Source organism: Streptomyces sp. NPDC048825 (assembly GCF_043198355.1).
GTDB lineage: Bacteria > Actinomycetota > Actinomycetes > Streptomycetales > Streptomycetaceae > Streptomyces > Streptomyces xiangluensis.
Genome location: NZ_JBICUR010000012.1, coordinates 1 through 114004, shown reverse-complemented (window position 1 = coordinate 114004; position 114004 = coordinate 1). Strand labels below are relative to the sequence as shown.

Below are 114004 nucleotides of genomic sequence, written 5' to 3'. Positions count from 1 at the left end.
AGGCCCGTGCCAAGAAGCTCGAGACCGACCTGGCCGAGCTCGAGGCCGAGGGCGCCAAGGCCGACGTACGCCGCAAGGTGCGCGAAGGCGCCGAGCGGGAGATGAAGCAGCTGCGTGACCGTGCGCAGCGCGAGATCGACCGGCTCGACGAGGTGTGGACGCGCTTCAAGAACCTCAAGGTCCAGGACCTGGAGGGCGACGAGCTCCTCTACCGCGAGCTGCGTGACCGCTTCGGCACGTACTTCGACGGCTCCATGGGTGCGGCTGCCCTGCAGAAGCGCCTGGAGTCCTTCGACCTCGACGAGGAGGCCGAGCGCCTCCGCGAGATCATCCGTACCGGCAAGGGCCAGAAGAAGACCCGTGCGCTGAAGCGGCTGAAGGTCGTGTCTGCGTTCCTGCAGACCTCCAACAGCCCCAAGGGCATGGTGCTCGACTGCGTGCCGGTGATCCCGCCGGACCTTCGCCCGATGGTGCAGCTGGACGGTGGCCGCTTCGCGACCTCCGACCTGAACGACCTGTACCGCCGTGTGATCAACCGCAACAACCGTCTGAAGAGGCTCCTCGACCTCGGCGCGCCCGAGATCATCGTCAACAACGAGAAGCGCATGCTTCAGGAGGCTGTTGACGCCCTCTTCGACAACGGTCGTCGCGGTCGCCCGGTGACCGGCCCCGGTAACCGCCCCCTGAAGTCCCTCAGCGACATGCTGAAGGGCAAGCAGGGTCGCTTCCGGCAGAACCTGCTCGGTAAGCGAGTCGACTACTCGGCGCGTTCCGTGATCGTCGTCGGTCCGCAGCTGAAGCTGCACCAGTGCGGTCTGCCGAAGGCGATGGCGCTGGAGCTCTTCAAGCCGTTCGTGATGAAGCGCCTGGTCGACCTGAACCACGCGCAGAACATCAAGAGCGCGAAGCGCATGGTGGAGCGCGGCCGTACGGTCGTGTACGACGTCCTCGAAGAGGTCATCGCTGAGCACCCGGTTCTGCTGAACCGTGCGCCCACGCTGCACCGCCTCGGCATCCAGGCCTTCGAGCCGCAGCTGGTCGAGGGCAAGGCCATCCAGATCCACCCGCTCGTCTGCACCGCGTTCAACGCGGACTTCGACGGTGACCAGATGGCCGTGCACCTGCCGCTCTCCGCGGAGGCGCAGGCCGAGGCCCGCATCCTGATGCTGTCCTCGAACAACATCCTCAAGCCCGCCGACGGCCGTCCGGTGACGATGCCGACCCAGGACATGGTCCTCGGTCTGTTCTTCCTCACCACCGACGGCGAGATGCGGGACGTCAAGGGCGAGGGCCGGTCCTTCGGCTCCGCGGCCGAGGCGATCATGGCGTTCGACGCGGGCGAGCTCTCGCTGCAGTCGCGCGTGGACATCCGCTTCCCGGTGGGCACCATCCCGCCGCGCGGCTGGACCCCGCCGGCGCGCGAGGAGGGCGAGCCGGAGTGGCAGCAGGGTGACACCTTCCGCCTGCGGACGACCCTGGGCCGTGCGCTCTTCAACGAGCTGCTGCCCGAGGACTACCCGTTCGTCGACTACGAGGTCGGCAAGAAGCAGCTCTCCGAGATCGTCAACGACCTCGCCGAGCGCTACCCGAAGGTCATCGTGGCGGCGACGCTCGACAACCTGAAGGCGGCCGGCTTCTACTGGGCGACCCGTTCCGGCGTCACCGTGGCCATCTCCGACGTCGTCGTTCCCGAGGCGAAGAAGGAGATCGTCAAGGGGTACGAGGCGCAGGACGAGAAGGTCCAGAAGCAGTACGAGCGCGGTCTGATCACCAAGGACGAGCGCACGCAGGAGCTCATCGCGATCTGGACCAAGGCGACCAACGAGGTTGCCGAGGCGATGAACGACAACTTCCCGAAGACGAACCCGATCTTCATGATGGTGAACTCGGGCGCCCGAGGGAACATGATGCAGATGCGTCAGATCGCCGGTATGCGCGGTCTGGTGTCGAACGCCAAGAACGAGACCATCCCGCGGCCCATCAAGGCGTCGTTCCGTGAGGGTCTCTCCGTGCTGGAGTACTTCATCTCCACGCACGGTGCCCGTAAGGGTCTGGCGGACACCGCCCTGCGTACCGCCGACTCGGGTTACCTCACCCGTCGTCTGGTCGACGTCTCTCAGGACGTCATCATCCGCGAGGAGGACTGCGGCACCGACCGTGGCCTCAGGCTGCAGATCGCGGAGCGCGACGCGGCGGGCAACCTGGTCAAGGCGGACAACGTCGAGACCAGCGTGTACGCCCGTGCGCTGGCCGAGGACATCGTCGCCGACGGCAAGGTGCTGGCCCCCGCCAACACCGACCTGGGTGACGTCCTCATCGACGAACTGGTCAAGCACGGCGTGTCGGAGGTCAAGACCCGCTCGGTCCTGACCTGTGAGTCCGCCGTCGGCACCTGCGCCATGTGCTACGGCCGTTCGCTGGCCACCGGCAAGCTGGTCGACATCGGTGAGGCGGTCGGCATCATCGCTGCCCAGTCCATCGGTGAGCCCGGCACGCAGCTGACGATGCGTACCTTCCACACCGGTGGTGTGGCCGGTGACGACATCACCCAGGGTCTGCCCCGTGTCGTCGAGCTCTTCGAGGCTCGTACGCCTAAGGGTGTCGCCCCGATCTCCGAGGCCTCCGGCCGCGTACGGATCGAGGAGACCGAGAAGACCAAGAAGCTCGTCGTGACCCCGGACGACGGCAGCGACGAGACGGCGTACCCGATCTCGAAGCGTGCCAAGCTCCAGGTGCGCGAGGGCGACCACGTCGAGGTGGGCCAGAAGCTCACCTATGGTGCGACCAACCCGCACGACGTGCTGCGCATCCTCGGTCAGCGGGCCGTTCAGGTCCACCTGGTCGGCGAGGTGCAGAAGGTCTACAACTCGCAGGGTGTGTCGATCCACGACAAGCACATCGAGATCATCATCCGGCAGATGCTCCGCCGCGTGACGATCATCGAGTCCGGCGACGCCGAGCTGCTGCCCGGCGAGCTCGTGGAGCGCTCGAAGTTCGAGACCGAGAACCGTCGTGTGGTGCAGGAAGGCGGCCACCCGGCCTCCGGCCGTCCGCAGCTGATGGGTATCACCAAGGCCTCGCTGGCGACCGAGTCGTGGCTGTCGGCGGCGTCCTTCCAGGAGACGACCAGGGTCCTCACGGACGCGGCGATCAACGCCAAGTCCGACTCCCTGATCGGCCTCAAGGAGAACGTCATCATCGGTAAGCTCATCCCGGCCGGTACGGGCCTGTCCCGCTACCGCAACATCCGGGTCGAGCCGACCGAGGAGGCCAAGGCCGCGATGTACTCGGCCGTCGGCTACGACGACATCGACTACTCGCCGTTCGGCACGGGCTCCGGCCAGGCCGTTCCGCTGGAGGACTACGACTACGGTCCGTACAACCAGTAAGCGAGCAGCTTGAGTTGAAGGGCGGTCAGTCCGTTTCGTACGGGGTGGCCGCCCTTCGGCGTGCTGCGTGCTGCGTGCCTTTACGGAAATGAAAAAGCGGGCCAGGGAACCGATGCCGATATTGGCGCGTTAGAGGATGATGGAGGCATTCAGCCCCGGGGGAGGTGTCCGTGTCGTACCCATCGCAGTGGCAGCCATGGCAGGGCGGCAACAGCCCGCAGCCGTGGCAGGGCCAGAGCAGTTCGTCGATGCTCGCCTCCCACGCCGACCGGGAGCGCGCCGTCGACGTGCTCAGAGCCGGCTTCGGTGAGGGACGCCTGCAGCAGGCGGAGCTCGAGAAGCGGATCGCGAGGGCCTACGAGGCCCGTACAGTCGGCGAGCTGGCCCTGCTCGTCGCCGACCTGCCGCAGGGCCCCATGCCGGTGCCTATGGCCGCCTCGGCGCCGGTGCCGAGGACGTTCCTGCCCGCGCCGCCGCCGCCCACCAACGGCAAGGCGGTCGGCTCCATGGTCTGTGGTGTGCTCACCACGATGACCTTCGGTATCACCGGCCTGCCCGCCGTGATCCTGGGCCATACGGCACGCACCGAGATACGCCGCACCGGCGAGGGCGGCGAGGGCTTCGCGATGGCCGGACTGATCCTCGGCTGGCTGTCCGTCGCGGGCTGGGCCCTGTTCCTGATGCTCCTGCTCGTGGCCTCAGCCTCGGGTGCCTGACGGCCAGGTTCTGGGCGGCGCCCATTTGTTTTGACCGCAGCGTATGAGGTAGGTACGCTCAGACCTTGTGCCTGGGGTGTGCCCTGGCTCCCGTGCGTGCCTTCAGACCGCAACGGGATCCTTCACCGGCCACCGTAATCTGCGCTCTTTCTGCCTTGCGGCGGGAGTCTGCAGCATTCGACACACCCGACCGCGTGGGTCGGCAACGTTCCAGGTTAGCTTCACCATCGGCACACAGAAACCGGAGAAGTAGTGCCTACGATCCAGCAGCTGGTCCGCAAGGGCCGGCAGGACAAGGTCGAGAAGAACAAGACGCCCGCACTCGAGGGTTCCCCTCAGCGTCGCGGCGTCTGCACGCGTGTGTTCACGACCACCCCGAAGAAGCCGAACTCGGCCCTGCGTAAGGTCGCGCGTGTGCGTCTGACCAGCGGGATCGAAGTCACCGCTTACATTCCGGGTGAGGGACACAACCTGCAGGAGCACTCCATCGTGCTCGTGCGTGGCGGCCGTGTGAAGGACCTGCCCGGTGTTCGTTACAAGATCATCCGCGGTTCGCTCGACACCCAGGGTGTCAAGAACCGCAAGCAGGCCCGCAGCCGCTACGGCGCCAAGAAGGAGAAGTAAGAATGCCTCGTAAGGGCCCCGCCCCGAAGCGCCCGGTCATCATCGACCCGGTCTACGGTTCTCCTCTGGTGACCTCCCTCATCAACAAGGTGCTGCTGAACGGCAAGCGCTCCACCGCCGAGCGCATCGTGTACGGCGCCATGGAGGGTCTGCGTGAGAAGACGGGCAACGACCCGATCATCACGCTGAAGCGCGCGCTGGAGAACATCAAGCCGACCCTCGAGGTCAAGTCCCGCCGTGTCGGTGGCGCCACCTACCAGGTTCCGATCGAGGTCAAGCCCGGTCGTGCCAACACCCTGGCGCTGCGCTGGCTGGTCGGTTACTCCCGCGCCCGTCGCGAGAAGACCATGACCGAGCGTCTGCTCAACGAACTTCTGGACGCCTCGAACGGCCTCGGCGCGGCCGTGAAGAAGCGCGAGGACACCCACAAGATGGCCGAGTCCAACAAGGCCTTCGCGCACTACCGCTGGTAGTCGCTACCCACATCGAGACCGAGAGAAGACCGAAGCCTTATGGCTACCACTTCACTTGACCTGGCCAGGGTCCGGAACATCGGGATCATGGCCCACATCGACGCGGGCAAGACGACCACCACCGAGCGGATCCTGTTCTACACCGGCGTCTCCTACAAGATCGGTGAGGTCCACGACGGCGCTGCCACCATGGACTGGATGGAGCAGGAGCAGGAGCGTGGCATCACGATCACCTCCGCTGCCACCACCTGTCACTGGCCGCTGAACAACGACGACTACACCATCAACATCATCGACACCCCGGGTCACGTCGACTTCACCGTCGAGGTGGAGCGCTCGCTGCGCGTGCTCGACGGTGCCGTGACGGTGTTCGACGGCGTCGCCGGTGTCGAGCCGCAGTCCGAGACGGTGTGGCGTCAGGCCGACCGTTACGGCGTGCCGCGCATCTGCTTCGTCAACAAGCTGGACCGTACCGGCGCCGAGTTCCACCGCTGCGTGGACATGATCTCGGACCGCCTGGGCGCCCAGCCGATCGTCATGCAGCTGCCGATCGGTGCCGAGGCCGACTTCAAGGGCGTAGTGGACCTGGTCCGCATGAAGGCGCTCGTGTGGTCCGCCGAGGCGGCGAAGGGCGAGATGTACGACACCGTCGACATCCCGGCCACGCACGCCGAGGCCGCCGAGGAGTGGCGCGGCAAGCTGCTCGAGGCCGTCGCGGAGAACGACGAAGAGATCATGGAGCTGTACCTGGAGGGCGTTGAGCCCACCGAGGAGCAGCTGTACGCCGCGATCCGTCGCATCACCATCGCGTCCGGCAAGTCCAACGACACCACGGTCACCCCGGTGTTCTGTGGCACCGCGTTCAAGAACAAGGGCGTCCAGCCCCTGCTCGACGCGGTCGTGCGCTACCTGCCGACTCCGCTGGACGTCGAGGCCATCGAGGGCCACGACGTCAAGGACCCGGAGCTGGTCGTCAAGCGCAAGCCGTCCGAGGACGAGCCGCTGTCTGCCCTTGCCTTCAAGATCATGAGCGACCCGCACCTGGGCAAGCTCACCTTCGTCCGGGTTTACTCGGGCCGCCTGGAGACCGGCACCGCGGTGCTGAACCCGGTCAAGGGCAAGAAGGAGCGCATCGGCAAGATCTACCGTATGCACGCGAACAAGCGTGAGGAGATCGCGGCGGTGGGCGCCGGCGACATCGTCGCTGTGATGGGCCTGAAGCAGACCACGACCGGTGAGACGCTGTGCGACGACAAGCAGCCGGTGATCCTGGAGTCCATGGACTTCCCGGCGCCGGTCATCCAGGTCGCCATCGAGCCCAAGTCCAAGGGTGACCAGGAGAAGCTGGGTGTCGCCATCCAGCGTCTCGCGGAGGAGGACCCCTCCTTCCAGGTCCACTCGGACGAGGAGACCGGCCAGACCATCATCGGCGGCATGGGCGAACTGCACCTCGAGGTGCTGGTCGACCGCATGAAGCGCGAGTTCAAGGTCGAGGCCAACGTCGGCAAGCCGCAGGTGGCCTACCGCGAGACGATCCGCAAGGCCGTCGAGCGTGTCGACTACACGCACAAGAAGCAGACTGGTGGTACTGGCCAGTTCGCCAAGGTGCAGATCGCGATCGAGCCGATCGAGGGCGGCGACGCCTCGTACGAGTTCGTGAACAAGGTGACCGGTGGTCGCATCCCGAAGGAGTACATCCCTTCGGTCGACGCCGGCTGCCAGGAGGCCATGCAGTTCGGCATCCTCGCCGGTTACGAGATGACGGGCGTTCGCGTCACGCTCATCGACGGCGCCTACCACGAGGTCGACTCCTCCGAGCTCGCGTTCAAGATCGCCGGTTCGCAGGCCTTCAAGGAGGCCGCGCGCAAGGCCAGCCCCGTACTGCTCGAGCCGATGATGGCCGTAGAGGTCACCACGCCCGAGGACTACATGGGCGAGGTCATCGGTGACATCAACTCCCGACGTGGTCAGATCGAGGCCATGGAGGAGCGTGCCGGTGCCCGCGTCGTGAAGGGCCTGGTTCCGCTGTCGGAGATGTTCGGCTACGTCGGCGACCTCCGCAGCAAGACATCGGGTCGCGCGAGCTACTCGATGCAGTTCGACTCCTACGCCGAGGTTCCCCGGAACGTCGCCGAGGAGATCATCGCGAAGGCCAAGGGCGAGTAACTCACCCGAGTTCACGCTTTAGGCTTGACTCCGGAGCTTGCTGGGGCATTCCGTCACCATCGTGGCTGGAGTGCCCCGGGCCCCGGCTTTCCAGCAAAGATCACCTGGCGCCGATGAGTAAGGCGTACAGAACCACTCCACAGGAGGACCCCAGTGGCGAAGGCGAAGTTCGAGCGGACTAAGCCGCACGTCAACATCGGCACCATCGGTCACATCGACCACGGTAAGACGACCCTCACGGCCGCCATTACCAAGGTGCTGCACGACGCGTACCCGGACCTGAACGAGGCCTCGGCCTTCGACCAGATCGACAAGGCTCCTGAGGAGCGCCAGCGCGGTATCACCATCTCCATCGCGCACGTCGAGTACCAGACGGAGACGCGTCACTACGCGCACGTCGACTGCCCCGGTCACGCGGACTACATCAAGAACATGATCACGGGTGCGGCGCAGATGGACGGCGCCATCCTCGTGGTCGCCGCCACCGACGGCCCGATGCCGCAGACCAAGGAGCACGTGCTCCTGGCCCGCCAGGTCGGCGTCCCCTACATCGTCGTCGCCCTGAACAAGGCCGACATGGTGGACGACGAGGAGATCCTGGAGCTCGTCGAGCTCGAGGTCCGTGAGCTGCTCTCCGAGTACGAGTTCCCGGGCGACGACCTGCCGGTCGTCAAGGTCTCGGCGCTCAAGGCTCTCGAGGGCGACAAGGAGTGGGGCAACTCCGTCCTCGAGCTGATGAAGGCCGTCGACGAGGCGATCCCGCAGCCCGAGCGTGACGTCGACAAGCCGTTCCTGATGCCGATCGAGGACGTCTTCACGATCACCGGTCGTGGCACCGTCGTCACCGGTCGCATCGAGCGCGGTGTCCTCAAGGTCAACGAGACCGTTGACATCGTGGGCATCAAGCAGGAGAAGACCACCACCACGGTCACCGGCATCGAGATGTTCCGCAAGCTGCTCGACGAGGGTCAGGCCGGTGAGAACGTCGGTCTGCTGCTTCGTGGCATCAAGCGCGAGGACGTCGAGCGCGGCCAGGTCATCATCAAGCCGGGCTCTGTCACCCCGCACACCGAGTTCGAGGCGCAGGCGTACATCCTGTCCAAGGACGAGGGTGGCCGCCACACGCCGTTCTTCAACAACTACCGTCCGCAGTTCTACTTCCGTACGACTGACGTGACCGGTGTTGTGACCCTCCCCGAGGGCACGGAGATGGTCATGCCGGGCGACAACACTGAGATGAAGGTCGAGCTCATCCAGCCCGTCGCCATGGAGGAGGGCCTGAAGTTCGCCATCCGTGAGGGTGGCCGGACCGTGGGCGCCGGCCAGGTCACCAAGATCAACAAGTGAGCTTGTTGACTTGACCTGGTAGCTCCGCTGAGAGCTCCTGAAAGGGCCCGTACGACTTTGGTCGTACGGGCCCTTTTGCTGTTGGCGGTACTGCGGTCAGCGGCTGACGGCGAAATTCCTCTGGATTCGCTCGTGCAGCGCGATACCGACCGAGACCGAGACATTGAGAGACTCGGTGGAATTGATCATCGGGATGGAAGCCGTTGTGGCGGACGTCTTCTTGAACAATTCGGAGGGTCCGCCCTTCTCGCTGCCGAACAACAGGGCCAGCCGCTCCTGTTTGTCACCGAGGTCCTTGACCGCGAGTTCACCGCCCGCTTCGAACGCCATCAACGGAATTTCGTTGTCGCGGACGAAGGCGACCGCTTCCTCGCGACTGGCGAGAACGACGGGAAGGGAGAAGACGTAGCCCCGGCTGGCCCTCAGCAGACGCCGGTCGGCGATGGTGGCGAGATCGCTGTCGACCAGGACGATCCCTGAGGCCCCCAGTGCGAGGGAAGTCCGCACGATCGCGCCGATGTTCCCGACGATCTTCACGCCGTCGAGTACGACGACGTCTCCGCCGCGCTCCGCGATGTCCTGGAACCGAGCCGGCCGGGGGACGCGGGCGATACCGAATGTCTTGGCCTTTCGCTCCCCTTTGAACAGCTGATTGACGACCGACGATTCGACGAGACGGACCGGAACATTTCGCTGCCGACAGAGGTCGAGCAGTTCGGGAGAGAACGGAGTGCTGTCGCTTCCGTACACCTCGATGAATTCGACCCCCGCTCCCAGGCATTGCATGAGGGGTTCGGTGTCCTCGATCAATACCGTCTTGATGCTGGATCTCGACGGCTTGGTGACGTCGAGAATTCGCTGCATCGCGGGATCGGAAAGGGAAGTGATGGTGGCCAGCTCGTTCATGTGTCGATCTTAACAGCGCTGTGTAACGGCGAATATCGATGAAAAAGTGCGTGCGCTGTTGCACCGTTCACAGGGATGGAGCGGATCACGATCCGGTCGGCGTGATCGTCAGCTCGGCCCATACCGTTTTGCGCGGCGGCAGTTCGGGCGGGACGCCCCAGCGGTCTGCCAGGCCCTCGACGAGGAGGAGCCCGCGGCCGTGCGTCGCCGCGTTGGCCGCCCGGCTCGGTCACGATGTGGCTTGCCGCCTCCAACAGCAGCTGCCAGGAACGGAGCTGACGCCCGATCAGTACAAGCTCGGGATCTCGCCGCCCTCAACTCTCCTCAGCGTGACGCCCGGCAGGCCGCGCAGCCGACGCTCCGCGACAGCAGCGAGACGATCCGACCCCGGTGGGTTGAGGCCCAGACCGAGGGCGTAGCGGAGCGGGTCCCTGGTGAAGGGCCGGGGCCAGGCATGGGTGGCCGGAGCCGTGTCCGACAGGTCGGTCAGCAGGGCCCGCATCCTGCCCCGTACCCGGCCCTCGTCAGCGCCGGAGCCCACCGTCACGAGCGCCCAGGCCGCGTGGCGGCGGTGCAGTGGGGGAGGGGACAGCAGCTCGGGCCACGGGAACGGGACCGCGGTCGAGTCCAGCAACTCCCAGGCGTGGAAGAGCTCTTGGGTGATGAGGTCTCGCATGCCCGCCGTGACCTGGTCCGTGCAGGGGCGGACCGGATCGGACGGTGTGGTGATCGTGAGGGGGAGAGCCTGACGCCCCCCTTGGCCCGGTTCGCCCACCGGGTCGCGCCAGTCCCAGGCGGCCCACGTCGCGAAGAAGTGCCGTAGGAGATCGGCCGGGGGCAGGTCGCCGGCCTCGCTGGTGGTACGGGCCGCCAGGACGGACCAGGCCAGGCCCGGCAGCCCGCCGAACGGCGCCGAATCCAGGCCGCGTGCCTTCGCCCACGCCTTGACCTGTGTGGCCAGCCGGGCGAAGGCCGGTCCGTGGGTGCCGACCGAGGCGAGGATCGCGTCGGCGTCGCTCACCGCACTGAGCGCGATCGCCGCGGCCTCACCCAATTCGGCCCGGCGGGCCACCGCCTCGGCGGGGTCCATCGAGCCGGTGGCGACGACGACCAGGTCCACGTCCAGCCCGTCGACCCGCAACCGCAGTCCGGGTACGCGTGCCCCGACCACCTCCCGCATGTTGGTCGCGTCGGGGAGCGCGGTCGTCAATCGCTCCTGTACGGAGGAGAGTTGGACCCGATTCGGCAGGGCCGCCACCAGGTCCACGTCCGCGCCGGGCAGTGCGCAGCCCATGCGCCGGGAGCCGACGATGTGGACGACACCATCGGACAGCGCATCCGCGATGCGGTGGGTGATCCGATCGGCGGTGGCCGTCTCCGTGGCCGTGGCGGTTTCGGCAGGGGCAGCCTCGGCGTGCCCGTACCGAGCAACCTCCCGGGCCCAGCGGACCTCCCCCGTCCCCAGCGTCACCGTCGCCCGTACGCGCATCGGCTCGTCCCCGCGGCGTGACAGCAGTGCCAACTCGCCCACCCGGACCGGTATCGGAGCGAGACGGGACGCGCAGTCGGCGACCAGGGCGTTCGGATCGGTGGTGCGGCCCAGGCTCAGATGAGGTGTGAAGCCCGCATGGCGGCCACGGCAGCGGGGGAAGTGGCGCAGGAGGGTGCGGTGCAGTTCGGCCCATGCTTCCTCGCCGTCGGCCGCGGGGTCGAGCCAGACGGTGGCGGCGTCCCGGTGGCCGAACCAGTGCACGCCCGCCAGCCGGGCGTCGAAGGAAGCCATACCCGTGGTGGCCCTCGCCAGCACCGATGCTGCCTGCTCGAACTCGTGCTCCGGTACGAATCCGAAGAGCAGGTTCACGTGCGGCGGCCAGCGGTGGATCTGCGGGTCGTGGTCCCGGCGGATGTCCTGGAGGGGCGGCCACAGCTCGTGGGGCGGGATCCACGCCAGGGCCGTACGGGGAGTCGGGCGCGCGTCGAGGACGTCGTACGCCCCCGGCTCACCCGAATCCGCCGAGTCCGCCGAGTCCGCCGTCAACTCGGCCCGTACCCCGTAGTGATCGGAGATGTGGAGGCCGTCGGCCGAGGGCGTGTCGCCGTACAGCTCGGCCCGCTGTACCCGCAGGGCCTCCGCGCGCAGCAGCACCCGGTCCAGTCGGGAGGCCCGGCCGGTCAGGGAGGAGACCGCGGCCAGCGGGTTGGCGCCCGGGTCGAACGTCGGCGTCCGGTCGTCGGCGCCGTGCGCCTCGCTCCACGCGTCCCGCAGGCCCAGCGTCAGCTGCGGTGTGTCCCCGCCGTCGTTGAAGTCGCCCATCAGGACAAGGTCGTCCTCCAGGGCCGCCAACCCCTCGGCGATACGGGCGAGTTCGGCCTCTCGCCTGCCCGCACCGTTCTCGGAGTGGTCGCTGCTGAGATGGGTCGCGGCGACGACGAGGGGCCGGGTGCCCGTCTCCGCGACGAGGGCGGCCACCGCCTTGTGCGGGCCCAGCGCGTGGTGCGCCGCCTCGCGGACGGGCAACCGGCTCAGGAGCAGCAGACCGCAGTCGTCCACGTCCCGGCCCCGTGGGTCCGTGCCGAGCGTCCAGTCCGCCCGGATCCATGGCTCCCGCAGCAGCATGCCCAGCAGCTCCGCCTCGACCTCCTGCAGCGCTATCACATCCACGTCGGCTTCCCGCAGGGCCCGCAGGAGCAGCGGTCTGCGCCGGGCGCTGTCGATCAGGTCGGCGTCGTACCGGTCCCAGAGGGTGTTCCAGGTCAGCACCCGCACACCGCCGGGGTGGGGACCAGGTACGGTGCCGCGCGGCGAGCGCACGGGGCGCCAGTCCTCGCCGTCCCACGCGTACGGCGTACGGGCCGTGAAGAACGGCGCCCGGAGCCGACGTGCCTCCTGCACCCGCCCGGCCTCCGTCGCGTCGATCCGGTCCACGCCCGTCGTCCGGTCCCACACCACCTCGCCGTCGGCCTCGAAGAACAGCACCCGGTGCCACGGGATCTCGCCGCCCGGCACGAAGGCGGGCAGCGGAACGCGCTTGGGGTCGGCGCCGCGCTGGAGCACGCCCAGCACGAAGCGGGCCGGGTCGAAGCGCGCGTCCCAGCGCACCCGGTGATAGATCTCCTCGCTCGTGCGCACCGGTCAGACCTCCTCCTCGACGGTCCCGCTCGCCCCGATGTACCAGATGCGGTGCGCGTCGCCCGCGTACGGCGGGCCGAAGCGGCGCAGCTGGGCGGTGAGCACCTCGGGCGGCACCGGGTGCTCACGGCGGGCGTTGCGCCGGATCAGCTCGTCCTCGTCGACCAGGACCACGGCGTGGGTGAGCAGGGCGTCGCGGCGGTGGGCGATCGCGTGGACGAGCGAGCGCTGCTGCTTGTTGAGGGACGTGGCGTCCCACACCACGGTCCCTCCTGCGGCCAGGGCGGTGTCCAGGCGGTCGAGACCCACGCGCAGGACGTCCGCGTTCGCCCGCTGGTCGGCGCGTGAACCGCGGGCCTCGCGCAGGTCGTCCAGGCAGATGTACGCGTCCACGCCGGGGAGGCCACGGGCGAAGGTGCTCTTGCCGCTGCCCGCGGGGCCGACCGTCTGGATCAGCTTCGGGAAGGCGCCGGAGCGCCAACGCCATGTGGCGGCGACCGCCTCGTCGAGACCGTGGATCCGTCCCTGCGCGTACGCCTCGCGAGCCTCGGCCCGGCAGCGGACGGCCGCGTCGTCCGGCAGGCCGGCGAAGGCCTCCCGCAGCCCGCCTTCGTCCAGGCCGCCGATGTCCTCGGCGTGCAGGGCCGACCACTCCACCTGCTCGCGTGCCTCGTCCGTGACCGCCGTGGCCCGGGCGACCGCGTGCAGGAGACCGAGATCGGCGGCGTACGACAGCCGTACCAGGCCGCCCCGCCGGTCCTCGTCCGGATACGGCCGGTGCAGCGCAGGGTGCAGTCCGACGAGGTCCGCGACCCGGCGTGCGAGCGGCATGCCCGCCGCCGCGGCGATCTTGGGCGCGATTCGTGCCCGCCGGCCTCCGTGCAGCAGCGCGGCCAGCACGCCGCCGAGCCGGTCGTCCCCGGACCGCCCCGCCAGATCGAGTCGGGCGACGGCCTCCGGATCCCCCTCGCCGGCCGGCCCCACCGCACGAACCAGGGCCTCCACGTCGACCGCCGCTCCCGAACGCACCGCCCACAGAGCGGCTCCCGCCCTGAGCCCGTTCTCCACGACGGCCGCGTGCATCCAGTGCGTGTCCGTCCGCACATGCCCGGCCCGCACCCACTTGGCGACCCGCTGCCCGAACTCCTCCGCACCGAAGGCGTCGACGACCCGGACGACATACCCCTCCTGCCGCACGGGATCCAGCCGCAGCGCCCGCAGCGCGCGCTCGTCGAACACGCCCCGCCACAGCACGCGCGGCACGGGAATGCCGAGCCCGCGCAGACACGTGACCGTCCGGTCCCAGTCCAGGCAGCGGCCGTCCGCGTCCCACACCGAGAAGCCGTAGAACCAGCTCTCCAGATCCTCGTACGCGATCGAATGCCGGGCGTACATGTTCTCCCCGCACACGCGCCACCCCTCGGGGAGGGCATGACCGATGCGCCCCTGGAGCGCCTTGACCCAGGCCCGGGAGGGGTGGTGGGCCGAGTCGAGCGAGCGGGCGTGCAGGCCGTCGGGGTACAGCGTGGTGTTCTCGCCGTCGAGCTTCTCGGTGACGACGACCTCGCGTCCCCGCAGACCCGACAGGTCCGTGACCCGGAGATCGTCCGCGCTCGCGCCGGGCGACCAGGGCAGATGCCGGGTCCGTGGGTAGTGCGTACGCATGGTGAACGTTCCCCCCGTGGCAACCGCCGTACTAGATCAGCGTAGGAGCGCGGGGGAGTGGCAAGCGAGCGGATTAGCGGCGGTTACCGATGACGACGTCACAGGGGCTCAGTCGGGTCCAGTCGGGCTCAAACGGTCCCAGGTTTGACGCACGTCACGCCGGGGGTAACCTCTACGGCTCGATTGGCCAGCCCCATGGCCCGTATGGCAGACTGTCGGGGTTGCTCGGTTGAGTGCCGATGCTGCGCGCCTCCCGCCGGGAGGACCGGAAGCGAGTCCCACAGTACTCGTCGCCTTAACTGCCCCTCAGGGCAGCGCTGAGGCGGACGTACGGGAATCTTCCGGGAAGTGTCAGCGGGGTACCGGCCAGGCGCCCGGTGGGTGTCTCACCCTCGGATCCGCGGTCGACGATCGCACCCCCTGGAAGGGAAATCCGTTTCGGATACCCGTGTCAGCGAGGGCGCGACACGCCCGACCGCGTGGGTCGGAGGATGAAGACGCGGACCTTCCGAGTCGCCAGAGCGTTTATTGAGAGACAGGACTACGGAGTAGCCATGGCGGGACAGAAGATCCGCATCCGGCTCAAGGCCTACGACCACGAGGTCATCGACTCCTCGGCGAAGAAGATCGTCGAGACGGTGACGCGTACTGGTGCGTCGGTCGCGGGCCCGGTGCCGCTGCCCACTGAGAAGAACGTGTACTGCGTCATCAAGTCGCCGCACAAGTACAAGGACTCGCGCGAGCACTTCGAGATGCGCACGCACAAGCGCCTGATCGACATCCTCGACCCGACGCCCAAGACCGTTGACTCTCTGATGCGACTCGACCTCCCGGCCGGTGTCGACATCGAGATCAAGCTCTAAGGGCCGGTGGTCTGAGAATGGCTAAGCAGATCAAGGGCATCCTGGGCGAGAAGCTCGGCATGACGCAGGTGTGGGACGAGAACAACCGTGTTGTTCCCGTCACCGTCGTCAAGGCCGGGCCGAATGTCGTCACCCAGGTCCGTACGAACGACACCGACGGCTACGAGTCCGTGCAGATCGCCTTCGGCGAGATCGACCCGCGCAAGGTGAACAAGCCCCTCAAGGGCCACTTCGCCAAGGCCGACGTGACCCCCCGCCGCCACCTCGTGGAGCTCCGCACCGCGGACGCCAGCGAGTACACGCTCGGGCAGGAGATCACCGCCGACACCTTCGAGGCCGGCGTGAAGGTCGACGTCACCGGCAAGAGCAAGGGCAAGGGCTTCGCCGGTGTCATGAAGCGCCACAACTTCAAGGGCCTCGGCGCCGGACACGGCACCCAGCGCAAGCACCGCTCTCCCGGCTCCATCGGTGGCTGCGCCACCCCGGGCCGTGTGTTCAAGGGCCTCCGCATGGCGGGTCGTATGGGCAACGAGCGGGTCACCACCCAGAACCTGACCGTCCACGCCGTTGACGCGGAGAAGGGTCTGCTGCTCATCAAGGGCGCGGTTCCCGGTCCGAACGGCGGCCTCGTCCTGGTCCGCACCGCGGCCAAGGGGGCCTGAGGTAACCGATGAGCACTCTTGACATCCTTTCGCCGGCAGGCGACAAGGCCGGCACCGTCGAGCTCCCCGCGGAGATCTTCGACGTTGAGAAGGTCAGCATTCCGCTGATCCACCAGGTCGTCGTCGCCCAGCTGGCCGCTGCCCGTCAGGGCACGCACAAGACCAAGACCCGCGGCGAGGTTCGTGGTGGCGGTAAGAAGCCTTACCGTCAGAAGGGCACCGGGCGTGCGCGCCAGGGCTCGACTCGCGCTCCGCAGTTCGCCGGTGGTGGCGTCGTGCACGGTCCCGTGCCGCGTGACTACTCGCAGCGGACCCCGAAGAAGATGAAGGCTGCGGCCCTGCGCCACGCCCTCACCGACCGGGCCCGCAACAACCGCATCCACGTCGTCACCGGCGTGGTCGAGGGCGAGATCTCCACCAAGGCCGCCAAGTCGCTGCTCGGCAAGATCTCGGAGCGCAAGAACGTGCTCCTGGTGATCGACCGTGCGGACGAGGCCTCGCTGCTCTCCGCCCGCAACCTGCCCCAGGTGCACATCCTGGAGCCGGGCCAGCTGAACACGTACGACGTTCTCGTCTCGGACGACGTGGTCTTCACCCAGGCCGCCTTCGAGTCCTTCGTGTCCGGCCCGAAGGCCACCGACACTGAAGGGAGCGAGGTCTGATGGCTATCCGTCACCCCTCCATCGCCTCGAAGGCCGCGAAGAAGGCCAAGGAGGCGCGCGTCAAGAAGGCGCGTCGCCACGCCACCGAGGGCAAGAACACCGTTGAGACGCCGCTGAGCAAGTCGTACACGGACCCCCGTGACGTACTGATCAAGCCGGTCGTCTCCGAGAAGAGCTACGCGCTCCTCGACGAGAACAAGTACACGTTCGTCGTCGACCCGCGTGCCAACAAGACCCAGATCAAGGAGGCCGTCCAGGCGGTCTTCTCGGTCAAGGTCACCGGGGTCAACACGATCAACCGCCAGGGCAAGCGCAAGCGGACCCGCACTGGTTTCGGCAAGCGTGCCGACACCAAGCGCGCGATCGTGACCCTTGCAGAGGGCGACCGTATCGACATCTTCGGCCAGGCCTCCTAACGGAGCGCCCTGGTCCGATATCGGACGAGGACTGAGAAATGGGAATCCGCAAGTACAAGCCGACTACGCCGGGCCGCCGTGGCTCCAGCGTCGCCGACTTCGTCGAGGTCACGCGGTCCACGCCGGAGAAGTCGCTGGTCCGCCCGCTGCACAGCAAGGGCGGCCGTAACAATTCCGGTCGTGTGACCGTGCGCCACCAGGGTGGTGGCCACAAGCGCGCCTACCGCGTCATCGACTTCCGTCGCCATGACAAGGACGGCGTGCCGGCGAAGGTCGCGCACATCGAGTACGACCCCAACCGCACCGCGCGCATCGCGCTGCTGCACTACGCGGACGGCGAGAAGCGCTACATCCTCGCCCCGCGCAACCTGCAGCAGGGCGACCGTGTGGAGAACGGTCCCGGGGCCGACATCAAGCCGGGCAACAACCTGGCGCTCCGCAACATCCCGGTCGGTACCACGATCCACGCGATCGAGCTCCGTCCGGGCGGTGGCGCCAAGTTCGCCCGCTCCGCCGGTGCCTCCGTGCAGCTGCTCGCGAAGGAGGGCCAGATGGCCCACCTCCGCATGCCGTCCGGTGAGATCCGCCTGGTCGACGTGCGCTGCCGCGCCACCGTCGGCGAGGTCGGCAACGCCGAGCAGAGCAACATCAACTGGGGCAAGGCCGGCCGCAAGCGCTGGCTGGGCGTCCGCCCGACCGTTCGCGGTGTGGCGATGAACCCGGTTGACCACCCCCACGGTGGTGGTGAGGGCAAGACCTCCGGTGGTCGCCACCCGGTCAGCCCCTGGGGTCAGAAGGAAGGCCGTACTCGTTCGCCGAAGAAGGCCTCGAACAAGTACATCGTCCGCCGCCGCAAGACGAACAAGAAGCGCTAGGAGCGGGTTTAGATGCCGCGCAGTCTCAAGAAGGGGCCCTTCGTCGACGACCACCTGATCAAGAAGGTGGACGCCCAGAACGAAGCCGGTTCCAAGAACGTCATCAAGACCTGGTCCCGTCGCTCGATGATCGTCCCGGCCATGCTGGGCCACACGATCGCGGTGCACAACGGCAAGACCCACATCCCGGTGTTTGTCACCGAGTCCATGGTCGGCCACAAGCTCGGCGAGTTCTCGCCGACGCGCACCTTCCGGGGTCACGTCAAGGACGACCGGAAGTCGAAGCGCCGCTAAGGCGGGGTGAATGACCATGACAGACACTGAAGGGACAACCATGGAAGCCAGGGCCCAGGCGCGGTACATCCGCGTCACGCCCATGAAGGCCCGCCGAGTGGTGGACCTCATCCGTGGCATGGACGCCACGGAGGCCCAGGCGGTCCTGCGTTTCGCCCCGCAGGCCGCGAGCGTGCCGGTCGGCAAGGTGCTGGACAGCGCCATTGCCAACGCCGCGCACAACTACGACCACACCGACGCCGACAGCCTCGTCATCACCGAGGCCTACGTCGACGAGGGTCCGACCCTGAAGCGGTTCCGGCCGCGTGCCCAGGGCCGTGCCTACCGGATCCGCAAGCGGACCAGCCACATCACCGTGGTCGTCAGCAGCAAGGAAGGAACCCGGTAATGGGCCAGAAGGTTAACCCGCATGGGTTCCGGCTCGGCATCACCACGGACTTCAAGTCCCGTTGGTACGCCGACAAGCTGTACAAGGACTACGTCAAGGAAGACGTCGCCATCCGTCGGATGATGACGTCCGGCATGGAGCGCGCCGGTATCTCGAAGGTGGAGATCGAGCGCACCCGTGACCGTGTGCGTGTGGACATCCACACCGCGCGTCCCGGCATCGTCATCGGCCGCCGTGGCGCCGAGGCCGACCGCATCCGCGGTGACCTCGAGAAGCTCACGGGCAAGCAGGTCCAGCTGAACATCCTCGAGGTCAAGAGCCCCGAGACCGACGCTCAGCTGGTTGCTCAGGCCGTTGCCGAGCAGCTGTCCTCCCGCGTCTCCTTCCGTCGTGCCATGCGTAAGAGCATGCAGGGCACGATGAAGGCCGGCGCCAAGGGCATCAAGATCCAGTGTGGTGGCCGTCTCGGCGGCGCCGAGATGTCCCGCTCGGAGTTCTACCGCGAGGGCCGCGTGCCCCTGCACACGCTCCGCGCGAACGTCGACTACGGCTTCTTCGAGGCCAAGACGACCTTCGGCCGCATCGGTGTGAAGGTCTGGATCTACAAGGGCGACGTCAAGAACATCGCCGAGGTCCGCGCCGAGAACGCCGCCGCCCGCGCCGGCAACCGCCCGGCCCGTGGTGGCGCCGACCGCCCGGCCCGTGGTGGCCGTGGTGGCGAGCGTGGCGGTCGCGGTCGCAAGCCGCAGCAGCAGTCCGCGCCGGCTGCCGAGGCCCCCAAGGCCGAGGCTCCCGCCGCTGCCGCTCCGGCTGAGAGCACTGGAACGGAGGCCTGACCGACATGCTGATCCCTCGTAGGGTCAAGCACCGCAAGCAGCACCACCCCAAGCGCCGCGGTCAGGCCAAGGGTGGTACGACGGTTGCGTTCGGCGAGTACGGCATCCAGGCCCTCACGCCGGCGTACGTGACGAACCGCCAGATCGAGGCGGCTCGTATCGCGATGACCCGCCACATCAAGCGTGGCGGCAAGGTCTGGATCAACATCTACCCGGACCGTCCCCTCACGAAGAAGCCCGCCGAGACCCGCATGGGTTCCGGTAAGGGTTCGCCGGAGTGGTGGGTCGCGAACGTTCACCCCGGTCGGGTGATGTTCGAGCTGTCCTACCCGAACGAGAAGATTGCGCGTGAGGCGCTTACCCGCGCTGCTCACAAGCTTCCGATGAAGTGCCGCATTGTGCGGCGCGAGGCAGGTGAAGCGTGATGTCGGCCGGTACCAAGGCGTCCGAGCTGCGCGAACTGGGTGACGAGGAGCTTCTGGCGAAGCTTCGCGAGGCCAAGGAAGAGCTGTTCAACCTCCGCTTCCAGGCGGCGACCGGGCAGCTCGAGAACCACGGCCGTCTGAAGGCGGTCCGTAAGGACATCGCGCGGATCTACACCCTGATGCGTGAGCGCGAGCTGGGCATCGAGACGGTGGAGAGCGCCTGATGAGCGAGAACAACGTGACTGAAGAGACGAAGGCCGCGCGCGGCTTCCGCAAGACCCGTGAGGGTCTGGTCGTCAGCGACAAGATGGACAAGACCGTCGTCGTCGCCGTCGAGGACCGCGTCAAGCACGCGCTGTACGGCAAGGTCATCCGCCGTACGAACAAGCTCAAGGCGCACGACGAGCAGAACGCCGCGGGTGTCGGCGACCGCGTCCTCCTCATGGAGACCCGGCCGCTCTCCGCGACGAAGCGCTGGCGCATCGTAGAGATCCTCGAGAAGGCGAAGTAATCAAGCGGGGGTTCCGCCCCCGCTGACCCCCGCTGGGGGCTCCGCCCCCAGGCCCCCGGGCCGGGGAGCGCCCTCGGGCCGAAGGGCCCGGGCGGCCTGCGGCCCCCGGCGGAGGTTTTCCTCCTCAAGAGGCCCAGTAATTCCTGCGGGAGCAACTCGCAGGACGGTTCCGCCAGGCTCGCAGGTTCGGCCCGACAAGGTCCCTGCGGGAACCGGCAGACAAACAGGAGATAGACGTGATCCAGCAGGAGTCGCGGCTGCGTGTCGCCGACAACACGGGGGCGAAGGAAATCCTTTGCATCCGTGTGCTCGGTGGCTCCGGTCGCCGCTACGCGGGCATCGGTGACGTCATCGTCGCCACCGTCAAGGACGCGATCCCCGGTGGCAACGTGAAGAAGGGTGACGTCGTCAAGGCGGTCATCGTTCGCACCGTCAAGGAGCGCCGCCGTCCGGACGGCTCGTACATCCGCTTCGACGAGAACGCCGCTGTCATTCTCAAGAACGACGGCGACCCTCGCGGCACCCGTATCTTCGGCCCCGTTGGCCGTGAGCTGCGCGAGAAGAAGTTCATGAAGATCATCTCGCTCGCGCCGGAGGTGCTGTAAGCATGAAGATCAAGAAGGGCGACCTGGTCCAGGTCATCACCGGCAAGGACAAGGGCAAGCAGGGCAAGGTCATTGCCGCTTACCCGCGCGACGAGCGTGTCCTGGTCGAGGGTGTCAACCGGGTCAAGAAGCACACCAAGGCCGGTCCGACGGCTCGCGGTTCGCAGGCCGGCGGCATCGTTACGACCGAGGCGCCGATCCACGTCTCCAACGTCCAGCTGGTCGTTGAGAAGGACGGCAACAAGGTCGTCACGCGTGTCGGTTACCGCTTCGACGATGAAGGCAACAAGATCCGCGTTGCCAAGCGGACGGGTGAGGACATCTGATGACTACCACCACCGCTCCCCGTCTGAAGCAGAAGTACCGCGAGGAGATCGCGGGCAAGCTGCGTGACGAGTTCAAGTACGAGAACGTCATGCAGATCCCCGGTCTCGTCAAGATCGTGGTCAACATGGGTGTGGGCGACGCCGCCCGCGACTCCAAGCTGATCGAGGGCGCCATCCGCGACCTCACCACGATCACCGGTCAGAAGCCGGCCGTCACCAAGGCCCGTAAGTCCATCGCGCAGTTCAAGCTGCGTGAGGGCCAGCCGATCGGTGCCCACGTCACGCTTCGTGGCGACCGCATGTGGGAGTTCCTGGACCGCACCCTGTCGCTCGCGCTGCCGCGCATCCGCGACTTCCGTGGTCTGTCCCCCAAGCAGTTCGACGGCCGTGGCAACTACACCTTCGGTCTCACGGAGCAGGTCATGTTCCACGAGATCGACCAGGACAAGATCGACCGCGTCCGGGGTATGGACATCACCGTGGTCACCACGGCGACCAACGACGCTGAGGGCCGCGCGCTCCTTCGTCACCTCGGCTTCCCCTTCAAGGAGGCGTGAGCGAGATGGCGAAGAAGGCTCTGATCGCTAAGGCTGCCCGCAAGCCCAAGTTCGGTGTGCGTGCGTACACCCGCTGCCAGCGCTGCGGTCGTCCGCATTCCGTGTACCGCAAGTTCGGCCTCTGCCGCGTGTGCCTTCGTGAGATGGCTCACCGTGGCGAGCTGCCGGGCGTGACCAAGAGCTCCTGGTAATTCCCCAAATAGGGGATTGTCAGGGCTCTCGGTAAGTAAAGGGCTCGGTCAGGTGCCCACCCCTCCATGGCTTAGGCTTGGGGGGTTGGGCGCTTGGACGCCCGTACGACTTACTACGCCGTAGGTCCACCGCGCCGCACCCGTCCCGTCTCGGATCGGGGAGAGGGATGGCGCACCAGGAAACCCCGGCGAGAGAGGCCGAAGGCCAATTCATGACCATGACTGATCCGATCGCAGACATGCTGACGCGTCTGCGTAACGCGAACTCGGCGTACCACGACTCCGTGGCTATGCCGCACAGCAAGATCAAGTCGCACATCGCGGAGATCCTCCAGCAGGAGGGCTTCATCACGGGCTGGAAGGTCGAGGACGCCGAGGTCGGCAAGAACCTCGTTCTCGAGCTGAAGTTCGGCCCGAACCGTGAGCGCTCCATCGCGGGCATCAAGCGGATCTCCAAGCCCGGTCTCCGGGTGTACGCGAAGTCCACCAACCTGCCGAAGGTGCTCGGCGGCCTGGGCGTGGCGATCATCTCCACGTCCCACGGGCTCCTCACCGACAAGCAGGCCGGCAAGAAGGGCGTAGGCGGAGAAGTCCTCGCCTACGTCTGGTAGCGGAAGGGAACGGAGGAAACAGCTATGTCGCGCATTGGCAAGCTCCCCATCACGGTTCCCGCCGGCGTGGACGTCACCATCGATGGCCGTACGGTCCAGGTGAAGGGCCCCAAGGGCACCCTCTCCCACACCGTCGCGGCGCCGATCGAGATCGCTAAGGGCGAGGACGGCATTCTCAATGTCACCCGCCCGAACGACGAGCGTCAGAACAAGGCCCTGCACGGCCTGTCCCGCACGCTGGTGGCGAACATGATCACCGGCGTGACCACGGGTTACGTGAAGAAGCTCGAGATCAGCGGTGTCGGTTACCGAGTCCTGGCCAAGGGTTCCAACCTGGAGTTCTCGCTCGGCTACAGCCACCCGATCCTGGTCGAGGCCCCCGAGGGCATCACCTTCAAGGTCGAGAACCCGACGCGGTTCTCGGTCGAGGGCATCGACAAGCAGAAGGTCGGCGAGGTTGCGGCCAACATCCGCAAGCTGCGCAAGCCCGACCCGTACAAGGCCAAGGGCGTCAAGTACGAGGGCGAAGTCATCCGCCGCAAGGTCGGAAAGGCGGGTAAGTAAGCCATGGCATACGGGCAGAAGATCGCCAAGGGCGACGCCTACAAGCGTGCTGCCATCAAGCGGCGTCACATCCGGATCCGTAAGAAGGTCTCGGGTACGGCTGAGCGTCCCCGCCTGGTCGTGACGCGTTCGAACCGCCACATCGTGGCCCAGGTGATCGACGACCTCAAGGGGCACACCCTTGCGTCGGCGTCCACCCTGGACACCTCGATCCGCGGTGCCGAGGGCGACAAGTCCGCGCAGGCCAAGCAGGTCGGCGCCCTGGTCGCCGAGCGTGCGAAGGCCGCGGGCGTCGAGGCCGTCGTGTTCGACCGTGGTGGCAACCAGTACGCGGGGCGCATCGCCGCCCTGGCGGACGCCGCCCGCGAAGCCGGGCTCAAGTTCTGAGCCTGCCGTAGCTAGCGGAAACAGAGAGAGGTAAATCCAATGGCTGGACCCCAGCGCCGCGGAAGCGGTGCCGGTGGCGGCGAGCGGCGGGACCGGAAGGGCCGTGACGGCGGCGCAGCTGCCGCCGAGAAGACCGCGTACGTTGAGCGCGTCGTCGCGATCAACCGCGTCGCCAAGGTTGTGAAGGGTGGTCGTCGCTTCAGCTTCACCGCGCTGGTCGTGGTGGGCGACGGTGACGGCACCGTGGGTGTCGGTTACGGCAAGGCCAAGGAGGTGCCGGCCGCCATCGCCAAGGGTGTCGAGGAGGCCAAGAAGCACTTCTTCAAGGTCCCCCGTATCCAGGGCACCATCCCGCACCCGATCACGGGCGAGAAGGCCGCGGGCGTCGTCCTGCTCAAGCCGGCTTCCCCCGGTACCGGCGTTATCGCCGGTGGCCCGGTGCGTGCCGTGCTCGAGTGCGCCGGTGTTCACGACATCCTGTCGAAGTCGCTCGGCTCGTCGAACGCGATCAACATCGTGCACGCGACCGTGGCAGCCCTGAAGGGTCTGCAGCGTCCCGAGGAGATCGCGGCCCGCCGCGGTCTGCCCCTCGAGGACGTCGCTCCCGCGGCTCTGCTGCGTGCGCGTGCCGGGGCTGGTGCTGCGTAATGGCTCAGCTCAAGATCACGCAGACGAAGTCGTACATCGGCAGCAAGCAGAACCACCGTGACACCCTGCGTTCGCTTGGTCTGAAGAGGATCAACGACGTGGTCGTCAAGGAGGACCGCCCCGAGTTCCGCGGCATGGTGCAGACCGTCCGCCACCTCGTGACGGTCGAGGAGGTCGACTGATCATGGCGGAGCAGAACCCGCTCAAGATCCACAACCTCCGTCCCGCCCCGGGCGCCAAGACCGCCAAGACCCGTGTCGGTCGTGGTGAGGCCTCGAAGGGTAAGACGGCCGGTCGTGGTACCAAGGGCACGAAGGCCCGCTACCAGGTTCCGGAGCGCTTCGAGGGTGGGCAGATGCCCCTCCACATGCGGCTCCCGAAGCTGAAGGGCTTCAAGAACCCGTTCAAGACCGAGTACCAGGTCGTGAACCTGGACAAGCTGGCCGCGCTCTACCCCGAGGGCGGCGAGGTCACGGTGGCCGATCTGGTCGCCAAGGGCGCCGTTCGCAAGAACAGCCTTGTCAAGGTCCTCGGCCAGGGCGAGATCTCCGTGGCGCTCGAGGTGAAGGTCGACGCGGCCTCCACCTCTGCCAAGGAGAAGATCACCGCCGCCGGCGGCACCGTCACCGAGCTCGTCTGAACTCCACGGACGCCTCGATGACTTGAGCGCACCCGACCGGGGATGCCCCACAAATGGGGCATCCCCGGTCGGTCGTTCCAAGGAAAGCTGTGCCGCGGGTATGGTGGCCAGCACTGCTCATTTTCGCCTGGTGTGCCCACTGGGAACTTCAGGCGGCTTCTGACTGTTAGTTAGCTGTCCGTTTACTCGTCGAACCTCAAGACCGTCACCTCTGACGCAGTTGCGCGGGGGTCGCAGGAGGCACCGTGCTCACCGCGTTCGCCCGGGCGTTCAAGACGCCCGACCTGCGCAAGAAGCTGCTCTTCACGCTCGGCATCATCGTGATCTACCGGATCGGTACGCACATCCCGATCCCGGGCGTGGACTACAGGAACGTCCAGACCTGTATCGACAATGCCAACGCGAACCAGGGCCTGTTCGGCCTGGTCAACATGTTCAGCGGTGGCGCTCTGCTGCAGATCACGGTCTTCGCGCTCGGCATCATGCCGTACATCACGGCGAGCATCATTCTGCAGCTGCTGACCGTGGTGATCCCGCGTCTGGAAGCCCTCAAGAAGGAGGGCCAGGCCGGTACGGCGAAGATCACGCAGTACACCCGTTATCTCACGGTGGCACTGGCCATCCTCCAAGGCACCGGCCTGGTGGCCACCGCCCGTACGGGCGCGCTGTTCCAGGGCTGCCCCGTCGCCACCCAGATCGTGCCCGACCAGTCGGTCTTCGTGACGATCACGATGGTCATCACCATGACCGCCGGTACGGCCACCGTCATGTGGCTCGGTGAGCTCATCACCGACCGCGGCATCGGCAACGGCATGTCGATCCTGATGTTCATCTCGATCGCCGCCACCTTCCCGTCGGCGCTGTGGGCCATCAAGCAGCAGGGCAACCTCGCGGGCGGCTGGATCGAGTTCGGCACCGTGATCGCCGTCGGCCTGTTCATGGTCGGCCTGGTGGTCTTCGTCGAGCAGGCCCAGCGCCGTATCCCGGTCCAGTACGCGAAGCGGATGATCGGCCGCCGCTCCTATGGCGGCACGTCGACGTACATCCCGCTGAAGGTCAACCAGGCGGGCATCATCCCTGTGATCTTTGCCTCGTCGCTGCTGTACATCCCGGCGCTGATCGCGCAATTTGCCGGTGGAAACTCCGGCTGGAAGACCTGGATCGAGAAGAATCTCGCGGATACGGCTGCGACGCCGCACATCATCCTCTACTTCTTCCTGATCATTTTCTTCGCGTTCTTCTACGTGGCAATCTCGTTCAACCCCGAGGAAGTCGCGGACAACATGAAGAAGTATGGTGGCTTCATCCCGGGAATCCGGGCTGGCCGACCGACCGCTGAGTACCTGGGATACGTACTCAACCGGATCACCTGGCCGGGTTCGCTGTACCTGGGTCTGATCGCTCTTGTGCCGACAGTGGCGTTGGCGGGCTTCGGCGCCAACCAGAACTTCCCGTTCGGCGGCACCAGCATCCTGATCATCGTGGGTGTGGGTCTGGAGACGGTGAAGCAGATCGAGAGCCAGCTCCAGCAGCGCAATTACGAAGGGTTCCTCCGCTGATGCGAATCGTCCTCGTTGGGCCGCCTGGTGCAGGCAAGGGAACGCAGGCCGCGTTTCTCGCCAAGAACCTGTCGATCCCGCACATCTCAACGGGCGACCTCTTCCGCTCCAACATCAACCAGCAGACGGAACTCGGCAAACTCGCCAAGTCCTACATGGACGCGGGGAACCTGGTACCGGACGAGGTCACCATCGGGATGGCGCGGGACCGCATGGAGCAGCCCGACGCCGAGAACGGCTTCCTGCTGGACGGCTTTCCGCGCAACGTCTCGCAGGCCGAGGCGCTGGACCAGGCGCTGAAGGCCGACGGGGTGGAGCTGGACGCGGTGCTGGACCTGGAGGTCCCCGAGGACGAGGTGGTCAAGCGCATCGCCGGCCGCCGCATCTGCCGCAGGGACTCGAGCCATGTCTTCCACGTGACGTACAGCCCGGCGAAGAAGGAAGGCGTCTGCGACGCCTGCGGTGGTGAGCTGTACCAGCGCGACGACGACTCCGAGGAGACCGTCCGCCGCCGGCTCGAGGTCTACCACACGCAGACAGAGCCGATCATCGACTACTACCGGGCCCAGGGCCTGGTCGTGACGATCTCGGCGCTCGGTAAGGTGGACGAGGTCACGCGGCGGGCGATGGACGCGCTCAAGCGTGAGGACGACGAGAGCTCTGAGGGCGACGCGAGCGCGTAGTCGTCCCGCTGATTCGGCCGCGGTGCCCAGTTGGGTGCCGCGGCCGTACTGTTGTGTGTACGTGACGGTGCAAGAAGACGGAGAGCGCAGGCCCTCATGGTGCAGATCAAGACGCCCGAGCAGATCGCCAAGATGCGTGAGGCGGGGCTTGTTGTCGCCGCCATCCACAAGGCGACGCGTGAAGCGGCGGTGCCCGGGGCCACGACCAAGGATCTCGACGAGGTTGCCCGCAAGGTGCTGGATGAGCACGGGGCGAAGTCGAACTTCCTGGGGTACGGGGGGTTTCCCGCGACGATCTGCACCTCCGCGAACGAGGTCGTCGTCCATGGCATCCCCAGTGACGAAGTCGTCCTCAAGGACGGCGACATCATCTCCATCGACGCGGGCGCGATTGTGGACGGGTGGCACGGGGATGCGGCGTACACCGCGTTCGTGGGGGGCGGGCATGCGCCCGAGCTCGTTGAGCTCTCCCGGGTGACCGAGGAGTCGATGTGGGCGGGGATCGCTGCCATGAAGGTGGGGCAGCGGCTTGTCGATGTCTCCCGTGCCATTGAGACGTATATCCGGCGGCAGCCCAAGCCCGGTGGTGGGCGGTACGGGATCATTGAGGACTATGGCGGGCATGGCATCGGTACGGAGATGCACATGGATCCGCATCTGTTGAACTATGTCGAGCGGCGGCGCGGGCGGGGGCCGAAGTTGGTGCCCGGGTTCTGTCTTGCCATTGAGCCGATGGTGTCTTTGGGGACGGCCAAGACCGAGGTTCTCTCGGATGACTGGACGGTCATCACGACCGACGGCACGTGGTCGTCCCACTGGGAGCACTCGGTTGCCCTGACGGAGGCCGGGCCGCTCGTGCTGACGGCTCCGGACGGGGGCAAGGCGAAGCTTGCCGAGTATGGGATTACGGCTGCGCCTGATCCGCTGGGGTGACGGGGAGGGTTTTCTTTCCCCAGGCCCGCCCCTGCCCGAGACTGGAGGGCTGGGTGCGGGTTCGTTGGGGCTGGGCGCGCCCACGCGGCGGAGCCGCAAATTGATACAGCCCCGAGCCCCTAAAGGGGCGCCCCTGACGGGGCGCGCCCCGCGCGGCGGAGGCGTATACGTCACAGCCCCGCGCGGTCACCCGCTTAAGGATCTTCCCGGGTGGGCAGGCTCTCAATTCGTGTTTCTGATGGCCCTGACGTAGACTGACTCGTCGGCTCTTGTGTACCCGCATGTCTGCATGCGGTTGTTGGAGCCGATCAAGGTAGTCGATTCGAAGGGCGAAGCGTGGCCAAGAAGCAAGGTGCCATCGAGATCGAGGGCACTGTCGTCGAGTCTCTTCCGAACGCCATGTTCAAGGTCGAGCTCCAGAACGGCCACCAGGTCCTGGCACACATCAGCGGCAAGATGCGGATGCACTACATCCGTATCCTCCCTGACGACCGGGTCGTGGTGGAGCTGTCTCCGTACGACCTGACGCGTGGCCGGATCGTCTACCGGTACAAGTAGATCTTGCCTGTGCCCCGCTCCCGCGGGGTGGTGGCACTGACCCGGAGAACCTCACCCAATGAAGGTCAAGCCGAGCGTCAAGAAGATCTGCGACAAGTGCAGGGTGATCCGCCGTCACGGTCGGGTCATGGTCATCTGCGAAAACCCGCGCCACAAGCAGCGCCAGGGCTGACGCACGACCAACCTTCTGCATCCGCAGATTCTTCGCGCGACGCAAGCAGCACATGTTCATACGCAGGGCCCGGATCCCTTGTTCAGCAAGGATCCGATACCCCCGGTCGGAGGCCGGGGACCCGGTTCGTACCGAATCCTGGAGTCCAAAGAGTCTTTGGAGTTCGAGAGGACGGCGGGCGGGAGGCGGTTCTGTGGAAGACCTCCGAACGACAACTGGAGCCATTGAATGGCACGCGTTTCCGGTGTTGACATCCCGCGCGACAAGCGCGTGGAGGTCGCCCTCACCTACGTGTTCGGCATCGGCCGGACCCTCTCGCAGAAGACGCTGGCCGAGACCGGCGTCAACCCGAACGCTCGCGTTCGCGACCTCTCCGAGGAGGAGCTGGTCAAGATCCGCGAGTACGTGGACAACAACATCAAGACCGAGGGTGACCTCCGTCGTGAGGTTCAGGCCGACATCCGCCGCAAGGTGGAGATCGGCTGCTACCAGGGCCTGCGTCACCGTCGTGGCCTGCCCGTCCACGGTCAGCGCACCAGCACCAACGCCCGTACCCGCAAGGGTCCGCGTCGCGCCATCGCCGGTAAGAAGAAGCCGGGCAAGAAGTAGTCCGCAGCGGACTTCGCCGTCCAGCGGTCTTCGCTGTAGGACCGACCACCTCCCCGTAGGAGTTATAGATGCCCCCCAAGGGACGTCAGGGCGCTGCCAAGAAGGTGCGCCGCAAGGAAAAGAAGAACGTCGCTCATGGCCACGCGCACATCAAGAGCACGTTCAACAACACCATCGTTTCGATCACCGACCCGACCGGCAACGTGATCTCCTGGGCCTCCGCCGGCCACGTCGGCTTCAAGGGCTCGCGCAAGTCGACCCCCTTCGCCGCGCAGATGGCCGCCGAGTCGGCCGCCCGCCGCGCGCAGGAGCACGGCATGCGCAAGGTGGATGTGTTCGTCAAGGGCCCGGGTTCGGGTCGTGAGACCGCCATCCGTTCGCTGCAGGCGACCGGGCTCGAGGTCGGCTCCATCCAGGACGTCACGCCCACCCCGCACAACGGCTGCCGTCCGCCCAAGCGCCGTCGCGTCTGACCTGGTGCTTTAAGGGCTTGCTGTGCCTCCGGGCTTTTCGGCCGGGGGCGTGGGGGTTGCCCCCCACATGTAACGGCCGGGCGGTATGGCTCTTCGGGGCCGTATCGCCCGTACCCTTGCAGCAGCATCAATTTTCGGGCTTCCGCCCGGTGGCAGGGCGTCAAATAGCGGGCGCCCCTGACAGAAGGATCGCAACATGCTGATCGCTCAGCGTCCCTCGTTGACCGAAGAGGTCGTCGACGAATTCCGTTCCCGGTTCGTGATCGAGCCGCTGGAGCCGGGCTTCGGTTACACCCTCGGCAACTCCCTGCGTCGTACGCTCCTGTCGTCGATCCCCGGAGCTGCTGTCACCAGCATCCGCATCGACGGTGTTCTGCACGAGTTCACCACCGTGCCGGGCGTCAAGGAGGACGTCACCGACCTGATCCTCAACATCAAGCAGCTGGTCGTGAGCAGTGAGCACGACGAGCCTGTGGTGATGTACCTGCGCAAGCAGGGGCCGGGTCTGGTCACCGCCGCCGACATCGCGCCGCCGGCCGGTGTCGAGGTGCACAACCCCGACCTCGTCCTGGCCACGCTCAACGGCAAGGGCAAGCTGGAGATGGAGCTCACGGTCGAGCGTGGCCGTGGTTACGTCTCCGCCGTGCAGAACAAGCAGGTCGGTCAGGAGATCGGGCGTATTCCGGTCGACTCGATCTACTCGCCGGTGCTGAAGGTCACGTACAAGGTCGAGGCCACGCGTGTCGAGCAGCGCACCGACTTCGACAAGCTGATCGTCGACGTCGAGACCAAGCAGGCGATGCGGCCGCGTGACGCCATGGCGTCGGCCGGTAAGACGCTGGTCGAGCTGTTCGGGCTTGCCCGTGAGCTCAACATCGACGCCGAGGGCATCGACATGGGCCCGTCCCCCACGGACGCCGCCCTCGCCGCCGATCTGGCGCTGCCGATCGAGGAGCTGGAGCTCACCGTTCGGTCGTACAACTGCCTCAAGCGTGAGGGCATCCACAGCGTGGGTGAGCTCGTGGCTCGTTCCGAGGCCGACCTGCTCGACATTCGTAACTTCGGTGCGAAGTCGATCGACGAGGTCAAGGCGAAGCTGGCCGGTATGGGCCTGGCTCTGAAGGACAGCCCGCCCGGATTCGACCCGACCGCTGCCGCCGACGCCTTTGGCGCCGACGACGACGCGGATGCCGGTTTTGTGGAGACCGAGCAGTACTGAGAGCTCGGGACCGGATGCCGGTTCCAGGCTGCGGGCCGGTTCTTGGCTGGTCGCGCAGTTCCCCGCGCCCCTTTGGGGCGCGGACCCTCCGGGCGCCTTGAAAAAGGCGCCCGGATCTCCGACAGGCGGCCGCCTGCTCGGATACTGACCCCGGTACCTAGTACGGCCGGGGCAGACACCTAGGAGAAACACCATGCCGAAGCCCACCAAGGGTGCCCGTCTGGGCGGCAGTGCCGCGCACGAGAAGCTGCTTCTTGCGAACCTTGCCAAGTCGCTTTTCGAGCACGGCCGGATCACCACCACCGAGGCGAAGGCCCGCCGTCTGCGGCCGTACGCCGAGCGTCTGGTCACCAAGGCGAAGAAGGGCGACCTTCACAACCGCCGCCAGGTGCTCCAGGTCATCACGGACAAGAGCATCGTGCACACGCTCTTCACCGAGATCGGCCCGCGGTACGAGAACCGTCCGGGTGGCTACACCCGGATCACCAAGATCGGTAACCGTCGGGGCGACAACGCGCCCATGGCTGTCATCGAGCTGGTGGAGGCGCTGACCGTGGCCCAGGAGGCCACCGGTGAGGCGGAGGCGGCCACCAAGCGTGCCGTCAAGGAAGACGCCTTCAAGAAGGAAGACGTTCTCAAGAAGGACGAGGCCGTTGAGGCCGAGGCCGAAGAGGTCGTCGAGGACGCGAAGCCGGCTGCTGCCGAGGGCGACGAGTCCAAGGACGCCTGAGGTTTCACCTCGCGTCGTGCGGGTCCGCCCCTGAGGGGGCGGGCCCGTTTTCGTGTCCCTGAAAGGATCCAGGTGTGAGTGACGAGGTAGAGCCCGGGTTCGTACGGGTGCGGCTTGATCTTTCGTATGACGGGAGCGCGTTCTCCGGTTGGGCCAAGCAGGCCGGGGGGCGGCGAACCGTTCAGGGGGAGGTCGAGGATGCGCTGCGTACGGTGACTCGGTCGCGGGAGACGACGTACGAGCTGACCGTGGCGGGGCGGACCGATGCCGGGGTGCATGCCCGGGGGCAGGTGGCGCACGTCGATCTGCCCGAGGGGCTGTGGGCCGAGCATCGGGAGAAGCTGCTCAAGCGGCTGGCCGGGCGGTTGCCGAAGGATGTGCGGGTTTGGTCCTTGAGGGAGGCCCCGAGCGGCTTCAACGCCCGTTTCTCGGCGGTCTGGCGGCGGTACGCCTATCGCGTCACGGACAACCCGGGTGGCGTCGATCCTCTGCTGCGCAGCCACATCCTCTGGCACGACTGGCCGCTCGACGTCGACGCCATGAACGAGGCGGCGCGGTCCCTGCTCGGGGAGCACGACTTCGCGGCGTACTGCAAGAAGCGGGACGGGGCGACGACCATTCGTACGCTTCAGGAGCTGAGCCTTGCGCGGGGGACGGACGGGGTGATTACCGCCACAGTGCGGGCCGACGCCTTCTGCCACAACATGGTGCGGTCGTTGATCGGGGCGCTGCTGTTCGTGGGCGACGGGCACCGCGCTCCCGACTGGCCGGGGAAGGTGCTCGCCGCCGGGGTCCGGGACTCGGCGGTGCATGTCACACGGCCGCACGGGCTGACGCTCGAAGAGGTCGGGTACCCGGCGGACGACCTGCTGGCGGCGCGGAACAAGGAGGCGCGGAACCGGCGGTCGTTGCCGGGAGCGGCGGGGTGCTGCTGAGTGAGAAGGCCCCTTTTATGCCCACTGTGGCGGGCAGGGAAACCCCTGCGTAACACGTATGTTCGGGCGTAACTACTGAAACTCGGTTACGATGCCGCTGCTCGGCCTTGGTTCGATTGGGTAGTGGCCGGGCTTGGGTGGGGGTAACGGGCTGGACCGGCCCGGGGGGTTTGTACATGAGTGCAGTGGGGACTGCTCGTGTTCCGCAGAACCGACGTCGCAGGCGGGCGCCGCAGAGTCATGGGCTGCTGCCGCAGCCGCCGGACGATGCGGAGAAGTACTCGTACGCGCGCCGGTACCTGTGGGTGCTGACGATCGGCTCGCTGATCAGCTTCGCGTGTCTGGCGATGAGCCAGTTTCTGTTCACGGCGTCGAGCCCTTGGTTCTGGCTGACGATGCCGCTGCTGGCGTTCATCATCGCGGACTACGTGATCTCGCTTTATCTCGACGGGCTCAGCAAGGACTTCGACATCAAGGGGCACAAGCGCCTCGTACGCAAGTGGCAGCCCGCCGTATATCCGAGCGTGGACATCTTCCTGCCGGTGTGCGGTGAGCCCCTGGAGGTGCTCCACAACACCTGGGTTCATGTGAACCGGCTCGCCAACAGCTACCAGGGCGTCGTCAAGACGTACGTCCTCGACGATGCCGCCGAGGACGAGGTAGGGGCCATGGCGTCCGACTTCGGATTCCACTACGTGGTGCGGCCCAACCGCGGCTGGTTCAAGAAGGCCGGCAACCTCAACCACACCTTCGAGAGAACCGACGGCGACCACATCCTCATCCTGGACGCCGACTTCGCGCCGCGCGCCGATCTTCTCGACGAGCTGCTGCCGTACATGGACGACGACCCGAAGATCGGCATCGTGCAGTCGCCGCAGTTCTTCCGCATCGTCGACCGACAGAACTGGATCGAGCGTGGGGCCGGCGCGGTGCAGGAGCAGTTCTACCGCTCCGTGCAGACCTCCCGGGAGGACAAGGACGGGTCCATCTGCGTGGGCTCCTGCGCGATCTACCGGCGCGAGGCCCTGGCGCAGATCGGCGGTATCACGCTGATCGAGCACTCCGAGGACATGTACACCGGCTTCGATCTGCGGGCCCTCGGCTGGAAGCTGCGCTATGTGCCGGTCGCCCTGTCCGCGGGCGTGTGCCCGGACACGGCCGGTGCCTTCCACAACCAGCAGTACCGCTGGTGCATGGGCTCGCTGGAGTTGCTGACCAGCAAGCGGTTCTGGGAGATGGACCTGAAGTTCCAGACGCGGCTGTGCTACGTCTCGGGCTTCCTCTACTACCTGCAGACCGCGCTCGCCACGTTCATCGCGCCCGTCATCCCGCTCGCGCTGATGATCCTGCGCCCCGATCTGCTGCGGGCCGAGGCCGCGCTGTGGGTGCTGCCGAGTGTCGCGTACGTGACGCTGGTGCTGCCGTTGTGGCACCGGGCGCCGTACCGACTTGAGGCCTGGTCCGTCCGGCTCATGTACGGGTGGTCGCATGTCTTCGCGATCTGGGACGTGATGCGCGGCCGTCCGATGGGCTGGAAGCCCACGGGTTCGGACGGCGCCAAGAAGAACGGCATGCGCCGCTACTGGAACTGCATGATCTTCTGGACCGGCGGCACCGCCCTGATCTGGATCGTCGTCGCCGCCTGGCGCATGCTCACCCTCTATCCGCCGGACTTCGCGCTGATGCTGTCGGCCGGGCTGTTCTACGCGATGGTCGTCGGTCGCGTCCTCGTACAGCCCCGTGGCCAGAATGCGCAGGAAGCGACCGTATGACTTTCTCCGTACGCTCCGTCAGGGCGCTCCGGCCCGTGCGGGCGCTCGCCGCTGCACTGCTGGCCGGTGCGCTGCTCGCCGGATGCAGCACCTTCTCCGAGGAGGGCCGCGACCAGTACGAGCGCAGCCAGGGCGAGCAGCCGGCTGCCGATCCCTCCGCCGAGGCGAGCGAGTCCCCGAAGCCGGAGCCGCCGTACGACGTCCGGCCGCTGCTGCAGCCGGACAAGGACTACCTGGGGCTGGCCGCCGACGGTGCCCCCGCCAAGATGACGGCCGTCAAGGACTTCGCCGACAAGGCGGGCAAGAAGCCCAACCTCATCGAGTTCTACTCGGCCTGGGGCGACCAGTACGAGACGCGTCTGGTGCAGAACTCCTGGGACTACGGCGCGGTGTCCTTCATTGCCTGGGAGCCCTTCGAGACGAGCCTGAAGGACATCGCCGACGGCAAGGAAGACGAGTACATCCGCGAGTACGCGCGCTCCGTCAAGGAGCTGAACCTGCCCGTGGCGATCAGCTGGGCGCACGAGATGAACGGCTTCTGGTACCCGTGGGGCACCAAGAAGGTCACCGCCGCGCAGTTCACCGCCGCGTACAAGCACATCCACGACATCTTCGCGGACGAGGGCGCGACGCAGGTCATCTGGGTGTGGAGCCCGAACGTCACACACCCGATGCCGAAGGTGAAGCTGGAGCCGTACTGGCCGGGTGACGAGTACGTCGACTGGGTCGGCGTGGTGGGCTATTACGCGGCCACCGGTCCCTCGACGTACCAGTCGCTCTACGGGCCGACGATGACCCAGATACGTACCTTCACGAAGAAACCGTTCATCATCGCGGAGACCGCGGCGCAGGCGGGCGAGCGCAAGCCGGCCGACATCAAGGACCTCTTCCAGGGGACGGCGAAGCGCAAGGACGTCATCGGGTTCGTCTGGTTCAACTTCGACAAGGAGACCGACTGGCGCATCAACAGCGGTCCGCTGTCCCAGAAGACCTTCCGGGAGCAGGCCCAGAGCCAGAGCTTCGGATTCGATGTGACCAAGCCATGACGGACCGACGCACGCCCACCTGGGCGGAGGAATCGGAGCTGCGCGGCGGGGAGTACGAGCGCCCGTACGCGTACGAGCAGCGGAATCAACAGGACTACGGACAGGGGAATCAACAGGGCTACGGGCAGGGGCAGCAGCAGTCCTCGTACGGCCACGGGAACCAGCAGCAGCCGTACGACCAGGCAGGTCAGCAGCCTTACGGGCAGGGGAACCAGCAGCCGTACGACCAGGCAGGTCAGCAGCCTTACGGGCAGGGGAACCAGCAGCCGTACGACCAGGCAGGTCAGCAGCCTTACGGGCAGGGGAACCAGCAGACGTACGCGCAGGCCGGGCAGCAGTCGTACGGGCAAGGGAACCAGCAGTCGTACCCGCAGGCGCAGCAGCGGCAGGTCGCGAACGAGAGCCTTCGGCAGTACGTGCAGAGCGCGCCGCCTCCCGTGTACCCGACCTATCCCATGTACGACGAGGAGGCCGCGGGCGGGCGGCAGCTGACCGAGACCGGCACCTGGCGGTTCAACGGGCGGACGTCCGAATACCTGGACCAGGTGACGTTCCAGATCTACGCGCCCTTCGACCCGTACGCGCGCTACACCGCGGTCGAGGCGGAGCCCGAGGCGGAGGCGCAGCCGGAGAAGCCGGGCTACACGCTGCCCGCCGTGCCCGAGTCGGCCTGGTCGTTGGACAACCGGCGCAGCACGCTGCTGGGGCGCTGGATCCTGCTCTGCATGCTGCTGATCCAGACCGGTCTCTCGCTGCGACTGCGCGGCACCGCGTTCCAGGACGAAGCGCTCTACATCGCGGCCGGCCACTACGAAGTCGGCAACATCCTGCACGGCACGCCCGTACCGGGTGACTTCGAGGGCTACTTCTCGGGCTATCCGAAGCTGTACCCGGTGCTCGCGGCGATGGTCGACAGCGTGGCCGGGCTCGCCGGAGTGCGCATCGTCAGCCTCCTCTTCATGCTCGCCGCGACCGCGCTGCTGTACGCGACGACCCGCCGGATGTTCAACGTCCGGGCCGCGCTCGGCGCGGCGGCGCTCTTCTCCGTCATCCAGTCGACGGTGTTCCTCGGCAACTTCGCCACCTTCGACGCCGCGGCCGTCTTCCTGCTCGCCCTGGCGTTCTGGATCGTCGTACGGACCGGCCGGTCGCACGTCCTCGCGGTCGTGCTCGCGGCGCCCCCGGCGTTCTTGGCCTTCGGCACCAAGTACGCGGCGGGCCTGTATCTGCCGACCCTGGTGGTCCTCGCCGTACTGACCGCCTACCGGCACCGCGGGATGCTCGCGCTCGCCCGCGGTGTGCTGCTCGGCGGCGCGATAGGCGCACTGATGGGCGTCGGGTACGTCTACGCCGGGTCGCTCGGCGGTATCAGCCAGACCACCACCGACCGCGCCAAGGGAACCGACACCGCGCAAACGATCCTGCAGCACAGCGCGGAGTGGGGCGGACTGATGTTCCTCGCCGCCCTCGGGGGCTCCATCGCGTACGTGATCCGCCCGAACATGGGCGAGATGCCGTGGGTCGACAAGAAGGGACCCGGGAGGTTCCGGCGCATCTCGCTCGGTCTCCTGCTGACCGGTACCGCGCTGCTCGCCCCGGCCTACCAGATCAACCTCCAGACCGAGATCTCGCTCTTCAAGCACGTGGGCTTCGGTCTGCTCTTCGCCGGACCCATGGCGGGCCTCGGCATGTCACGGCTCGTCGGCCCGCACTTCCGGCACCCACAGCTCGGCATCATGCTGTACGTCCTGACGCTGGTGTTCGGCATGGTCCAGGCGCAGCAGGCGTACAGCTTCCCGGACTCCAAGGAGATGACGGCGATCCTGCGCACCATGGTCGACCGCAAGGGCAGCTACCTCGCCGAGGAGCACGAGGTCCCCGCGTACTACCTGCGGGACAAGACCGACTACGACCAGTGGCAGGGCACGTTCGGCATGGACTACAAGGACAAGAAGGGCAAGCAGTACTCCGGTCCCGATGCCTACCGTGCCGCGGTCAAGGACGGGAAGTTCGACGTCATCGTGATGCGCGGGACGGTCACGCCGGAGGTCGACCAGGCCGTGACCGACGCGCTGCGTGGCAATGCCCACTACCGCCTGGCAGCCGTGTCGCGCTTCACCACCAGCAAGGGCGACGGCGCGTTCCGGATTTGGGTGAAGCGATGAGTGCCAATGCCTCCCCGCCGTACGGCGGCGGATACCCCGATGCCCAGGGCGGCCATGATCCCTACGCGGGGCAGGGCGCCTACGCCTACGGCGGGCAGGGCACGTACGCCGGCGGCCAGGGCGGCTACGCCCATCCCGGCCACCAGGGCACCTATGCCGACCCGTCGCGCGGTGCGTACGCGGGTCCCGGTCAGTACGCAGACCCGTCGCGCGGCGCGTACGCGGGTCCCGGTCAGTACGCAGACCCTGGTATGCCCTCCCATCCCGGCTCGTACGCCACTCCCGGCCAGGACTCCTACACCCCCGAGCCCTCTCCGGTCGAGCCGCCCCCGGCCCGGCACCGGAAGGCCGAGGCGGACTCCAAGGCAGAGGAGCCCGAGGCCGACGAGGAGCAGCCCGACGAGCCGGAGGGCAGCCGACTCGCCGCCGCCATGACCTTCCTGTTGCCCACGATGCTCGCCTTCGCCATGATCTGGCGTGGGATCGGCGACCGTCAGCTGTGGCGTGACGAGCACGCCACCTGGTGGGCGGCCTCCCTGTCGTTCCACGACCTGAGCATGCTGATCCGCTCCATCGACGTGGTCTTCACTCCGTACTACGTGCTCATGCACGCCTGGATCGCCGTCGCCGGGGACTCCCCGACCGCGATGCGGATCCCCGGCGCGGTGGCCATGGCGGCGTCCTGCGGTCTGCTCGCCCTGCTCGGGCGGCGGCTGTTCACCACACAGGCGGGGATCCTCGCGGGGCTCGCCTTCGCCGTCGTGCCGGTCACGACCCGGTTCGGGCAGGAGATACGGCCGTACGCCTTCGCCGTGGCGGCGGTGCTGCTGTCGACACTGCTGCTCGCCCGGGCCCTGGACAAGCCGTCGTTCAAGGTGTGGGTCGCCTACACGCTGTCGGTGCCGCTGATCGGCTGGAGCCACCTGGCCTCGATGGCGGTGCTCGGCGCGCACCTGGTGATGATCGTGATCGCGCGCCGCTCGGGCGACAAGATCGTCGGCTGGGCCTATGCCGCGGCCTTCACCCTGGGCATGTGCTTCGTCATTCCCATGGCCGTCTCGGGCTCGGGGCAGAGCGGGCAGATCGCCTGGAACAACCCGGGTGTCGAGGACCTGATGGACTTCCCCATGAACCTTTTCGGTTCCTGGGCGGTGGCCGTGCCGGTGATGGCGCTCGGCGCGGTCGGGCTGCTCTTCGCGGGCCGGCTGGCTCTTCCACTGGCCGTCTGGATCGTGCTGCCGCCGGTTGCGACGTACGTCACCGCCGCGCAGCTGCACCTCTTCCTGCCGCGCTATCTGCTGTTCACGGCGCCCGCGTGGGTGCTGCTCGCGGCAGTGGCCGCGGTCCGGCTCGCCGGTCCGGTGGCCGGGGCGAAGGCCGGAACGGGAGCGGCGGCCCGGCGCGGCTTCGGCTGGGTGCTCGTGGCCGCCACGGTCGCCGGAATCGCCTTCCAGGCGGGGCCCGGGATTCGTGAGACCCGGCATAACACGCTGGGTGAGCCCGACTTCCGCGGCGCCGCGCGGATCATCGAGGCCGGGCAGAAGAAGGGCGACGGCATCGTTTTCAGCGGTGCGATGACCGAGCGCCGGGCCATGGCCTACGAGCTGCGCAACGACGCCGGCCGCCCGAAGGACTGGCTGATGTACCGCACACCGCAAAAGCAGGGCTCGTTCGACGCGGCCGAGTGCCCGCATCCCGAGAAGTGCCTGGCCAAGGCCGACCGACTCTGGCTCGTGTCGACGACGCTCGACGGGAATCCGTTCAGCGGCATGCCGAAGACGACGGCGACCGTGATCCAGAAAAGCTTCAAGGTCGCGAAGACCGAGAAGCTCAAACACCTCCAGCTCGTGCTCCTCGAAAGGACACGCGCGGCGACCGACGACTCGTCCGATGACAAGGACGACGCCGGCAAGCGCAAGGTGCACACCTGAGCTGGTTTGGTACGGGCGCCGGAATGGCCGCGTCCGTAGGGGTTCCTGCATGGGGACATGGGGAGGGAAAAGAGATGACGTACGACCTGGGGGCGGGCACGGCAGTCACCGTGGTGATGCCTACGTACAACGAAGCCGCCAACCTGCCGAGAATGGCCGAGGCGGTGCTCCAACTGCCGCTTGACAGGCTCCACTTGAAGATCGTGGACGACTCCAGTCCGGATGGTACAGGACGGATCGCCGACGAGCTGGCGGAGAAGCACAACTGGGGCGGGCGGCGCCGGATGAGCGTGCTGCACCGGACCGAGAAGGACGGCCTCGGGCGCGCGTACGTGGCGGGCATGAGCGCCGCCGTCGACGAAGGCGCCGAGTACGTCGTGCAAATGGACGCCGACGGCAGCCACCCCGTGGAAGCGGTCCCACGGATGCTCGGCACCGCCGTGGCCTCCGGTGTCGGCCTGGTCATCGGCAGCCGGTACGTCGAGGGCGGCTCGCTCGACGAGGACTGGGGCGCGCACCGCGTGCTGCTGTCCCGCTTCGCGAACCGCTACGCGCGCACCGTGCTCGGCACGAAGATCCGCGACATCACGGCCGGCTTCAACCTCTGGTCGGCCGAGGCCCTCCGGGACGTGGACCTGCACTCCTTGGACAGCGCGGGCTACAGCTTCCAGGTCGAACTCAAGTACAAGGCCGTACGCGCTGGTCACAGCGCCGTCGAGATCCCGATCCGCTTCGAGGAGCGCACCGAGGGCGTCTCGAAGATGACCTTGCGTACGCAGCTGGAGTCGGCGGTCGTTCCGGTACGGCTGCGGCTGAAGCACAAGTAGCGGACGGTACTGGGCTGTTGGCGGCGGTCGCCCACGGGTGGCCGCCGCCTTCCCGTTGCCCGCCTGCCGGCCGGCTCCGCTACTCGTTGGCCGCGGCCGTGGCCTGGGCCTCCCCGCGGCGGCGGATCTGGCGGAAGGTGAACTCCGCGAGGTCGTCGCCGGTGGAGAACACCTTGGTGTCCTTCTGGGTGACGTCCTTGCCGTTGGTGAAACCGGCGACCGTGAAGTAGGCATAGCGGCCGTACGAGTTGGTCGTCGAGCGGCAGACCGCCGAGCGGCAGAACTCGGGGACGCCGTCGCCCGACAGCGACTGGACGACGCTCTTGTCGTCGGCGTCGTTCTTGGCCTTCGTTGCCTGGGCCTCGGTGTCGAAGACGGCCACGCCGACCGTCACCGCCACACCGTCCAGGGAGTACGTGACGCGCATCAGCCGCGTGCAGTCGTTCTTCGTGAGGACCGTGCCGAGCGTGCCCTGGGCGGCCGACGCGCAGTCCTTCGTGGACGCGGTCTTGCCCTTCTCGTAGCGGCTCTCGCCCATCGTCAGCCGCGAACCGGGGAACAGGATGTCCGGGCTGAGCGGAGCCGTGTCCTTCTGCTTGCTGGAGATGAAGTCCTTCGGGTCCAGCGGGGGAGGGGCCGAGGTCTCCGCGAACGACGGCTCGGGGCCGGTGGTGTCCGGCGGGATGTCCGAGGTGGCGGGCAGATCGGAGGCAGGCCGGTTCGCCGCCTGGCCGTTGTCGCCGTCGGCCGAGACCACGGCCACGGCGACGGCCGCGCCTATCGCGACGGTGGCGAGCGCGCCACCGCCGACCATCAGCCACCTGCGCCGCCTGTTGCGCGACTCGGACGCCTCGGCGAGCGCCGCCCAGTCGGGGGTCTGGCTGCCCCACTGCGGCGGCTGAGAACCCGATCCCCCGGAACCCCACTGGGGTCCCCCCTGCCCAAAGCTCATGGGGCGCATCTTAGACGGGACAACGGGTTTACTGGTCCCACAGCGGTAACAGCGCCCACTCTCCGGCTGATCGCGCGTTTTGACCCCTGTGGGGCTACGGAGCTATTCTTGCCCTTCGTTATGTGTATTGGCTTGCTCATTCTCACGTGAGAGGCCCTTACACCGGTCCACCGGGGCCGATGACCAGCGATCTGCATGCGGTTGCGTCGCCGCCGTGCGGTCAGGGCTGTCGTGATCGTCCGTGGTGGCCTTGTCAGGACCCACTCACTGAAGAAGCGAAGGCTACGAACCGTGCGTACGTACAGCCCCAAGCCCGGCGACATCACTCGCCAGTGGCATGTCATCGATGCCCGGGACGTCGTTCTCGGCCGTCTGGCGACCACCGCCGCCACCCTTCTGCGGGGCAAGCACAAGCCGATCTACGCTCCGCACGTCGACGCTGGTGACTTCGTCATCATCATCAACGCGGACAAGGTCCACCTGTCCGGCAACAAGCGGACCCAGAAGCTGGCCTACCGCCACTCCGGGTACCCGGGTGGTCTGCGCTCCGTCCGCTACGACGAGCTGCTGGACAAGAACCCCGAGAAGGCCGTGGAGAAGGCCGTCAAGGGCATGCTCCCGAAGAACTCGCTGGGCCGTCAGATGCTCTCGAAGCTGAAGGTCTACAAGGGTGACCAGCACCCGCACGGCGCGCAGCAGCCGCAGCCGTACGAGATCACCCAGGTCGCGCAGTAAGTCCGGCCACCCCTAAGACTGAAGAGAATCTGAGGAGAATCGTGGCCGAGACCACTCCCGAGCAGCCGGTCGAAGAGACTGAGCTCGTCGACATCGAGCAGTACACCACCGAGTCCGAGGTCCCCGTCGAGGGCGAGTACACCTCGGAGTCCCTGGCCTCCCGCTTCGGCGAGCCGCAGCCGGCCGCCGGACTGGGGCGCCGCAAGAACGCCATCGCCCGCGTCCGGATCGTCCCGGGCACCGGCAAGTGGAAGATCAACGGTCGCACCCTTGAGGACTACTTCCCCAACAAGGTGCACCAGCAGGAAGTCAACGAGCCCTTCAAGGTGCTCGAGCTCGAGGGCCGCTACGACGTTGTCGCCCGCATCGCGGGTGGCGGCGTTTCCGGCCAGGCCGGTGCGCTGCGCCTCGGCGTCGCCCGCGCTCTGAACGAGGCGGACGTCGACAACAACCGTGGCGCCCTGAAGAAGGCCGGGTTCCTTCGTCGCGACGACCGTGCGGTCGAGCGCAAGAAGGCCGGTCTCAAGAAGGCCCGTAAGGCTCCGCAGTACAGCAAGCGCTAGTCGTTACCGCGTGCTCTGCACGCAACATCGCCCCGGCGGCACGCCTGTGCCGCCGGGGCGTGGCGTTTACGGCAAGTAGGCGCTTATTACGGCCTTACGTCACCGTCCGTCAGCCTGGGAACTGGGGATACACGTGAGCTAAGGCCTCACCTGGACACTCGGCTTGAGCCGCAATTTCTGAGCATGTTCGGAGGACACCAGTGGGACGACTCTTCGGCACGGACGGCGTGCGCGGTGTTGCCAACGCGGACCTGACGGCTGAGCTGGCGCTCGGCCTGTCCGTCGCGGCGGCGCACGTACTGGCCGAGGCGGGCACCTTCGAGGGCCACCGGCCGACGGCGGTGGTCGGGCGGGACCCGCGGGCGTCCGGGGAATTCCTGGAGGCGGCCGTGGTCGCCGGCCTCGCCAGCGCGGGCGTGGACGTCCTGCGCGTGGGCGTGCTGCCGACGCCGGCGGTGGCGCATCTCACCGGCGCACTCGGCGCCGATCTCGGCGTGATGCTCTCCGCCAGCCACAACGCCATGCCGGACAACGGCATCAAGTTCTTCGAGCGTGGCGGCCACAAGCTCGCCGACCAGCTGGAGGACCGGATCGAGGCCGTGTACGAGGAGCACCGCACCGGCGCTCCCTGGGACCGGCCCACGGGTGCCGGGGTCGGCCGTGTGAAGTCGTACGACGAGGGCTTCGAGCAGTACGTCTCGCATCTGACCGCCGTACTGCCGAACCGTCTCGACGGGCTCAAGATCGTCCTCGACGAGGCGCACGGTGCCGCCGCCCAGGTCTCACCCGAGGCCTTCACCCGGGCCGGTGCCGAGGTCGTCACCATCGGAGCCGAGCCGGACGGCCTGAACATCAATGACGGGTGCGGCTCCACGCACCTGGGCCTGCTGCGGGCCGCCGTCGTCGAGCACGGCGCCGACCTGGGCATCGCGCACGACGGCGACGCCGACCGCTGCCTCGCCGTGGACCACACGGGCGCCGACGTCGACGGGGACCAGATCCTGGCCGTACTGGCGCTGGCGATGCGGGAGCGTTCCGCACTGCGCTCCGACACCGTTGTCGCGACGGTCATGTCCAACCTGGGCTTCAAGCTGGCCATGGAGCGCGAGGGACTCTCCCTGGTACAGACGGCAGTCGGTGACCGTTACGTCCTGGAGGAGATGAAGCGGCACGACTACGCGCTCGGCGGCGAACAGTCCGGACACGTGATCATCCTGGACCACGCGACCACCGGCGACGGCACACTGACCGGCCTGCTGCTGGCGGCCCGGATCGCCCAGACGGGACGTACGCTCCAGGACCTCGCGTCCGTCATGGACCGGCTGCCGCAAGTACTGATCAATGTGCCGGACGTCGACAGGTCGCGGGTGAGCACCTCCGAAGAACTGAGGGCCGCGGTCGCCGACGCCGAGCGCGAACTCGGTTCCACGGGGCGGGTGTTGCTGCGTCCTTCGGGTACGGAGCCGCTGGTACGGGTCATGGTGGAGGCCGCCGACCTCGACCAGGCCAGGTCGGTCGCCGAACGGCTCGCCGACGTGGTGAAGTCGGCGCTGGCCTGCTAGGCCTGCGCTTTCTCGGCGTTGCGTTCACGCTGCTTGGCCCAGAAGAACTTCTGGGCGAGCAGTGTGAGCGTGCCGGCGAGGATGATGCCGAGCAGGTTCAGGAGGAGTTGCCCGGTCGAGCCCACCGTCTGCTTCGTGTCTCCGTAGCTCAGGGCCACCGCCGCGTTGGCGGCGGCCGGGACCGTCGTCACGGAGATGGCGACGCCGACCAGGAGGCCTGACTTGGCGGAGGTCAGCGAGAGGGTGCCGGCTATGCCCGCGAGGACGGCCACGATGAACGAGAACCAGTCGGGGGCGTAGACGAAGGCCGTGTTGGGCCGCTCGCTGTCCAGCTGTTCCCTGCTGAAGAGCTCGATCGAGTCCATGAAGTAGCTGAAGACGACCGTCACCGCCATCGCGAAGGCGAAGCCCACGAGCAGCGCCATCGCCGATCGCAGCGCCAGCCGTGGAGCGCGCCGCACCAGCGCCGTGCACAGCCCGGCCAGCGGCCCGAACTTCGGGCCCACGGCCATCGCGCCCACGATCAGGATCGCGTTGTCGAGGACCACACCGCAGGCCGCGATCATCGTGGCCAGTGTGATGAAGGCGACGTACGTGACCGAGAGCGTCGACTCCTCGTGCGTCGCGTCCGCCAGGTGCTCCCACAGGACCGCGTCCGCGCCCTCGCCCGGCGCGTCGTCGCGCGCCTTGTCGGCGCGCTCCGACAACGAGAGGTCGATGTTCTCGATGGCGATAGAGCCGCACTTGTCGATGTCCAACGCCCGCAGCTCGCCGAGCAGTTCGTCGCCCGCCTCGCGCGCCACATCGCACATCACGACGTCCCCGGCGGGGCTGCGGGCGGCGCCCTGCATCACGACGAGATGCGCGGTGCCGACGGTCTTCTCGATCAGGCGGACCACGTCGTCGGTCTTGCCGGACGGCGTGATCAGGCGCAGATGCAGCATTCCGGCAGCGTATCCGGGCCCGGTTACAGCTTGCGCAGACTCAGACGCTGCACCTTGTGATCGGGGCCCTTGCGCAGGACGAGGGTGGCGCGGCCACGCGTGGGAGCCACGTTCTCCAGAAGATTGACCTTGTTGATCGTCCGCCACATCGTACGGGCGTAGTCCAGCGCCTCCTCCTCGGAGACCTGGGTGTACTTGCGGAAGTACGAGGACGGGTTCTGGAAGGCCGTCTCGCGGAGCCTGCGGAAACGGTTCAGGTACCAGCGCTCGATGTCCTCGGGCCGGGCGTCGACGTACACGCTGAAGTCGAAGTAGTCGGCGAGGCCCACGCGGGTGCGGCCGTCCTTGCCGGGCAGGGCGGGCTGCAGGACGTTCAGGCCCTCGACGATCAGGATGTCCGGGCGGCGCACGGTGAGCCGCTTGCCCGGCACGATGTCGTAGATCAGGTGGGAGTAGACGGGCGCGGTGACCTCGTCCTTGCCGGCCTTGATGTCCGCGACGAAACGGGTCAGGGCGCGTCGGTCGTACGACTCCGGGAAGCCCTTGCGCGACATCAGGCCCCGCGCCTGGAGCTCCTTGGTCGGCAGCAGAAAGCCGTCCGTGGTGACCAGCTCGACGCGCGGATGCTCGGGCCAGCGGGACAGCAGGGCCTGGAGGAGACGGGCGACGGTCGACTTGCCGACCGCCACGGAGCCGGCGACCCCTATGACGAACGGCGTCCCGGACTGCGAGCCCTGCTCGCCGAGGAACGTGTTCAGGGCGCCGCGCAGTCCGTCCGTGGCCTTGACGTACAGGTTCAGCAGCCGGGACAGCGGCAGGTAGATGTCGCGCACCTCGTCGAGGTCGATGACATCGCCCAGACCGCGCAGCTTCTCCACCTCGTCGGCGGTCAGCGGGAGCGGCGTCTTCTCGCGGAGCGCGCTCCACTCGGCACGGGTGAGGTCGACGTAGGGAGTCGCCTCCGGCCTGGACCGGTGGGCGCTCCGCGGCGACATGGAGACCGAAGAGATCACAGTCCATTGTTACGGGAGCAGAGGCGCAGCGGCGGGTGGGGTCCGTCACGTCCGACTGTGGACGAGTTGTGGGGAAGGTATGGACCTGCGGGGTCGGTGGGGATACGGTCCGGGCAGCCGGGAGCGCGCCGCCTTCCGGCGGGTCCTGGGGGTTGGGGGTGGCTGTGGCCATGCGTATTCGTGATGCTGTGCGGTGGAGATCGGCGCGTGCTGACGCGGACTTCGAGGGGCGTGTGAGCAGCGAGCTGGCGGCAGATCTGCCGGACGAGGACTTGGGGGAGTACCTCTACGACTGCATCGACCTGTACGAGATGGGCAGCAAGCCGCGGTGCGAGGAAGTGGAGTACTTGGAGCTGGTGCAGGAGGCTATAGAGCGGGTCGAGCGGGGGCGCTGAGCGCTGGCTTGAACGGTTTCCTGTGCGGGTTGAGTGTGGCTGGTCGCGCAGTTCCCCGCGCCCCTGGGTTCGTGGTGGGTGCGGGGTCGTGGGCCGGTGCGTCAGCCCGTCGCAGGCGGGGCGTACGGCCCGGTGTCGGTACACAGTGCGGGTGACCTGAGACAGAACCTACGCGACGGGCATACGACGCACCGGCCCACCTCCCCTCCCGCCGGTGGGAGGGTGCGAGTCCGTTGTGGTTTTGGCTGAGTGGAGCCGCAGGCTCTTAGGGGCGCGGGGAACTGCGCGACAAGCCACAACGAAGCCGCACGCGCCCATGAACCGAACCCACCCTCCCGGTAGGCGCTCCCACCCAACCGCCGGAGGCATAAGCTGCCGCGCATGTGCGCAGTCGTGGGTTACGGCCCCGTGGGAGTGGCCTCGTGATCATCGGGGTGGGGATCGATGTCGCTGAGATCGAGCGGTTCGCAGCGTCCCTGGAGCGGACACCGGCGCTCGCGGAACGGCTTTTTGTTGAGCGGGAGTTGTGGCTGCCGAGCGGCGAGCGGCGAGGCGTCGCTTCGCTGGCGGCCCGTTTTGCGGCCAAGGAGGCGTTGGCGAAGGCGCTTGGGGCGCCCTCAGGGCTGTACTGGACCGACGCCGAGGTGTACGTCGAGGACAGCGGGCAGCCACGGCTACGGGTACAGGGGACGGTGGCGGCTCGAGCCGCGGAGCTGGGCGTCCGGTCGTGGCATGTGTCGCTGAGCCATGACGCGGGCGTGGCTTCGGCGGTGGTCGTCGCGGAGGGGTAGAGGCCCGCGCTGCCTCAGCTCATGACATCCCGCCATGCGCGGCGGATCGACTCGGACACGTCGTGCGCGCCCACGGGCGCCCCGTCCGCCGCGAACCGCCCCGCAAGCCCGTGGAGGTACGCCGCCACGCTCCCGGCGTCCAGAGCGCTCAGCCCCGAGGCCAGCAGTGAACCGGCGAGCCCCGACAACACGTCCCCGCTGCCCGCCGTGGCCAGCCAGGACGTCCCCGTCGCGTTGACCCGGACCGGCCCACCCCCGGGCGAAGCCACCAACGTGGTCGAGCCCTTCAGCAACACCGTCGCCCCGTACCGCTCCGACAGCTCCCGCACGGACTGCAACCGCGCCGCCTCGACCGACTCCCGAGAGACACCGAGCAACGCGGCGGCCTCACCGGCATGAGGCGTCATCAGTGTGGGCGCCTTCCGGGCCCGTACGAGATCCCGGTCCGCAAGCCGGAGGCCGTCCGCGTCCACGAGGACGGGTACGTCCTGGGCGAGCACCTCCGCCACGCTCTGCACGTCGTCGCCGGCCCCCGGCCCCACGACCCAGGCCTGCACCCGCCCGGCCCGTTTCGGGCCCTGGTCCGAGACGAGCGTTTCGGGGAAGCGGGCGATCACCGCGTCCCCGGCGGGACCGACGTACCGTACGGCCCCGGCTCCGCCCCGCAGCGCGCCCGCCACGGCGAGTACGGCCGCACCGGGATACCGCGAAGACCCTGCGGCGATCCCCACGACCCCCCGCCGGTACTTGTCGCTCTCGGCACCCGGAGCAGGCAACAGCGCCGCCACATCGGCATGTTGCAGGGCCTCCGCCTCGGCCTCGTCGGGCAGCGAGAGCCCGATGTCCACGAGCCGCACCGAACCGGCGTACTCCCGCGCCGGATCGATCAGCAGCCCCGGCTTGTGCGTGCCGAAGGTCACGGTCAGGTCGGCACGGACCGCCGCGCCACGTACCTCGCCGGTGTCCGCCTCGACACCGCTCGGCAGATCCACGGCGACGACGGCGGCGCAGGAGGACTCGGCCAACTCGGCCAGAGGGGCGGCGTCGGGGCGCAGTCCACCCTTGCCGCCGATCCCGACGATTCCGTCGACCACGAGATCGGCGGAACGGATCGCCCGCTCGACTGCTGTGTCGCCTTCGTCGTCCTGGGCGGAGTGCACGCTGCCGCCTGCCCGGCGCAGCGCCGCCAGGCCGCCGGGATGGGTTCGCTCGGGAGACAGCAGTACGGCCGTGACGCCCGCGCCGCGGCGGGCGAGGCGGGCTCCCGCGTACAGGGCGTCTCCGCCGTTGTCCCCGCTGCCCACGAGCAGGACGACCCGGCGGCCGTACACCCGCCCCATCAACTCCGCACAGGCCGCGGCCAGTCCGGCCGCCGCCCGCTGCATGAGCGCCCCCTCCGGAAGCCGCGCCATCAGCTCCCGCTCGGCCGCCCGCACCGTTTCCACTCCGAACGCACTACGCATACGCCGAGTCTCGCGTACGCGGCGGCCTCGCGTGCGCCGGCCCGGTACCTCGGGCGAGCCCGGTGCTCACAGCGGTACGGGCTCGGCGGGCGTGTCGGTGGGCTCTGAGACACTGGGCGCAATGAATGAGACAGCGTCCGCGCGTGCCCGCGCCGAGATCGACCTGGCTGCCCTTGCGGCCAATGTGGGGACCCTGCGCGCCTACGCACCGGATGCCGCCCTGATGGCGGTGGTGAAATCCGACGCGTATGGACACGGGGCAGTGCGGTGTGCCCGGGCGGCGCTCGATGCGGGGGCCACCTGGCTCGGGACGGCCACGCCCGAGGAGGCCCTGGCCCTGCGCGAGGCGGGGCTGCGGGGGCGGATCATGTGCTGGCTGTGGACGCCCGGCGGGCCTTGGCGGGAGGCCGTCGAGGCCGACGTGGACCTCGGGATCAGCGGGCTCTGGGCCTTGCGGGAAGCCGTCGAGGCCGCGCGCGCCGCGGGGGGTACGGCTCGGGTTCAGCTGAAGGCCGACACCGGACTCGGGCGCAACGGGTGTCAGCCCGGTGACTGGCCCGAGTTGGTCACGGCAGCCCTGCGTGCCGAGGCCGAGGGGCTGGCCCGGGTCACGGGGCTCTGGTCGCATTTCGCCTGTGCCGATGAGCCGGGGCATCCCTCCATCGGAGCCCAACTCACCGCCTTCCGCGAGATGGTGGGGTACGCGGAAAAGCAGGGCATAAAGCCAGAAGTGCGGCATATCGCCAACTCGCCCGCCACGCTCACGCTTCCGGAGTCCCACTTCGATCTCGTACGGACCGGAATCGCGACGTACGGCATTTCGCCCAGCCCTGCCCTCGGCACGGCGGCCGAGCTGGGGCTGCGGCCGGTGATGACGCTGTCGGCCTCGCTCGCACTGGTGAAGCGCGTTCCGGCGGGGCACGGCGTCAGTTACGGGCATCACTACGTCACGCCGGGCGACACGACCCTCGGCCTGGTGCCCGTGGGGTACGCGGACGGGATCCCACGGCACGCGTCCGGCACCGGGCCCGTCCTGGCCGGCGGCAAGTGGCGGACGGTGGCGGGGCGGGTCGCGATGGACCAGTTCGCCGTCGATCTCGGCGGGGACCAGCCGGCTGTGGGGGAACGCGTGGTGCTGTTCGGGCCCGGCGATGAAGGTGAGCCGACCGCCGAGGACTGGGCCCGGGCAGCAGGCACGATCGCCTACGAAATCGTGACCCGGATCGGAACCCGCGTGCCGCGCGTCTACGTGAATAGTGAATAACACACAAGACGGGTACTCAGCTTTCCGGGGACGGCCCCCGGACCACACACCTGCGAAGAGGAGCGGTACGTGAGCGAGAGCAGGGCGGAGGCCGTCGCCTCGGTGGCCTCCGCCGCGGGGAGCGCCGGGAACTGGCGTCGGGCGGGCATCGTCGGCACCGCGATAGGCGTCATCGCCGCAGGCGCCGCCGCCGGAGTCGCGATCGAGCGGCTCACCGTCGGCCGCGGCATGCGCCAGAAGGCCCGGCTCGCCCTCGACTCGGCAGGTCCGTACGGCGCACTGCGCGGCATGCCCGGCACGGCGACCGCGGACGACGGCACGGAGATCTACTACGAGATCGACGACGTGGAGCAGGACGCCACGCTCACTCCCCGCCGCCGCAGACTGTTCGGACGCAAGGCCCCGGCTCCCGTCACCGTCGTCTTCAGCCACGGTTACTGCCTCAGCCAGGACTCCTGGCACTTCCAGCGCGCCGCCCTGCGCGGTGTCGTACGAACCGTCTACTGGGACCAGCGCAGCCACGGCCGCTCCGGACGCGGTGTCGCACAGGTCCAGGACGGTGTGCCGCTCGACATCGAGCAGCTCGGCCGCGATCTGAAAGCCGTGATCGACGCGGCCGCACCGGAGGGCCCGCTCGTGCTCGTCGGGCACTCGATGGGCGGAATGACGGTGATGGCCCTTGCCGACCAGTACCCCGACCTCATCCGTGAGCGGGTCGTCGGTGTCGGGCTCGTCGGTACGTCGTCGGGGAAGCTCGGCGAGGTCAACTTCGGGCTTCCGGTTGCGGGGGTCAACGCGGTGCGGCGCGTGCTGCCCGGCGTACTGAAGGCGCTGGGGCAGCGGGCCGAGCTGGTGGAGAAGGGGCGGCGGGCCACGGCCGACCTGTTCGCCGGGATCATCAAGCGGTACTCGTTCGCTTCCAGGGACGTCGACCCGGCGGTCGCGCGGTTCGCCGAGCGGCTGATCGAGGGCACGCCGATCGATGTGGTCGCCGAGTTCTATCCGGCGTTCACCGACCACGACAAGACGGAGGCGCTGGCGTACTTCGCCGAGCTGCCCGTCCTCGTACTGTCCGGCGTCAAAGACCTCGTCACGCCGAGCGAGCACAGCGAGGCGATCGCCGATCTGCTGCCGGACGCGGAGCTGGTGCTCGTGCCGGACGCCGGGCACCTGGTGATGCTGGAGCACCCGGAGGTCGTCACGGACCGTCTCGCCGACCTCCTCACCCGCGCGGGAGCCGTCCCGGCCGGCGCTACCGTGGGTGGCTATGGAAGCACCAGCAGCACAGCACAGCCCGGCTGATCACGCGATGCCGTACGTCACCGCCGAGCTCACCGTCAACTCCCCCGAACAAATGCAGGAGTTGGGCCGCCGTCTGGCCAAGCTGCTGCGCCCCGGTGACCTGGTGATGCTCACCGGGGAGCTGGGCGCGGGGAAGACGACGTTGACCCGTGGGCTCGGCGAGGGGCTTGGCGTACGGGGTGCGGTCACGTCCCCGACGTTCGTGATCGCGCGCGTGCACCCCTCTCTCGGAGACGGGCCGCCGCTCGTGCACGTCGACGCGTACCGCCTGGGGGGCGGACTGGACGAGATGGAGGACCTCGACCTCGATGTCTCGCTGACCGATTCGGTGATCGTCGTGGAGTGGGGCGAGGGGAAGGTCGAGGAGCTGACCGAGGAGCGGCTGCATGTGTTCATCCACCGAGCGGTGGGGGACACCACGGACGAGGTCCGGCAGGTGCTGCTCCGCGGGGTGGGGGAGCGGTGGGCGGCCGTGGACCTGAGTGTGCTCTCGGCTTGAGGCGGGGCTTGAGGGCCGGGTTTCGTAACGTTCCGACATGGCGTCGGCAAGAGGTTGCGTGGGGTGGCTTCGGCGTGGTCAGATGGGTACCGGTGTTGGTTAGGGTTACCTAACTACGTCTGCTCCCGGAGCCCCAGGAGGCGGCCATGTCGACTTCGGATCGTGACGCGGTAGTCCCTGCGGAAGCCGGCGTGGTTTCGGTGCGGGAGCTGCTCGCGGCTTGCGCCGCCGCCCGCGTTGTGTCCACGCCGCCGCGGGACCCGGCACCTGCGCCGCGGGCGCCCTCGGCGCGGGGGCGGCAGCATCGCGAGGCTGCGTAAGCAGGGGTTTCTATCCCCAGCCCCGCCCCTTCCCGAAACTGGGGGCTGCGCCCCCAGGCCCCCGCCAGGGGGTGGGGGGTGGCAGTCGTGTCGCGGCTGCGGGTTCGTCGTGGCTGGTCGCGCAGTTCCCCGCGCCCCTGAAAAGCAAAAGCCTGCGGCTCCCGGCGCCCAGGGAAAGCCCGTACCCCCAACTACCCGCAGCCTCCCACCGGCGGGAGGGGACGTGGGCCGGTGCGTCGTATGCCCGTCGCGTAGGTCCTGTCTCAGGAAACCCGCCCCCTGTATCAGCAAAGGGCCGTATGCCCACCCTGCGACGGGCTGACGCACCGGCCCACGGCCCCGACCCACCACGCACCTAAGGGGCGCGGGGAACTGCGCGACCAGCCACCCACCAACCCGCAGTCGCCAAACGAACCCCAACAACCCACCCCCGTAGGCCCCCATCCCGTCGTAGGGGAGGTGCTACTCCACGACGACAACCTTCGTGCCGACCGTCGCGAACTCCCACATCGCATCCCCGTCCGCCCGGGACTCCCGAATCCCACCCAGCTTCTTCCCGGGATCGGGGGCGGAGGTCGACCCGTCCACCGCCGCGCTGAAGCCGATCGGTGTGCCGGCCACGTTCGCGAAGCGGACCACGTGTTCGACGGCCACTCCGTCGGAGCCGGTGATGGAGCCGGAGCGAGAGGTGACGGCGTACGTGTCGGGCGTGGGGGCGACCGTGCCCGGGGTGACCGCGAAGGTGCGGCGCACCTTGTCGTTCGCGGCGACCAGCCAGACCCGGTCGGCCTGCACCGAGTACACGACCCGCCGGCCGGCGCCGGACCGGCCGGGCAGCGCCGCCGCGTTCGACTCGGCGCGAGGGGACGGGGCGGAGGCCGCGGGAGACGACGCGGGCCGAGCCGGTGCGCCCAGCGTGTCCGGCACGTTGGCGGACGCCTGATAGGCGAGGAAGCCGACTGCGGCGATCGCCGCCACGGTGAGCCCGGCCACGAATCCCGAGCTGCTCCTAGCCACCTTGGGGCCCACCTCTCGTACGACATACGTGTCAATGTGACAGTTGAGGTGACGGTAGCAGCAGGGGCGCGTGGGACCCGGGCGACGGTGCCTTCGCCCCGGGCGCCGTAGGCTGTTCGCGTGCTCTTGCTCGCTCTGGATACCGCCACTCCCGCCGTCACCGTCGCCCTGCATGACGGGACGTCCGTCGTCGCCTCGTCGAGTCAGGTGGACGCGCGTCGGCACGGAGAGTTGTTGCTGCCCGCCATCGACCGGGTGCTCACCGAGGCCGGGCTGCGGCTCGACGCCGTCACCGGCATCGTCGCGGGCGTGGGACCCGGCCCGTACACGGGGCTGCGGGTCGGCCTGATGACCGCCGACACCTTCGGGCTCGCGCTGGGCGTTCCCGTGTACGGACTGTGCACGCTCGACGGACTCGCGTACGCGGCCGACATGCGGGGCCCCTTCGTCGTGGCGACCGACGCACGGCGCAAAGAGGTCTACTGGGCGCGGTACGCCGATTCCCGTACGCGCGTCAGCGGGCCCGCCGTGGACCGGCCCGCCGAGATCGCCGACGCGGTCGCCGGTCTGCCCTCGGTCGGCGCGGGCGCGCTGCTCTACCCCGACACCTTCCCGGACGTGTACGAGCCCGAGAACGTCTCGGCGTCGGCGCTCGCGTCCCTTGCGGCCGAGAAGCTGGCGAAGGGCGAGGAGCTCCCCGCCCCCCGGCCGCTCTATCTGCGCCGCCCCGACGCCCAGGTGCCCAAGAACTACAAGGTGGTCACCCCCAAGTGACTCCCGTGCTGCGCGAGATGCGCTGGTGGGACATCGATCCCGTACTGGAGCTGGAGAAGGCCCTCTTCCCGGAGGACGCCTGGTCGAGGGGCATGTTCTGGTCCGAGCTGGCCCATTCCCGGGGGCCGACGGCGACGAAGCGGTATGTCGTGGCGGAAGCCGGCGATCGGATCGTCGGGTACGGGGGACTCGCTGCCTCAGCGGATGTGGGCGACGTACAGACCATCGCCGTCGCTCGTGATCAGTGGGGTACCGGGGTCGGTGCGCTGATACTGACCGAGCTGCTGCGGGCCGCGACCGCCTTCGAGTGTGCCGAGGTGATGCTCGAGTGCCGGATCGACAACATCCGCGCCCAGAAGCTGTACGAGCGCTTCGGCTTCGAGCCGATCGGCTTCCGGCGCGGTTACTACCAGCCGGGCAACGTCGACGCGCTCGTGATGCGCCTGCAAGATCCCTCAACCTCAGTGCAAGGAACCGAGATCCATGGCTGACTCACGCGACGAGCCTCTCGTACTCGGCATCGAGACCTCCTGCGACGAGACCGGCGTCGGCATCGTCCGCGGCAACACCCTGCTCGCGGACGCGGTCGCGTCGAGCGTCGACGAGCACGCGCGCTTCGGCGGCGTCGTACCGGAGGTCGCGTCCCGCGCGCACCTGGAGGCGATGGTGCCGACCATCGACCGGGCGCTGAAGGAGGCGGGGGTGAGCGCGAGGGACCTGGACGGGATCGCCGTCACGGCCGGTCCGGGGCTCGCGGGCGCACTGCTCGTGGGGGTTTCGGCGGCGAAGGCGTACGCGTACGCGCTGGGCAAGCCGTTGTACGGCGTCAATCACCTGGCCTCGCACATCTGCGTCGACCAGCTGGAGCATGGGGCGCTGCCGGAGCCGACCATGGCGTTGCTGGTGTCCGGCGGCCACTCGTCTCTGCTGCTCTCCTCGGACGTCACCTCCGACGTACGGCCTCTGGGCGCGACCATCGACGACGCGGCGGGCGAGGCCTTCGACAAGATCGCGCGGGTGCTGGATCTGGGGTTCCCGGGCGGTCCGGTCATCGACCGGTACGCGCGCGAGGGAGACCCGGAGGCGATCGCGTTCCCGCGGGGGCTGACCGGGCCGCGCGATGCGGCGTACGACTTCTCCTTCTCGGGGCTGAAGACGGCGGTCGCCCGCTGGATCGAGGCCAAGCGGGCGGCGGGGGAGGAGGTGCCGGTGCGTGATGTGGCCGCGTCCTTCCAGGAGGCGGTTGTGGACGTGCTGACCCGGAAGGCCGTGCGGGCCTGCAAGGACGAGGGTGTCGAGCATCTGATGATCGGGGGCGGTGTGGCCGCCAACTCGCGGTTGCGGGCCCTCGCCCAGGAGCGCTGCGAGGCCGCCGGGCTCCAACTGCGCGTGCCTCGCCCCAAGTTGTGCACGGACAACGGGGCGATGGTGGCGGCGCTCGGTGCGGAGATGGTGGCGCGTGGGCGTGCCGCCTCCGACTGGGACCTGTCGGCCGACTCCTCGCTGCCGGTGACGGAGCCGCACGTCCCTGGGCACACGCATGATCACGTGCATGAGGTGAGCAAGGAGAACCTGTACTCGTGACGGTCGCGTTGATGTGGGAGGCGCGGGCGGTGGCAGGCCGGGGCGAGGAGCTGCTGGCCTGGGTCCGGGCGCAGGACCTCGCCGTGAGGCCCCTGCGCCGGGAGACCTTCCGGGCACCGCAGGACCGCGTCCTGGTCATCACCTGGTGGGATGCTCCGTACGACGCCGACCTTCCCGAACTGCCCGAGCCGGACGGGGAGTTGGTGACGCGGGGGGTGCACAGGTGGCGGTTCGATTCTGTGGGTGCCGATCAGGGCGGATGGTGATCCTCCGACCGTCGTCGGACAGCCGTCGGGACAGCGACTCGGTTGGGGCCTCCTTGGCCGTGGAGTATGTGCCGTCGTCGCACACGCCGCCGCCCGGGCGGACTGACCCAGGCCGCCCGGGCCCCCTGTAGCCTTCACGCCGACCCGGGTTTTCCGGAAGACTGCTGCAAGGTTTCGGCAACGGAGGTGGGCGCGTGGCCCGGGAGAGCACCAAGAGCAAGGTGACCATCACCGAGATCGCCCGGCAGGCCGGGGTCTCGGTGCCCACTGTGTCCCGTGTCGTCAACGGCCGCTCCGACGTGTCGCCGGAAACCCGGGCCCGGATCGAGGACCTGCTCAGACACCACGGCTACCAGCGCAAGTCCTCCCCGCCGGGCGGCCGGGCGGTTCTCATCGACCTGGTCTTCAACGACCTAGACAGCCCTTGGGCCGTGGAGATCATCCGGGGGGTGGAGGAAGTCGCGCACGCCTCGGGTGTGGGCACTGTCGTGTCCGCAATCCACGGCGCGTCGGGCTCGGCGCGGCAGTGGATGACCAATCTGCGCACCCGCGCCTCGGACGGGGTGATCCTCGTGACCTCCGTCCTCGAACCCCGTATGCACGAGGAGCTGCGGCGGCTCGGCGTCCCGCTCGTCGTCGTCGACCCGGCGGGCTCGCCCTCCCTGGACGCGCCGACCGTCGGCGCGGCCAACTGGGCGGGCGGCATGGCCGCGACGGAACACCTGCTCGGCCTCGGCCACCGCAGGATCGGCCTCATCGCCGGACCTCAGCGGCTGCTGTGCTCGCGGGCCCGGCTCGACGGCTACCGCGCGGCCCTCGAAGGCGCGGACATCGCCGTCGACGACGCGCTGATCGTGCCGGGCGACTTCTACCACGCCTCGGGCTTCGACGGCTGCAACGCCCTGCTCGACCTGGACGAGCCGCCCACCGCCCTGTTCGCCGCCAGCGACCAGATGGCACTCGGCGCGATCGAGGCGTTGCGGCGCCGCGGGCTCCGGGTGCCGGAGGACCTGAGCGTCGTGGGGTTCGACGACCTGCCGGAGGTCCGCTGGTCGGCGCCGCCGCTCACCACCGTTCGCCAACCCCTCGCGGAAATGGGCAAGTTGGCGACCCGTACGGTGCTGCGGCTCGCCGCGGGCGAGGAGCCCGTGTCCCCGAGGGTCGAGCTCGCCACCGAGCTTGTCGTACGGGCGAGCACGGCGCCGTTCGCCCGGCATGTCCGCCGTTCCTGACGACCTGGGGCGCCTGCCGATCTCCCCCGGTCTCGCCCTCCGGGTCTCGATAATTCCGATATTTGTCAGGAGCGTTGACATACCCGTCGCCGCGCCCGTAACTTCCGTGCGCACTTGACCGATAATTTTCGGGCTCTCTTCCGGAAGGTGTGCGATGCGAGCGTTGGGCAACACCTCACTCTCCCGCCGCGGGTTCCTGGCGGCCTCCGCGGCGACCGGCCTGGGGGCGGCCGCCCTGAGCGCGTGCGGTTCCTCGGACGGCGGGAACAGCTCTGGCAAGACGGAGATCGAGTGGTGGAACATCACCACCACCCAGCCGGCGAAGAAGCTGTGGGCCCAGCGGGCCAGGGAATTCGAGGCCGCGCATCCCGACGTGAAGATCAAGATCGTGACGCTGGAGAACGAGGCGTACAAGTCCAAGATGACCGCGCAGACCGCCTCGGGGAAGCTGCCGGACATCTTCCACACCTGGGGCGGCGGTGTGCTCCAGCAGCAGATCGACGCCGGTCTGGTCGAGGACCTGACGGACAAGGTCTCCTCCTGGACGAAGGACTTCCTGCCCGCCTCGGTGGCGCCGTTCCGCTTGGACGACAAGATGTACGCCGTCCCCTTCGACGTCGGCATGGTCGGCTTCTGGTACAACAAGGCGCTCTTCAAGCAGGCCGGCATCGAGACCCCACCCACCACCTGGTCCGGCTACCTCGACGCCGTCAAGGCCCTCAAGGACGAGGGGATCACGCCCATCGCGCTGGCCGGCAAGGAGAAGTGGCCGGGCATGTACTACTGGGCGTACCTCTCGATGCGGGTCGCCGGCCTCGACGCGATGCAGAAGGCCGCCGACGACGCCGACTTCACCGGCGAGGACTTCGTCAAGGCCGGCGCGCACGTCGAGGAACTCGTCGCCCTGAAGCCCTTCCAGAAGGGCTTCCTCGGCGCCGCCTACTCCACACCCACCGGTGAGGCGGCCACGATGGGCAACGGCAAGGCGGCCATGGAGCTGATGGGCCAGTGGGCACCGGTCGTCCAGGCGGATGCGGGCAAGGGCCTCGGCAAGGACCTCGGCTTCTTCTCCTTCCCCGAAGTGGAGGGCGGCAAGGGCGCGCTCACCGAGGTGTTCGGCGGGAGCAACGGCCACGCGGTGCGCAAGGGGGCGCCGGACGCCGCGGTGGAGTTCCTGAAGTTCTTCGCGGAGAAGGAGTTCGCCGAGAAGCTCGTCAAGGAGACCGGGCTGGTGCCGGTGTCCAAGGCCGCGCAGGGTGCATTGACGGACCCCAACCTCATTGCCGTCTCGGACGCGCTCGGCAAGGCCACCGGCTTCCAGCTCTACCTCGACCAGGCCTACGCCCCCGCGGTCGGCCAGGAGATCAACGACAGCGTCGCCGCACTCATCGCGGGCTCCAAGTCGCCCGAGCAGGTGACGCGTTCGGTCACGCAGGTCGCCAAGAGCGAGGGCTAACGGCCGTCGATGACTCACCCGACCTCGACCTCAGCCTCGACCGCATCGACAACGACGTACGCGCCAGGGCTCGGCAAGTCCCCTGGCGCGGCGCCCGAGTCACCCGTACCGGCGACCCGGCCGTCCGCCCTGCACCGCCTGCGCGCCTGGTTCTCGGCCTTCGTCTTCACCGTCCCGGCCCTCGTCCTGTTCGGCCTGCTCGTGCTGGTGCCGATGGGCTACGCCTTCTACATCAGCTTCTTCAACTGGGGCGGATTCGGGACGCCCACCGACAGCGTGGGGTTCGACAACTACACCCGGCTCTTCGACGATCCGGTCTTCCTGGGCGACCTGTGGCGCGGATTCCTGCTCATCGCGTTCTCCATCGTCCTCCAGCTGCCGTTCGCGCTCGCCATGGCCGTGCTGCTCAACCAGAGGCTGCGCGGCCGGGCCGTCTACCGGATGCTGTTCTTCGCGCCGTACATCCTGTCCGAGGTCATCACCGGCGTGCTGTTCAGCATGATCTTCGCGCCGGACGAGGGGCTCGCCGACAAGGTCCTCGACGCGGTCGGGCTCGCCGGTCTGGGCGGGGACTGGTTCGCGGGCCAGGACACCGTCCTGCCCACGCTGTTCCTCGTGATGACGTGGAAGTACTTCGGCTTCCACATGATGCTCTACCTGGCGGGCCTGCAGGGCATCCCGGCCGAGCTGCACGAGGCGGCGCGCATCGACGGGGCGAGCACCTGGCAGCGCTTCCGCCACATCACGCTGCCGCTGCTCGCGCCGACGCTCCGGATCAGCGTCTTTCTGGCCGTGATCGGCGCCATCCAGCTCTTCGACCTGGTGTGGGTGATCACGGCGGGCGGTCCCGACCACGCCTCCGAGACCATGGTCATCAGCCTCTTCCAGTACGGCTTCAAGCGCTACCAGATGGGCTACGCCAGCGCCATCAGCGTGGCGATGTTCCTGATCAGCCTCGTCTTCGCCCTCGCCTACCAGCGCTTCGTGCTGCGCCGCGACACCGAAGGAGCCATCACCACCATGCGAGGTAACCGATGAGCGCGGTTGCGAAGACGAGCGCGCGAAAGGCGAGCACCCGAAAGGCCGGCACGCCGAAGACGAGCGTGCCGAGGAGCGTCGTACGCCGCCGGAGGCTCCGAGCCGCCCCCGTGTACGTGGTCCTGTGGCTGGTCGGAGTGTTCATGGTCACTCCACTCCTGTACGCCCTCGTCTCCGGTTTCAAATCGACCGACCAGCTCTCCAGCAACACCTTCGGCCTTCCGGACCCGTGGGTGACCTCGAACTACACGTCACTGCTCGGCTCGGGCGCGTTCTGGCGGGCCGTCGGCAGCAGCACCGTGATCGCTCTGGCCACCGCCCTCCTGACGGTGGGGGCGGCGGCGCTCGCCGCGTACGCGCTGGCCCGGCTCGCCTTCCGGGGACGGGAGTTGCTGTTCACCCTCTTCACGATGGGGCTGATGTTCCCCTTCGCGGTGGCGATCCTGCCGCTGTTCATCCTGCTGCGCTCTTTCGGGCTCCTCGACAACCCGTGGGGCGTGATCCTGCCCCAGGCGGCCTTCGGGCTGCCCCTGACGATCGTCATCCTGCGCGGCTTCTTCCGGGAGATACCCGGGGAACTGGAGGAGGCCGCGACGATCGACGGATGCTCGTCCTTCGGTTTCTTCTGGCGCATCCTGCTGCCGCTGGCACGCCCGGCGCTCGGCACGGTCTCCGTCCTCGCCATCGTGGGGAGCTGGAACAACTTCCTGCTCCCGCTGCTCGTCTTCAGCGAACCCACCTGGTGGACGATCCCGGTCGGCATCCAGCAGTTCCAGGGTCAGTACGCCTCCGATGTGGCCCGCATCTTCGCGTACCTGGTCCTCGCCATGGCGCCCGCCCTGGCCTTCTACGCGGTCGCCGAACGCCAGCTGATCGGCGGCATCACACTCGGCGCGACCAAGGGCTGACCCGAACCCTGGCGGACGAATCCCCTAGATCCCCTTACGGATGTGAGGAGTTACATGATCCACCCTTGGCAGGACCCCGCTCTGCCCGCAGGCGTCCGCGCCGCCGATCTGCTCGCCCGCATGACCCCGCAGGAGAAGATCGCGCAGCTCTACGGCGTCTGGCCCGGCTCGGACGAGACCCCGGGCGGGGACATGGCGCCGCTGCAGCACGCCCTGTCCGAGGACGTGGACCTCACCGAGCTGCTCCCCCACGGCCTCGGCCAGCTGACCCGCCCCTTCGGCACGTCACCGGTCGAACCGGCCGAGGGCGTCGCCCGTCTGGCCTCCCTCCAGGAACGCGTCCGCGGCGCGAACCGCTTCCGGCTGCCGGCCCTCGCGCACGAAGAGTGCCTCACCGGCTTCGCGGCCTGGCAGGCCACGATCTTTCCCACGCCGCTCGCCTGGGGTGCGAGTTTTCACCCGGCCCTGGTGAAGGAGATGGCGTCGGCGATCGGGGCCTCGATGAGGTCGGTCGGCGCACATCAGGGGCTGGCTCCCGTTCTCGACGTCGTACGGGATCCGCGCTGGGGCCGCACGGAGGAGTCGATCAGCGAGGACCCCTACCTCGTGGCGACCGTCGGCACCGCGTACGTACAGGGCCTTGAGGAGGCGGGCATCGTCGCCACGCTCAAGCACTTCGCCGGGTACTCCGCCTCGCGCGGTGCCCGCAACCACGCGCCCGCGTCGATCGGCCCGCGCGAACTGGCGGACGTCATCCTGCCGCCGTTCGAGATGGCCTTGCGGGACGGCGGCGCGCGGTCCGTGATGGCGGCGTACAACGACATCGACGGGGTGCCCGCGCACGCGCACCGTCAGCTGCTCACCGAATTCCTCCGGGACGACTGGGATTTCACGGGAACCGTCGTCTCCGACTACTTCGGCGTGTCCTTCCTGGAGACGGCGCACCAACTCGTGGACTCCCCGGCGGGGGCGGCGGCGCTCGCGCTCGCGGCGGGAGTGGACGTGGAACTGCCGGCGGTTCGGTGCCTGGGGGCGGGGCCCCTCGACGAGGAGCTGGTGGACCGGGCGGCGCTGCGCGTTCTGACGCAGAAGTGCGAGTTGGGGCTGCTGGATCCCGACTGGGCGCCGCCCGCGGCACCATCGGCTCCGGTCGATCTCGATCCACCCCACATGCGGCTACTGGCGCGGCGGTTGGCGGAGGAGTCGGTCGTCCTGCTGTCCAACGACAGCACGCTGCCGCTCGCCCCCGGAGTACGGCGGATCGCGGTCATCGGCCCGCTCGCCGACGACCCGGCGGCCATGCTCGGCTGCTACACGTTTCCCCGCCACGTCCTCCTGGACCACCCCGAGGTCCCGATGGGGGTCGCCGTGCCGACGCTGCTCGAAGCGCTGCGCGCGGAGCTGCCGGACGTGGAGTTCGTGGACGATCCGGCGGCGGCCGAGCTGTGCGTGGTCGCGGTCGGCGACCGGTCGGGGCTGTTCGGGCGCGGCACGTCGGGTGAGGGCTGCGACGCCGCGGACCTCGAACTGCCCGACGCACAGGGCGCGTTGCTCGACAACGCGTTGGCATCCGAAACGCCGGTCGTCCTGGTCGTGCTCTCGGGCCGCCCCTATGCACTCGGACGCTGGGCGGACCGGTGCGGCGCGGTGGTTCAGGCGTTCTTCCCGGGCGAGGAGGGAGGGCCCGCGGCGGCGGGCGTACTGTCGGGGCGCGTCAACCCGTCCGGGAGGCTCCCCGTGAGCGTGCCGCGCGACCCCGCTGGGCAGCCCTGGACGTACCTCGCCCCGCCGCTCGGACAACGCGGAGAGGCCAGCAGCCTCGACCCCACGCCCCTGTTCCCGTTCGGACATGGGCTGTCCTACACGACGTACGACTGGCAGGAGCCGGCGGTCGACGCCGACGCGTTCCCGACGGACGGCGAGACCACGCTGCGTCTGACGGTGCGCAACACCGGGAAGCGGCCCGGCGCGGAGGTCGTCCAGCTCTATCTCCACGACCCGGTCGGCAAAGTGGCCCGCCCGGTGGCCCGACTGGTGGGCTATGCGCGGGTGCCGCTGGAGGCGGGGGAGTCGGCGGAGGTCCACTTCACGTTTCCGGCGGACCTGGCCGCGTACACGGGGCCGGACGGCAACCGGATCGTGGAACCCGGAGAGCTGGAGCTGCGGTTGGCCGCGTCCTGCGCCGCGGGAGATGTGCGGCATGCGGTGCCGGTCACGCTGACCGGGCCGGAGCGGGTCGTGGGCCGGGAGCGGCGGATGCGGTGCGAAGTACGGGTGAAGTGAGAAGGCCCGGCTGTGCCTCGTTCCCCCTGTTCTGGCTCGTCCTGTCCGCGTTCTCCGGGGAGGCGTGTTCCCGGCGGGAGAGAGGAGGGGGGCGAGACACGGCCGTCGAGGGCTCGGCCGCCGCCTCACCCGAAGGTGTTCGAATGTTTCGGATTGCATTTCGAATGTTCCGAGAACATGTAGCCGTCAAGGGGCTTCGTCAGGAGGGTGTGCAGGGATACGATCGCGCTCATGACTCACCCGAATCCCGCCGTGGCCCGGTCCGCGACGCTCGCCGAAATCGCCCGCGAGGCGGGAGTCTCGGCTCCGACTGTTTCGAAGGTGCTCAACGGCCGTGCCGATGTGGCCCCGGCGACCCGTAGCCGCGTCGAAGAGCTGCTGCGCCACCACGGTTATCGGCGGCGCCGGGCCGAGGCGTCCCGTTCGCCCTTGATCGACCTGGTCTTTCACGAGCTGGAGAGCGCCTGGGCGATGGAGGTCATCCGGGGTGTCGAGAACGTCGCGCGGGACGAGGGTCTGAGCGTCGTGCTCTCCGAGAGCGCGGGCCGCCTCACTCCGGGACGTACCTGGGCCGACCAGGTCGCGGCCCGTCGGCCGCATGGTGTCGTGCTCGTGCTGAGCGGGCTCGACGAATCCCAGCGGGCGCTGCTGACCAGCCGCTCCATCCCGTTCGTGGTGATGGACCCGGCGGGCGACCCAGGCGACGACGTGCCGTCCGTCGGGGCCACCAACTGGCAGGGCGGCCTTGCCGCCACCCGCCATCTCGTGGACCTCGGCCACCAGCGGATCGGGGTGATCAGCGGGCCTTCACGGATGATGTGCAGCCGGGCGCGGCTCGACGGCTACCGGGCCGCGCTGGAAACGGCCGGGCTGCCCGTCGACCCCTCGCTGCTCCGCACGGGCGACTTCCACCACGAGGCCGGCTACCGCTGCGGGCTCGAACTGCTGAAGCTGCCCGACCGGCCGACGGCCGTCTTCGCGGGAAACGACCTCCAGGCCCTCGGGCTGTACGAGGCCGCCCGTGAGCTGGGGCTGCGCGTGCCCGAGGACCTCAGCATCGTCGGCTTCGACGATCTGCCGGTGGCCCGCTGGGTGGGCCCCCCGCTGACCACCGTGCGCCAGCCGCTCACGGAGATGGCCGAGGCGGCGGCCCGGCTCGTCCTCGATCTGGGGCGCGTGGAGCGGCCGACGACGGCGACGCGGGTGGAACTGGCGACGAGTCTGGTGGTGCGGAGCAGTACGGGTGCGCCTTCGGCCTAGGCGAGGGCGTGTTCCGGCGGCGTGCCGGGGGGTAGGTCGAAACTTTCGAAAGTAAGGGAGAAACTCAACGAAATATGAGAGTTTCCTCAGTAAAACCCGTAAGGGGTTTCTGGCCGTAATAATTCGGACTTACGTTCCTTCCTGTGAGCGGAGACGGCGAACGTGGGACGGACGACGAGAAGAACGGCGGCGAACACGGCGGCGCTGTGAGCCACGGTGCCGACAGCGCCGGCGGAGCGATCAGTGCCAGCAGTGCCAGCCGGCGCTCACGGCTGCTCAAGGCCACGGGCATCGCGCTCGGTTGCGTGCTCACCCTCTCGCTCGCCGGGGCGGCATGGGCGTACTGGCACCTGAACCGCAACATCGACAGCGTCGACATCAACAGCGCGCTCGGCGACGATCGCCCGGCGCGCGCCATGGTGACGCCGGACGGCTCCGCCTCCCCGCTGCCGAGCGGCGCGCTGAACATCCTTGTCCTCGGCTCGGACTCGCGCAGCGGCGAACGCAACGCCACGCTCGGCGGGGGCGGCGAGAGCTCCGGCGCCCGTTCCGACACGGCGATGGTCGTCCACATCGACGAGGGCCGTACGGGCGCGACGATCGTGAGCATCCCGCGCGACACGCTCGTCACGCGCCCGTCCTGCCCGCGGGAGTCGGGCGGTTCGACGTCGGTGGCGTACAACGCGATGTTCAACAGCGCGTACTCCGTGGGCGGTCCGGTCTGCGCGGTCAAAACGGTGGAGTCCATCACGAACGTCCGCATGGACCACTACATAGAGATCGACTTCGCCGGCTTCGCGGACCTGGTGGACGCGCTCGGCGGCGTCACGGTGACGACGGACGAGGACATCTCCGACGAGGACAGTCATCTCGAACTGGAGGCGGGCACCCACCACCTCGACGGTGAGGAGGCCCTCGCCCTCGCCCGCACCCGCCACGGCATAGGGGACGGCAGCGACCTGGGCCGCATAGGCCTCCAGCAAACCCTGGTCAAGGCCCTGCTCGACCAGGTCTCCGCCACCGACCTCCTCACCAACCCCGCCAAGCTCTACAACGTCGCCGACACCCTCACCGACAGCCTCACCACGGACACGGGCCTCGACTCCCTGACCGAGCTGATGAGCCTGGGCCGCAGCCTCCAGGGCCTCTCCTCAACGGACACCAGAACGGTGACGATGCCGGTACTCCCGGCGCCCTTCGACCGCAACCGCGTGGTCGCGGACGAGCCGGAGGCGGGGGAGCTGTGGGAGTCGCTGAGGTGACACACCTCCTGGCGTGAACTCCATGGTTGCCGAAGTCCGTTGAAGTGCCGTCGCAGGTCCGGGAGAGTCTGCGGACATGGAGTTCTTCTGCTACCATCGCGACCGGCCCGACTCCCTCAAGCTGCGCCATGAACTGCTGGAAGACCACTGGTCGTACATGGACGGCTACGCGTCGCAGCTGATCGCCCGCGGCCCGACTCTCGCCGACGACGGCGAAACGCCCACCGGCAGCGCGCACATGGTCGACCTGCCGGATCCCGCCGCCGCCCGCGCCTTCGCCTTCGACGAGCCCGGCTACCAGGCGGGCGCGTACCGGGACGTACTGCTGCGCCGCTGGCGCAACCTGCTGGGCCGCACGATGTGGGACTTCCCCGGCGGCCGGGCCGACGGCAACCGCTACCTGGTGCTCGGCCTCGGCTCGGGCCGGCCCGCCGACCTCCTTGTCCCGCCCGACCAGGACGAGTTGATCGCGTACGGGCCCCTGCTGTCCGACGACGGCACCACCTGGCTGGGCACGACGGCACTGGTCCGGGCCCCGGACCCGGACGCGGCACGCGCCGTCCTGACCTCGGACCGGTACGCCGATATCGAGGTCCATAACTGGGAGTTCGGCGGGCGGCGGTAATGAACCAAGATCCATCCTGTCTGCCTGAGCTTGGCTCTGCGGCCCTGTGGGTGTCTGATGGTGTGGCGTGAGAGCAGAGCCGTCGGAGCAGAAGCCAGACCAGCCGGCAGACCCCGCAGACCCCGCAGGCCCGGCACTGGGCGGCGCCGCTGAAGGCGCTGCCCAGCGCACCATCGAAACCGTCTTCCGTATCGAGTCGCCCCGCATCATCGCCGGTGTCGCCCGCATCGTGCGGGACGTCGGCATCGCCGAGGAGCTTGCGCAGGACGCGCTGGTCGCCGCCCTTGAACAGTGGCCCAGGGATGGTGTGCCGGACAATCCCGGGGCCTGGCTCACGGCCACGGCCAAGCACCGGGCGATCGATCTCGTACGGCGGCGGGAACGGTACGCCCGCAAGCTGGAGGAGATGGGCCGCGACCTGGAGACATCCGCGCCGCACGGCCACGTCGACGAACCGTCCGACCCCGACGACATCGACGACGACCTGCTGCGGCTGGTCTTCACGGCCTGCCACCCCGTGCTCTCCGCCGAGGCCCGCATCGCCCTCACCCTGCGCCTGCTCGGCGGCCTGACCACCGCCGAGATCGCACGCGCCCACCTTGTCCCCGAGGCGACCATCGCCCAGCGCATCGTCCGCGCCAAGCGGACGCTCGCCGCGAAGGGTGTCGCCTTCGAGGTGCCGTACGGGCCGGAGCGCGAGGCCCGGCTCGGGTCCGTACTCGAGGTCATCTACCTGATCTTCAACGAGGGATACGCGGCCACCGCCGGCGACGACTGGCTGCGCCCGGCGCTCTGCGAGGACGCGCTGCGACTCGCCCGCGTACTGGCCGAGTTGATGCCGAAGGAACCCGAAGTGCACGGCTTGGCCGCGCTGTTGGAGCTCCAGGCGTCACGCTCGGCCGCGCGTACCGGCCCGTCCGGCGAGCCGGTGCTGCTCAAGGACCAGAACCGGGCCCGCTGGAACCGCATGCTGATCCGCCGCGGTTTCGCCGCCCTCGCCCGTGCCGAGTCGGTCGCCACGGGCGGCGGTCCGGGGCCGTACGTCCTCCAGGCCGCCATCGCCGCGTGCCACGCCCACGCCTACACGTACGAGGAGACCGACTGGAGCCGGATCGCCACGCTGTACGGCCTCCTCGCCGCCCGGACCCCGTCCCCCGTCGTCGAGTTGAACCGCGCGGTCGCCGTCTCCATGGCCGAGGGCCCCGAACCGGCCCTCACCATCGTCGACGCCCTGGCCGCCGAACCAGCCCTGCGTGACTACCACTTGCTGCCCAGCGTGCGCGGCGATCTGCTGGCTCGCGTGGGGCGTACGGCCGAGGCGCGGGCCGAGTTCGAGAGGGCGGCGTCGCTCACGCGCAATGAGCGGGAGCGGGGGCTGTTGCTGGCCCGGGTCGAGGAGTGCTCAGAGCTCGACGGATAGCCGCCCGGCCAACAGGCGAACGTGCGGGACGGTTAAGCCGCCGGACGGCCCATCGCCCGGTACGTCCAGCCGGCCGCACGCCACACCGCCGGATCCAGTGCGTTGCGTCCGTCCAGCAGTACCCGTTGCGACACGGCTTCGCCCAGCACCGCCGGGTCCAGCTCCCGGAACTCACGCCACTCGGTGAGATGCAGGACGACATCGGCGCCCCGTACGGCCTCGACGGCGGAATCGGCGTACCCGAGCGTCGGAAAGAGCCGCCGCGCGTTCCCCATCCCCTTCGGGTCGTACACCGTGACCTGCCCGCCCTGAAGATGGATCTGCCCGGCGACATTCAGCGCCGGCGAATCCCGTACGTCGTCCGAGTCCGGCTTGAACGTGGCGCCCAGCACCGCGACCCGCTTCCCGAGGAACGAGCCACCCCCCAGCGCCTGACGTGTCAGCTCCACCATCTGCCCGCGCTGCCGCATGTTGATGGAGTCGATCTCGCGCAGGAACGTCAGCGCCTGATCGGCCCCCAGCTCGCCCGCCCGCGCCATGAACGCCCGGATGTCCTTCGGCAGACACCCGCCACCGAAGCCGATCCCCGCGCGCAGGAACTTCTTCCCGATCCGGTCGTCGTACCCGATCGCCTCCGCCAGCTTGGCGACGTCACCGTCCGAGGCCTCACACACCTCGGCCATGGCGTTGATGAACGAGATCTTGGTGGCGAGGAACGAGTTCGCCGAGGTCTTCACCAGCTCGGCGGTCGGGAAGTCCGTCACCACGAAAGGCGTGCCCTCGGCCAGCGGCGTCGCGTACACCTCACGCAGCAGCTTCTCCGCGCGCTCGCTGCGCACACCCGCGACGATCCGGTCGGGGTGCAGCGTGTCCTTGACGGCGAGGCCCTCGCGCAGGAACTCGGGGTTCCAGGCGAGTTCGGCGTCCTCACCGGCGGGCGCCAGTTCGGCCAGGGTACGAGCGAGCCGGTCCGCGGAGCCGACGGGCACGGTCGACTTGCCGACGACCAGGGCAGGGCCCTTCAGATGCGGGGCGAGCGAGGTGAAGGCGGCGTCGACGTACGACATGTCACAGGCGTACTCGCCATGCTTCTGCGGTGTGTTCACGCAGACGAAGTGGACGTCACCGAACTCCGCGACCTCGGCCCAGTCCATGGTGAAGCGCAGCCGCCCGCTGGCCCCCTCGATCCCGGCGACATGCCTGCGCAGCAGCTCCTCCAGACCGGGTTCGTAGATAGGGACCTCGCCACGCTGGAGCATCTCGATCTTCTCTGGAACGACATCGAGGCCGAGCACCTCGAAGCCGAGTTCGGCCATGGCCGCGGCGTGCGTGGCGCCGAGGTAGCCGGTGCCGATCACGGTGATCTTCAGGGCCATGGGTGCTCCAGTAAGCAGGTGCCGGCGCGTCGGCGCCGTCGTTGAAGGGTGGTGGTCGGGTGACGGGTGGGAGGGTCGGGTGCGCTGCCTGAGCATAGTCGGGGGTGGCTTGCCGCTCGTCGGGCAACTCTGCGTTGCCGTCCCCCGTTGTCGTTCCGTTGCCGTTCCCGGTTTCCTGATATCCCCGCTGTCGCCAAACTCACGTATCACTAGCGTGAGCAGGCCCCTAAAATTTGAGTTACTTAACGGTAATTAGCGTCCTTGGAGCGTGAGATACCTTGGCCGGATCGGCTGAATTCGACCTGTACCGCCCGTCCGAGGAGCACGACATGCTCCGCGACACGATCCGCGCTCTCGCGGAGGCGAAGATCGCGCCGTACGCCGCCGCGGTGGACGAGGAGTCCCGCTTCCCGCGGGAGGCCCTGGACGCCCTGGTCGCCTCCGACCTGCACGCCGTCCATGTACCGGAGAGCTACGGGGGCGCGGGCGCGGACGCGCTGGCCACCGTGATCGTGATCGAGGAGGTGGCCCGCGTCTGCGCTTCCTCCTCCCTGATACCGGCCGTGAACAAGCTGGGCTCGCTCCCGGTGATCCTCTCCGGCTCGGAGGACCTCAAGAAGAAGTACCTGGGCCCGCTGGCCGCCGGCGACGCGATGTTCTCGTACTGCCTTTCCGAGCCGGACGCGGGCTCGGACGCGGCGGGCATGAAGACGAAGGCGGTGCGGGACGGCGATTCCTACGTCCTCAACGGCGTGAAGCGCTGGATTACGAACGCGGGCGAGTCGGAGTACTACACGGTGATGGCCGTGACCGACCCCACCAAGCGCTCGAAGGGCATCTCGGCGTTCGTGGTCGAGAAGTCGGACGAGGGCGTCTCCTTCGGCGCGCCGGAGAAGAAGCTCGGCATCAAGGGATCGCCGACGCGCGAGGTGTACCTGGACAACGTCCGCATCCCCGCCGACCGCATGATCGGCGAGGAGGGCACGGGCTTCGCCACCGCCATGAAGACCCTGGACCACACCCGCATCACCATCGCGGCCCAGGCCCTCGGCATCGCCCAGGGGGCTCTGGACTACGCCAAGGGCTACGTCCAGGAGCGCAAGCAGTTCGGCAAGCCGATCGCCGACTTCCAGGGCATCCAGTTCATGCTCGCCGACATGGCCATGAAGATCGAAGCCGCCCGCCAGCTGACGTACGCGGCTGCCGCCAAGTCGGAGCGCGTCGCCGCCGGAGGTGGAGAAGGGGACCTGACCTTCCAGGGGGCGGCGGCGAAGTGCTTCGCGTCGGACGTGGCGATGGAGGTCACGACGGATGCGGTGCAGTTGCTGGGTGGGTACGGATATACGCGGGACTATCCGGTGGAGCGGATGATGCGTGACGCGAAAATCACGCAGATCTACGAGGGGACGAACCAGGTCCAGCGCATCGTGATGGCCAGGAACCTTCCCTAGCAGGGTTGTTGCAGGCCGGCGGAGGTTTGAGGCTCAGGAGGGGCGCCCTCGGCTTTCTGCCCGTTGCGGCTCGGTCAAGGCCGTTGACGGGCGTCATGTCGGGGGAGTCCTGGGGAGCGGGAGCACAACCCACCCGGCGCCAACCCGAAGACCTTCAGTGACACCGTACGAGTGACCTGTCATGTGGACTACAGCGGCGCCGGGTCATCGCCACGATCACCGCGGTCGTGGCGACCGCCGCCCTGGGAAGCAATGCCGTCCTGCCCGCCGAAGCGGCTCCGGCCGTCGGAAGGGTTCTGCACGAGGACTCCCCTCCCATGGCATTGACGGCAGTTACCTGGTCCTGCTCAAGCGGTCCGCCGGATTCAGAGCGGCATCGAAGGAAGGCGACCAGCTTGCGGCAAAGTACGGCGCCACCGTCGAAAGAACCTACGCCTCGGCCGTCAACGGCTACGCCGTCCATGTCGGTTCGGCCGGAGCCAGGAGTTTCGCGGCGGATCCGGCCGTCGCGTTCGTCGAGAAGAACCAGAGGGTCAGCCTCGACGCGACCCAGGTCAACCCCCCTTGGGGACTGGACCGGATCGACCAGGCCAACCGTCCGCTCAGCAGGTCGTACACCTACCCGGACACTGCCGGCTCCGGTGCGAGGGTGTACGTCATCGACACCGGCGTGCGCATCACGCACCAGCAGGTCGCCGGGCGCGCCGTGTACGGATACGACGCGATCGACAGGGACGCCGTGGCCGCCGACGGCAACGGACACGGCACCCATGTCGCCACCACGGTCGCCGGCACCACGTACGGTGCGGCGAAGGCCACGAGGATCGTGGCGGTGCGCGTTCTCGACAACAGCGGTTCCGGCACCACCTCGGGCGTCATCGCGGGAGTGGACTGGGTCACTTCGCACCGCATCCGTCCCGCGGTCGCCAACATGTCGCTCGGCGGGGGTGTCAGCACTGCGCTCGACACCGCGGTGAGCAACTCCATCGCCTCCGGCGTCACATATGCCGTCGCCGCCGGCAACTCGAATGTGAACGCCGCCAATACGTCACCGGCCCGGGTGCGCGCCGCGATCACCGTCGGCGCCAGCACCAGTACCGACTACCGGGCCGGCTACTCCAACTACGGCTCCGCACTGGACCTGTTCGCCCCCGGATCATCGATCACGGCCGGCTGGCACACCGGCGACACCGCCACAGCCACGCTCTCCGGCACCTCGATGGCCACCCCCCACGTCGCCGGAGCCGCAGCCATCTACCTCACCTCCCACCCCGCCGCGAGCCCCGCGACCGTGCAGAGCGCCCTCGTCAACGGAGCGACGACGGGAGTGCTGCGCAACATCGGTACTGGCTCACCCAACAGGCTTCTCAGGGTCATTCCGTAGCCGCACCGCGCACCGTTGTGACACCTCGTGGAATGAAGACGAAGTGACCGAGCACCCAGCCGGATGCCCGCGGTGCAGGCATCCGGCGAGGGCATCGCGTCATTTGCCGACGTACTCCGCGAGGTGCTCGCCGGTGAGGGTGGAGCGGGCGGTGACGAGTTCGGCGGGGGTGCCCTCGAAGACGACCCTGCCACCGTCGTGGCCGGCGCCCGGGCCCAGGTCGATGATCCAGTCGGCGTGGGCCATGACCGCCTGGTGGTGTTCGATGACGATGACCGACTTGCCGGAGTCGACCAGGCGGTCGAGGAGGCCGAGGAGTTGCTCGACGTCGGCGAGGTGGAGGCCGGTGGTGGGCTCGTCGAGGATGTAGGTGCCGCCCTTCTCGGACATGTGGGTGGCCAGCTTGAGGCGCTGGCGCTCGCCGCCGGACAGGGTGGTGAGCGGCTGGCCGAGGGTGATGTAGCCGAGGCCGACGTCGGCGAGGCGGTCGAGGATCTTGTGCGCGGCGGGTGTACGGGCTTCGCCGGTGCCGAAGAACTCCTCGGCCTCGGTCACCGACATCGCGAGCACCTCGCTGATGTCACGCCCACCGAGGCGGTATTCCAGGACCGAGGCCTGGAACCGCTTCCCCTCGCACTCCTCGCAGGTGGTGGCGACGGTGGCCATCACCCCCAGTTCGGTGTAGATGACGCCGGCGCCATTGCACGTGGGGCACGCGCCCTCGGAGTTGGAGCTGAACAGCGCCGGCTTCACGCCGTTGCCCTTCGCGAAAGCCTTGCGGATCGGGTCGAGCAGTCCGGTGTACGTCGCCGGGTTGCTGCGTCGCGAGCCCTTGATCGCGCCCTGGTCGATCGACACCACGCCCGCTTCGGCGCCCCCCGACTGTTGAATCAGCGAGCCGTGCACCAGCGAACTCTTGCCGGAGCCGGCGACGCCGGTCACGACGGTCAGTACCCCGAGCGGGATGTCCACGTCGACGTGTCGCAGGTTGTTCGCCCTCGCGCCGCGGATCTCCAGCGCGCCGGTGGGCTTGCGCACGGACTCCTTCAGGGCGGCCCGGTCGTCGAGATGGCGGCCGGTGATGGTGTCGCTGCCCCGAAGCCCCTCGACGGTGCCCTCGAAGCAGACGGTGCCGCCCGCCGTGCCGGCGCCGGGGCCGAGGTCGACGACATGGTCGGCGATCGCGATCGTCTCCGGCTTGTGCTCCACGACGAGCACCGTGTTGCCCTTGTCCCGCAGCCGCAGCAGCAGGTTGTTCATCCGCTGGATGTCGTGCGGGTGCAGGCCGATGGTCGGCTCGTCGAAGACGTACGTGACGTCCGTGAGCGAGGAGCCGAGGTGGCGGATCATCTTCGTACGCTGGGCCTCGCCGCCCGACAGCGTGCCCGCCGGCCGGTCGAGCGAGAGGTAGCCGAGGCCGATCTCCACGAACGAGTCGAGGGTGTGCCGCAGCGTGCCGAGCAGCGGCGCCACCGACGGTTCGTCGAGGCCGCCCACCCACTTCGCCAGGTCGCTGATCTGCATCGCGCAGGCGTCGGCGATGCTGATCCCCTTGATCTTCGACGACCGGGCCGCCTCGCTGAGCCGTGTGCCGCCGCACTCGGGGCAGGCGGTGAAGGTGACCGCCCGGTCCACGAATGCCCGGATGTGCGGCTGCATCGCCTCCCGGTCCTTGGACAGCATCGACTTCTGCAGCTTCGGGATCAGACCTTCGTACGTCAGGTTGATGCCGTCGACCTTGATCTTGGTCGGCTCCTTGTAGAGCAGGTCGTGCAGCTCGCGCTCGGTGAACTCGCGGATCGGCTTGTCCGGGTCGAAGAAGCCGCAGCCGCTGTAGATACGGCCGTACCAGCCGTCGGCGCTGTAACCGGGAACGGTGAACGGGCCTTCGCTCAGCGACTTGCTGTCGTCGTACATCGCGGTCAGGTCGAAGTCGGTGACCCGGCCCGTGCCCTCGCAGTTCGGGCACATGCCGCCGGTGATCGAGAAACTCCGCCGCTCCACGGACTTGCCGGCCTTGGTCTCGATCGTGACGGCGCCCTTCCCGCTGATCGAGGCGACGTTGAACGAGAAAGCCTGGGGCGAGCCGATGTGCGGCTTCCCGAGCCGGCTGAACAGGATGCGCAGCAGCGCGTTGGCGTCGGTCGCGGTGCCGACCGTGGAGCGGGAGTTGGCGCCCATCCGCTCCTGGTCGACGATGATCGCGGTGGTCAGCCCGTCGAGTACGTCGACGTCGGGCCGGGACTGGTTCGGCATGAAGCCCTGGAGGAAGGCGCTGTACGTCTCGTTGATCATCCGCTGCGACTCGGCGGCGATCGTGGCGAACACCAGCGAGCTCTTGCCCGAGCCGGAGACGCCGGTGAACACTGTCAGCCGGCGTTTGGGGAGCTCGACGCTGACGTCCTTGAGGTTGTTCTCGCGCGCACCGTGCACGCGGATCAGATCGTGGCTGTCGGCGACGTGCGGCGCAGGCGACTGCGTGCCCGTGCTCGTGGCCCTGTTCATCGTGACTCCGTCTTCTGTTGAGGGGGCTTCTGCTGGGCGGGGCCGCCTGCGCGGTCTCAGTCAGAGTCGCCCGGCCAGAGTCGCCCGGCTCGATCTGATCAGCTTTCTGGCAGTACGTCTGGTTCTACTTCGTCCGCCCGGTGCACGGCAACGGATCGCTGCAAACCAGCCAGCGGCCGTCGCGGATCAGCGTCGGACGGCTCATTTCAGCTCGTTGATGCGGACCATGTTGCCCGCGGGATCGCGGAAGGCGCAGTCGCGGACGCCCCAGGGCTGCTCGGTCGGTTCGTGCACGATCTCGGCGCCGCCGTCCTTCAGCCTGGCGTAGGCCCCGTCGAGGTCGTGGGTGGCCAGGGTGATGAAGCCGTACGTGCCCTTGGCCATCATCTCGGTGATGGTGCGGCGCTCGTCGTCGGTGGTTCCGGGGGCCATGGCCGGCGGCTCCAGGACGATGGACGTGCCGGGCTGTTCGGCGGGGCCGACCGTTATCCAGCGCATCGTGCCCTGTCCGACGTCGGCGCGGACCTCGAAGCCGAGGATGTCCCGGTAGAAGGCCAGGGAGGCATCCGGGTCGGTGTGCGGGAGGAAGCTTGCGTGAAGGGTGATGTCCATGGATGTCAGGCTAGGAGCGGCGCTGTGGCCTGCGCTTCTCCATTCCTGACCGGTCTGGCCGCCTTCATTCCCGGCCGGTTCGGTCACCGGTTTCCCTGAGCGGCCGGCGCAGCCATGGGAAGCTGGCCGGGTGAAACGACAGGATCTGGACGACCTCGTCCGGCTGCGGCGTGCCCGCGATCGTATGGACCGCGACTACGCCGAGCCGCTCGACGTCCCGGCGCTGGCGCGGGACGCCCTGATGTCGGCGGGCCATTTCTCCCGCAGCTTCCGCGCCGCCTACGGAGAGACCCCGTACAGCTATCTGATGACCCGCCGCATCGAGCGGGCCAAGGCGCTGCTGCGGCGCGGCGACCTCTCGGTGACCGAGGTCTGCTTCGCGGTCGGCTGTACGTCGCTGGGGTCGTTCAGCTCGCGCTTCAGCGAGCTGGTCGGCGAGAGCCCGAGCGCCTACCGGGCCCGGAACCATGACGAGGGCGCCGCCATCCCGGCCTGCATCGCCAAGATCCACACACGACCGGTCAGGAATGGAGAAGCGCGTCCCACGGCCCGGTCGTAGCGTGAACGGCATGAATATCGGACTTTCCTCATGCTTCATCGCCGTCGACGACCACGACAAGGCGATCGCCTTCTACCGCGACGTACTGGGCCTCGAGGTACGCAATGACGTCGGCTTCGAGGGGATGCGCTGGGTGACCGTCGGGTCGCCCACGCAGCCGGACGTGAACATCGTCCTGGAGCCGCCCGCCGCCGACCCGAGCACCTCACCGGCCGACAAGCAGGCCCTTGCCGAGCTGATGGCCAAGGGGCTGCTGCGCGGCGTCATCTTCGTGACGGACGACGTCGACGCCGCCTTCGAGCGCATCAGCGGCGCTGGCGCCGAGGTGCTGCAGGAGCCGATGGACCAGCCCTACGGCGTCCGCGACTGCGCGTTCCGCGACCCCGCCGGCAACATGCTGCGTTTCAACCAGCCCCGCAAGGAGTGAGCTCAGCTCCGCGAGAAGTGTGCTCTTGACGGGCCTTGACGGGCCTTGGCGGGCTTTGTGGTGGATTGTTGGCGTCCGCCGGATGGCGCGCGGTGGGCAGCGGGCGTACCACGGAAGGGCATGGGGACCCGCACTGGGACCCCACCGCTTCTAGGAGGAGCCATGCAGCAGCCCGGAACCATGAGCCCGATGAGCAAGGAGATGCAGGACTGCGTCGAGGCGTGCATGTCGTGCCACAGCGTGTGCGAGGAGACCATGAGCTCCTGTATGCAGATGGGCGGCCAGGCCCAGATGCAGATCATGCGCGCGCTCATCGACTGCTCCGAGATGACCCGTATGTGCTCGGACATGATGATGCGCAGGTCGCCGATGTCGGCCGAGATGTGCGCGATGTGCGCGCGGGCGTGCGACATGTGCGCGGAGGCGTGTATGGCGATGCAGGACGACGCGCAGATGATGCGCTGCGCCGAGGCGTGTCGCCGCTGTGCGCAGACGTGCCGCGCGATGTCCGGCGCCACGGCATGAGTGCTTCGGCATGAGCCTCGGCTGACTCCGGCCGGCCCGGGGCCCGGGGAAAGACGGCACGCAAAAGCCCGCTTCGCAGGCAGCCGACAGATGACAGGCGCCTGCGAAGCGGGCTTTGGTCCTACTCCGTAACCGTCACCTTCTCGTCGTTCTTCAGCTGCTCCACCAGCGCCTTGACCTTGGCGGTGTCCCACTGGAGGTTGCCGTTGGAGGCGTTGCCGGAGATGGGCATGTTCATGGACTTGCCCTCGCCGCCGGTGATGCCCTTCATCGCCCAGAACATGGAGGCCAGGTCCCACAGGGACATGTCCTTGTCGACGGTGAGGGTGTCGAGGCCGGAACCCATGGTCGGGTAGAGCTTGAAGGGGTTGAGGACCGTGGACGGGGTCGCGGTCTGGTTGGCGAGGGCCGAGAGGAACTTCTGCTGGTTCTTCGTGCGGTCCAGGTCGCTGCCCGCGAGTGCGTACCGCGTACGGACGAAGGCCAGCGCCTGCTCGCCGTTGAGGGTCTGCTTGCCCGCCTCGAAGTCGGCGCCGGACTTGGTGTCCTTCATGCCGCCCTTGGGGATCTCGATCTCCACGCCGCCGACGGAGTCGACGATCTTCGCGAAGCCGGCGAAGCCGATCTCCGCGTAGTGGTCGATGTGCAGGCCGGTGTTGGCCTCGACGGTACGCACGAGCAGCTCGGGCCCGTCCTCCGCGTACGCCGCGTTCAGCTTGGTCTGGCGGCCGGTGCCCTCGTAGAGCTTGCCGGAGTCGGAGCCCTTGAACGAGGGAATCTCGACGTTCGAGTCGCGCGGCAGCGAGATCATCGTGTTCCCGTTGTCGCCGACGTGCAGGATCATCATCGAGTCCGTGCGCTTGCCGTCGGCGGAGCCCGTACGGAGCCGCTTCTTCTCCTCGGCGGACAGGCCCTCGCGGCTGTCGGAGCCGACGATCAGGTAGTTCGTGCCCTCGCCCGTCTCGGGCCGGTCGATCACCTTGGACAGGTCGACCTCGCGCTTGAGCTTCGAGTCGGCCCAGAAGTACGTACTGATCGAGACCACGACCAGCAGCGTGACCACGGTTATCGCAGTCCACTTGATCCGGCGGCCCCAGTTCGGCGCGGGCCGTGGCCGGCGGCCGTGGGACGCGGGTCCGTCGGGCCCTCCGCCGCCCGGCGAGCCGTACACCTGGCCCGTGTTGTAGCCGCTGTTGAAGTTGTCGTCGGGGTGCCCGTAGCCGTCGTCGTAGGTGGGTTGCGGCGGGACCCCGCCCCGTGGCGGTGCCGACGGGCCCACTCCCGGGCCGCGCCCCACCTGTCGCATCACGCGCGCGCCCTCGGGCTGGGCGCTCGCGCTGCCGCGGCCGTAACGGTCGCCGCCGTTGTCTCCGTGCCATCCCTCGGGCCAATTGTTCATGCGCCCCAGTGTGCAGTGCTCAGCCGTACGGCTTACAAGAGTCCCCGGAAAATCACACCACCCCCGTTGCAAAGCTGATGCAAACCGGACCTTGCAGAGACTGACATAAAGAGAAAGGCCATGACAGAACAGGCTCCTCGACCGGAATACAGCATTCCGGTCAAGCCCCTTCAAGCCGCTTCAAGTCGCTCGATTCGCGGCTCGGGGCCTCACGGACAGGCCGCCTCGTCCCCCGTGACCACACCGGCCTCCCCGCGCCGCGCATCCTCCGCCCGTACCTTCGTCACCCTCTTGAAGTCCGCGCCCGCGATCACCTTCAGCGTCGGGCCCTGGCCCTTGACCGCCCGAGACCGACTACCCGGCAGAGCCGCCGCCAGCGACTTGGCCGAGCGGTCCCAGCCGGGGTCGTACGTGATGAGGGTGCGCTCGACGGAGCGGTCGCGGGCGTTCTTCGGGGCGCCCGTCGTGTTGAAGCCCGTCGCGGACAGCGCGTCGTCGACACGGCGGCCGAGGCCCGGCGTGGCCGTGCCGTTCTCGACCTGTACGCGGATCTGCTGCGGGGCCACGTCGACGCGCACGGCCTTGGAGGGGGCCTGGTGGGGGGCGAGGGGCTTGTCCTCGCGCAGGGCACGGAAGATCCGCTCCGACTTCTTCGCGTCCCACTTCAGCGTCGAGCCGATGCCCTTCACGGGGAACCCCATCCGCCCGATCGGGACGGTCGCGAACTCCGAGGAGGACGGCGAGAAATTCCGCATCGCCCACCCCAGATCGACCAGCTTGTCCGGGCCGAAGCCCTTGTCCGCCCGCACCGAGCCGAGCACGGCCTGCGTCACGTCGCGGAACTTCATCGGGTTCAGCAGCACACCGGACGAAGTGGCCCGCTCGACCAGCGCGGCCAGGAAACGCTGCTGGCGCTGCATCCGGCTGAGGTCGGCCGCGCCGTCGATGTTCCGGGAACGTACGTACTGAAGCGCCTGACCACCGTTCAGGTCGTGCGTCCCGGCGGGCAGGTTCAGTCTGGTGTAGGAGTCCTTCAGCGGGCGCACCGTGCAGATCCGTACGCCGCCGAGCTCGTCCACCGTCCTGATGAAGCTGGTGAAGTCGATCTCCAGATAGTGGTCGATCTTCACGCGGGTCATGTTCTCGACGGTACGCACGGTCAGTTGGGGCCCGCCCTCCGCGTACGCGGCGTTGAGCTTGAGTGCGTGCGGGCGGTGCCGTTCGCCGGTGGTGCGGTCGGTGTGCGCGGGCGTCTCGGCGTACGAGTCGCGCGGCAGGCTGACGACGCTGGCCCGCTTCCGGTCCTGCGAGATGTGCACGATCATCATGGTGTCCGTGCAGCGGCAGGGCGGGCCGCCGAGATGGTACTTCGCGCGCTCCGCGCGGCTGATCCGCTCACGGCCGTCGGTGCCGACGAGCAGGACGTTCATGCCGTCGCCCTGTGCGGGCCGGTTCTTCATGTCCTTGAAGGGGTCGATGCGGTCGATGTCGGCGTCGAAGCCGGTGACCACCGCGTGCCCGATGCCGGCCGCCGCGAGTACCGCCACGGAGAGCGATGTCACCATCCGCATGGCCCACCGTGGCCGCTTGCGCCGTACGGGCGGCCGAGACGGGCGCTGCCGCGGCGGGCGAGCGGGTCTGCGGGGCGGCGTGGGCAAGGGGGAACACCTCCGCGTCGGCCGGGTGTGCGGGACCGTTAAGAACCGTAGGCCCATACGATCTGCGGCCCGGTGCAGCAAGCGGGCGGCGCGCGTCCGTGTCCCCCGTTCGCGGTAACGTACGGCCTGATACCGCATTTCCCGGGGGCGCTGCGCCTGACAGCCGCTGCGCGGCGGGCCGGACCCCCGGCCGAAAAGACGAGAGGGAACCCCAGCACGTGAATTCCGACGGGCGCCTCCCCGCCGTATCCGTGATCATGCCCGTCCTCAACGAGGAGCGGCATCTGCGCGGAGCCGTCCAAGCGATCCTCGCCCAGGAGTACGACGGCGAGATGGAGATCGTGATCGCCATCGGTCCCTCCACGGACCGTACGGACGAGATCGCGGCCGAGCTCGTACGAGAAGACCCCCGCGTGCACACTGTCCCGAACCCGACGGGCCGTACGCCGGCCGCGCTGAACGCCGCGATCAAGGCGTCCCGGCACCCCGTCGTCGTACGGGTCGACGGGCACGGCATGCTCTCGCCGAACTACATCGCCACGGCCGTACGGCTGCTGGAGGAGACCGGCGCGCAGAACGTCGGCGGCATCATGCACGCCGAGGGCGAGAACGACTGGGAGCACGCGGTGGCGGCGGCCATGACGTCGAAGATCGGGGTCGGCAGCGCCGCCTTCCACACGGGCGGTCAGGCGGGCCCGGCCGAAACGGTCTATCTCGGCGTCTTCCGGCGCGAGGCGCTGGAGCAACAGGGCGGCTACAACGAGGAGTTCATCCGCGCCCAGGACTGGGAGCTGAACTTCCGGATCAGGGAGGCGGGCGGCCTGATCTGGTTCTCGCCGGAGCTGAAGGTCTCGTACCGGCCCAGGCCTTCGGTGCGCGCCCTCGCCAAGCAGTACAAGGACTACGGCCGTTGGCGCCACGTCGTCGCCCGCTACCACGAGGGCTCCATCAACCTGCGCTACCTCGCTCCGCCGGTTGCGGTGTGCGCGATAGCGGCGGGCCTCGTGGCGGGCGCCGCGCTGACCTCCTGGGGCTTCGTCGTCCCGGCCGGCTATCTCGCGGCCATCGCCGCCGGTTCCGTACCGGCGGGCAAGGGCCTGCCGTTGAAGGCACGCCTGCAGATCCCCGTAGCCCTGGCCACGATGCACATGTCGTGGGGCTGGGGCTTCCTGACCAGCCCACGCTCACTGGCCAGGAAGGTCATCGCGTCGCGGCGGCCCGCGGTGCTCGCGGAGAGCTGAGCACCGCGGTGATGTCGGGGAACTACCAGCGGTAGGGCTTGTACACGGGCATGCACTTGTCGCTGTCCGAGCCGTTCAGGGCGTCGGCGGTCTCGGGGACATCCCCGGCCTCGGGCTTGGACTGCTTCGGATAGGCCGTGCCCTCGCGCCAGTCGGCGCCCACGACGAGCGTGACGCCGGAGACATCGGTCGTCCTCTTCACCGAACTCAGCGGAATCCCCAGCGACTTGGCGACGCGCTGGGCATCACCTTCCAGCTCGGCGCTCGGATAGCGGACCACCGTCTTGTCCTCGGCGAGAGTCACCGTCCCGTCGGCCGTCGCCCTGCTGAAGCCCTTCTGTACGAGCACCTGGCTCACCGTGTTCGCACGCCCGCCGACCGGGGCGAGGGTGGAGGAGCGCGTGCCGTTCTGCACCACGACGCCGATCTCGCCGTCCTCGGCAGCCGGGTCGTCGGAAGCCTGCTCCTGCGCAGGCTTCTTCTTCGCGTCCGAGTTCTTTCCCTTGTTGTCGAAGGCCACGTCGTCGCGGACCATCCTCCACACCTGCTCGGCGTCCGCGCCGTCCGGCACCAGGTGGTTGGGGTTCTGCGGGTCCACGACGGTCGGCATCGTCGTCATGGTGATGCGGTCGGTCGGCACTGTCTTGAGCTGCATGCCGAGGCCGTACAGGTCATCGACCGAGCCGATCTCCTCGGAGACCTTCAGGGAGTTCGTGGCCGCCTCGGCCAGGCTCATCAGCCGGCCGGTGTCGGTGAAGACGTTCTGCTTCTTCAGCGTGCGGATCATCGAGTTCATGTACATGTGCTGGGCCTTGGCGCGCCCGAGGTCGCTGTAGAAGGCGTGCCTGGTACGCAGCCACTGCAACGCCGACTTGCCCTGGACCTTCTGCTTGCCGGCCTTCAGCTTGAGACCGGAGCCGCCGGGGGTGCCTGGCAGCGGCCGGTCCCACACGTTCTGCTCCACACAGACCTCGACACCGCCGATGGCGTCCGCCATCTTCACCACGCCCGCGAAGTCGATCGTCATCCAGTGGTCGATATAGGCACCGGTGAGGTTCTCCCAGGTGGCCAGCGTGCAGCCGGCTCCGCCGCGGGCCAGCGAGGCGTTGATGATGTCGTTGGTCGCCGGGTAGGTCTCGCCGGTCTCGGGGTCCTCGCACTCGGGGATGTCGACCCGGGTGTCGCGCGGAATGCTCACCACTGAGGCGTGCTTCCGGCCCGCGGACAGGTGGATGAGCATCTGGACGTCGCCCCGCGGCTTGGTGCCCACGCTCTCCTTGCTCCCGCCCAGTTCCAGGTTCTCCGTCGAGTTACGGCTGTCGGAACCGATCAGCAGGATGTTCAGCGGCGTCTGGCCGGCCGCGTTCGGCTCCGCCTTCTTGGCGTCGGAGTCTCCGCTGCTGCGCTCGCCCTTGCTGATGTTGTTGTTCAGATGCCAGTAGTAGAAGTATCCGGCGCCGGCCGTGCCGAGTATCAGTACCGACAGGGTTATCGCGGACCAGCGGAGTATGCCGCGTTTGCCCCGCGGCCGTCTTCTGCTGCCGCGCCGTCTGTCTCCCGCACCGCTGCCGTCACCGCCGCCGTCCGACTCGGTGTTCTCGCGCGGACTGTCGTCCTGGCCCAGGTCCTGCGCCTGCCGGACGCGTGGTCGCGTCGGCTCTCCACGCACACCACTCTGCGTCATGCCCCCTGCCTCCCCACCCCTGCGCCACTGAACAGGCCTGCCATACGCCTTGGTAGACGTATGGCAGGCCGTTCAGGTCAATTGGCGCACTCGACTTTGTCCGCCGTGGACTTCTCCACATCCGGCGCCGTCGACGGTGCGGTGAGGGATTCCCCTGCCCCCGTGAAGTCCTCTCCCAAGGTCAGCGTGATCGCCGGCAGGCCCTGGGAGTTGGTCACGCTCTCGCCCGGCTTCATGGCCGACCCGGACAGGCCCATGATGTCGGCGAGCCTGCGTGCCTGGTCTGCCTGATCGGGAGCGTACTCGAGGGTTGTCTTCTTCAGGGTCGCCTCGGCGTTACCCGCGTTCTCCGACTTGAGCACGCCCTCGTCGTTCTGCAGGTAGGTGAGGGTTTCCTGCGCGGAGCCAGGGGCGGCACCGCCGTTGAGGATCCGTACGCGTACCTCCGAAGCGTCGGCCTTGGACCCCTTGAGGCGGGCGGCGACGGCGGCCTTCTCCTTCTGCTGCTTCTTCTTCACCTCGGTGAACGAGACATCGTCCTTGATCATCGAGAAGATCTCGGGACCCCTCGACTCATCTATGACGACCGTGGCCTTGACCTGCTCGGTCGGGTTGTCGATCACCGGCACCGTCATGAAGGAGACGTTCTTCGGCGGTACCTTCTTCAGTTCCAGGGCCACGTCCTTGAGCGTGCTGACCCTGCCGATGCCGGTGTCGACGGTCAGCGCCTTGGTGGCGGCCTCCGCCAGCTTCACCAGCTTCGTGGGGCTGGTCAGAGTGTCGCTGGAGGACATCTTCCGCATCAGCGAACCCAGGAACTGCTGCTGCACCTTGATGCGGTCGAGGTCGCCGCTGTTGCCGAAGCTCTTCCGGGTGCGGACGAAGGCGAGGGCCTGCTCGCCCTCGACCGTCGACGTGCCCGCGGGCAGCTTGAGCTTCGACTCCTTGTCGTTGACGGGCTTGGTGAGACAGACCTCGACCCCGCCCACCGCAGACGTCAGGGTCTTCACCGCGTTGAAGTCGGCCATCATGAAGTGGTCCACCGAGATGCCGGTGGCCTCCTTGACCGTACGCATCGTGCAGCCCGGGTCCCGGCCGCTCTGCCCGAGGCTCGTGTTGAAGCGGACGCCCTGCGAGCCGCGGACGACCTCGGTGCTGCCGTCCTCCTGCTTGGTGGGGCAGTCCGGAACGTCCACGATCAGGTCGCGCGGAATGCTCATCGCGGTCGCGTTCGTACGGTCCTTGGAGACGTGCAGCAGGATGTTGGTGTCGGCATGCCCGACGTTGCCGGTGTCGCCGTACCCCTGATTGCCCTTGCCGGTGCGCTTGTCGGTACCGATGATCAGGACGTTGAAGGCCTTGTCCTTGCTGAAGTTCCCCGCGCCCGCGCTCCCGACGTCCGTCGTGGAGACGTTGCCCTCGAGGTGCTTGACGTAGACATAGCCGGCGGTCGAGACGGCGACGAGCGCGAAGGCCACGGTGCCGCCGGTCCACAACGCTATCTTCTTGCCCTTGGGCTTCTGTTGCCTGCCCTTGCGACGGCTCGGCGGCGGCCCCTGTGGCGGGCGCCGCCGGCGCGGGCCGGGCACGACGTCGGGTGCCGGCGCCACCTCCGGCGATCCCCGGTATTCCCGCCCCGGCGCCGTACGGCCGCGCGGGGGCGCGGCGGCACCTGCGGTCGCGGTTCTGGAGGAGCGAGGGCCGGGAACCGACGGCTGCGCTGTGGAAGCACCCAGTCGCAATTCGTAGTCACCGGTGTTCGGATTGAGTACCCACTGGTCTGCGGGGTCGATGTTGTCCGCCCGCCCTCGGCCTTGCGCGTCCACGGTTGTGTCAGTCCTCCGTCGGGGCCACGCGGCGCCTTCTCCCCCCAAGAAGCGCCCGGTCTCGTTCAAGCAGGTGCATGACCTCATGGCCGGGTGCACCGGACCGCTCACACTATCCGGCCGGATCACCGCCAAGGGGCGCCGGTGACGAATTCCACGTCTTACAACCGGTCAATCTGCCCCATATTTTTGGACGAATGTTCCCCAACTTGGTGTGCCCTTTACTCGCAGACGCGTTCGGGGCTTAACCGCACGGGTCCTCGGCCGCCGTGTTCCCCCGGAAAGTCGGCGCAGGGCTGGTCGAGGGTGAGGGTCCGTCATTACGCTTTCCGTCCGATTTGCCTTCCTGATCGCCCGAGTTGTCCGAGACCTCCACCGGAGCGTCCCTGCGCAGCCGCTCGAAAAGTTTCTCCGCCTCGGCTTCCACCAATTGGTCGCGATTGGGGTTGTAGGGGTACGACTCCCTCGGCACCGTCAGAAACTGCACACGTTCGGTGGGGATATTGCGCAGGCCGCGTACCAGGTCGTACAGGCCCCGCAGGTTCGCCAGCGCCGGGTCCGTGGTGAGTGACGAGGTCGCCGCGTCGAGCACCGGATAGAGCTTCACGGGATTCAGCAGTACGTCATTGCTGCGCACCTTGCTGACGAGCGCGCCCAGGAACCGCTGCTGGCGTTCCATGCGCTCCGTGTCGCTGCCGTCGCCGATGCTCTTGCGGGCGCGTACATAGCCGAGGGCCTGCTCGCCGTTGAGCTTCACCTTGCCCGCAGGAAGCCGCAGTTTCGCCGCGCGGTCGTCTATCGGCTCCTTGAGGCAGACCACGACGCCGTCGACCGCGTCGACCATGTCCTTGAAACCGTTGAAGTCCACGACCATGTGATGGTCGATCCGGATGTCCGTCAGCTTCTCGACCGTACGAATCGTGCAGGCCGAACCCCCGGCCTGGAAGGCGTAGTTGAACATCGCGAACACCGGCTCGGTGCGGCTGCCGTCCCGGCGACGGCAGCCCGGCACGTCCACCATCAGGTCGCGCGGTATCGAAACGGCGGTCGCGCTGCGCCGGTTCGCCGCGAGATGCAGCAGGATCACGGTGTCGGACCGCTCGGTGCCGAAGTCCCGCCCGTACTTACGGTTCTCCTCACCCGAGCGCGAGTCGGACCCGATCAGCAGGACGTTCTGCGCGTCCTTCACCAACGCGGTCGGCCGCTCCTTCTCGTACCGGGCAAGCTCGGCCGCGGCAGCCTCGTCCGCCGTGATGTTCCCGTCCAGCTTCTCGTACAGGGCCCACCCGCCCCCCGCGGCAGCGAGCAGCCCGAGCCCCGCCCCCACCGCCCCGTACCTGATCCACCGCCGCCGCACCCCTCCGGCCCCGGTGGGCGAAGCGCCCCGACCGGGTCCCAAGCCTCGGGTGCCGCTCACTTAGGTTCCACCCCTCACGGCGTACGAGCGTGTCGTGCTCTTACGACCATGGACCGGGTGGGGGCGGGGGGCGCGTGGGGAGGGGGGAGGGCTGGGCCGGATGGGGGATTGCGAGGGGTACTTCTCGGTGTGTCGCTGGGGATACTTCTCTGCGCGACGGTGCCGGGAGTCGCAGGCTTTTTAAGGGGCGCGGGGCTGTGACATTTTGCGGCTCCGCCGCGTGGGCGCGACCAGCCACAACGAACCCGCAGCTTCGAACCTGCTCCAGCCGAGCGCTCAGCGTTTCGTGGCAGTCACCCGTTCACTCTCGATCCGCTTGGCAACCGCATCCTCCCCAAGCTGATCCAGGTGACGGCACAGCACCACAGAGGCCCCCGTGGCAAGAGGCGCGTACAGCCCTGCGCTGAGCCCCTCCCATGTGTCGTACGAGAGGCCCGACAACAGCCGAGACCCGGGCCCCGTAAGCCCGAACACCGTGGCATCGGCCCGAGCCCGCTCGACAACCTCCGCCCCCGTGAACTCCGCCCCGGCCACGATCACCGCCGCAGCCTCCGGATCCACAGGGGCGTACGGCTGGAAACGATCGCCCTGGCCCGGCACCTCGACGGCGTAGTCGGCGTACCCCGCAGGCGGAGTCGGAAAGCGACGCCCCAGCGGCGCGAGCGACAACGCGATCCGAGAGCCCGCGCACGCGAGCCCCGCTTCGAACTGGCCTGGCCCCGCGACCACATGGTCGGCAGCCCCCGCATCGCCCCCGACGTCCGCGATCGCGCCCACCGAGGAGCAGGCGAGCAGCCACACCGCCGTCTGCCAGTGCGCGGGCAGTAGCAGCGCGACCCGCTCGCCGGGCTCGGCGGACAGTTCGTCCTGGAGGAGGTTGGCGGTCTTGGCCACCCAATTGGCGAAGGTGGCCACGGACAGTTCGACCCGTTCGCCGGTGGCGTCGTCGTAGAAGGTCACCAGGGGGCGTGCCGGGTCCGCGGAGAGCGCGGATCGCAGCAGGTCGGCAGGGGTGCGGTCGGTTGCGGTCACGAGAGGAAAGCGTACGCGGGCCCTCGGCCGGGCGGGGTAGGCCGGGCCACCGGTTCGGACGAGTGCCGGTCGACGGTCCGTCAAGTCCCGGATGGACAGATAAGTATGACTATGTCCACGATCGGGAGCATGCGTGGATACCTTGCTTCCTCGATCGCCGTGACGTGTGCGGCCGCCCTGGCCCTCCCCGTGATGTCCCCCTCCAACGCTCTGGCCGACACCGCGAGACCCGCGACCGCCGAGAGTCCGGCAGCCGTCGCGAGACCGGCGGCCCTCGAAGCACCGACCGTCTCCGAAGCGTCGGCCGTCCCAGAAACGTCGGCCGTCCCCGGCAGCACCCGCTCGCTCCCGCTCGTTCCGCTCTCCAGCGACCGCGCCCTCGGCGCCGCCGCCCCCGTGCAGGGGCTGCCCCGGCGCGACGCCCCCCGCTTCTCGCTCGTCGGAGTCGTCTGGGACGACCCGGACACGGAGTTGCGTGGCATCGTCCAGGTCCGTACGCGCTCCGCCGACACCGGCAAGTGGTCCGCCTGGCAGGACGTCGAGACGCACAACCTGGAGCACGCGGCCGACCCGGACACCGACGAGCGCACCTCCGGGCGAGTGCGCGGCTCCACGGCACCGCTGTGGGTGGGGGAGTCGGACGGCGTGGAGGTGCGCGTACAGGCCAAGCTGGACGAGGCGGACGGACGGGCCGTCACGAGCGGGCCGCTGCCCAGCGGTCTGCGCCTCGAACTCGTCGACCCCGGCGAGGAGCCCCCGCCCCAGGGCCCCGAACTGGAAGCCCCGAACGTCACCTCGCTCACCGCCGAATCCGCCGCGGCGTCCGCCGTCAACGCCGACCTCGCACCGCTCGGCGCCACCACCATCCCGGAACTGACCCGGAAGCAGACGCAGGAGGACCTCCTCGCGACCCGTGGCATCGAGGCGGCCCAGGGTGCGGCCACGAACCCGTACATCGGCCCGCGTCCACGCATCGTCACGCGCCGCGGCTGGGGCGCGGACGAGCGCCTGCGCGAGCGGCACTTCAGCTACACCAAGTCCGTACGGGCCGCCTTCGTGCACCACAGCGCCTCGGGCAACAACTACCGCTGCTCGCAAGCCGCTTCAGTCATCCGCAGTATCTACCGCTACCACGTCCAGAGCAGTGGCTGGCGAGACATCGGGTACAACTTCCTCGTCGACAAGTGCGGCAACATCTACGAGGGACGGGCCGGAGGCGTGACCAAGCCGGTCAAGGGCGCGCACACTCTCGGGTTCAACAGCAACAGCATGGGGATCGCCGTCCTCGGCAGCTTCAACGGTACGAACCCACCCGGCGCCGCGGTGCAAGGCGTCGCCCGGCTCACGGCGTGGAAGCTCGGCCTCTACGGGGCGAATCCGGCGGGCAAGACATATCTGAAGTCGGGCGGTGGCAATCTCTTCCGAAAAGGCAAGAATGTACGACTGAATGTGATCTCCGGACACCGGGACGGCTTCGCCACCGAGTGCCCGGGCGCTCGGCTGTACGCCAAGCTCCACCAGGCCAGGACCACTTCGGCCCGCTACCAGGGACGGTGAGGTCGGGGCTGCGGCTCCCCACGGCCACCCAAGAGGCTCCCCACGGCCATCGAACGGTCTGCATACACTGGCCGGCCGAAAGACGTTCGGCCGGCCCCACAGGGAAGCAGAGACGACAGGTGACAGAAGCGATCCTCCTGGTCGGCGGCAAGGGCACACGGCTGCGCCCGCTCACGGTGAACACGCCGAAGCCGATGGTTCCGGCGGCCGGGGTACCGTTCCTCACGCACCAGCTGGCGAGAGCCAAAGCGGCCGGGGTCGAGCACATCGTGCTCGCCACGTCCTATCTGGCCGAGGTCTTCGAGCCGTACTTCGGCGACGGCTCGTCGCTGGGACTCCACCTCGAGTACGTCACCGAGGTCGAGCCCCTCGGCACGGGCGGCGCCATCCGGAACGTGGCCTCCCGCCTTCACTCCGCCCCCGACGATCCGGTCCTGATCTTCAACGGTGACATACTCACCGGCCTCGACATATCCGCCCTCGTAGCCACCCACCGATCCTCGGGCGCGGATGTCTCCCTGCACCTGACACGTGTAGAGGACCCGAGGGCGTACGGCCTGGTCCCGACCGACGCCTCGGGCCGCGTACAGGCTTTCCTCGAAAAGCCCCAGACCCCCGAGGAGATCGTCACCGACCAGATCAACGCCGGCGCGTACGTCTTCCGCCGCTCGGTCATCGACACGATCCCCGCCGGCCGCCCGGTCTCGGTGGAACGCGAGACGTTCCCCGATCTCCTGTCCTCGGGCGCCCACCTCCAGGGCATGGTCGACTCGACCTACTGGCTGGACCTGGGCACTCCCCAGGCCTTCGTGCGAGGCTCCGCGGATCTGGTCCTCGGCCGAGCCCCCTCCCCGGCAGTCCCCGGCCGCTGCGGCGACTGCCTGGTCCTCCCGTCGGCCACGGTCGCCCCCGACGCAAAACTGACCGCCGGCACGGTGGTGGGCGAGGACGCGACCATCGGCTCCGGCGCCCGCATCTCGGGCTCCACGATCCTGGCGGGCGCGGTGGTGTCCCCGGGAGCGATCATCACGGACTCCCTGATCGGCGCCCGCGCCCAGGTGGGCACGCGCTCGATCCTCACGGGGGTGGTGGTGGGCGACGGCGCGACGGTGGGCCCGGACAACGAACTCCGGGAGGGCGTACGGGTGTGGTGCGATGCGGTACTGCCGACGGGGGCAGTGCGGTTCTCGTCCGATCAGTGACCACTGCTTTTGAGCCCGCTCCCGGTATGACCAGCCGGACCGGCGCTGGAGGACGAGGCCGTCCAGGAGGTTCCCCCCCACCCACCCGCACTTTCCCGCCCAGCCCAGGCAAATACAGCCCGTCCGGCGTTTGAGGACGAGGCCGTTCAGGCCGATGGGGGTCTGGGGGCGCAGCCCCAGCGGGGTCCAGGGGCGGAGCCCCTGGTGGGGGTCGGGGCAACGCCCCGAGGACAGGGGGACGGGTATGGGCGGCGGGGGCGAAACCACCGAGACCCGCACCCGAACAGTCACAGCCGCCCAATGTCCCCGCGGGGCATACGGGGCTGACGCCGAGGCGGAGTGCGGCCGCTCAACAAGATGAGCCGAGCCGCACGATGCCGCTGCCCCGCATACGGCGCCAGCAACTCCAACATGACGGCGTCATCCGCATCCCGGTCCCCCGCCAGCGCATACCCCACGATCCCCGGCAGATGCAGATCCCCCACGGTCACCGAATCCGCCGAACCATGACTCCGCTGCACAGTCTCCGCCGAGGTCCAGGGCCCAATCCCGGACACCAACTCAAGACGAGCCTGCGCAGCATCCGGCTCGAACCCCACCGCCTCTTCCAACCGCCGAGCGACCCGAACCGCCCGCAGAATCGTCGACGCCCGCTTGTTGTCGACGCCGGCCCGATGCCACTCCCACGAGGGGATCAGGGCCCAGGTCCGCGGCTCCGGCATGACGTACATGCGCCCGGGCGCGGGTCCGGAGGCCGGCACGCCGTACTTCCGTACGAGCAACTGCCAGGCCCGGTACGCCTCTTGCGTCGTGACCTTCTGCTCGAGAATCGACGGAATCAACGACTCCATGACCAGCCCCGTACGCGTCAGCCGCAGTCCCGGCCGCCGATGCCGCGCGAGCGCCACCAGCCGATGCCGTGGCTCGAAGGCGGAAGGATCGTCCAACTCCCCGAGCATCCGGGGAAGTTGCTCCAGCAGCCAGTCGGCCCCCGGCCCCCAGGCCTCGCCCACGGCCACCCCGCCCTGCATCGAGACCCGCAAGGTCCCGGGCCCCGAGGGCGTACGGCTGGCCCGCCACACGGACCCGTCCGGCATCGCCCGGAACGTCGGATCGGCGGGCCCTCGCCGCAGCGGCCCGAGCACGACCCCGAGATCGAGCGGCCCGGGCGGCGTCCAGCTACGCGTACGCCCGGGCGCCGCGGCCTGCCGCGGCACGCGCCCGGCGGCGGCGACATGCCCGCCGCGTACGGTCGTACGCGTGGGTCGGGGGTCGAATCGTCCGGCCACGGGTGGGTCCTAGGGGTGTCGGGAGCGCGGGGCGCTGAGGCGCTGAGGCGCTGAGGCGCTGAGGCGCTGAGGCGCTTAAGAGACTAGGCGCTCAGGAGCGGACCGAAGGCCTCAGCCGCAATCCGACTCTCGCCGATTCCCGCCAGAAGCCAGAAGCCAGAAGCCAGAAGGAGAGAAGCCAGCCAGAAGCCGGGCGCCGAACACCAGGCTTCAGCCGTCACCGGACCTCGATAAACGCTCCCGCCTCCCGCTCAGCTCGCGGCTTAGGCTCCTCGGCCGCATGCCCCACGGCAACCGCCCCCATCGGATCCCACTCTCCCGGCAGCCCCAGAACGTCCCGTACGACATCCCGGCAGAACATCGTCGACGACACCCACGCCGACCCCAGCCGCTCCCCGGCCAGCGCGACGAGGAAGTTCTGTACGGCGGCGCCCGCGGCGACCACGAACATCTCGCGCTCGGCCCCGTCCCGGCGCGCATCGCCATAGGTGTGCGAGCCGTCCATGACGAGACAGGGCACGACGAGATATGGCGCGTTGCGCAGGACATCCCCCCGCCGTACGCGCTTGGCGATGGACTCCTCGCTCTTCCCGTCCTGCTCCAGGTCGGCTGTCCAGGCGTCCCGCATGGCGTCGAGAAGCCGCGTACGGGACTCCTCCGACTCCAGGAGGACGAATCGCCACGGCGTCGTGTGATGCGGCGCCGGCGCGGTCACGGCGGCGGCCACCGCACGGCGTACGGCCCCGGGATCGACGGGCTCGTCGGTGAAGGCCCGTACGGTACGCCGCTGGGTGACGGCCTCCCGTACGGCCTCGGAGGTGCCCAGCCGGAACATGTCGTCGCGCGCACCGCGCACCATGGCCCGCGCCCCCTCGTCTTCATCGGTGCCTGTGGTGTCTGTGGTGACCACGTGGGGCAGCCCGCGCACCACGGCGACGGGCAGCCCCTCGGCCTTGCCCTTGACCAGGTCGCCCGCGGCGGCGAGTTCGTCGGCCGTGGCGACGACGGTGGCGCCGAGCGGATTGCCGTGCGCGTCGGTGCCGCCCCGGAGATCGTCGAGCACCCGGACACCGGCGGCACCGATGGCGACATCGGTGAGCCCGGTACGCCACGGCCGCCCGAACGTGTCCGTGACGAGTACCCCGACGTCGACGCCCAGCGCGTCCCGCACCCCGTCCCGTATCGCCCGCGCGGACGCATCGGGGTCCTCGGGCAGCAACAACACAGTCCCCGCAGGTGTGTTGGAGGCATCGACCCCGGCCGCGGCCATCACGAGCCCCTGCCGGTTCTCGACAATCCGCAACGCCCCGCGCCGCGCTACCACCCGCACGGTCTCGGCGTCGATGGCGGCTTCCCGGTCAACGGCCTCGACGACCCGCCCCTCGGCCTTGGACACGACCTTCGAGGTGACGAGCAGGACGTCCCCGTCGAGCAGCCCGGGCTCGGCATCGGCGATCAGCTTGGCGAGATCGTCCCCCTCACGAATCTCGGGCAGCCCGGGAAGCGCCCAGACCCGATAACCGGGCATCGCACGCGCCGGACCTTCCTCGGCCGCGGCCAACTCCTGCGCGTCCGGTCTCGAAACACCCCCGCCGCTCAAGCGCCCCCCACCTCCTCCGCCAACGCCAGCGCCTCGCGGGCCATCCGGGTCGCCGCGGCGAGGTCTGTCATCAGGAGTGGTACGGCACGGCAGCGGATGCCGGCGGACTCCACGCGGTCCACAGCGGAGGCGTCGACCGTGTCGACGAGCCAGCCGTCGAGGAGCCCCGATCCGTAGTGCTCGGCGACCGCGGCGGCCGTGGACTCCACGCCGATGGCCGCGAGGACCTTGTCGGCCATGCCGCGCACGGGCGCGTCCCCGACGATGGGGGAGAGGCCGACCACGGGCACCCCGGCCTCGGCGATCGCCTCCCGGATGCCTGGCACGGCGAGGATCGTGCCCACGGACACGACAGGATTCGACGGCGGGAAGATCACCACGTCGGCCGAGGCGATCGCCTCGAGCACCCCGGGCGCCGGCTTCGCCTGGTCCGCGCCGACGGGCACCACCGCGTGCGCGTCGACCGAGGCCCGCAGCCGCACCCAGTACTCCTGGAAGTGAATGGCCTTGCGCTCGCCGTCTGTCTCGACGGCCACATGCGTCTCGACGCGGTCGTCGGTCATGGGGATCAGCCGAACCCCCGGCTTCCACCGGTCGCACAGCGCCTCTGTCACGGCGCTGAGCGGATACCCGGCGCCCAGCATCTGCGTACGGACGATGTGCGTCGCGAAGTCCCGGTCACCGAGCCCGAACCACTCGGGCCCCACCCCGTACGCCGCGAGTTCCTCTTTGAGGTGGAAGGTCTCGTCGGCCCGCCCCCAGCCCTGCTCTTCGTTGATGCCGCCTCCGAGCGTGTACATCACCGTGTCGAGGTCCGGGCAGACCTTCAGCCCGAAGAGATGGATGTCGTCCCCGGTGTTCCCGATGACGGTGACCTCCGCGTCCGGCACCGCCTGCCGCAGACCACGCAGAAACCGGGCACCGCCGATGCCGCCTGCCAGAACCACAATGCGCATTGGAACAGTGTGTCAGCCGCCAGGCTGACTCGTTGAGGGGCGGTGGTCGGGCGACGGGAGGGGCAGTGTTGCAGGCGGGTACGACAACGCGTCAGCCGGTCGCCTCAGGGGGTGACGACATTCCCGTGCTCCTGATCCGCGTGCTCCTGCGGGCGCGACGCGGCGCAGCGGGTCGCGTGCGCGTGCATCGGCATCTCGGTCAGCCCCGGGTAGTAGACGTGCAGGCTTATGGCCGGCTCGAGCGAGTCGTTGACCACTTCGTGGACGTACCCCGGCGCGAACACCTTTTGGGCGCCGGCCTCCAACGCGCGGGTGCCGCGCTCCGTGCGCTCCGTCAGTGCGCCCTCCAGGACGGTGAACACGCCGGAAGAGCGGCCGTGGTCGTGCAGCCCGCTGCCCTGCCCGGGCACCCAGGAGAGCAGCCACACCTCGTAACCGGGGCCGGTGCGCAGCCGGTGGTACCACCGGGACGTCGCGTCGTACTGGACGAGGTGCTCCCACTGGGAGCGGTCGGCGGCGATGGAGCGGGCCAGTCCGACGAACTCGGCCACGGTGGCCGGATGCTCGCGCGGCGCCTGGAGGAGGTGCGGGACTTCAAGGATGTCGCCGGCGATCTGAAGGTCGCTGTCGCTGTTCATGGAGTGCGGTGGTTCCTCGGCTGAAGAGGCGTAAGGCCTGTGCTGGAGATCTGGAGGCGCCCTCGTGACGGGCGGAAGGGACCAGCGGCCAGGTACCGGTGGACCTGGCGGCAGCGGGAGCGCTGGGAAAGGCTCAACAGCTGCGACAACAACAGCTACAGCGAGCATGGGCAGCACCGAGGGACCCGGCGGTGCGGGTCGAGGTGAGCGCCAAGTTCGCGAGCATGCCCCCAAGGACACCGGTTCACACCTTCACTGTCAACTCGATGTCCGGTATGCAGGAGATGTTTCACCTCATCCGGTTCCTCTGGAAGGTGAAAGGTTTGTTCTGGAGTCGGCCGGGACACATGGCGCAACAACCGGGCACGCAAACCTCGTTGCGATCCTGTGATCGGAATGTGATCCGGATCGCTTCGTGTGTCGGCCGGAACGAGATCGAACTCCCGGGCGTCCTTCCCTGTACAGGTCCTGTGCGGGGGTGGCAGTCCCGGCTGGGTCTCTTCCTGCTGTCAGGGTTTATGCCGATTTGAACACTTTCCGCATAGCCTTGGTTCCGCAGAGTGAATAAGGGGCCCAATAGCAGATCTCGGCTTGACTCGCCCGGAGCAGCACACTTGTAATTTCACTCGTGTCGTTCAGCCGGAATCGGTAACGGCAGCATCACGGGGACGCGAGACGGACGAGGGGCGCACATGACCGAGCTGTTTCAGGAACTGCTGGTCGACGAGGCCGACGAGGAGCTCGGTTGGCAGGAGCGGGCGCTCTGCGCGCAGACCGACCCCGAGTCCTTTTTTCCCGAGAAGGGCGGCTCCACCCGCGAGGCCAAGAAGGTCTGCCTCGCCTGCGAGGTCCGCTCCGAGTGCCTCGAGTACGCCCTCGCCAATGACGAACGCTTCGGCATCTGGGGCGGTCTGTCCGAGCGTGAACGGCGCCGCCTGAAGAAGGCCGCCGTATAAGAGCTCGTCCAGGAGATCTCGTACCGAACGGCCCGTCGCAGGTGGTTATCCACAGGCGGCGGGCCGAGGTGTTGTCCAGCCGTTAGTGTGGGCCTCCGTCCGAGACACCCCAGTGCCCACACAGGGCACAGGCGTCCACCGCAGTCCATCGAACCGGGGCCTGTACCTCGATGTCCGCGCACAGCCATCCGGCAGCTCAGTACGACGCTGCCGCCGCAGCGTTCGACCCGTCACGCCCGGCAGCGTCTGACCCGTCCCGCGCTGCGGCGTTCGACCCGGCCCGCCCGCCCGAGTTTCCGAGGCACGTGGTCACCGCCGTGCTCGTCTCGCACGACGGTGGCCGCTGGCTGCCCGACGCCCTCGCCGGGCTGCTCGGTCAGGAACGCCCGGTGCAGAACGCCGTGGCGGCCGACACCGGCAGCGCGGACGACTCCGCCCGGCTGGTCACCGAAGCGCTCGGCGCCGACCGGGTGCTGCACCTCGCCCGGCGCACCGGCTTCGGCCAGGCCGTCGACGAGGCCGCCCGCACCGCCGGCGCGCTCACTCCGGACGACCTGCCGTACCTGAAGCGGCCCAGCGGCTGGGACCCGGTGACCCGCACCTGGCGCGACGACGCGTACGACATGCCGGAACTGCCGTACGGCGAGCCCGTCCAGTGGCTGTGGCTCCTGCACGACGACTGCGCCCCCGAACCCGACAGCCTGGCCCAGCTCCTCCGTGTCGTCGAGAACGAGCAGGAGCTCGGCAAGGACGTCGCGATCGTCGGCCCGAAGCTCCGCGGCTGGTACGACCGACGGCAGCTCCTCGAGGTCGGCGTCACCATCGCCAACAGCGGCCGCCGCTGGACCGGCCTGGACCGGCGCGAACAGGACCAGGGCCAGCACGACCACGTACGGCCCGTGCTGTCCGTGTCCACGGCCGGCATGCTGATCCGCCGCGACGTCTTCGAGCAGCTCGGCGGCTTCGACCGGCGGCTGCCCCTGATGCGTGACGACGTCGACCTGTGCTGGCGCGCCCAGGCCGCAGGGCACCGCGTCCTCGTCGCCCCCGACGCGGTCGTACGCCACGCCGAGGCGGCCTCCCGCGAGCGGCGCACCGTCGACTGTGTGGGCCGTACGTCCGCCTCCCCGCACAAGGTCGACAAGGCGGGCGCCGTCTACACGCTGCTCGTCAACTCCCGCAGCGCCGTGCTGCCCTGGGTCCTGCTGAGGCTCGTGCTCGGCACACTGCTGCGCACCGTCGCGTACCTCGTCGGCAAGGTCCCCGGACAGGCCGTCGACGAGATCCGAGGCCTTCTGGGGACGCTGCTGCGGCCCGAGCGGATCATCGCCGGGCGGCGCAGGCGCGGCCGTCCGCAGGTCGACAAAGGGGAGCTGCGCGAGCTGTTCCCGCCGCCGGGTGCGACCGTGCGGGCCACCATCGAGCAGGTCGCGGGCAATCTCGTGGGCAGCTCCGATCCCGAGCTGACGGCGGCCGGCCGGCACGGCGGCGCCGTCGAGTCCGGGCCCGGCGGAGACGACGCCGACTTCCTGGAGATCGAGCAGTTCGCCCGGCTCAAGCGCGTCGCCCGCAAGCCCGGCCCTGTGCTCTTCGTAGTGCTCCTCTTCGCCTCGCTCATCGCCTGCCGGGAACTGATCGGCGGCGGTGCTCTCGCGGGCGGCGCCCTCCTGCCCGCACCCGCCGACGCATCCGCGCTCTGGGCGCGCTACCTGGACGGCTGGCATCCCGTCGGCGCCGGTGGCACCCAGTCCGCGCCGCCCTATCTGGCGCTCGTCGCGCTGCTCGCCAGTGTGCTGTTCGGCTCCACCGGGCTCGCGGTCACCGTCCTGCTCGTCGGCTCCGTGCCGCTGGCCGGTTTCGCCGCGTACTTCGCCTCCCGGCCCCTGGTCCAGTCGCGACTGCTGCGCGCCTGGGCATCCATCGCGTACGCCTTCCTGCCCGCCGCCACCGGAGCGCTCGCGGGCGGCCGTATCGGCACCGCCGTGCTCGCCGTCCTGCTCCCCCTCATCGCGCGCGCGGGCATCGCGGCGAGCGGCCTCGCCTCGACGGCGGCACGCGGCAGCTGGCGTGCCACCTGGGCGTACGCGCTGCTGCTGACCCTGGCCACCGCCTTCACGCCGATCGTGTGGCCCATCGCCCTGGTGCTGGGCCTCGCGCTGCTGGCCGTGCGGCGGGGCGAGATCGTCGCCTACGGGCTCCGTTTCCTGGCCCAGCTCGGAACTCCGCTGCTGGTCCTGGCGCCCTGGTCGCTGTCACTGCTGCCCTTCGGCTTCTTCCAGGAGGCAGGCCTCGAGTTCGGAGAGGGGTCGGCGTCCGCGCTCGACCTGCTCGGCGGCAGCCCGGGCGGCCCCGGCACCGTCAGCGGGCTGATGCTCATCGGCATCGTGTGCGCGGCTCTGGCCGCCCTGCTGCGCGCACAGCGTCAGTTGGGAATCTGGACGGCCTGGGCGGCAGCCCTAGCGGGGCTCGTTTTCGCCGTCCTGTCCAACGGTTCCGCCTGGGCCGGTCCCGCCACGCTCGTCTACGGCCTCGCCCTCCTCGCCGCCGCCGCGCTCGGCGCCGACGGGGCACGCTCGCGTGTGGCCGAGCAGAGCTTCGGCTGGCGTCAGCCGGTCGCCGCCCTCATCGCGTTCGCCGCCGCCGCGGGACCGCTGCTCGTCGCCGCCGGGTGGATGATCGGCGGCGCTGACGGGCCCCTGGAGCGGCGCGACCCCGTCCAGGTGCCCGCGTTCGTCGCCGAGGAGAGCAGCACCCGCGACCAGGCCCGCACCCTCGTCCTCGACAGCGACTCGACCGCCCGGGTCGGCTACACGCTCGTACGCGGCTCCGGCGCCAGGCTCGGCGACGCCGAACTGGCCACCGCGGACGGCGAGAACAAGAAGCTCGACTCCGTGGTCGCCAACCTCGTGGCCGGTTCCGGAGCCGACCAGGCCGACCAGCTCGGCGGGTTCGCCGTTCGCTACGTACTCGTGCACCAGGGAGCGCCCCGAGAGGTCAGCCGCGTCCTGGACGCCACGCCCGGACTGACACGGCTGAGCCAGCAGGACGGCAGCGCCCTGTGGCGCGTGGACCGGCAGGTCTCCCGCGCGGCCATCGTCCCCGACTCCGGCGACCCGCAGCCCATCGCCGCCGGACCCGTCGAGGTGCACACCACGATCCCTTCCGGCACCGCAGGCCGCGTACTGCGCCTCGCCGACACCGCCGATGAGGGCTGGACCGCCACCCTCGACGGCAAGCCGCTCACCAGGACCACGCTCGACGGCTGGGCGCAGGGCTTCGAACTGCCCGCCGGTGACGGCCGGCTGGATGTCACCTTCGATCCGCCGGCGCTCCACACCGGCTGGCTGTGGGCCCAGGGCGCGCTCGCTGTCGTTCTCGTGGTCCTCGCCCTGCCCGGCCGGCGCCGCGACGTCGACGACGACCTCCCGGAGGAGCCGGCCGTCCCCGCCCAGCCCGTCTCCGGCGAGGGCCGCAGGGCCCGTCGGCTGCGCGCCCAGGCCGAGGCCGAACAGACACCCCAGGACGACCAGTTCACGCCCAATGCCCCGCCTCCTCCTCCGGAGGAGCCACCGGTCCCGGCCGCCGTCCCGCAGCAGCAGCCCTATAACGAGTGGGAGACGACGGCGTACGCGGGCACGGGCTCGGAGTACGGCACGTACGGCGATCAATACCAGGGCGCCCAGCAGTACCAGGCGGGCACCTATGAGCAGCAGCCCTACCAGGGGGACCCGTACCAGGCAGGCCAGTACGACCCGTACGCGTACGGGTCGGGGACCCCGGCCTACGACCCGACACAGCCGTACGCCCAGGGGTACGAAGCGCCGTACGACCCCGCGCAGCAGCAGCAGCAGCCGCAGCCGCCGCACGGCACCGACCGTGAGCGCCCCGACGGGAGCCAGCAGTGAACCGCCCCACCGTGTCCCTGATCGCCACCGTGGCCGCGCTCGCCGCCGTCGCCGGATTCGCCTCCCTCACCGAGCCGGAGGCCTCCGGCCCGGACACGGCGGCGAAGACGGCCACCCAGATGCCTGTGGAGCGCACCAGCCTTCTCTGCCCTGGGCCCAGCGCCTCGGACGTCGCCGAGACCGCGTACACGTCGTTCACGCCCGTCACCGAGGGCGCCGCCACGAACGGCAGGGCCGAACTCGCCCCGGTGGGGGAGGAGTCGGCAGACGGCTCCGAAAGCAGCGACAAGAAGAGTGGCAACAGCGACAGCGGCGACAAGGAGGCGGCCAAGAAGCCCGTCCTGACGCCGAAGGAGCCCGGCGAGCCGGTCACCGGAGAGGTGTCCGGTGCCGATGCGCCCGCGCTCCTCGGCACCGCCGAGGGCGGCTTCGCCCCCGGCTGGACCGTCCAGCAGACCACCGAGGTCCCGTCGGGCACCGGCCGCGGCCTGCTCGGCGCCAACTGCACGGCTCCGGACACGGAGTTCTGGTTCGCGGGCGTCAGTACGGCCGAGGAGCGCACCGACTACGTGCACCTCACCAACCCCGACGACTCCGCCGCCGTCGTCGACATCGAGCTGTACGGCAAGGACGGCAGCCTCAAGTCGGCGTCGGGGGAGGGCATCCAGGTCCAGCCGCACTCCACCGAGCCGGTGCTGCTGTCCACGCTGATCGACGAGCAGCAGAGCGACCTCACGGTGCACGTGACCGTCCGCAGCGGCCGGGTCGCCGCCGCCGCCCAGGCCCTCGACGACAAGCTCGGCGGCGACTGGCTGGCCGCCTCCGCCGACCCGGCGGGCAGCCTCGTCCTGCCGGGCATCCCCAAGGACGCCACGTCCGTACGTCTGGTCGCCTTCACACCCGGCGACCTGGACGCCGACCTGAAGGTGCAGCTGGCCTCGCAGTCCGGGCTGATCACGCCCGCCGGCAACGAGACGCTGCACGTGAAGGCCGGCATGACGGCCGTCGCGGACCTCGGCGACGTCACGCGCGGCGAGGCGGGCTCCCTGGTGCTGACGCCGACCGAGGAGGCCGTGCCGGTCGTGGCCGGGCTGCGGGTCGTGCGGGGCAAGGGCGACAAGCAGGAGACGGCGTTCATCCCGGCCAGCCGCCCGGTGGGCACGCGCGCCACGGTCGCCGACAACCGCGCCAAGGGCTCCACGCTCTCCGTGGTCGCCCCCGCCGAGGCCGCCGAGGTCAAGGTCACCGCCTCTGCCGGCAGCGAGGGTGGCACGGCCACGAGCAAGACGTACAAGGTCAAGGGCGGCACCACTCAGGACATCGAGGCGCCCGTTCCCAGCGGCCTCAAGGGCTCGTACGCGCTGACCGTCGAGCCCGTCTCCGGAGGCCCGGTCTACGCGGCGCGGACGCTGGAGATGCCCGAGGGCGGCATACCGAGGTTCACGGTCCAGACCCTGCCGGACGACCGGGGGATGGTGGCGGTGCCGGACGCGGAGCAGGATCTCTCGGTATTGCAGAAGTAGAGGTCCGCGCGCGCGGGATTCTCGGCCTCCACGCGCGCGTGCGGCTTATTTCGGCCGCTGTGCGCCCATGGCCTCGTACGCGATGCCTCTCTGGATGTCGGTCCTCTGGAAGTCAGTCCTCGCCGTACCGGGGGTCCACCGTCTCCGGAGTCAGCCCCAGCAGCTCGGCGACCTGCTCCACCACGACCTCGTGGACCAGGGCGGCGCGCTCGTCGCGTCCCTTGGTGCGGATCTCGACCGGACGGCGGTAGACGACGACGCGTCCGGGCCGGCCGTCGTGCGCCGCGATCGTGCCGCCCAGGGGTACCGCCTCGTCGCTCCAGTCCCCGCCCCTCTTCGGTTCGAGGCGTGGCACCTCCAGCACCACGAACTCGATGTCGGCAAGCTGCGGCCAGCGCCGCTCCAGCCGCTCCACGGAGTCCTGCACCAGATCCGCGAACACCTCGGCCCGGCTGGCAGCGAGCGGCACCTGGGGCGGCGCGACGGGTCCGCGCATTCCCCGGCCGTGGCGGTCACGACGGCGGGGCCTGGGGTCGGCGGCGCGGGGCGATACGGGGGGTACGGGGTTGTCCATCACTGACGAAGCGTAGTCCTCGTCCGGTCGGGGTGCCCTGCCTCCACGCGGCTGCCCGACCGTCTCCGCGCGGGCTGCCCGACGTCCACGGACAGGTCCCACCACGCGCGCGCGGCAGTCCCGGGACATGTCGCTTGATGACCATTCCAGCCAAGCTTGGGCTCGTTTACGTATCTCTACGAACCGTCGAACTCACGGCAGTTGACATGTTTTGTACCAAGTGGTGATCGGATCCAGGCTGTCCGGCATTTCGGCAAGGGGCGTACGTGCAGGTCAGCCGGACTCGTGAGGATTTTCGTGTGGCCGGTGTCACAGGACGACACGGTGGGGTGACCTGGGGAAGATCCGTCGCGGCCCGCTCAAGAGTGCGGTACCGTCCAACGTCGTGAGCCCTGTACGTCGCTGTTCGCGCACCGCTTGCGGCCGCCCCGCCGTCGCGACGCTGACGTACGTCTACGCCGACTCGACCGCTGTCCTCGGCCCGCTCGCCACCTATGCCGAACCCCACTGCTACGACCTGTGCGCCGAGCACTCCGAGCGTCTCACCGCACCGCGCGGCTGGGAGGTCGTCAGGCTCGCAAACGGCTCCGCTCCCTCCCGCCCCAGCGGCGACGACCTGGAGGCGCTCGCCAACGCGGTGCGTGAGGCGGCCCGGCCCCAGGAGCGCGCGGCGCAGGCCGGCGGAGCGCGTGGTGCGGACCCGATGGAGGTCGCACGCCGCGGCCACCTGCGGGTACTGCGCTCGCCGGATTCCTGACCTCTCCTTCAACCGTCCGCCCCTGACGGGAACTTCACTCGGTGCGCTTACGGTGCGCATTTTCACGCCGTCCTGTACAGGCATGCCGTACGGGCATTGACGAGAACTTGTCGCGGACACGACCATTCCCTCACCCGTGAGAAATCGCTTTCCGCATCGCGGAATCCGGGGAGGTTCTGTGTACGTCCAGGAACTGGAGCCCGTGGCCGGCTCGCTCGGCCTGTCCGCGTTAGTCGCGGCTCTGCCCCTCGTCCTCGTCCTGGTCCTGCTCGGCGGCGTCCGCATGAAGGCGCACCTGGCGGGACTCATCGGCCTCGCGGCGGCGGCCCTGGTGGCCTGCTTCGCGTACGGCATGCCCCTCGGCCAGACGGTCTCCAGCGCCGCACAGGGCGCCGTCTTCGGCCTCTTCCCCATCCTGTGGATCGTCGTCAATGCCCTGTGGGTGTACCGGATGACCGTCCGTACCCGGCACTTCGACATCCTGCGCCGCTCCTTCGGGCGGCTCTCCGACGACCCGCGCATCCAGGCGCTCGTCGTCGCCTTCTGCTTCGGCGCGCTCCTGGAGGCCCTCGCAGGCTTCGGTGCGCCTGTCGCGATCTGCTCGGTCATGCTGGTCGCGCTCGGCTTTGAGCCCGTCCGCGCGGCCGTGGTCGCGCTGGTCGCCAACACCGCGCCCGTCGCCTTCGGCGCGATGGGCACGCCAGTCGTGACGCTCGCCCAGGTCACCGGACTGCCCCTGGACTCGGTGGCCTCCGTGGTGGGCCGCCAGACGCCGCTGCTGGCCCTCGTGGTGCCGCTTGTACTCGTCGGTCTGGTGGACGGGCGGCGCGGACTGCGCGAGACCTGGGTGCCCGCCATGGCGTGCGGAGTGGCCTTCGCCGTGGCCCAGTTCGCCGCCTCCAACTACCTTTCCGCCCAACTCGCCGACATCGGCGCCGCCCTGGCCGGAGCGGGCGCCCTGGTGGCGATGCCCCAGGCGCGCAGGCCCGCCGCCGAGCCCGTACGCGTGGCTGTCCTGACCGGCGTACGCAGTGAGGACCTGGACGAGGAGGATCCGCGCCCCGAGGTGGTGCGGGCCTACGCGCCGTACGCCCTGATCGTCGCGATCTTCTCCGTGGCCCAGATCCCCGCGGTGAAGGACTTTCTGGCGAAGGCGACCCGCACCTTCGACTGGCCCTTCCTGAACGTCGCGAACCCGGACGGGGAGCCCGTCAGCGGCAATGTCTTCTCGTTGCCGATCGTCTCGACCGGCGGCACGCTCGTGCTGCTCGCCGGGGTGGGCACGGCGGTCGTTCTCGGGGTGCACGCGCGCGTGGCCGTCAAGGAATGGGCGGCCACCGTCCACGAGTTGAGGTTCGCGATCCTCACCGTGACATCCGTCCTGGCGCTCGCGTACGTCATGAACCTCTCGGGGCAGGCCGCCACGATCGGCTACTTCGTGGCGGCGGCGGGCGCGGGGCTCGCGTTCCTGTCACCGGTTCTGGGGTGGTTCGGTGTCGCCGTCTCCGGGTCGGACACCTCAGCCAACGCACTCTTCGGGGCCCTACAGGTCACCGCGGCACGGGAGTCCGGGCTCTCCCCGGAGCTCCTGGCGGCCGCCAACAGTTCGGGCGGTGTCCTGGGGAAGATGATCTCGCCGCAGAACCTGACCATCGCCTGCGCGGCCGTCGGCCTCGCAGGCCGCGAAGGGGACCTGCTGCGCAAGGTGCTGCCATGGAGCATCGGGCTGCTGCTGGTCATGTGCCTGATCGTGGTCGGGCAGAGTTCCGTCGTACTTGAGTGGATGCTTCCGTAAGTCCTGGCGCGAGTCCCGGTTCGATCTCTCGGAGACCGACCCGGTCCAGTGTCGGTCCGGGCGGGTAGTTTGGGGGCACCGATGAGGAATCCAGGAGGCTTGGCCGTGGCTGCTGATCTGTCGCAGATCGTGAAGGCGTATGACGTACGCGGGGTGGTCCCGGATCAGTGGGACGAGCCGCTGGCAGAGCTGTTCGGCGCGGCCTTCGCGCAGGAGACGGGCGCGAGCGCGATCGTGGTCGGGCACGACATGCGGCCCTCGTCGCCGGGCCTGTCGCGGGCCTTCGCGCGTGGGGCGACGGCGCGAGGCGTCGACGTGACCGAGATCGGACTGTGCTCGACGGACCAGTTGTACTACGCGTCGGGGGCGCTGAACCTGCCGGGTGCGATGTTCACGGCCTCGCACAACCCCGCGCAGTACAACGGCATCAAGATGTGCCGGGCGGGCGCCGCCCCGGTCGGCCAGGACACGGGCCTCTCCGACATCCGCGAACTCGTCGAGACCTGGGCGGACTCCAGCGCCCCGGAACCGGCGGCCACGCCCGGAACGATCACGCAGCGCGACACGCTGGAGGACTACGCGGCGCATCTCCGCTCCCTCGTCGACCTGACCTCCATCCGCCCCCTGAAGGTCGTCGTCGACGCGGGCAACGGCATGGGCGGGCACACAGTGCCCACCGTCTTCGCCGGGCTCCCCCTCGACCTGGTCCCGATGTACTTCGAGCTGGACGGCACGTTCCCGAACCACGAGGCCAACCCGCTGGACCCGGCGAACATCGTCGACCTCCAGAAGCGCGTACGCGAAGAGGGCGCCGACCTCGGCATCGCCTTCGACGGCGACGCCGACCGCTGTTTCGTGGTCGACGAGAACGGCGGCCCGATCTCGCCGTCCGCGATCACCGCCCTGGTCGCCTCTCGCGAGCTGGCCAAGCACGGCGGCAAGGGCACCGTCATCCACAACCTGATCACATCGTGGTCGGTACCAGAGGTGGTCCGGGAGAACGGCGGCACGCCGGTACGCACGCGCGTGGGCCACTCCTTCATCAAGGCCGAGATGGCCAGGACGGGCGCCATCTTCGGCGGCGAGCACTCCGCGCACTACTACTTCGCCGACTTCTGGAACGCCGACACGGGCATGCTCGCCGCCCTCCACGTCCTCGCGGCCCTCGGCGGCCAGGAGGGCCCGCTGTCGGGCCTGGTCGCCCAGTACGACCGCTACGCCGGTTCCGGAGAGATCAACTCCACGGTCGACGACCAGAAGGCCCGCCTCGCGGCGATCAAGACCGCGTACGAGGGCCGCGAGGGCGTCACCCTCGACGAACTCGACGGCCTGACGGTCTCCTCCGAGGACTGGTGGTTCAACGTCCGCGCCTCCAACACAGAACCCCTGCTCCGCCTGAACGCAGAGGCCCGCGACGAGGCAACGATGACGAAGGTACGGGACGAGGCACTGGCGATCATCAGAGGCTGAGTGCCCACCCGCGGTCCGAGGCTCGGCCTTCGGCCGCCTCCCGCTCCTCAATCCCCGGACGGGCTGATTTTCAGCCCGTCCGGGGGCACCTCCCAGCGGTAGCTGGGGAGATTTGGGGAGATTGAGGACGAGGCCGTCAGGTCGATAACGGGGGGTCTGGGGCGGAGCCCCCAGTCTCGGGAAGGGGCGGGCCCGGGGAAAGAAACACCCCCCAGCGCCCCGACCCCCACAGCGGTACTCTGACCAGGCCACATCCGCCCACATTCCACCCCGAAGGGACTCCCAAATGCCGCTGGAAGCCGGTCTCCTGGAGATCCTCGCCTGCCCGGCCTGCCACGCCCCCCTCAAGGATCAGGACACCGAGCTGATCTGCACATCCCAGGACTGCGCCCTGGCATACCCGGTCCGCGACGGCATCCCGGTCCTCCTGATCGACGAGGCCCGCCGCCCCGCGTAGACCCCAAAGACAGCGACCGGCGCCCGGAGGCTGCCCCACATGCTCGACGAATCACTGCTCGACGACCAGGAGGCGCTCGCCCGCGCCGACCGCCGCGAGCTGCTCCGCGGCGCCGCAGAAGCAGGCGCCCGCGTACGCACCGCCGTCCGGCACGCCACCGAGGCAGGAATCGCCGAGCTCAAGCCGGACGGCCGCCCAAGGGCCATCCTGATCGCGGGCCCTGGCCTGGCCGCCATCGGCGTCGCCGACCTGCTCGGCTCTCTTGCCGGAGCCGCCTGCCCCGTCACCCGGCTCACACCGGGAGGCGTGGCCCCCGCCGCGGGCGCCCTCCTCTGGGAGCTGCCCGGCTGGGCGGGCCCCGTGGACCTGCTCCTGATCGCCACGCCCGACGGCAGCGAACCGGGCCTGTCGATCCTCGTCGAGCAGGCCTACCGACGCGGCCTCACCGTCGTAGCCGTCTGCCCGCCCCACGCCCCGCTGGCGGAGGCGATCACGGGCTCCCACGGCCTCGCCGTACCGATGGCAACCGCCCCCTACGAGCCGCAGGCACCGGCCGCCGCCTCGGCCCCCGGTTCGCTGTGGGCACTGCTCACCCCGCTGCTCGTGCTGCTCGACCGCACCGGCCTGTTGTCCGCCCCGCCCGACGTCCTGCAGAAGGTCGCCGACCGCCTCGACCACGTCGCCGAACGCTGTGGTCCGGCCATCGCGACGTACAGCAATCCGGCCAAGACGCTCGCTGCCGAGCTCGCCGAGGCGCTCCCGGTGATCTGGACCGAGGGCCAGTCCGCGGGCCCCGCGGGACGCCGCTTCGTCGCCGCGATGGCGGAACTCGCGGGCCGCCCCGCGCTCACCGCCGAACTCCCCGAGGCGCTCGCCGCGCACAGCGTGCTGCTCTCGGGCGCGCTGGCAGCCGGCGCCGACCCCGACGACTTCTTCCGCGACCGCGTCGAGGAGGCACAAGCCCTCCACGCGCGCGTGGTCCTGCTGCGCGACCGCCCCGCCGGAGGCCGCACCGCCGCTCCCGCCGCCCGCGACCTCGCCCTCAGCCACGACACCGCGATCAGCGAACTCGAACCGGAGGACGGCAGCGATCTGGAGACCCTCGCGGAGCTGATCGCCATCACGGATTTCGCGGCCGTTTACCTGGCGCTCACCGCGGCGGCCTGATGCTTGCCCAGCGGCGGATCACCGTGACTGCCGCGAACTGGCAGAGCCCTGTGACAGCGAACTGGCCGAGCCCCGTGGCTGCCGTGAACAGGTCGACCGCCGCGAATACGTGAACACGTGCCCGCGTGAACAGAGAGCGCAGAGAGAACCCCATGGACCGCCTCGACAACACCATCCGTCCCTACGCCTGGGGCTCCACCACCGCCATCCCGCGGCTCCTCGGTGTCGAGCCCACCGGCGAACCGCAGGCCGAAGTGTGGATGGGAGCCCACCCCGGCGCGCCCTCCCGCACAGCCCGCGGCCCTCTCACCGAGCTCATCGAGGCGGCTCCCGAGCGTGAACTGGGTACCGAGACGGTCGCCAAGTTCGGCCCGCGCCTGCCGTTCCTCCTCAAGATCCTCGCCGCCGGCGCTCCCCTCTCCCTCCAGGTGCACCCCGACCTGGCCCAGGCCAAGGAGGGTTACGAGGACGAGGAGCGCCGCGGCGTCCCGATCGGCGCCCCCCACCGCAACTACAAGGACGCCAACCACAAGCCCGAACTGATCTGCGCGCTCACGGAGTTCGACGGCCTGTGCGGATTCCGGGCTCCGGCCGAGGCCGGGGATCTGCTTGCCGCCCTGGAGATCGACTCCCTCAAGCCGTACGTCGACCTGCTGCACGCCCACCCCGAGGACGCCGCCCTGCGCGAGGTGCTGACAGCCGTCTTGTCCGCGGACCCCGAGCAGATGACCACGACGGTCACCGAAGCCACCGCGGCCTGCACCCGCCTGGGCGGCCCGCACGCCCCGTACGCGGAAATCGCCCACCACTACCCGGGCGACCCGGGCGTCATCGCCGCGATGCTGCTCAACCACGTCCGACTCCAGCCCGGCGAGGCCCTGTTCCTCGGTGCCGGCGCCCCGCACGCATATCTGAACGGCCTCGGCGTCGAGATCATGGCCAACTCCGACAACGTCCTGCGCTGCGGACTCACCCCCAAGCACGTGGACGTCCCCGAACTCCTGCGGATCGTCCGCTTCGAGGCGAGTGATCCCGGCGTACTGCGCCCCGAGGCGTCCCCCGACGGCGAGGAGGTCTACGAGACGCCGATCGACGAGTTCCGCCTCTCGCGCTACGTCCTTCCGCAGAGCACCGCGGCCCACGAACTCACCCTCCGCACCCCGCAGATCCTCCTGTGCACCGCGGGCTCCGTACAGGCGGGCGAGCACGCTCTCACGCCCGGCCAGTCCGTGTTCGTACCGGCGGGCGAAAAGGCCGAAGTGTCCGGCACTGGCACGGTCTTCCGGGCCACTGTTGTGGCCTGAGACAGCCGTCGTGATGGCCAGGGCGACGGGCTGATGCACCACTGTCGGACCGGGCTGCAACAATGGCCCACCGCAAAGGGCGGGCAAAGCCGGGTCGGCAGACGGAATGCCCCCGACGGCAGACGAAGGGACATCGGGAACACATGAGCGCGTCAGGCGGCACCAAAGCGATCGTGGCGGCACTGCTCGCCAACCTCTCGATCGCGGTAGCGAAGTTCGTGGCGTTCCTCTTCAGCGGCTCCTCGTCGATGCTCGCCGAGTCCGTGCACTCACTCGCCGACTCCGGCAACCAGGGCCTGCTGCTCCTGGGCGGCAAGAAGGCCCAGCGCGAGGCGACCCCGCAGCACCCCTTCGGCTACGGCCGCGAGCGCTACATCTACGCCTTCCTCGTCTCGATCGTCCTCTTCTCGGTCGGCGGTATGTTCGCGATCTACGAGGGCTACCAGAAGATCAAGCATCCGCACGAGATCGACCACTGGTACTGGCCGGTGGGCGTCCTCATCTTCGCGATCATCGCCGAGACCTTCTCCTTCCGGACGGCCATCAACGAGTCCAACGTCCTGCGCGGCAAGCAGTCCTGGAAGGAGTTCGTACGCCACGCCAAGGCGCCCGAGCTGCCCGTCGTCCTCCTGGAGGACCTGGGCGCGCTGGTCGGTCTGATCCTGGCGCTCGTCGGCGTGAGCCTGGCGCTGGCCACCGGCGACGGCGTCTGGGACGGCATCGGCACCCTCTGCATCGGCGTCCTGCTCATCCTCATCGCGCTCGTCCTGGCCGCCGAGACCAAGTCGCTCCTCCTCGGTGAGGCCGCCGGCGTGGAAGAAGTCAAGAAGATCGAGGCGGCCATCGTCGACGGCGACACGGTCACCGGCATCATCCACATGCGCACGCTCCACCTCGGCCCGGAGGAACTCCTGATCGCCGCCAAGATCGCCGTCCAGCACGACGACACGGCCACCGAGATCGCCGCCGCCATCAACGCCGCCGAGTCCCGCATCCGCGAAGCCGTCCCCATCGCCCGAGTCATCTACCTCGAGCCCGACATCTACAGCGAAGCCGAAGCAGCAAAGGGCTCAGACCGCGAGGCCGCCCCGGGCGGCCCGGCCAAGCCGGCCGAGCACTGATCTCTCCGGCACAGGTTTTCCGTGCGAGGAGGGGCCCGCCCTCTGGTTCGCACGCACGCAGGCCCGCCGAACCGCCAACGGTTCGGCGGGCCTTTCGGCGTTCTGGCAGACGATCCGCCGCCGGACATTTTCGGCCCCGATCGAACCTTGAGCGCAGGAAGGTAAGTTGCCCTCTGTTCCTGACCTCGTAGCCCTCCTGCAACCCACCTCCTTCGTGCCTCCGTTTTCCGCCTCCGTGTCTCAATCTGGCCGGAGGCGGACTGGGGTCCGCTGGGCCGATCGGTGTAGGTTCGTACACTGAGCCAGACGTCGCTGCTGATGGCGGTCGGGCGGCCCCGTGCGGGCCGACCGAGGGAGAGAGGGCCTCCGACGGACTGCGCTGCGCACAGGCGTCGGGCATTCGTATGCTCGACACCGCGCAGATCAGCCGTACCCACCTCGACCCAATCCGAGGAGCAGCTCGCATGACGACTGTCGAAAACCGACAGGACTTCAAGGTCGCCGACCTCTCCCTGGCCGACTTCGGCCGCAAGGAGATCACCCTCGCCGAGCACGAGATGCCCGGCCTGATGGCGATCCGCAATGAGTACGCCGAGGCGCAGCCCCTCGCGGGCGCCCGCATCACCGGCTCCCTGCACATGACCGTGCAGACCGCCGTGCTCATCGAGACCCTGGCCGCCCTGGGCGCCGAGGTCCGCTGGGCCTCCTGCAACATCTTCTCCACGCAGGACCACGCCGCCGCTGCCATCGCGGTCGGCCCGAACGGCACGCCCGACAACCCCCAGGGCATCCCGGTCTTCGCCTGGAAGGGCGAGACCTTGGAGGAGTACTGGTGGTGCACGGAGCAGGCTCTGACCTGGCCGAACACGCCCACCGGCGGCCCGAACATGATCCTGGACGACGGTGGTGACGCCACCCTCCTCGTCCACAAGGGCGTCGAGTACGAGAAGGACGGCAAGGTCCCGTCCGTCGACACCGCCGAGAACGACGAGCACCGCGTCATTCTGGAGCTCCTCAACCGGACGATCTCCAACGGCTCGCAGAAGTGGACCCAGCTCGCCTCGGAGATCCGCGGCGTCACTGAGGAGACCACGACCGGCGTCCACCGCCTGTACGAGATGCAGCGTGAGGGCACCCTCCTGTTCCCGGCGATCAACGTCAACGACGCCGTCACCAAGTCGAAGTTCGACAACAAGTACGGCTGCCGCCACTCCCTGATCGACGGCATCAACCGCGCCACCGACACTCTGATCGGCGGTAAGACCGCGGTTGTCTTCGGCTACGGCGACGTGGGCAAGGGCTGCGCGGAGTCCCTGCGCGGACAGGGCGCCCGCGTGATCATCACCGAGATCGACCCGATCTGCGCCCTCCAGGCCGCGATGGACGGTTACCAGGTCACGACCCTGGATGAGGTCGTCGACAAGGCCGACATCTTCGTCACCACGACCGGCAACAAGGACATCATCATGGCCTCGGACATGGCCAAGATGAAGCACCAGGCGATCGTCGGCAACATCGGTCACTTCGACAACGAGATCGACATGGCCGGCCTCGCGCAGATCCCGGGCATCGTCAAGGACGAGGTCAAGCCGCAGGTCCACACCTGGAAGTTCCCCGACGGCAAGGTGATCATCGTCCTCTCCGAGGGCCGCCTGCTGAACCTTGGCAACGCGACCGGCCACCCGTCGTTCGTGATGTCCAACTCGTTCGCGGACCAGACCCTGGCCCAGATCGAGCTGTTCACCAAGCAGTCCGAGTACCCGACCGACGTCTACGTGCTCCCCAAGCACCTCGACGAGAAGGTCGCCCGCCTCCACCTCGAGGCACTCGGCGTGAAGCTCACCACGCTCCGCCCCGAGCAGGCCTCCTACATCGGTGTCGAGGTCGAGGGCCCGTACAAGCCGGACCACTACCGCTACTGAGCACCCTGCCGAGCAGCGGTACCACCGCTCGGCTCATGGATGTCAGCAGGCCCTCGCCGTCATGGCGGGGGCCTGTCCCCGATGAGGACCGAACCCCCATGCCCCGCGGCCGATATTCGCTTCATGATCCGCACGACCACACCCCCCTCGCTGAAGAGCACTTCCACTGCGCGCCCGGCCCCTCCGGCTGGCGCTACGTCTCCCAAGTGACGTCGCCCTCCGGTGACCCCGCCGGTTCCGTAGACCTCGCCCTCGACGACCTCGGCCGCCCCATCCGTCTCGAACTCCACGCTGCGAGCTGGCAGATCCGAGGCGCCGCCCTCGACGGCGTCACCTGGGTCCGCACCGACCCCACGGGAACTCACGCCACCGAAGGCAATGTCCGAGCCCACGCCTTCACCGGCACGTCCCCCGCATTCCTCATCGCCACCGCACGTCTGCTGCGCCTCACCCCCGATTCCTCCGCCACTCGCGTACGCCTCGTCGCCTTCACTGACCCGGTTCTGGCCCCGCGCACTGTCGACCAGTCCTGGGCTCTGATCAAAAGAGAAGCACACGCCACTGACAACGACCCCCTGACGGTGGACGAATACCAGGTCACAGCGCTGGACACGGGCGAGCAGCACACCGTCCACCTCTCCGGCGACGTCGTGCTCTCCGCACCCGGCATCGAACTCGAGGATCTCGAGTCGCCGCCGTCGATGTTCAGCTGACCGCCCGCAGGGCGTCCAGGGTCACGCTGGCGGGACGAACCCGGTGGCGGGGCGTTGGCTCCCGGCATCCTGCGGAGCTGCGGCGGGAGCCCCCTGCTCCGCTGGCGCCGTCGGCTCAGAGCCCGAGGGGAGAATCGCTGGGGCCGCGCTTGAGGGATAGGCGGAGTTCGGCTGCGCCGCCGGGTAGGAAGCAGAATCGGCGGGCGGCATCTGGGTGGCGGCTGGGCCGGCCGGGCCAGCCCCGCTGCCGCGCCCGACGGGCCCATCGCCGAAGGACGCTCCGCCGCCGAACGCCCGCCGGGCCTCCCGTGCCTGCCGCTCGTGCATCACGGCCGCCAGATACGCCGCCGGTGGTACTCCCTGCGGCGCCGGAGCCCCGGTGCGCTCCGCGACGTCGGCCGCGAGCCGCTCCGCCATCGCCCCACCGACCTGCGGATCCAACTGCTGCATCCGTGTCAGATACTGCCGAACCGCAAGCCATAGCCCATCGGGAACCGCGGACAGATCAAGCCCGGTAAACCGCCCCGCGAGCCAAGGCGGAGGAGGCGGAACGAAAGGCGTACGCCCAGCAGGAATCCGCTCCCGCACGACCAGGGTCCCCGCGAACACATCACCGAGCCGCCGCCCCCGAGCCGACACGAGCGACGCGATGCACGCCACGATCCCGAACGTCATCAGGATCTCGACCACACCGACCGCCCCACGCACCAGCGCATGCCGAAACCGGATCGGCCCGCCGTCGTCCCGCACCACCCGCAGCCCGCACGCCAGCTTCCCGAGCGAACGCCCATGACTGAGCGTCTCCACCGCGATCGGCCCGCCCACCAGCACAAGGAGGAACGCCGCGATGGACACCGCCGTCTGCGCTGCCTCATCGAGACCGGCCGTGGAGACCACAAGGGCCACCGTCACAGCGACGTACGCGGCCATCGCCGCCACCAGGTCGATCAGCACGGCCAGCGCCCGGCTCGGCAGCTTCGCGGGGCGCAGCTCCAGTGCCACCGCCTCGCCCGTCACAAGCTCACTCACGCCCGCCGTCCTTCCCCGAACTGCCCTGAGAACAGCCAGTCTGCCAAGCTGAGGGCACAACGCGCCGCAGTGCGACAAGCTGACCACACGACGAGCAGCCGAGGAGCAGCCAACCCGATGGACCTCGACGTCTTCGTGTCCGCCCACCGCGCCGAGTGGGACCGGCTCGACGCACTACTGCACCGCCAGCGCCGCCTCACGGGCGCGGACGCCGACGAACTCGTCGCCCTGTACCAGCGCACGGCGACCCATCTCTCCCTGATCCAGTCAAGCGCCCCGGACCCCCAACTCACCGGCCGCCTCAGCCAACTCGTGGCACGCGCGCGCAGTGCCGTAACAGGCACACGCCGAGCCTCCTGGCGCGACGCCACCCACTTCCTTGCGTACGGTTTCCCCGCCGCGGTCTACCGCTCACGTCACTGGTGGGTCCCCACAGCGCTCCTCTCCACCGCGGTCGCGGCCATCCTGGGGTGGTGGATCGGCACCCATCCCGAGGTCCAGTCCTCGATCGCGGCCCCCAGCGAGCTACGAGAGCTCACCCGCCCCGGCGGCCAGTACGAGACGTACTACTCGAGCAACCCCGCGGCATCCTTCGCGGCCCAGGTATGGACGAACAACGCCCAAGCCGCAGCCATGTGCCTCGTTCTAGGTGCCTTCTTGTGCCTGCCGGTCATCTGGATCCTCTTCCAGAACATGCTCAACCTCGGCGTGGGCATCGGCCTGATGTCCTCGGCGGGCCGCCTCGACACCTTCCTGGGCCTCGTCCTCCCGCACGGCCTCCTGGAACTGACGGCCGTATTCGTAGCCGCCGGTACGGGTCTACGCCTCGGCTGGACCTTGATCGACCCAGGCCCCCGCTCCCGTCGTGCGGCCCTCGCCGAAGAGGGCCGCGCCGCCCTGGGCATGGCGATAGGCCTTGCCCTGGTCCTCTTCGTCTCCGGCGCCATCGAAGGCTTCGTCACCCCGTCCGGCCTCCCTACCTGGGCCCGCATCACCATCGGCATCGCCGCTGAACTGGCCTTCCTTGCGTACGTCTACGTTCTGGGCGGTCGCGCGGCACGAGCCGGCGCCACGGGCGACGTCGAGGAGACGGAGCGCAGCGCCTCCGTACCGATCGCCGCCTGATGTGCAGGCACTCCAGCCGAGGTGCTAGCCTCGTACCTCGCCCCACCGGAGCCGTTGACACGGGACCTGTGGGGAGGTAGATTTACACAGTTGCGCGGAGCTGGACAGCTTCGACAGCAACAGTGAGCGTCTATCTATCCGCTTCTCGGGATCTACTTCCGAAGAAGCCCCTCCCGATCTATTCAGGAACGAGTGGCCGGTCAGTCCGGTCGAAAACTTCTGATAAAGTCGGACCCGCCGAAAGGGAGCCGCAAGGCTACTGAATAGGCAAGGCCCTCCAACTGGCCACCGAAGCGAATTGCGAGCCGGAAACGGCACGGAAATGCTTCTGGTAAGGTTGGAAACACCGAAGGGAAGCCCGGAGGAAAGCCTGCGAGGGTGAGTACAAAGGAAGCGTCCGTTCCTTGAGAACTCAACAGCGTGCCAAAAAT

General features: G+C 68.9%; 108 protein-coding genes and 1 pseudogene (1 of these 109 cut by a window edge). 84 read left to right on the top strand and 25 right to left on the bottom strand.

Translation table 11 applies throughout. The annotated features are described in order from the left end of the window. The 6 genes from ACGFNK_RS27380 to tuf all read left to right on the top strand — a co-directional run. On the top strand, positions 1 to 3389 hold the 3' portion of the coding sequence (locus tag ACGFNK_RS27380; RefSeq protein ID WP_386340845.1) for a DNA-directed RNA polymerase subunit beta'. 511 nt of this gene lie to the left of the window's left edge; only the last 3389 of its 3900 coding nucleotides appear in the window; the start codon falls outside the window, past its left edge; its stop codon occupies positions 3387 to 3389. Positions 3390 to 3559: 170 nt separating this feature from the next. After that, a complete protein-coding gene (locus ACGFNK_RS27375; RefSeq protein WP_386340847.1) occupies positions 3560 to 4105 on the top strand; it encodes a DUF1707 and DUF4190 domain-containing protein in 546 nt (181 codons plus the stop codon). Positions 4106 to 4357: 252 nt separating this feature from the next. Beyond that, positions 4358 to 4729, top strand: coding sequence for a 30S ribosomal protein S12 (gene rpsL, locus ACGFNK_RS27370; protein ID WP_003948652.1), 372 nt, complete (start codon positions 4358 to 4360; stop codon positions 4727 to 4729). Positions 4730 to 4731: 2 nt separating this feature from the next. After that, the gene (rpsG, locus tag ACGFNK_RS27365) at positions 4732 to 5202 is read left to right on the top strand and encodes a 30S ribosomal protein S7 (RefSeq protein ID WP_003992340.1); all 471 of its coding nucleotides are present in this window, start codon (positions 4732 to 4734) and stop codon (positions 5200 to 5202) included. Positions 5203 to 5241: 39 nt separating this feature from the next. Beyond that, positions 5242 to 7368: an elongation factor G gene (fusA, locus tag ACGFNK_RS27360; RefSeq protein ID WP_386340848.1), complete on the top strand. Its 2127-nt coding sequence runs from the start codon at positions 5242 to 5244 to the stop codon at positions 7366 to 7368. A gap of 153 nt (positions 7369 to 7521) precedes the next feature. Further along, positions 7522 to 8715 (top strand): elongation factor Tu, encoded by a 1194-nt coding sequence (tuf, locus tag ACGFNK_RS27355; protein ID WP_033319627.1) that lies wholly within the window; start codon positions 7522 to 7524, stop codon positions 8713 to 8715. Between the two features lie 96 nt (positions 8716 to 8811). On the opposite strand, the gene nshR is transcribed toward tuf, so the two are convergent. The 3 genes from nshR to ACGFNK_RS27340 all read right to left on the bottom strand — a co-directional run bounded on the left by nshR (position 8812) and on the right by ACGFNK_RS27340 (position 14416). Next, positions 8812 to 9621 carry an NshR/TsnR family 23S rRNA methyltransferase gene (nshR, locus tag ACGFNK_RS27350; RefSeq protein ID WP_393420042.1) on the bottom strand — a complete coding sequence of 270 codons (810 nt, stop codon included), beginning with the start codon at positions 9619 to 9621 and terminating at the stop codon, positions 8812 to 8814. Positions 9622 to 9907: 286 nt separating this feature from the next. After that, on the bottom strand, positions 9908 to 12751 hold the full coding sequence (locus ACGFNK_RS27345) for a poly(A) polymerase (protein WP_393420040.1): 2844 nt from the start codon (positions 12749 to 12751) through the stop codon (positions 9908 to 9910). Positions 12752 to 12754: 3 nt separating this feature from the next. After that, positions 12755 to 14416 carry an RNA ligase family protein gene (locus ACGFNK_RS27340; protein ID WP_393420038.1) on the bottom strand — a complete coding sequence of 554 codons (1662 nt, stop codon included), beginning with the start codon at positions 14414 to 14416 and terminating at the stop codon, positions 12755 to 12757. A gap of 554 nt (positions 14417 to 14970) precedes the next feature. On the opposite strand from ACGFNK_RS27340, the gene rpsJ reads away from it, so the two are divergent. The 36 genes from rpsJ to ACGFNK_RS27160 all read left to right on the top strand — a co-directional run bounded on the left by rpsJ (position 14971) and on the right by ACGFNK_RS27160 (position 40489). After that, a complete protein-coding gene (gene rpsJ, locus ACGFNK_RS27335; RefSeq protein WP_003948644.1) occupies positions 14971 to 15279 on the top strand; it encodes a 30S ribosomal protein S10 in 309 nt (102 codons plus the stop codon). A gap of 17 nt (positions 15280 to 15296) precedes the next feature. Beyond that, a complete protein-coding gene (gene rplC, locus ACGFNK_RS27330) occupies positions 15297 to 15941 on the top strand; it encodes a 50S ribosomal protein L3 (RefSeq protein WP_393420037.1) in 645 nt (214 codons plus the stop codon). Between the two features lie 8 nt (positions 15942 to 15949). Next, positions 15950 to 16603, top strand: a complete 654-nt coding sequence (rplD, locus tag ACGFNK_RS27325; protein ID WP_393420035.1) for a 50S ribosomal protein L4 — start codon at positions 15950 to 15952, stop codon at positions 16601 to 16603. Beyond that, positions 16603 to 17019 (top strand): 50S ribosomal protein L23, encoded by a 417-nt coding sequence (rplW, locus tag ACGFNK_RS27320; protein ID WP_344391432.1) that lies wholly within the window; start codon positions 16603 to 16605, stop codon positions 17017 to 17019. The genes rplD and rplW overlap by 1 nt, the downstream gene beginning before the upstream one ends. A gap of 38 nt (positions 17020 to 17057) precedes the next feature. Then, positions 17058 to 17894: a 50S ribosomal protein L2 gene (rplB, locus tag ACGFNK_RS27315; protein WP_030046376.1), complete on the top strand. Its 837-nt coding sequence runs from the start codon at positions 17058 to 17060 to the stop codon at positions 17892 to 17894. A gap of 12 nt (positions 17895 to 17906) precedes the next feature. After that, positions 17907 to 18188, top strand: a complete 282-nt coding sequence (rpsS, locus tag ACGFNK_RS27310; RefSeq protein WP_007384069.1) for a 30S ribosomal protein S19 — start codon at positions 17907 to 17909, stop codon at positions 18186 to 18188. Positions 18189 to 18228: 40 nt separating this feature from the next. Then, positions 18229 to 18576, top strand: coding sequence for a 50S ribosomal protein L22 (rplV, locus tag ACGFNK_RS27305; protein ID WP_093777432.1), 348 nt, complete (start codon positions 18229 to 18231; stop codon positions 18574 to 18576). Then, entirely contained in the window at positions 18576 to 19412 is an 837-nt protein-coding gene (rpsC, locus tag ACGFNK_RS27300; protein WP_351293471.1) for a 30S ribosomal protein S3, read from the top strand. Before rplV ends, rpsC begins: the two co-directional genes overlap by 1 nt. 5 nt (positions 19413 to 19417) lie before the next feature. Beyond that, positions 19418 to 19837: a 50S ribosomal protein L16 gene (gene rplP, locus ACGFNK_RS27295; protein WP_033319640.1), complete on the top strand. Its 420-nt coding sequence runs from the start codon at positions 19418 to 19420 to the stop codon at positions 19835 to 19837. Further along, a complete protein-coding gene (rpmC, locus tag ACGFNK_RS27290; protein WP_003998824.1) occupies positions 19837 to 20061 on the top strand; it encodes a 50S ribosomal protein L29 in 225 nt (74 codons plus the stop codon). The genes rplP and rpmC overlap by 1 nt, the downstream gene beginning before the upstream one ends. Continuing rightward, entirely contained in the window at positions 20061 to 20348 is a 288-nt protein-coding gene (rpsQ, locus tag ACGFNK_RS27285) for a 30S ribosomal protein S17 (protein ID WP_016645175.1), read from the top strand. Before rpmC ends, rpsQ begins: the two co-directional genes overlap by 1 nt. Positions 20349 to 20584: 236 nt before the next feature. Further along, complete coding sequence (gene rplN / locus ACGFNK_RS27280; protein WP_003998823.1) at positions 20585 to 20953, top strand: 50S ribosomal protein L14; 369 nt, start codon at positions 20585 to 20587, stop codon at positions 20951 to 20953. Positions 20954 to 20955: 2 nt separating this feature from the next. After that, positions 20956 to 21279, top strand: a complete 324-nt coding sequence (gene rplX, locus ACGFNK_RS27275) for a 50S ribosomal protein L24 (protein ID WP_053674523.1) — start codon at positions 20956 to 20958, stop codon at positions 21277 to 21279. Next, on the top strand, positions 21279 to 21836 hold the full coding sequence (gene rplE / locus ACGFNK_RS27270; protein ID WP_165261508.1) for a 50S ribosomal protein L5: 558 nt from the start codon (positions 21279 to 21281) through the stop codon (positions 21834 to 21836). Before rplX ends, rplE begins: the two co-directional genes overlap by 1 nt. A gap of 5 nt (positions 21837 to 21841) precedes the next feature. Then, on the top strand, positions 21842 to 22027 hold the full coding sequence (locus tag ACGFNK_RS27265) for a type Z 30S ribosomal protein S14 (protein ID WP_003956452.1): 186 nt from the start codon (positions 21842 to 21844) through the stop codon (positions 22025 to 22027). A gap of 212 nt (positions 22028 to 22239) precedes the next feature. After that, a complete protein-coding gene (gene rpsH, locus ACGFNK_RS27260) occupies positions 22240 to 22638 on the top strand; it encodes a 30S ribosomal protein S8 (protein ID WP_004984520.1) in 399 nt (132 codons plus the stop codon). Between the two features lie 24 nt (positions 22639 to 22662). Further along, on the top strand, positions 22663 to 23202 hold the full coding sequence (gene rplF, locus ACGFNK_RS27255) for a 50S ribosomal protein L6 (RefSeq protein WP_165261506.1): 540 nt from the start codon (positions 22663 to 22665) through the stop codon (positions 23200 to 23202). A 3-nt stretch (positions 23203 to 23205) separates the two neighbouring features. Then, positions 23206 to 23589 carry a 50S ribosomal protein L18 gene (gene rplR / locus ACGFNK_RS27250; protein ID WP_328771079.1) on the top strand — a complete coding sequence of 128 codons (384 nt, stop codon included), beginning with the start codon at positions 23206 to 23208 and terminating at the stop codon, positions 23587 to 23589. Between the two features lie 39 nt (positions 23590 to 23628). Continuing rightward, positions 23629 to 24237 carry a 30S ribosomal protein S5 gene (gene rpsE / locus ACGFNK_RS27245; protein WP_005481208.1) on the top strand — a complete coding sequence of 203 codons (609 nt, stop codon included), beginning with the start codon at positions 23629 to 23631 and terminating at the stop codon, positions 24235 to 24237. Further along, positions 24237 to 24419, top strand: a complete 183-nt coding sequence (gene rpmD / locus ACGFNK_RS27240; RefSeq protein ID WP_393420029.1) for a 50S ribosomal protein L30 — start codon at positions 24237 to 24239, stop codon at positions 24417 to 24419. The genes rpsE and rpmD overlap by 1 nt, the downstream gene beginning before the upstream one ends. Positions 24420 to 24421: 2 nt before the next feature. After that, on the top strand, positions 24422 to 24877 hold the full coding sequence (gene rplO / locus ACGFNK_RS27235) for a 50S ribosomal protein L15 (RefSeq protein WP_344391416.1): 456 nt from the start codon (positions 24422 to 24424) through the stop codon (positions 24875 to 24877). A 245-nt stretch (positions 24878 to 25122) separates the two neighbouring features. Further along, positions 25123 to 26436 (top strand): preprotein translocase subunit SecY, encoded by a 1314-nt coding sequence (secY, locus tag ACGFNK_RS27230; protein ID WP_344391414.1) that lies wholly within the window; start codon positions 25123 to 25125, stop codon positions 26434 to 26436. Beyond that, positions 26436 to 27119, top strand: coding sequence for an adenylate kinase (locus ACGFNK_RS27225; RefSeq protein WP_386340864.1), 684 nt, complete (start codon positions 26436 to 26438; stop codon positions 27117 to 27119). Before secY ends, ACGFNK_RS27225 begins: the two co-directional genes overlap by 1 nt. A 96-nt stretch (positions 27120 to 27215) precedes the next feature. Beyond that, positions 27216 to 28052, top strand: coding sequence for a type I methionyl aminopeptidase (gene map, locus ACGFNK_RS27220; RefSeq protein ID WP_386340866.1), 837 nt, complete (start codon positions 27216 to 27218; stop codon positions 28050 to 28052). A gap of 336 nt (positions 28053 to 28388) precedes the next feature. Then, positions 28389 to 28610, top strand: a complete 222-nt coding sequence (gene infA, locus ACGFNK_RS27215; RefSeq protein ID WP_003948620.1) for a translation initiation factor IF-1 — start codon at positions 28389 to 28391, stop codon at positions 28608 to 28610. A 58-nt stretch (positions 28611 to 28668) separates the two neighbouring features. Further along, the gene (rpmJ, locus tag ACGFNK_RS27210) at positions 28669 to 28782 is read left to right on the top strand and encodes a 50S ribosomal protein L36 (protein ID WP_003998809.1); all 114 of its coding nucleotides are present in this window, start codon (positions 28669 to 28671) and stop codon (positions 28780 to 28782) included. Positions 28783 to 29010: 228 nt separating this feature from the next. After that, positions 29011 to 29391, top strand: coding sequence for a 30S ribosomal protein S13 (gene rpsM, locus ACGFNK_RS27205; RefSeq protein WP_386340868.1), 381 nt, complete (start codon positions 29011 to 29013; stop codon positions 29389 to 29391). Between the two features lie 68 nt (positions 29392 to 29459). Continuing rightward, the gene (gene rpsK, locus ACGFNK_RS27200) at positions 29460 to 29864 is read left to right on the top strand and encodes a 30S ribosomal protein S11 (protein WP_003948617.1); all 405 of its coding nucleotides are present in this window, start codon (positions 29460 to 29462) and stop codon (positions 29862 to 29864) included. 196 nt (positions 29865 to 30060) lie between these two features. Further along, on the top strand, positions 30061 to 31083 hold the full coding sequence (locus tag ACGFNK_RS27195; protein ID WP_003966937.1) for a DNA-directed RNA polymerase subunit alpha: 1023 nt from the start codon (positions 30061 to 30063) through the stop codon (positions 31081 to 31083). A 193-nt stretch (positions 31084 to 31276) separates the two neighbouring features. Continuing rightward, positions 31277 to 31813, top strand: coding sequence for a 50S ribosomal protein L17 (gene rplQ, locus ACGFNK_RS27190; RefSeq protein WP_393420026.1), 537 nt, complete (start codon positions 31277 to 31279; stop codon positions 31811 to 31813). A gap of 74 nt (positions 31814 to 31887) precedes the next feature. Further along, positions 31888 to 32748 carry a tRNA pseudouridine(38-40) synthase TruA gene (truA, locus tag ACGFNK_RS27185; RefSeq protein ID WP_393420024.1) on the top strand — a complete coding sequence of 287 codons (861 nt, stop codon included), beginning with the start codon at positions 31888 to 31890 and terminating at the stop codon, positions 32746 to 32748. Positions 32749 to 32924: 176 nt separating this feature from the next. Further along, positions 32925 to 34520, top strand: coding sequence for a glycosyltransferase family 2 protein (locus ACGFNK_RS27180; RefSeq protein ID WP_393420022.1), 1596 nt, complete (start codon positions 32925 to 32927; stop codon positions 34518 to 34520). Next, complete coding sequence (locus ACGFNK_RS27175; RefSeq protein ID WP_393420020.1) at positions 34517 to 35566, top strand: glycoside hydrolase family 26 protein; 1050 nt, start codon at positions 34517 to 34519, stop codon at positions 35564 to 35566. Before ACGFNK_RS27180 ends, ACGFNK_RS27175 begins: the two co-directional genes overlap by 4 nt. Next, positions 35563 to 37731 carry a glycosyltransferase family 39 protein gene (locus ACGFNK_RS27170; RefSeq protein WP_393420019.1) on the top strand — a complete coding sequence of 723 codons (2169 nt, stop codon included), beginning with the start codon at positions 35563 to 35565 and terminating at the stop codon, positions 37729 to 37731. The genes ACGFNK_RS27175 and ACGFNK_RS27170 overlap by 4 nt, the downstream gene beginning before the upstream one ends. Next, positions 37728 to 39662, top strand: a complete 1935-nt coding sequence (locus ACGFNK_RS27165; protein WP_393420017.1) for a glycosyltransferase family 39 protein — start codon at positions 37728 to 37730, stop codon at positions 39660 to 39662. The genes ACGFNK_RS27170 and ACGFNK_RS27165 overlap by 4 nt, the downstream gene beginning before the upstream one ends. 74 nt (positions 39663 to 39736) lie before the next feature. Further along, a complete protein-coding gene (locus tag ACGFNK_RS27160) occupies positions 39737 to 40489 on the top strand; it encodes a polyprenol monophosphomannose synthase (protein WP_393420015.1) in 753 nt (250 codons plus the stop codon). Between the two features lie 79 nt (positions 40490 to 40568). Here the strand turns inward: ACGFNK_RS27160 and ACGFNK_RS27155 are convergent, their stop codons facing one another. After that, positions 40569 to 41441 (bottom strand): hypothetical protein, encoded by an 873-nt coding sequence (locus ACGFNK_RS27155; RefSeq protein WP_393420013.1) that lies wholly within the window; start codon positions 41439 to 41441, stop codon positions 40569 to 40571. 291 nt (positions 41442 to 41732) lie between these two features. Between ACGFNK_RS27155 and rplM the strand changes: the two genes are divergently transcribed. The 3 genes from rplM (at position 41733) to glmM (ending at position 44301) form a co-directional block, all read left to right on the top strand. Then, complete coding sequence (gene rplM / locus ACGFNK_RS27150; protein ID WP_344391399.1) at positions 41733 to 42176, top strand: 50S ribosomal protein L13; 444 nt, start codon at positions 41733 to 41735, stop codon at positions 42174 to 42176. 41 nt (positions 42177 to 42217) lie between these two features. Then, complete coding sequence (gene rpsI, locus ACGFNK_RS27145; protein ID WP_386340887.1) at positions 42218 to 42739, top strand: 30S ribosomal protein S9; 522 nt, start codon at positions 42218 to 42220, stop codon at positions 42737 to 42739. A gap of 200 nt (positions 42740 to 42939) precedes the next feature. Then, positions 42940 to 44301 (top strand): phosphoglucosamine mutase, encoded by a 1362-nt coding sequence (gene glmM, locus ACGFNK_RS27140; RefSeq protein ID WP_393420010.1) that lies wholly within the window; start codon positions 42940 to 42942, stop codon positions 44299 to 44301. Here the strand turns inward: glmM and ACGFNK_RS27135 are convergent. Further along, on the bottom strand, positions 44298 to 45245 hold the full coding sequence (locus ACGFNK_RS27135; RefSeq protein ID WP_393420008.1) for a DUF389 domain-containing protein: 948 nt from the start codon (positions 45243 to 45245) through the stop codon (positions 44298 to 44300). The two genes, glmM and ACGFNK_RS27135, sit on opposite strands and share 4 nt — an antisense overlap. A 23-nt stretch (positions 45246 to 45268) precedes the next feature. After that, positions 45269 to 46258, bottom strand: a complete 990-nt coding sequence (coaA, locus tag ACGFNK_RS27130; protein WP_344391395.1) for a type I pantothenate kinase — start codon at positions 46256 to 46258, stop codon at positions 45269 to 45271. 170 nt (positions 46259 to 46428) lie between these two features. Between coaA and ACGFNK_RS27125 the strand changes: the two genes are divergently transcribed. Both ACGFNK_RS27125 and ACGFNK_RS27120 read left to right on the top strand, forming a co-directional pair. Beyond that, a complete protein-coding gene (locus tag ACGFNK_RS27125; RefSeq protein WP_393420006.1) occupies positions 46429 to 46653 on the top strand; it encodes a hypothetical protein in 225 nt (74 codons plus the stop codon). A gap of 422 nt (positions 46654 to 47075) precedes the next feature. Then, positions 47076 to 47444 (top strand): holo-ACP synthase, encoded by a 369-nt coding sequence (locus tag ACGFNK_RS27120; protein WP_393420004.1) that lies wholly within the window; start codon positions 47076 to 47078, stop codon positions 47442 to 47444. Between the two features lie 14 nt (positions 47445 to 47458). On the opposite strand, the gene ACGFNK_RS27115 is transcribed toward ACGFNK_RS27120, so the two are convergent. After that, positions 47459 to 48907 carry an NAD(P)H-hydrate dehydratase gene (locus ACGFNK_RS27115; RefSeq protein ID WP_393420002.1) on the bottom strand — a complete coding sequence of 483 codons (1449 nt, stop codon included), beginning with the start codon at positions 48905 to 48907 and terminating at the stop codon, positions 47459 to 47461. 121 nt (positions 48908 to 49028) lie between these two features. Here ACGFNK_RS27115 and alr point away from each other — a divergent pair, with 121 nt between their 5' ends. From alr to tsaE, 3 genes are all read left to right on the top strand, one after another. Then, positions 49029 to 50171 (top strand): alanine racemase, encoded by a 1143-nt coding sequence (gene alr / locus ACGFNK_RS27110; protein WP_393420000.1) that lies wholly within the window; start codon positions 49029 to 49031, stop codon positions 50169 to 50171. A 69-nt stretch (positions 50172 to 50240) separates the two neighbouring features. Continuing rightward, positions 50241 to 51473, top strand: a complete 1233-nt coding sequence (locus ACGFNK_RS27105) for an alpha/beta fold hydrolase (RefSeq protein ID WP_386340901.1) — start codon at positions 50241 to 50243, stop codon at positions 51471 to 51473. Beyond that, entirely contained in the window at positions 51439 to 51972 is a 534-nt protein-coding gene (gene tsaE, locus ACGFNK_RS27100; RefSeq protein WP_393419998.1) for a tRNA (adenosine(37)-N6)-threonylcarbamoyltransferase complex ATPase subunit type 1 TsaE, read from the top strand. Before ACGFNK_RS27105 ends, tsaE begins: the two co-directional genes overlap by 35 nt. 782 nt (positions 51973 to 52754) lie before the next feature. Here the strand turns inward: tsaE and ACGFNK_RS27095 are convergent. Next, positions 52755 to 53309, bottom strand: a complete 555-nt coding sequence (locus tag ACGFNK_RS27095; protein ID WP_393419996.1) for a hypothetical protein — start codon at positions 53307 to 53309, stop codon at positions 52755 to 52757. Between the two features lie 120 nt (positions 53310 to 53429). Between ACGFNK_RS27095 and tsaB the strand changes: the two genes are divergently transcribed. The 7 genes from tsaB (at position 53430) to ACGFNK_RS27060 (ending at position 59659) form a co-directional block, all read left to right on the top strand. Further along, positions 53430 to 54083: a tRNA (adenosine(37)-N6)-threonylcarbamoyltransferase complex dimerization subunit type 1 TsaB gene (tsaB, locus tag ACGFNK_RS27090; protein ID WP_393419994.1), complete on the top strand. Its 654-nt coding sequence runs from the start codon at positions 53430 to 53432 to the stop codon at positions 54081 to 54083. A gap of 17 nt (positions 54084 to 54100) precedes the next feature. Continuing rightward, positions 54101 to 54574: a ribosomal protein S18-alanine N-acetyltransferase gene (rimI, locus tag ACGFNK_RS27085; RefSeq protein WP_393420403.1), complete on the top strand. Its 474-nt coding sequence runs from the start codon at positions 54101 to 54103 to the stop codon at positions 54572 to 54574. Next, positions 54567 to 55667 (top strand): tRNA (adenosine(37)-N6)-threonylcarbamoyltransferase complex transferase subunit TsaD, encoded by a 1101-nt coding sequence (gene tsaD, locus ACGFNK_RS27080; RefSeq protein ID WP_386340909.1) that lies wholly within the window; start codon positions 54567 to 54569, stop codon positions 55665 to 55667. Before rimI ends, tsaD begins: the two co-directional genes overlap by 8 nt. Further along, positions 55664 to 55933, top strand: coding sequence for a hypothetical protein (locus ACGFNK_RS27075; RefSeq protein WP_393419992.1), 270 nt, complete (start codon positions 55664 to 55666; stop codon positions 55931 to 55933). The genes tsaD and ACGFNK_RS27075 overlap by 4 nt, the downstream gene beginning before the upstream one ends. A gap of 194 nt (positions 55934 to 56127) precedes the next feature. After that, positions 56128 to 57165, top strand: coding sequence for a LacI family DNA-binding transcriptional regulator (locus ACGFNK_RS27070; RefSeq protein ID WP_393419990.1), 1038 nt, complete (start codon positions 56128 to 56130; stop codon positions 57163 to 57165). Positions 57166 to 57328: 163 nt separating this feature from the next. Beyond that, complete coding sequence (locus ACGFNK_RS27065; protein ID WP_393420401.1) at positions 57329 to 58621, top strand: extracellular solute-binding protein; 1293 nt, start codon at positions 57329 to 57331, stop codon at positions 58619 to 58621. Between the two features lie 9 nt (positions 58622 to 58630). Continuing rightward, on the top strand, positions 58631 to 59659 hold the full coding sequence (locus tag ACGFNK_RS27060; protein WP_393419988.1) for a carbohydrate ABC transporter permease: 1029 nt from the start codon (positions 58631 to 58633) through the stop codon (positions 59657 to 59659). On the opposite strand, the gene ACGFNK_RS27055 is transcribed toward ACGFNK_RS27060, so the two are convergent. Next, positions 59634 to 59804, bottom strand: a complete 171-nt coding sequence (locus ACGFNK_RS27055; RefSeq protein WP_393419986.1) for a hypothetical protein — start codon at positions 59802 to 59804, stop codon at positions 59634 to 59636. The genes ACGFNK_RS27060 and ACGFNK_RS27055 overlap by 26 nt on opposite strands. Between ACGFNK_RS27055 and ACGFNK_RS27050 the strand changes: the two genes are divergently transcribed. The 6 genes from ACGFNK_RS27050 (at position 59803) to ACGFNK_RS27025 (ending at position 67417) form a co-directional block, all read left to right on the top strand. Next, positions 59803 to 60567 carry a carbohydrate ABC transporter permease gene (locus ACGFNK_RS27050; RefSeq protein WP_393419984.1) on the top strand — a complete coding sequence of 255 codons (765 nt, stop codon included), beginning with the start codon at positions 59803 to 59805 and terminating at the stop codon, positions 60565 to 60567. The genes ACGFNK_RS27055 and ACGFNK_RS27050 overlap by 2 nt on opposite strands. A gap of 54 nt (positions 60568 to 60621) precedes the next feature. Beyond that, on the top strand, positions 60622 to 62850 hold the full coding sequence (locus ACGFNK_RS27045) for a glycoside hydrolase family 3 N-terminal domain-containing protein (protein WP_393419982.1): 2229 nt from the start codon (positions 60622 to 60624) through the stop codon (positions 62848 to 62850). 231 nt (positions 62851 to 63081) lie between these two features. After that, the gene (locus tag ACGFNK_RS27040; RefSeq protein ID WP_393419980.1) at positions 63082 to 64110 is read left to right on the top strand and encodes a LacI family DNA-binding transcriptional regulator; all 1029 of its coding nucleotides are present in this window, start codon (positions 63082 to 63084) and stop codon (positions 64108 to 64110) included. A gap of 143 nt (positions 64111 to 64253) precedes the next feature. Next, positions 64254 to 65372 (top strand): LCP family protein, encoded by a 1119-nt coding sequence (locus tag ACGFNK_RS27035; protein ID WP_393419978.1) that lies wholly within the window; start codon positions 64254 to 64256, stop codon positions 65370 to 65372. A gap of 76 nt (positions 65373 to 65448) precedes the next feature. Continuing rightward, on the top strand, positions 65449 to 65997 hold the full coding sequence (locus tag ACGFNK_RS27030) for a YciI family protein (protein ID WP_393419976.1): 549 nt from the start codon (positions 65449 to 65451) through the stop codon (positions 65995 to 65997). Positions 65998 to 66133: 136 nt separating this feature from the next. Next, complete coding sequence (locus ACGFNK_RS27025; protein WP_393420399.1) at positions 66134 to 67417, top strand: RNA polymerase sigma factor; 1284 nt, start codon at positions 66134 to 66136, stop codon at positions 67415 to 67417. A gap of 32 nt (positions 67418 to 67449) precedes the next feature. Here ACGFNK_RS27025 and ACGFNK_RS27020 read toward each other — a convergent pair whose 3' ends face one another. Then, positions 67450 to 68793 carry a UDP-glucose dehydrogenase family protein gene (locus ACGFNK_RS27020; RefSeq protein WP_393419974.1) on the bottom strand — a complete coding sequence of 448 codons (1344 nt, stop codon included), beginning with the start codon at positions 68791 to 68793 and terminating at the stop codon, positions 67450 to 67452. Between the two features lie 278 nt (positions 68794 to 69071). Between ACGFNK_RS27020 and ACGFNK_RS27015 the strand changes: the two genes are divergently transcribed. Further along, positions 69072 to 70244: an acyl-CoA dehydrogenase family protein gene (locus ACGFNK_RS27015; RefSeq protein WP_393419972.1), complete on the top strand. Its 1173-nt coding sequence runs from the start codon at positions 69072 to 69074 to the stop codon at positions 70242 to 70244. Between the two features lie 176 nt (positions 70245 to 70420). Then, positions 70421 to 71628 (top strand): annotated as a pseudogene (locus ACGFNK_RS27010) (S8 family serine peptidase). A gap of 99 nt (positions 71629 to 71727) precedes the next feature. Here the strand turns inward: ACGFNK_RS27010 and ACGFNK_RS27005 are convergent. Further along, positions 71728 to 74133 (bottom strand): ATP-binding cassette domain-containing protein, encoded by a 2406-nt coding sequence (locus tag ACGFNK_RS27005; protein ID WP_393419970.1) that lies wholly within the window; start codon positions 74131 to 74133, stop codon positions 71728 to 71730. A 201-nt stretch (positions 74134 to 74334) separates the two neighbouring features. Continuing rightward, entirely contained in the window at positions 74335 to 74745 is a 411-nt protein-coding gene (locus ACGFNK_RS27000; RefSeq protein ID WP_393419968.1) for a VOC family protein, read from the bottom strand. A gap of 184 nt (positions 74746 to 74929) precedes the next feature. Here ACGFNK_RS27000 and ACGFNK_RS26995 point away from each other — a divergent pair, with 184 nt between their 5' ends. The 3 genes from ACGFNK_RS26995 to ACGFNK_RS26985 all read left to right on the top strand — a co-directional run bounded on the left by ACGFNK_RS26995 (position 74930) and on the right by ACGFNK_RS26985 (position 76256). After that, on the top strand, positions 74930 to 75304 hold the full coding sequence (locus ACGFNK_RS26995; RefSeq protein ID WP_388687659.1) for a helix-turn-helix transcriptional regulator: 375 nt from the start codon (positions 74930 to 74932) through the stop codon (positions 75302 to 75304). A 10-nt stretch (positions 75305 to 75314) separates the two neighbouring features. Further along, the gene (locus ACGFNK_RS26990) at positions 75315 to 75731 is read left to right on the top strand and encodes a VOC family protein (protein ID WP_386340954.1); all 417 of its coding nucleotides are present in this window, start codon (positions 75315 to 75317) and stop codon (positions 75729 to 75731) included. 162 nt (positions 75732 to 75893) lie between these two features. Beyond that, positions 75894 to 76256 (top strand): four-helix bundle copper-binding protein, encoded by a 363-nt coding sequence (locus ACGFNK_RS26985; protein ID WP_386340956.1) that lies wholly within the window; start codon positions 75894 to 75896, stop codon positions 76254 to 76256. Positions 76257 to 76377: 121 nt separating this feature from the next. Here ACGFNK_RS26985 and ACGFNK_RS26980 read toward each other — a convergent pair whose 3' ends face one another. Together ACGFNK_RS26980 and ACGFNK_RS26975 are read right to left on the bottom strand one after the other, a co-directional pair. After that, entirely contained in the window at positions 76378 to 77655 is a 1278-nt protein-coding gene (locus ACGFNK_RS26980; protein ID WP_393419965.1) for an LCP family protein, read from the bottom strand. Positions 77656 to 77864: 209 nt separating this feature from the next. After that, positions 77865 to 79226, bottom strand: a complete 1362-nt coding sequence (locus ACGFNK_RS26975; RefSeq protein WP_393419963.1) for an LCP family protein — start codon at positions 79224 to 79226, stop codon at positions 77865 to 77867. A gap of 305 nt (positions 79227 to 79531) precedes the next feature. Between ACGFNK_RS26975 and ACGFNK_RS26970 the strand changes: the two genes are divergently transcribed. Beyond that, the gene (locus tag ACGFNK_RS26970) at positions 79532 to 80554 is read left to right on the top strand and encodes a glycosyltransferase family 2 protein (protein ID WP_393419961.1); all 1023 of its coding nucleotides are present in this window, start codon (positions 79532 to 79534) and stop codon (positions 80552 to 80554) included. A gap of 22 nt (positions 80555 to 80576) precedes the next feature. Here the strand turns inward: ACGFNK_RS26970 and ACGFNK_RS26965 are convergent, their stop codons facing one another. The 4 genes from ACGFNK_RS26965 to ACGFNK_RS26950 form a co-directional block, all read right to left on the bottom strand. Beyond that, entirely contained in the window at positions 80577 to 82238 is a 1662-nt protein-coding gene (locus ACGFNK_RS26965) for an LCP family protein (protein ID WP_393419959.1), read from the bottom strand. A gap of 77 nt (positions 82239 to 82315) precedes the next feature. Beyond that, positions 82316 to 84064, bottom strand: a complete 1749-nt coding sequence (locus ACGFNK_RS26960) for an LCP family protein (protein ID WP_393419957.1) — start codon at positions 84062 to 84064, stop codon at positions 82316 to 82318. A 244-nt stretch (positions 84065 to 84308) separates the two neighbouring features. Beyond that, positions 84309 to 85421: an LCP family protein gene (locus tag ACGFNK_RS26955; RefSeq protein WP_393420397.1), complete on the bottom strand. Its 1113-nt coding sequence runs from the start codon at positions 85419 to 85421 to the stop codon at positions 84309 to 84311. 336 nt (positions 85422 to 85757) lie between these two features. Next, complete coding sequence (locus tag ACGFNK_RS26950) at positions 85758 to 86513, bottom strand: TIGR03089 family protein (RefSeq protein WP_393419955.1); 756 nt, start codon at positions 86511 to 86513, stop codon at positions 85758 to 85760. 129 nt (positions 86514 to 86642) lie between these two features. Here ACGFNK_RS26950 and ACGFNK_RS26945 point away from each other — a divergent pair, with 129 nt between their 5' ends. Next, entirely contained in the window at positions 86643 to 88070 is a 1428-nt protein-coding gene (locus tag ACGFNK_RS26945) for an N-acetylmuramoyl-L-alanine amidase (protein ID WP_393419953.1), read from the top strand. Positions 88071 to 88189: 119 nt separating this feature from the next. Then, positions 88190 to 89272, top strand: a complete 1083-nt coding sequence (locus ACGFNK_RS26940) for a sugar phosphate nucleotidyltransferase (protein ID WP_393419951.1) — start codon at positions 88190 to 88192, stop codon at positions 89270 to 89272. A 287-nt stretch (positions 89273 to 89559) separates the two neighbouring features. Here ACGFNK_RS26940 and ACGFNK_RS26935 read toward each other — a convergent pair whose 3' ends face one another. From ACGFNK_RS26935 to ACGFNK_RS26920, 4 genes are all read right to left on the bottom strand, one after another. Next, a complete protein-coding gene (locus ACGFNK_RS26935; RefSeq protein ID WP_393419949.1) occupies positions 89560 to 90561 on the bottom strand; it encodes a DNA-3-methyladenine glycosylase family protein in 1002 nt (333 codons plus the stop codon). A gap of 217 nt (positions 90562 to 90778) precedes the next feature. Continuing rightward, positions 90779 to 92089: a coenzyme F420-0:L-glutamate ligase gene (locus tag ACGFNK_RS26930; protein ID WP_393420395.1), complete on the bottom strand. Its 1311-nt coding sequence runs from the start codon at positions 92087 to 92089 to the stop codon at positions 90779 to 90781. A 68-nt stretch (positions 92090 to 92157) separates the two neighbouring features. Then, on the bottom strand, positions 92158 to 93117 hold the full coding sequence (gene cofD, locus ACGFNK_RS26925; protein ID WP_386340976.1) for a 2-phospho-L-lactate transferase: 960 nt from the start codon (positions 93115 to 93117) through the stop codon (positions 92158 to 92160). A 104-nt stretch (positions 93118 to 93221) separates the two neighbouring features. After that, the gene (locus ACGFNK_RS26920) at positions 93222 to 93755 is read right to left on the bottom strand and encodes a cysteine dioxygenase (protein ID WP_393419947.1); all 534 of its coding nucleotides are present in this window, start codon (positions 93753 to 93755) and stop codon (positions 93222 to 93224) included. A 692-nt stretch (positions 93756 to 94447) separates the two neighbouring features. Here ACGFNK_RS26920 and ACGFNK_RS26915 point away from each other — a divergent pair. The 3 genes from ACGFNK_RS26915 (at position 94448) to ACGFNK_RS26905 (ending at position 100139) form a co-directional block, all read left to right on the top strand. Further along, a complete protein-coding gene (locus ACGFNK_RS26915) occupies positions 94448 to 94711 on the top strand; it encodes a WhiB family transcriptional regulator (RefSeq protein ID WP_119102212.1) in 264 nt (87 codons plus the stop codon). A 170-nt stretch (positions 94712 to 94881) separates the two neighbouring features. Next, positions 94882 to 98616: a glycosyltransferase gene (locus ACGFNK_RS26910; RefSeq protein WP_393419945.1), complete on the top strand. Its 3735-nt coding sequence runs from the start codon at positions 94882 to 94884 to the stop codon at positions 98614 to 98616. After that, positions 98613 to 100139 carry a DUF5719 family protein gene (locus ACGFNK_RS26905; protein ID WP_393419943.1) on the top strand — a complete coding sequence of 509 codons (1527 nt, stop codon included), beginning with the start codon at positions 98613 to 98615 and terminating at the stop codon, positions 100137 to 100139. The genes ACGFNK_RS26910 and ACGFNK_RS26905 overlap by 4 nt, the downstream gene beginning before the upstream one ends. A 112-nt stretch (positions 100140 to 100251) precedes the next feature. Here the strand turns inward: ACGFNK_RS26905 and ACGFNK_RS26900 are convergent, their stop codons facing one another. Then, positions 100252 to 100713 carry a metallopeptidase family protein gene (locus ACGFNK_RS26900; RefSeq protein WP_386341034.1) on the bottom strand — a complete coding sequence of 154 codons (462 nt, stop codon included), beginning with the start codon at positions 100711 to 100713 and terminating at the stop codon, positions 100252 to 100254. Positions 100714 to 101098: 385 nt separating this feature from the next. Between ACGFNK_RS26900 and ACGFNK_RS26895 the strand changes: the two genes are divergently transcribed. From ACGFNK_RS26895 to ACGFNK_RS26855, 9 genes are all read left to right on the top strand, one after another. Continuing rightward, positions 101099 to 101470 (top strand): DUF3499 domain-containing protein, encoded by a 372-nt coding sequence (locus ACGFNK_RS26895; protein WP_328771132.1) that lies wholly within the window; start codon positions 101099 to 101101, stop codon positions 101468 to 101470. A gap of 178 nt (positions 101471 to 101648) precedes the next feature. After that, positions 101649 to 103265 carry an L-lactate permease gene (locus tag ACGFNK_RS26890; RefSeq protein ID WP_393419941.1) on the top strand — a complete coding sequence of 539 codons (1617 nt, stop codon included), beginning with the start codon at positions 101649 to 101651 and terminating at the stop codon, positions 103263 to 103265. Positions 103266 to 103370: 105 nt separating this feature from the next. Continuing rightward, positions 103371 to 104735, top strand: coding sequence for a phosphomannomutase/phosphoglucomutase (locus ACGFNK_RS26885; protein ID WP_393419939.1), 1365 nt, complete (start codon positions 103371 to 103373; stop codon positions 104733 to 104735). Positions 104736 to 105021: 286 nt separating this feature from the next. Then, the gene (locus tag ACGFNK_RS26880) at positions 105022 to 105192 is read left to right on the top strand and encodes a Trm112 family protein (protein ID WP_386340990.1); all 171 of its coding nucleotides are present in this window, start codon (positions 105022 to 105024) and stop codon (positions 105190 to 105192) included. Positions 105193 to 105231: 39 nt separating this feature from the next. Further along, complete coding sequence (locus ACGFNK_RS26875) at positions 105232 to 106359, top strand: SIS domain-containing protein (protein WP_393419937.1); 1128 nt, start codon at positions 105232 to 105234, stop codon at positions 106357 to 106359. A 152-nt stretch (positions 106360 to 106511) separates the two neighbouring features. After that, positions 106512 to 107663: a mannose-6-phosphate isomerase, class I gene (gene manA / locus ACGFNK_RS26870; protein WP_393419935.1), complete on the top strand. Its 1152-nt coding sequence runs from the start codon at positions 106512 to 106514 to the stop codon at positions 107661 to 107663. 143 nt (positions 107664 to 107806) lie between these two features. Beyond that, the gene (locus ACGFNK_RS26865) at positions 107807 to 108784 is read left to right on the top strand and encodes a cation diffusion facilitator family transporter (protein WP_386341000.1); all 978 of its coding nucleotides are present in this window, start codon (positions 107807 to 107809) and stop codon (positions 108782 to 108784) included. Between the two features lie 464 nt (positions 108785 to 109248). Further along, positions 109249 to 110706 (top strand): adenosylhomocysteinase, encoded by a 1458-nt coding sequence (gene ahcY, locus ACGFNK_RS26860; RefSeq protein WP_393419933.1) that lies wholly within the window; start codon positions 109249 to 109251, stop codon positions 110704 to 110706. 98 nt (positions 110707 to 110804) lie between these two features. Beyond that, positions 110805 to 111419: a hypothetical protein gene (locus ACGFNK_RS26855; protein ID WP_393419931.1), complete on the top strand. Its 615-nt coding sequence runs from the start codon at positions 110805 to 110807 to the stop codon at positions 111417 to 111419. Positions 111420 to 111440: 21 nt separating this feature from the next. On the opposite strand, the gene ACGFNK_RS26850 is transcribed toward ACGFNK_RS26855, so the two are convergent. Continuing rightward, positions 111441 to 112448 carry an RDD family protein gene (locus ACGFNK_RS26850; protein ID WP_393419929.1) on the bottom strand — a complete coding sequence of 336 codons (1008 nt, stop codon included), beginning with the start codon at positions 112446 to 112448 and terminating at the stop codon, positions 111441 to 111443. A gap of 117 nt (positions 112449 to 112565) precedes the next feature. On the opposite strand from ACGFNK_RS26850, the gene ACGFNK_RS26845 reads away from it, so the two are divergent. Next, positions 112566 to 113573: a stage II sporulation protein M gene (locus tag ACGFNK_RS26845; RefSeq protein WP_393419927.1), complete on the top strand. Its 1008-nt coding sequence runs from the start codon at positions 112566 to 112568 to the stop codon at positions 113571 to 113573. A gap of 200 nt (positions 113574 to 113773) precedes the next feature. On the opposite strand, the gene ACGFNK_RS26840 is transcribed toward ACGFNK_RS26845, so the two are convergent. Then, positions 113774 to 114004 (bottom strand): hypothetical protein (locus ACGFNK_RS26840; protein WP_393419925.1); only part of this gene is annotated, 231 nt, incomplete at its 5' end.

Bases quoted from the DNA above. Each gene is read 5' to 3' on its own strand.
- ACGFNK_RS26875 (WP_393419937.1), top strand. From the start codon at position 105,232: ATGCTCGACGAATCACTGCTCGACGACCAGGAGGCGCTCGCCCGCGCC.
- ACGFNK_RS26845 (WP_393419927.1), top strand. From the start codon at position 112,566: ATGGACCTCGACGTCTTCGTGTCCGCCCACCGCGCCGAGTGGGACCGG.
- ACGFNK_RS26920 (WP_393419947.1), bottom strand. From the start codon at position 93,755: ATGAACAGCGACAGCGACCTTCAGATCGCCGGCGACATCCTTGAAGTC.
- ACGFNK_RS27160 (WP_393420015.1), top strand. From the start codon at position 39,737: ATGACGTACGACCTGGGGGCGGGCACGGCAGTCACCGTGGTGATGCCT.
- ACGFNK_RS27340 (WP_393420038.1), bottom strand. From the start codon at position 14,416: ATGCGTACGCACTACCCACGGACCCGGCATCTGCCCTGGTCGCCCGGC.
- ACGFNK_RS27195 (WP_003966937.1), top strand. From the start codon at position 30,061: ATGCTGATCGCTCAGCGTCCCTCGTTGACCGAAGAGGTCGTCGACGAA.
- rplB (WP_030046376.1), top strand. From the start codon at position 17,058: ATGGGAATCCGCAAGTACAAGCCGACTACGCCGGGCCGCCGTGGCTCC.
- ACGFNK_RS27175 (WP_393420020.1), top strand. From the start codon at position 34,517: ATGACTTTCTCCGTACGCTCCGTCAGGGCGCTCCGGCCCGTGCGGGCG.
- fusA (WP_386340848.1), top strand. From the start codon at position 5,242: ATGGCTACCACTTCACTTGACCTGGCCAGGGTCCGGAACATCGGGATC.
- rpsG (WP_003992340.1), top strand. From the start codon at position 4,732: ATGCCTCGTAAGGGCCCCGCCCCGAAGCGCCCGGTCATCATCGACCCG.
- ACGFNK_RS26965 (WP_393419959.1), bottom strand. From the start codon at position 82,238: ATGACGCAGAGTGGTGTGCGTGGAGAGCCGACGCGACCACGCGTCCGG.
- rpsJ (WP_003948644.1), top strand. From the start codon at position 14,971: ATGGCGGGACAGAAGATCCGCATCCGGCTCAAGGCCTACGACCACGAG.
- rpmC (WP_003998824.1), top strand. From the start codon at position 19,837: ATGTCGGCCGGTACCAAGGCGTCCGAGCTGCGCGAACTGGGTGACGAG.
- ACGFNK_RS26930 (WP_393420395.1), bottom strand. From the start codon at position 92,089: ATGCCCGGTTATCGGGTCTGGGCGCTTCCCGGGCTGCCCGAGATTCGT.
- rpsE (WP_005481208.1), top strand. From the start codon at position 23,629: ATGGCTGGACCCCAGCGCCGCGGAAGCGGTGCCGGTGGCGGCGAGCGG.
- rpsC (WP_351293471.1), top strand. From the start codon at position 18,576: ATGGGCCAGAAGGTTAACCCGCATGGGTTCCGGCTCGGCATCACCACG.
- ahcY (WP_393419933.1), top strand. From the start codon at position 109,249: ATGACGACTGTCGAAAACCGACAGGACTTCAAGGTCGCCGACCTCTCC.
- ACGFNK_RS26915 (WP_119102212.1), top strand. From the start codon at position 94,448: ATGACCGAGCTGTTTCAGGAACTGCTGGTCGACGAGGCCGACGAGGAG.
- ACGFNK_RS27135 (WP_393420008.1), bottom strand. From the start codon at position 45,245: ATGCTGCATCTGCGCCTGATCACGCCGTCCGGCAAGACCGACGACGTG.
- alr (WP_393420000.1), top strand. From the start codon at position 49,029: ATGAATGAGACAGCGTCCGCGCGTGCCCGCGCCGAGATCGACCTGGCT.
- ACGFNK_RS26945 (WP_393419953.1), top strand. From the start codon at position 86,643: ATGCGTGGATACCTTGCTTCCTCGATCGCCGTGACGTGTGCGGCCGCC.
- rplQ (WP_393420026.1), top strand. From the start codon at position 31,277: ATGCCGAAGCCCACCAAGGGTGCCCGTCTGGGCGGCAGTGCCGCGCAC.
- rpmJ (WP_003998809.1), top strand. From the start codon at position 28,669: ATGAAGGTCAAGCCGAGCGTCAAGAAGATCTGCGACAAGTGCAGGGTG.
- ACGFNK_RS27170 (WP_393420019.1), top strand. From the start codon at position 35,563: ATGACGGACCGACGCACGCCCACCTGGGCGGAGGAATCGGAGCTGCGC.
- ACGFNK_RS27115 (WP_393420002.1), bottom strand. From the start codon at position 48,907: ATGCGTAGTGCGTTCGGAGTGGAAACGGTGCGGGCGGCCGAGCGGGAG.
- ACGFNK_RS26985 (WP_386340956.1), top strand. From the start codon at position 75,894: ATGCAGCAGCCCGGAACCATGAGCCCGATGAGCAAGGAGATGCAGGAC.
- ACGFNK_RS27005 (WP_393419970.1), bottom strand. From the start codon at position 74,133: ATGAACAGGGCCACGAGCACGGGCACGCAGTCGCCTGCGCCGCACGTC.
- ACGFNK_RS26900 (WP_386341034.1), bottom strand. From the start codon at position 100,713: ATGGACAACCCCGTACCCCCCGTATCGCCCCGCGCCGCCGACCCCAGG.
- ACGFNK_RS27165 (WP_393420017.1), top strand. From the start codon at position 37,728: ATGAGTGCCAATGCCTCCCCGCCGTACGGCGGCGGATACCCCGATGCC.
- rplW (WP_344391432.1), top strand. From the start codon at position 16,603: ATGGCTATCCGTCACCCCTCCATCGCCTCGAAGGCCGCGAAGAAGGCC.
- ACGFNK_RS26865 (WP_386341000.1), top strand. From the start codon at position 107,807: ATGAGCGCGTCAGGCGGCACCAAAGCGATCGTGGCGGCACTGCTCGCC.
- rplP (WP_033319640.1), top strand. From the start codon at position 19,418: ATGCTGATCCCTCGTAGGGTCAAGCACCGCAAGCAGCACCACCCCAAG.
- ACGFNK_RS27050 (WP_393419984.1), top strand. From the start codon at position 59,803: ATGGTCACTCCACTCCTGTACGCCCTCGTCTCCGGTTTCAAATCGACC.
- rimI (WP_393420403.1), top strand. From the start codon at position 54,101: ATGCGCTGGTGGGACATCGATCCCGTACTGGAGCTGGAGAAGGCCCTC.
- ACGFNK_RS27045 (WP_393419982.1), top strand. From the start codon at position 60,622: ATGATCCACCCTTGGCAGGACCCCGCTCTGCCCGCAGGCGTCCGCGCC.
- ACGFNK_RS27020 (WP_393419974.1), bottom strand. From the start codon at position 68,793: ATGGCCCTGAAGATCACCGTGATCGGCACCGGCTACCTCGGCGCCACG.
- ACGFNK_RS27060 (WP_393419988.1), top strand. From the start codon at position 58,631: ATGACTCACCCGACCTCGACCTCAGCCTCGACCGCATCGACAACGACG.
- rplR (WP_328771079.1), top strand. From the start codon at position 23,206: ATGGCATACGGGCAGAAGATCGCCAAGGGCGACGCCTACAAGCGTGCT.
- map (WP_386340866.1), top strand. From the start codon at position 27,216: ATGGTGCAGATCAAGACGCCCGAGCAGATCGCCAAGATGCGTGAGGCG.
- ACGFNK_RS26855 (WP_393419931.1), top strand. From the start codon at position 110,805: ATGCCCCGCGGCCGATATTCGCTTCATGATCCGCACGACCACACCCCC.
- manA (WP_393419935.1), top strand. From the start codon at position 106,512: ATGGACCGCCTCGACAACACCATCCGTCCCTACGCCTGGGGCTCCACC.
- nshR (WP_393420042.1), bottom strand. From the start codon at position 9,621: ATGAACGAGCTGGCCACCATCACTTCCCTTTCCGATCCCGCGATGCAG.
- ACGFNK_RS26975 (WP_393419963.1), bottom strand. From the start codon at position 79,226: ATGCGGATGGTGACATCGCTCTCCGTGGCGGTACTCGCGGCGGCCGGC.
- ACGFNK_RS26980 (WP_393419965.1), bottom strand. From the start codon at position 77,655: ATGAACAATTGGCCCGAGGGATGGCACGGAGACAACGGCGGCGACCGT.
- rplC (WP_393420037.1), top strand. From the start codon at position 15,297: ATGGCTAAGCAGATCAAGGGCATCCTGGGCGAGAAGCTCGGCATGACG.
- rplD (WP_393420035.1), top strand. From the start codon at position 15,950: ATGAGCACTCTTGACATCCTTTCGCCGGCAGGCGACAAGGCCGGCACC.
- tsaE (WP_393419998.1), top strand. From the start codon at position 51,439: ATGGAAGCACCAGCAGCACAGCACAGCCCGGCTGATCACGCGATGCCG.
- ACGFNK_RS26990 (WP_386340954.1), top strand. From the start codon at position 75,315: ATGAATATCGGACTTTCCTCATGCTTCATCGCCGTCGACGACCACGAC.
- ACGFNK_RS27155 (WP_393420013.1), bottom strand. From the start codon at position 41,441: ATGAGCTTTGGGCAGGGGGGACCCCAGTGGGGTTCCGGGGGATCGGGT.
- ACGFNK_RS27125 (WP_393420006.1), top strand. From the start codon at position 46,429: ATGCGTATTCGTGATGCTGTGCGGTGGAGATCGGCGCGTGCTGACGCG.
- ACGFNK_RS26880 (WP_386340990.1), top strand. From the start codon at position 105,022: ATGCCGCTGGAAGCCGGTCTCCTGGAGATCCTCGCCTGCCCGGCCTGC.
- rplV (WP_093777432.1), top strand. From the start codon at position 18,229: ATGGAAGCCAGGGCCCAGGCGCGGTACATCCGCGTCACGCCCATGAAG.
- ACGFNK_RS27030 (WP_393419976.1), top strand. From the start codon at position 65,449: ATGGAGTTCTTCTGCTACCATCGCGACCGGCCCGACTCCCTCAAGCTG.
- rpsQ (WP_016645175.1), top strand. From the start codon at position 20,061: ATGAGCGAGAACAACGTGACTGAAGAGACGAAGGCCGCGCGCGGCTTC.
- cofD (WP_386340976.1), bottom strand. From the start codon at position 93,117: ATGCGCATTGTGGTTCTGGCAGGCGGCATCGGCGGTGCCCGGTTTCTG.
- rplE (WP_165261508.1), top strand. From the start codon at position 21,279: ATGACTACCACCACCGCTCCCCGTCTGAAGCAGAAGTACCGCGAGGAG.
- ACGFNK_RS27225 (WP_386340864.1), top strand. From the start codon at position 26,436: ATGCGAATCGTCCTCGTTGGGCCGCCTGGTGCAGGCAAGGGAACGCAG.
- rpsK (WP_003948617.1), top strand. From the start codon at position 29,460: ATGCCCCCCAAGGGACGTCAGGGCGCTGCCAAGAAGGTGCGCCGCAAG.
- ACGFNK_RS26995 (WP_388687659.1), top strand. From the start codon at position 74,930: ATGGACCGCGACTACGCCGAGCCGCTCGACGTCCCGGCGCTGGCGCGG.
- rpsS (WP_007384069.1), top strand. From the start codon at position 17,907: ATGCCGCGCAGTCTCAAGAAGGGGCCCTTCGTCGACGACCACCTGATC.
- rplF (WP_165261506.1), top strand. From the start codon at position 22,663: ATGTCGCGCATTGGCAAGCTCCCCATCACGGTTCCCGCCGGCGTGGAC.
- ACGFNK_RS27055 (WP_393419986.1), bottom strand. From the start codon at position 59,804: ATGAACACTCCGACCAGCCACAGGACCACGTACACGGGGGCGGCTCGG.
- rpmD (WP_393420029.1), top strand. From the start codon at position 24,237: ATGGCTCAGCTCAAGATCACGCAGACGAAGTCGTACATCGGCAGCAAG.
- rpsM (WP_386340868.1), top strand. From the start codon at position 29,011: ATGGCACGCGTTTCCGGTGTTGACATCCCGCGCGACAAGCGCGTGGAG.
- ACGFNK_RS26910 (WP_393419945.1), top strand. From the start codon at position 94,882: ATGTCCGCGCACAGCCATCCGGCAGCTCAGTACGACGCTGCCGCCGCA.
- ACGFNK_RS27000 (WP_393419968.1), bottom strand. From the start codon at position 74,745: ATGGACATCACCCTTCACGCAAGCTTCCTCCCGCACACCGACCCGGAT.
- tsaD (WP_386340909.1), top strand. From the start codon at position 54,567: ATGGCTGACTCACGCGACGAGCCTCTCGTACTCGGCATCGAGACCTCC.
- ACGFNK_RS27180 (WP_393420022.1), top strand. From the start codon at position 32,925: ATGAGTGCAGTGGGGACTGCTCGTGTTCCGCAGAACCGACGTCGCAGG.
- rpsH (WP_004984520.1), top strand. From the start codon at position 22,240: ATGACCATGACTGATCCGATCGCAGACATGCTGACGCGTCTGCGTAAC.
- ACGFNK_RS27040 (WP_393419980.1), top strand. From the start codon at position 63,082: ATGACTCACCCGAATCCCGCCGTGGCCCGGTCCGCGACGCTCGCCGAA.
- ACGFNK_RS27265 (WP_003956452.1), top strand. From the start codon at position 21,842: ATGGCGAAGAAGGCTCTGATCGCTAAGGCTGCCCGCAAGCCCAAGTTC.
- rplO (WP_344391416.1), top strand. From the start codon at position 24,422: ATGGCGGAGCAGAACCCGCTCAAGATCCACAACCTCCGTCCCGCCCCG.
- rplX (WP_053674523.1), top strand. From the start codon at position 20,956: ATGAAGATCAAGAAGGGCGACCTGGTCCAGGTCATCACCGGCAAGGAC.